General features: G+C 61.5%; 94 protein-coding genes and 1 riboswitch (2 of these 95 cut by a window edge). Of the genes, 76 read left to right on the top strand and 18 right to left on the bottom strand.

From position 1 onward, the window contains the following. Positions 1-21: the start of a S8 family serine peptidase gene (locus tag ACSEXS_RS19345; RefSeq protein WP_438434890.1), read on the bottom strand. The gene continues 4,119 nt to the left of window position 1, outside the view; the window shows 21 of its 4,140 coding nt (coding positions 1-21); the start codon lies at positions 19-21; its stop codon lies beyond the left edge, outside the window. Between the two features lie 491 nt (positions 22-512). Here ACSEXS_RS19345 and ACSEXS_RS19340 point away from each other — a divergent pair, with 491 nt between their 5' ends. The 4 genes from ACSEXS_RS19340 (at position 513) to ACSEXS_RS19325 (ending at position 3,702) form a co-directional block, all read left to right on the top strand. Further along, complete coding sequence (locus ACSEXS_RS19340; protein WP_438434889.1) at positions 513-1,211, top strand: YjgB family protein; 699 nt, start codon at positions 513-515, stop codon at positions 1,209-1,211. A 204-nt stretch (positions 1,212-1,415) separates the two neighbouring features. After that, positions 1,416-1,868 carry an Rrf2 family transcriptional regulator gene (locus ACSEXS_RS19335; protein ID WP_438434888.1) on the top strand — a complete coding sequence of 151 codons (453 nt, stop codon included), beginning with the start codon at positions 1,416-1,418 and terminating at the stop codon, positions 1,866-1,868. Position 1,869: 1 nt separating this feature from the next. Continuing rightward, entirely contained in the window at positions 1,870-2,745 is an 876-nt protein-coding gene (locus ACSEXS_RS19330; protein WP_438434887.1) for an SDR family oxidoreductase, read from the top strand. A gap of 207 nt (positions 2,746-2,952) precedes the next feature. After that, positions 2,953-3,702 (top strand): HAD family hydrolase, encoded by a 750-nt coding sequence (locus tag ACSEXS_RS19325; RefSeq protein ID WP_438434886.1) that lies wholly within the window; start codon positions 2,953-2,955, stop codon positions 3,700-3,702. Here ACSEXS_RS19325 and ACSEXS_RS19320 read toward each other — a convergent pair. Beyond that, positions 3,693-4,667 (bottom strand): SDR family oxidoreductase, encoded by a 975-nt coding sequence (locus ACSEXS_RS19320; RefSeq protein ID WP_438434885.1) that lies wholly within the window; start codon positions 4,665-4,667, stop codon positions 3,693-3,695. The genes ACSEXS_RS19325 and ACSEXS_RS19320 overlap by 10 nt on opposite strands. 149 nt (positions 4,668-4,816) lie before the next feature. On the opposite strand from ACSEXS_RS19320, the gene ACSEXS_RS19315 reads away from it, so the two are divergent. Continuing rightward, on the top strand, positions 4,817-4,987 hold the full coding sequence (locus ACSEXS_RS19315) for a hypothetical protein (protein ID WP_438434884.1): 171 nt from the start codon (positions 4,817-4,819) through the stop codon (positions 4,985-4,987). Between the two features lie 149 nt (positions 4,988-5,136). Here ACSEXS_RS19315 and ACSEXS_RS19310 read toward each other — a convergent pair whose 3' ends face one another. Continuing rightward, positions 5,137-6,375 (bottom strand): FprA family A-type flavoprotein, encoded by a 1,239-nt coding sequence (locus ACSEXS_RS19310; protein ID WP_438434883.1) that lies wholly within the window; start codon positions 6,373-6,375, stop codon positions 5,137-5,139. Between the two features lie 124 nt (positions 6,376-6,499). Then, a complete protein-coding gene (locus tag ACSEXS_RS19305) occupies positions 6,500-7,141 on the bottom strand; it encodes an MBL fold metallo-hydrolase (protein WP_438434882.1) in 642 nt (213 codons plus the stop codon). Between the two features lie 162 nt (positions 7,142-7,303). On the opposite strand from ACSEXS_RS19305, the gene ACSEXS_RS19300 reads away from it, so the two are divergent. Further along, entirely contained in the window at positions 7,304-7,564 is a 261-nt protein-coding gene (locus ACSEXS_RS19300) for a ClbS/DfsB family four-helix bundle protein (RefSeq protein WP_438434881.1), read from the top strand. A gap of 120 nt (positions 7,565-7,684) precedes the next feature. Here ACSEXS_RS19300 and ACSEXS_RS19295 read toward each other — a convergent pair whose 3' ends face one another. After that, positions 7,685-11,800, bottom strand: coding sequence for a bifunctional 2',3'-cyclic-nucleotide 2'-phosphodiesterase/3'-nucleotidase (locus tag ACSEXS_RS19295; RefSeq protein WP_438434880.1), 4,116 nt, complete (start codon positions 11,798-11,800; stop codon positions 7,685-7,687). Positions 11,801-12,058: 258 nt separating this feature from the next. Here ACSEXS_RS19295 and ACSEXS_RS19290 point away from each other — a divergent pair, with 258 nt between their 5' ends. The 34 genes from ACSEXS_RS19290 to ACSEXS_RS19125 all read left to right on the top strand — a co-directional run bounded on the left by ACSEXS_RS19290 (position 12,059) and on the right by ACSEXS_RS19125 (position 47,925). Continuing rightward, positions 12,059-12,649, top strand: coding sequence for a hypothetical protein (locus ACSEXS_RS19290; RefSeq protein ID WP_438434879.1), 591 nt, complete (start codon positions 12,059-12,061; stop codon positions 12,647-12,649). A gap of 14 nt (positions 12,650-12,663) precedes the next feature. Beyond that, positions 12,664-13,446, top strand: a complete 783-nt coding sequence (locus ACSEXS_RS19285; RefSeq protein ID WP_438434878.1) for an MBL fold metallo-hydrolase — start codon at positions 12,664-12,666, stop codon at positions 13,444-13,446. 297 nt (positions 13,447-13,743) lie between these two features. Continuing rightward, a complete protein-coding gene (locus tag ACSEXS_RS19280; protein ID WP_438434877.1) occupies positions 13,744-15,876 on the top strand; it encodes a right-handed parallel beta-helix repeat-containing protein in 2,133 nt (710 codons plus the stop codon). A gap of 205 nt (positions 15,877-16,081) precedes the next feature. Next, on the top strand, positions 16,082-18,028 hold the full coding sequence (locus tag ACSEXS_RS19275) for an asparagine synthase-related protein (protein ID WP_438434876.1): 1,947 nt from the start codon (positions 16,082-16,084) through the stop codon (positions 18,026-18,028). A gap of 15 nt (positions 18,029-18,043) precedes the next feature. Continuing rightward, the gene (locus tag ACSEXS_RS19270; protein WP_438434875.1) at positions 18,044-18,169 is read left to right on the top strand and encodes a paeninodin family lasso peptide; all 126 of its coding nucleotides are present in this window, start codon (positions 18,044-18,046) and stop codon (positions 18,167-18,169) included. Positions 18,170-18,281: 112 nt separating this feature from the next. Continuing rightward, complete coding sequence (locus ACSEXS_RS19265; RefSeq protein ID WP_438434874.1) at positions 18,282-19,214, top strand: phosphoenolpyruvate carboxykinase (ATP); 933 nt, start codon at positions 18,282-18,284, stop codon at positions 19,212-19,214. Further along, a complete protein-coding gene (locus tag ACSEXS_RS19260; protein ID WP_438434873.1) occupies positions 19,211-19,501 on the top strand; it encodes a lasso peptide biosynthesis PqqD family chaperone in 291 nt (96 codons plus the stop codon). The genes ACSEXS_RS19265 and ACSEXS_RS19260 overlap by 4 nt, the downstream gene beginning before the upstream one ends. Further along, the gene (locus ACSEXS_RS19255; protein ID WP_438434872.1) at positions 19,498-20,034 is read left to right on the top strand and encodes a lasso peptide biosynthesis B2 protein; all 537 of its coding nucleotides are present in this window, start codon (positions 19,498-19,500) and stop codon (positions 20,032-20,034) included. The genes ACSEXS_RS19260 and ACSEXS_RS19255 overlap by 4 nt, the downstream gene beginning before the upstream one ends. Further along, positions 20,031-21,863: an ABC transporter ATP-binding protein gene (locus ACSEXS_RS19250; RefSeq protein ID WP_438434871.1), complete on the top strand. Its 1,833-nt coding sequence runs from the start codon at positions 20,031-20,033 to the stop codon at positions 21,861-21,863. Before ACSEXS_RS19255 ends, ACSEXS_RS19250 begins: the two co-directional genes overlap by 4 nt. Beyond that, positions 21,844-22,182, top strand: a complete 339-nt coding sequence (locus ACSEXS_RS19245; RefSeq protein ID WP_438434870.1) for a helix-turn-helix domain-containing protein — start codon at positions 21,844-21,846, stop codon at positions 22,180-22,182. Before ACSEXS_RS19250 ends, ACSEXS_RS19245 begins: the two co-directional genes overlap by 20 nt. Before the next feature lie 99 nt (positions 22,183-22,281). After that, positions 22,282-22,995, top strand: coding sequence for a YveK family protein (locus tag ACSEXS_RS19240; RefSeq protein WP_438434869.1), 714 nt, complete (start codon positions 22,282-22,284; stop codon positions 22,993-22,995). Then, complete coding sequence (locus ACSEXS_RS19235; protein ID WP_438434868.1) at positions 22,985-23,644, top strand: CpsD/CapB family tyrosine-protein kinase; 660 nt, start codon at positions 22,985-22,987, stop codon at positions 23,642-23,644. Before ACSEXS_RS19240 ends, ACSEXS_RS19235 begins: the two co-directional genes overlap by 11 nt. 587 nt (positions 23,645-24,231) lie before the next feature. Continuing rightward, the gene (locus ACSEXS_RS19230; protein ID WP_438434867.1) at positions 24,232-26,067 is read left to right on the top strand and encodes a polysaccharide biosynthesis protein; all 1,836 of its coding nucleotides are present in this window, start codon (positions 24,232-24,234) and stop codon (positions 26,065-26,067) included. 21 nt (positions 26,068-26,088) lie between these two features. Continuing rightward, a complete protein-coding gene (locus ACSEXS_RS19225; protein ID WP_438434866.1) occupies positions 26,089-27,216 on the top strand; it encodes a glycosyltransferase family 4 protein in 1,128 nt (375 codons plus the stop codon). A gap of 1 nt (position 27,217) precedes the next feature. Beyond that, positions 27,218-28,276, top strand: a complete 1,059-nt coding sequence (locus ACSEXS_RS19220; RefSeq protein WP_438434865.1) for a glycosyltransferase family 2 protein — start codon at positions 27,218-27,220, stop codon at positions 28,274-28,276. Positions 28,277-28,304: 28 nt separating this feature from the next. Next, a complete protein-coding gene (locus tag ACSEXS_RS19215; RefSeq protein WP_438434864.1) occupies positions 28,305-29,408 on the top strand; it encodes a glycosyltransferase family 1 protein in 1,104 nt (367 codons plus the stop codon). 58 nt (positions 29,409-29,466) lie between these two features. Next, positions 29,467-30,387, top strand: coding sequence for a glycosyltransferase family 2 protein (locus ACSEXS_RS19210; RefSeq protein ID WP_438434863.1), 921 nt, complete (start codon positions 29,467-29,469; stop codon positions 30,385-30,387). Positions 30,388-30,392: 5 nt separating this feature from the next. Continuing rightward, entirely contained in the window at positions 30,393-31,469 is a 1,077-nt protein-coding gene (locus ACSEXS_RS19205; protein WP_438434862.1) for an EpsG family protein, read from the top strand. An 18-nt stretch (positions 31,470-31,487) separates the two neighbouring features. Then, positions 31,488-32,231: a glycosyltransferase family 32 protein gene (locus ACSEXS_RS19200; RefSeq protein WP_438434861.1), complete on the top strand. Its 744-nt coding sequence runs from the start codon at positions 31,488-31,490 to the stop codon at positions 32,229-32,231. 29 nt (positions 32,232-32,260) lie between these two features. Further along, positions 32,261-33,487 carry a glycosyltransferase gene (locus ACSEXS_RS19195; RefSeq protein WP_438434860.1) on the top strand — a complete coding sequence of 409 codons (1,227 nt, stop codon included), beginning with the start codon at positions 32,261-32,263 and terminating at the stop codon, positions 33,485-33,487. Continuing rightward, on the top strand, positions 33,471-34,076 hold the full coding sequence (locus ACSEXS_RS19190) for a sugar transferase (RefSeq protein WP_438434859.1): 606 nt from the start codon (positions 33,471-33,473) through the stop codon (positions 34,074-34,076). The genes ACSEXS_RS19195 and ACSEXS_RS19190 overlap by 17 nt, the downstream gene beginning before the upstream one ends. Positions 34,077-34,140: 64 nt before the next feature. Further along, entirely contained in the window at positions 34,141-35,343 is a 1,203-nt protein-coding gene (locus ACSEXS_RS19185; protein ID WP_438434858.1) for a nucleotidyltransferase domain-containing protein, read from the top strand. A 1-nt stretch (position 35,344) separates the two neighbouring features. Next, positions 35,345-36,403: a glycosyltransferase family 2 protein gene (locus ACSEXS_RS19180; protein WP_438434857.1), complete on the top strand. Its 1,059-nt coding sequence runs from the start codon at positions 35,345-35,347 to the stop codon at positions 36,401-36,403. After that, on the top strand, positions 36,400-37,560 hold the full coding sequence (locus tag ACSEXS_RS19175; RefSeq protein WP_438434856.1) for a polysaccharide pyruvyl transferase family protein: 1,161 nt from the start codon (positions 36,400-36,402) through the stop codon (positions 37,558-37,560). Before ACSEXS_RS19180 ends, ACSEXS_RS19175 begins: the two co-directional genes overlap by 4 nt. 27 nt (positions 37,561-37,587) lie before the next feature. Next, a complete protein-coding gene (locus tag ACSEXS_RS19170) occupies positions 37,588-38,778 on the top strand; it encodes a glycosyltransferase (protein WP_438434855.1) in 1,191 nt (396 codons plus the stop codon). 59 nt (positions 38,779-38,837) lie between these two features. Then, positions 38,838-40,010 carry a glycosyltransferase gene (locus ACSEXS_RS19165; RefSeq protein ID WP_438435052.1) on the top strand — a complete coding sequence of 391 codons (1,173 nt, stop codon included), beginning with the start codon at positions 38,838-38,840 and terminating at the stop codon, positions 40,008-40,010. Continuing rightward, complete coding sequence (locus ACSEXS_RS19160) at positions 40,007-41,287, top strand: glycoside hydrolase family 88 protein (RefSeq protein ID WP_438434854.1); 1,281 nt, start codon at positions 40,007-40,009, stop codon at positions 41,285-41,287. The genes ACSEXS_RS19165 and ACSEXS_RS19160 overlap by 4 nt, the downstream gene beginning before the upstream one ends. Continuing rightward, positions 41,226-42,221 (top strand): glucosamine inositolphosphorylceramide transferase family protein, encoded by a 996-nt coding sequence (locus ACSEXS_RS19155; protein ID WP_438434853.1) that lies wholly within the window; start codon positions 41,226-41,228, stop codon positions 42,219-42,221. Before ACSEXS_RS19160 ends, ACSEXS_RS19155 begins: the two co-directional genes overlap by 62 nt. Positions 42,222-42,233: 12 nt before the next feature. Beyond that, positions 42,234-43,796, top strand: a complete 1,563-nt coding sequence (locus ACSEXS_RS19150) for a lipopolysaccharide biosynthesis protein (protein WP_438434852.1) — start codon at positions 42,234-42,236, stop codon at positions 43,794-43,796. Further along, complete coding sequence (galE, locus tag ACSEXS_RS19145; RefSeq protein WP_438434851.1) at positions 43,796-44,845, top strand: UDP-glucose 4-epimerase GalE; 1,050 nt, start codon at positions 43,796-43,798, stop codon at positions 44,843-44,845. Before ACSEXS_RS19150 ends, galE begins: the two co-directional genes overlap by 1 nt. A 36-nt stretch (positions 44,846-44,881) precedes the next feature. Further along, the gene (locus ACSEXS_RS19140; protein ID WP_438434850.1) at positions 44,882-45,034 is read left to right on the top strand and encodes a hypothetical protein; all 153 of its coding nucleotides are present in this window, start codon (positions 44,882-44,884) and stop codon (positions 45,032-45,034) included. A 48-nt stretch (positions 45,035-45,082) separates the two neighbouring features. Continuing rightward, a complete protein-coding gene (locus ACSEXS_RS19135; RefSeq protein WP_438435051.1) occupies positions 45,083-46,039 on the top strand; it encodes an ATP-grasp domain-containing protein in 957 nt (318 codons plus the stop codon). Positions 46,040-46,043: 4 nt separating this feature from the next. Then, positions 46,044-46,757 (top strand): HAD family hydrolase, encoded by a 714-nt coding sequence (locus ACSEXS_RS19130; protein WP_438434849.1) that lies wholly within the window; start codon positions 46,044-46,046, stop codon positions 46,755-46,757. Continuing rightward, a complete protein-coding gene (locus ACSEXS_RS19125; protein ID WP_438434848.1) occupies positions 46,750-47,925 on the top strand; it encodes a DegT/DnrJ/EryC1/StrS family aminotransferase in 1,176 nt (391 codons plus the stop codon). Before ACSEXS_RS19130 ends, ACSEXS_RS19125 begins: the two co-directional genes overlap by 8 nt. 90 nt (positions 47,926-48,015) lie before the next feature. On the opposite strand, the gene ACSEXS_RS19120 is transcribed toward ACSEXS_RS19125, so the two are convergent. After that, entirely contained in the window at positions 48,016-49,041 is a 1,026-nt protein-coding gene (locus ACSEXS_RS19120; RefSeq protein WP_438434847.1) for a stalk domain-containing protein, read from the bottom strand. Between the two features lie 520 nt (positions 49,042-49,561). Here ACSEXS_RS19120 and ACSEXS_RS19115 point away from each other — a divergent pair. The 5 genes from ACSEXS_RS19115 to ACSEXS_RS19095 all read left to right on the top strand — a co-directional run bounded on the left by ACSEXS_RS19115 (position 49,562) and on the right by ACSEXS_RS19095 (position 55,390). Beyond that, positions 49,562-50,815 carry an SPFH domain-containing protein gene (locus ACSEXS_RS19115; RefSeq protein ID WP_438434846.1) on the top strand — a complete coding sequence of 418 codons (1,254 nt, stop codon included), beginning with the start codon at positions 49,562-49,564 and terminating at the stop codon, positions 50,813-50,815. A gap of 11 nt (positions 50,816-50,826) precedes the next feature. Continuing rightward, on the top strand, positions 50,827-51,558 hold the full coding sequence (locus ACSEXS_RS19110) for a hypothetical protein (protein ID WP_438434845.1): 732 nt from the start codon (positions 50,827-50,829) through the stop codon (positions 51,556-51,558). A gap of 44 nt (positions 51,559-51,602) precedes the next feature. After that, entirely contained in the window at positions 51,603-52,385 is a 783-nt protein-coding gene (locus tag ACSEXS_RS19105) for a hypothetical protein (protein WP_438434844.1), read from the top strand. 146 nt (positions 52,386-52,531) lie between these two features. Then, positions 52,532-54,811, top strand: coding sequence for an ATP-binding protein (locus ACSEXS_RS19100; RefSeq protein ID WP_438434843.1), 2,280 nt, complete (start codon positions 52,532-52,534; stop codon positions 54,809-54,811). 60 nt (positions 54,812-54,871) lie between these two features. Then, a complete protein-coding gene (locus ACSEXS_RS19095) occupies positions 54,872-55,390 on the top strand; it encodes an ADP-heptose synthase (RefSeq protein WP_438434842.1) in 519 nt (172 codons plus the stop codon). A gap of 40 nt (positions 55,391-55,430) precedes the next feature. On the opposite strand, the gene ACSEXS_RS19090 is transcribed toward ACSEXS_RS19095, so the two are convergent. Continuing rightward, positions 55,431-55,889, bottom strand: a complete 459-nt coding sequence (locus ACSEXS_RS19090; RefSeq protein WP_438434841.1) for a cupin domain-containing protein — start codon at positions 55,887-55,889, stop codon at positions 55,431-55,433. Between the two features lie 229 nt (positions 55,890-56,118). Between ACSEXS_RS19090 and ACSEXS_RS19085 the strand changes: the two genes are divergently transcribed. From ACSEXS_RS19085 to ACSEXS_RS19070, 4 genes are all read left to right on the top strand, one after another. Then, entirely contained in the window at positions 56,119-56,886 is a 768-nt protein-coding gene (locus ACSEXS_RS19085) for a sugar phosphate isomerase/epimerase family protein (protein WP_438434840.1), read from the top strand. A gap of 199 nt (positions 56,887-57,085) precedes the next feature. Beyond that, entirely contained in the window at positions 57,086-58,297 is a 1,212-nt protein-coding gene (locus tag ACSEXS_RS19080; protein ID WP_438434839.1) for a S8 family peptidase, read from the top strand. Positions 58,298-58,571: 274 nt separating this feature from the next. Next, positions 58,572-59,594: an HD-GYP domain-containing protein gene (locus ACSEXS_RS19075; RefSeq protein WP_438434838.1), complete on the top strand. Its 1,023-nt coding sequence runs from the start codon at positions 58,572-58,574 to the stop codon at positions 59,592-59,594. Positions 59,595-59,870: 276 nt separating this feature from the next. Then, a complete protein-coding gene (locus tag ACSEXS_RS19070; RefSeq protein ID WP_438434837.1) occupies positions 59,871-62,174 on the top strand; it encodes a PAS domain S-box protein in 2,304 nt (767 codons plus the stop codon). A 61-nt stretch (positions 62,175-62,235) separates the two neighbouring features. On the opposite strand, the gene ACSEXS_RS19065 is transcribed toward ACSEXS_RS19070, so the two are convergent. Beyond that, entirely contained in the window at positions 62,236-63,048 is an 813-nt protein-coding gene (locus ACSEXS_RS19065) for a hypothetical protein (protein WP_438434836.1), read from the bottom strand. 385 nt (positions 63,049-63,433) lie between these two features. Here ACSEXS_RS19065 and yfcE point away from each other — a divergent pair, with 385 nt between their 5' ends. Then, positions 63,434-63,976, top strand: a complete 543-nt coding sequence (gene yfcE, locus ACSEXS_RS19060; protein ID WP_438434835.1) for a phosphodiesterase — start codon at positions 63,434-63,436, stop codon at positions 63,974-63,976. A gap of 65 nt (positions 63,977-64,041) precedes the next feature. Here the strand turns inward: yfcE and ACSEXS_RS19055 are convergent, their stop codons facing one another. Continuing rightward, on the bottom strand, positions 64,042-64,539 hold the full coding sequence (locus tag ACSEXS_RS19055; RefSeq protein WP_438434834.1) for a hypothetical protein: 498 nt from the start codon (positions 64,537-64,539) through the stop codon (positions 64,042-64,044). Between the two features lie 127 nt (positions 64,540-64,666). Between ACSEXS_RS19055 and ACSEXS_RS19050 the strand changes: the two genes are divergently transcribed. The 10 genes from ACSEXS_RS19050 (at position 64,667) to ACSEXS_RS19005 (ending at position 80,713) form a co-directional block, all read left to right on the top strand. Beyond that, positions 64,667-65,197 (top strand): GNAT family N-acetyltransferase, encoded by a 531-nt coding sequence (locus ACSEXS_RS19050; protein ID WP_438434833.1) that lies wholly within the window; start codon positions 64,667-64,669, stop codon positions 65,195-65,197. A gap of 153 nt (positions 65,198-65,350) precedes the next feature. Then, complete coding sequence (locus ACSEXS_RS19045) at positions 65,351-67,672, top strand: glycoside hydrolase family 65 protein (protein ID WP_438434832.1); 2,322 nt, start codon at positions 65,351-65,353, stop codon at positions 67,670-67,672. A 1-nt stretch (position 67,673) separates the two neighbouring features. Then, on the top strand, positions 67,674-70,019 hold the full coding sequence (locus ACSEXS_RS19040; RefSeq protein ID WP_438434831.1) for a glycoside hydrolase family 65 protein: 2,346 nt from the start codon (positions 67,674-67,676) through the stop codon (positions 70,017-70,019). A gap of 81 nt (positions 70,020-70,100) precedes the next feature. Further along, positions 70,101-70,724 carry a beta-phosphoglucomutase gene (gene pgmB, locus ACSEXS_RS19035; protein WP_438435050.1) on the top strand — a complete coding sequence of 208 codons (624 nt, stop codon included), beginning with the start codon at positions 70,101-70,103 and terminating at the stop codon, positions 70,722-70,724. Between the two features lie 491 nt (positions 70,725-71,215). Beyond that, entirely contained in the window at positions 71,216-73,054 is a 1,839-nt protein-coding gene (locus tag ACSEXS_RS19030) for a cache domain-containing sensor histidine kinase (RefSeq protein ID WP_438434830.1), read from the top strand. Then, positions 73,032-74,363, top strand: a complete 1,332-nt coding sequence (locus ACSEXS_RS19025) for a response regulator (protein ID WP_438434829.1) — start codon at positions 73,032-73,034, stop codon at positions 74,361-74,363. The genes ACSEXS_RS19030 and ACSEXS_RS19025 overlap by 23 nt, the downstream gene beginning before the upstream one ends. A gap of 93 nt (positions 74,364-74,456) precedes the next feature. Next, positions 74,457-75,386: a carbohydrate ABC transporter permease gene (locus tag ACSEXS_RS19020; RefSeq protein WP_438434828.1), complete on the top strand. Its 930-nt coding sequence runs from the start codon at positions 74,457-74,459 to the stop codon at positions 75,384-75,386. Beyond that, positions 75,383-76,255 (top strand): carbohydrate ABC transporter permease, encoded by an 873-nt coding sequence (locus ACSEXS_RS19015; RefSeq protein WP_438434827.1) that lies wholly within the window; start codon positions 75,383-75,385, stop codon positions 76,253-76,255. The genes ACSEXS_RS19020 and ACSEXS_RS19015 overlap by 4 nt, the downstream gene beginning before the upstream one ends. Positions 76,256-76,433: 178 nt before the next feature. Beyond that, complete coding sequence (locus tag ACSEXS_RS19010; protein ID WP_438434826.1) at positions 76,434-77,876, top strand: ABC transporter substrate-binding protein; 1,443 nt, start codon at positions 76,434-76,436, stop codon at positions 77,874-77,876. A gap of 98 nt (positions 77,877-77,974) precedes the next feature. Beyond that, positions 77,975-80,713, top strand: coding sequence for a discoidin domain-containing protein (locus ACSEXS_RS19005; protein ID WP_438434825.1), 2,739 nt, complete (start codon positions 77,975-77,977; stop codon positions 80,711-80,713). A gap of 158 nt (positions 80,714-80,871) precedes the next feature. Here ACSEXS_RS19005 and ACSEXS_RS19000 read toward each other — a convergent pair whose 3' ends face one another. Then, positions 80,872-83,859 (bottom strand): cellulose binding domain-containing protein, encoded by a 2,988-nt coding sequence (locus ACSEXS_RS19000; protein ID WP_438434824.1) that lies wholly within the window; start codon positions 83,857-83,859, stop codon positions 80,872-80,874. Between the two features lie 533 nt (positions 83,860-84,392). After that, positions 84,393-84,486: riboswitch (cyclic di-GMP riboswitch) on the top strand. Between the two features lie 27 nt (positions 84,487-84,513). Here ACSEXS_RS19000 and ACSEXS_RS18995 point away from each other — a divergent pair. The 3 genes from ACSEXS_RS18995 (at position 84,514) to ACSEXS_RS18985 (ending at position 86,256) form a co-directional block, all read left to right on the top strand. Continuing rightward, positions 84,514-84,657 carry an anti-repressor SinI family protein gene (locus ACSEXS_RS18995; RefSeq protein WP_438434823.1) on the top strand — a complete coding sequence of 48 codons (144 nt, stop codon included), beginning with the start codon at positions 84,514-84,516 and terminating at the stop codon, positions 84,655-84,657. A 175-nt stretch (positions 84,658-84,832) separates the two neighbouring features. After that, positions 84,833-85,948 (top strand): alanine dehydrogenase, encoded by a 1,116-nt coding sequence (gene ald, locus ACSEXS_RS18990; protein WP_438434822.1) that lies wholly within the window; start codon positions 84,833-84,835, stop codon positions 85,946-85,948. 155 nt (positions 85,949-86,103) lie between these two features. Beyond that, positions 86,104-86,256, top strand: a complete 153-nt coding sequence (locus ACSEXS_RS18985; protein WP_438434821.1) for a hypothetical protein — start codon at positions 86,104-86,106, stop codon at positions 86,254-86,256. A gap of 4 nt (positions 86,257-86,260) precedes the next feature. Here ACSEXS_RS18985 and ACSEXS_RS18980 read toward each other — a convergent pair whose 3' ends face one another. Both ACSEXS_RS18980 and ACSEXS_RS18975 read right to left on the bottom strand, forming a co-directional pair. Next, positions 86,261-86,740 carry an Lrp/AsnC family transcriptional regulator gene (locus tag ACSEXS_RS18980; protein WP_438434820.1) on the bottom strand — a complete coding sequence of 160 codons (480 nt, stop codon included), beginning with the start codon at positions 86,738-86,740 and terminating at the stop codon, positions 86,261-86,263. Positions 86,741-87,047: 307 nt separating this feature from the next. Further along, on the bottom strand, positions 87,048-87,311 hold the full coding sequence (locus ACSEXS_RS18975) for a hypothetical protein (protein WP_438434819.1): 264 nt from the start codon (positions 87,309-87,311) through the stop codon (positions 87,048-87,050). 212 nt (positions 87,312-87,523) lie between these two features. Between ACSEXS_RS18975 and ACSEXS_RS18970 the strand changes: the two genes are divergently transcribed. The 3 genes from ACSEXS_RS18970 to ACSEXS_RS18960 all read left to right on the top strand — a co-directional run bounded on the left by ACSEXS_RS18970 (position 87,524) and on the right by ACSEXS_RS18960 (position 88,928). Beyond that, positions 87,524-87,679 (top strand): Spo0E family sporulation regulatory protein-aspartic acid phosphatase, encoded by a 156-nt coding sequence (locus ACSEXS_RS18970; protein ID WP_438434818.1) that lies wholly within the window; start codon positions 87,524-87,526, stop codon positions 87,677-87,679. A gap of 80 nt (positions 87,680-87,759) precedes the next feature. After that, positions 87,760-88,521 carry an SDR family NAD(P)-dependent oxidoreductase gene (locus ACSEXS_RS18965; RefSeq protein WP_438434817.1) on the top strand — a complete coding sequence of 254 codons (762 nt, stop codon included), beginning with the start codon at positions 87,760-87,762 and terminating at the stop codon, positions 88,519-88,521. 35 nt (positions 88,522-88,556) lie between these two features. Next, positions 88,557-88,928 (top strand): globin domain-containing protein, encoded by a 372-nt coding sequence (locus ACSEXS_RS18960; RefSeq protein ID WP_438434816.1) that lies wholly within the window; start codon positions 88,557-88,559, stop codon positions 88,926-88,928. Between the two features lie 141 nt (positions 88,929-89,069). Here ACSEXS_RS18960 and ACSEXS_RS18955 read toward each other — a convergent pair whose 3' ends face one another. After that, entirely contained in the window at positions 89,070-90,344 is a 1,275-nt protein-coding gene (locus ACSEXS_RS18955; RefSeq protein WP_438434815.1) for a serpin family protein, read from the bottom strand. Between the two features lie 134 nt (positions 90,345-90,478). Here ACSEXS_RS18955 and ACSEXS_RS18950 point away from each other — a divergent pair, with 134 nt between their 5' ends. After that, complete coding sequence (locus ACSEXS_RS18950; RefSeq protein WP_438434814.1) at positions 90,479-91,906, top strand: aspartate ammonia-lyase; 1,428 nt, start codon at positions 90,479-90,481, stop codon at positions 91,904-91,906. A 540-nt stretch (positions 91,907-92,446) separates the two neighbouring features. Here the strand turns inward: ACSEXS_RS18950 and ACSEXS_RS18945 are convergent. The 5 genes from ACSEXS_RS18945 to ACSEXS_RS18925 all read right to left on the bottom strand — a co-directional run bounded on the left by ACSEXS_RS18945 (position 92,447) and on the right by ACSEXS_RS18925 (position 97,652). After that, positions 92,447-92,725, bottom strand: a complete 279-nt coding sequence (locus ACSEXS_RS18945) for a hypothetical protein (RefSeq protein ID WP_438434813.1) — start codon at positions 92,723-92,725, stop codon at positions 92,447-92,449. Between the two features lie 33 nt (positions 92,726-92,758). Beyond that, positions 92,759-93,316: a hypothetical protein gene (locus tag ACSEXS_RS18940; RefSeq protein WP_438434812.1), complete on the bottom strand. Its 558-nt coding sequence runs from the start codon at positions 93,314-93,316 to the stop codon at positions 92,759-92,761. 254 nt (positions 93,317-93,570) lie between these two features. Next, complete coding sequence (locus ACSEXS_RS18935) at positions 93,571-95,883, bottom strand: glycoside hydrolase family 65 protein (RefSeq protein ID WP_438434811.1); 2,313 nt, start codon at positions 95,881-95,883, stop codon at positions 93,571-93,573. 35 nt (positions 95,884-95,918) lie between these two features. Continuing rightward, on the bottom strand, positions 95,919-96,575 hold the full coding sequence (gene pgmB, locus ACSEXS_RS18930) for a beta-phosphoglucomutase (RefSeq protein ID WP_438434810.1): 657 nt from the start codon (positions 96,573-96,575) through the stop codon (positions 95,919-95,921). Positions 96,576-96,605: 30 nt separating this feature from the next. After that, the gene (locus ACSEXS_RS18925; RefSeq protein ID WP_438434809.1) at positions 96,606-97,652 is read right to left on the bottom strand and encodes a LacI family DNA-binding transcriptional regulator; all 1,047 of its coding nucleotides are present in this window, start codon (positions 97,650-97,652) and stop codon (positions 96,606-96,608) included. Positions 97,653-98,282: 630 nt separating this feature from the next. On the opposite strand from ACSEXS_RS18925, the gene ACSEXS_RS18920 reads away from it, so the two are divergent. The 9 genes from ACSEXS_RS18920 to ACSEXS_RS18880 form a co-directional block, all read left to right on the top strand. Further along, positions 98,283-100,127 (top strand): family 43 glycosylhydrolase, encoded by a 1,845-nt coding sequence (locus ACSEXS_RS18920; protein WP_438434808.1) that lies wholly within the window; start codon positions 98,283-98,285, stop codon positions 100,125-100,127. Then, a complete protein-coding gene (locus ACSEXS_RS18915) occupies positions 100,124-103,366 on the top strand; it encodes a CBM35 domain-containing protein (RefSeq protein ID WP_438434807.1) in 3,243 nt (1,080 codons plus the stop codon). Before ACSEXS_RS18920 ends, ACSEXS_RS18915 begins: the two co-directional genes overlap by 4 nt. Before the next feature lie 27 nt (positions 103,367-103,393). Further along, entirely contained in the window at positions 103,394-105,208 is a 1,815-nt protein-coding gene (locus tag ACSEXS_RS18910; RefSeq protein ID WP_438434806.1) for a family 43 glycosylhydrolase, read from the top strand. A 287-nt stretch (positions 105,209-105,495) separates the two neighbouring features. Next, complete coding sequence (locus ACSEXS_RS18905; RefSeq protein ID WP_438434805.1) at positions 105,496-106,236, top strand: ABC transporter ATP-binding protein; 741 nt, start codon at positions 105,496-105,498, stop codon at positions 106,234-106,236. After that, the gene (locus ACSEXS_RS18900; protein WP_438434804.1) at positions 106,199-107,254 is read left to right on the top strand and encodes an efflux RND transporter periplasmic adaptor subunit; all 1,056 of its coding nucleotides are present in this window, start codon (positions 106,199-106,201) and stop codon (positions 107,252-107,254) included. Before ACSEXS_RS18905 ends, ACSEXS_RS18900 begins: the two co-directional genes overlap by 38 nt. 46 nt (positions 107,255-107,300) lie before the next feature. Then, a complete protein-coding gene (locus ACSEXS_RS18895; RefSeq protein ID WP_438434803.1) occupies positions 107,301-110,177 on the top strand; it encodes an ABC transporter permease in 2,877 nt (958 codons plus the stop codon). Positions 110,178-110,179: 2 nt separating this feature from the next. After that, on the top strand, positions 110,180-111,076 hold the full coding sequence (locus ACSEXS_RS18890; RefSeq protein WP_438434802.1) for an ATP-binding cassette domain-containing protein: 897 nt from the start codon (positions 110,180-110,182) through the stop codon (positions 111,074-111,076). A 135-nt stretch (positions 111,077-111,211) separates the two neighbouring features. Next, on the top strand, positions 111,212-113,893 hold the full coding sequence (locus tag ACSEXS_RS18885; RefSeq protein WP_438434801.1) for an endo-1,4-beta-xylanase: 2,682 nt from the start codon (positions 111,212-111,214) through the stop codon (positions 113,891-113,893). Positions 113,894-114,005: 112 nt separating this feature from the next. Further along, a protein-coding gene (locus ACSEXS_RS18880; protein ID WP_438434800.1) for an extracellular solute-binding protein crosses the window boundary here: on the top strand, positions 114,006-115,343 show its 5' portion. It continues 366 nt past the right edge of the window; 1,338 of the gene's 1,704 nt are visible here — the first part of the coding sequence; its start codon is at positions 114,006-114,008; its stop codon lies beyond the right edge, outside the window.

The following is a 115,343-nucleotide window of genomic DNA, read 5'->3' as shown; positions in this document are numbered from 1 at the left end:
TTTCGTTAAACCCTTCTCCAAAAAGAATCCCCTCCATCATCCTGTATGTACCTCTCATCCCTCCGCTGGATGCTCTGAATCTCCTTCTGCCTTCAGAGGACGGACTTCCAGTAGAGCGGCAAGAATAGTAAGAAGATTCTACCATCCCTTTTCATGAAAATCCATATGAAATGTTAATAAATTTAACATTTGGTTAGATAAAAAAGGATTATATTTCATCTAGAAAAGGGTATATATCACTACAAGAGGAATAATAAGATAAAATGTTCTAATAGAGATGAGTGATAATAGTTATCATGTTATCAAAAATGACAAAATATCGTTTCAAATAGGCGGATGATGTCAAAAAAAGAAGAGTCGGTTTTTACGAGAGTTTTGCATAACCGACTTAGGGCAGAGGCCAAGCCGGTTGGAGCAAAAGCCAAACCGGCGCCGTAGCGGATTGAAACCTTTTGCTTCCGGCGTCCGTCCAATAGAGGTATTTACAATTTCCCATCAAGGAGACGATTGTGATGACACGCGTATATAAAACCCTGACCGCTTCGCTTGCTCTCGCCGGCGCGCTGACGCTGACGGCCTGCAGCTCGAACGGCGACGGCGGCACGGCGAGCCCGTCCGCTTCCATCCCGCCGTCTTCGGCTTCTCCGGCAACCGCCGCGCCAACGGCCTCCGCCGCGCTTCCGAGCGCATCGGCTCCGTCCGCTTCGGCTTCTCCGGCCCCGGCGGATACCGCCAGCCCCGCCGCAGGAGGAACCGCCGCACCTGCCGCTTCCGACGTATCCAAGCAGATTCAGGAGATGATGAAGCTGGCCAAGGAGGGCAAGGCACCGGGATTTTCCTATGTCGTCCACAAGAGCCTGATCGACGATGTCTATAAGGATTGGGGCAAGGCCGACAAGGAAGACCCGTTCGGCAGCGCAGGCATTTATTCCACCTATGACAAAAAGAATGCGGTGATCGGCTGGAACAAGGGCAGCCAGATCTTCGATATCCGGTCGAGCGCCCCCGAGCTGCAGAAGCTCACCTTGAAGAACATCGAAGGCGAGCTGGGCAAGCCCGACGACATCAAGGAGAACGGGAACGATAAGATTTACATTTATCATGCGGGCGACGAGTACCAGCTTAAGTTCATCATTCCGGCCGCTACCGGGAAGGTCGACCATATCTCCGTCTTTTCTCCCCGCGGTGCGACCAATAACATGGCCAACTAAATAGGAAGCGTAAAGGAACGCGGGAAGCCTGAGGGCTTTCCGCGTTTTTTGGGTTGCGTTCAAGGGAAACGAGGGGAGGAAGACCCGGCAGGCTATGGGAAACGATGCTAACGACTAACGATGCTAACGATCGAAGAGAGGGGGCTTCATTTGACAGATTCAATCGATAGAACTAAAATGGTTACAACAAAAGGAGGAGGCACCATGAAGCAAATCAGCAGCCGGTTCTCGGTTGCCGTTCACATCCTATCGCTCATCGCCGTCACCCCCGAGCCCTGTACGGGCGATTATCTGGCGGGCAGCGTCAATACCAATCCGGTCATTATCCGCCGGATCTCGGGCATGCTGAAGAAGGCCGGCCTCATCGACATCCGGCCCGGCGTAGGCGGGGCGACGCTTTGCAAGCCGCCCGGGGAGATTACGCTGCTTATGGTGTATCGAGCGGTTCAGGCGGCGACCGAGGGAGAATTGTTTCATTTTCATGAGCATCCGAACCCGGCCTGTCCGGTCGGTCGGAACATCGAGTCCCTGCTTCGCGCCGAGATGCGCGCCGCCCAAGAGGCCTTCGAGGCGAGACTCGGGGCGACGACCCTGCAGCAGCTGGCGGACGGGTTCAAGCCTTATCTGGAAAAACCAACTTTTACGGAGGTGCAATAACATGGCCAAGTATTTGGTTACGGGAGCAAACGGGTTGTTGGGAAGCAAGGTGGTACGCGCACTCATCCGGCTCGTGCCGCCGGAGCAGGTGGCGGTCAGCGTTCGCGATCCGCGCAAGGCGGAGGAACTCGCCAAGCTGGGCGTAGAAGTTCGGAAGGGGGATTATGACGATCCGGCCTCCCTCGACCGGGTGTTCGCCGGGATCCGGCGGCTGCTGCTGATCTCGTCGCAAGGCGACAATGAAACCCGCATCCGTCAGCACCGGAATGCGGTAGAGGCAGCAAAACGCGCCGGCGTGAGCTTCCTCGTCTACACCAGCGCTCCGAACGCCGAACACAGCAAGCTGTTCCTGGCCGAGGTCCACAAGGCGACGGAGGAGGCGATCCGCCAGTCGGGGATTCCGTATTCGTTCCTGCGCAACAATTGGTACGTCGAGAACGAGACCGATACGGTGAAGGCGGTGCTGGCCGGAGCGCCGCTCGTGACATCGGCGGGCGACGGCTTGACGGGCTGGGCTCCCCGCGAGGAGTACGCCCAGGCGGCGGCCTCCGTTCTCGCCGGAGAAGGCCACTCGAACACGGTGTATGAGCTGGGCGGCGAGCTGGCTACGTACCGCGACTATGCGGCCGCTCTCTCCAAGGCGACGGGAAGGGAGGTTGCCGTGCAGCAAGTGAGCGACGAGGATTACGAAGCGGGTCTCGCCTCCGCCGGGCTGCCTGCTCCGGTGGTACAGATCCTGTCGCTGATTCAGCAGGCGATCCGCGGCGGCGAGCTGGCCGTCGAAGGCGGAGACTTGGCGAAGCTGCTCGGCCGTCCCGTCGTCTCGCTGGAGGAGGCGGTGGCGGAGCTGGTGCGGGAGCTTCAATCCGCATCCTGAGTGCGGCCAAGGCGGCCGTTCTTGCCGCCCACTCGGCCCTCCTAACGGCGCTTCCCGTCCGATGATCCGGAGGGAAGCGCCGTTTTCTATTGCCGAATGTCCCGAAAACCCGGACAATGAAAAGGGAACAGCCGATAGTCCCTACCCGCAGGAGGGGCTATCGGCACACGAACATAACGGGAAACCCGCAAACGAGGAGACTGTAAAATGGATAACCGGACGGACGACCGGAAGCTCCGCCCCATTCGGGCGGTCTTCCTGGACGTAGACGATACGCTGTACGACCACCTGCTGCCTTTTCGGCAGGCGGTAGAGGAGATTCTGGGACGCGACGACCGTTTTCCCTACGAGGAAGCCTACCACCGCATGCGGTATTACAGCGACACGCTGTCGGCCGTCCACGGCGGCGCCGGCGCGATGGAGGGGACCCCGGCCATGGAAGAGATGCGCCGGGAGCGATTCCGGCTGGCGTTCCGAGAATACGGCATCGACCTGGGGCGGGATCGGGCAGAAGCGATGCAGGCGGCGTATCTCGGCTGCCAATACCGGCTCTCGCCTTATCCCGGCGTGCGGGAGCTGATCGGAGAGCTGACGGGCCGGGGCGTGACGGTCGGCCTGATTACGAACGGGCCGGACCGGCATCAGCAGAACAAGATCCGGGCGCTCGGCCTGGAAAAGCTGATTCCGCCGGAGCGCTGGTTCATCTCCGCCGCCGTGGGCTGGGACAAGCCCGATGCCCGCCTCTTCGCCCTCGCCAACGAGCGGACGGGCACCTCGGCGGACGAGAGCGTGTACATCGGCGATTCCTGGCGCAACGACGTGGCGGGGGCGCTGGCCGCCGGCTGGCGGGTGATCTGGTTCAATCACCGCCGCGTCGAGCCCGAGTCGGCTGCCGTTCCCACCTATACGGCAGCCGACTACCTGGAGATTGCGGAGTGGCTCGCTGCTCAGGAATGAGTCGACTGTCCTCCGTCGACATGCAGGACCTGCGCGGTGACATAACGGGAATCGTCGGAGGCGAGGTATACGTAGGTCGGCGCCAGCTCGAACGGCTGGCCGGAACGGCCCAGCGGCGTTTCGGTGCCGAAAACGGCGACCTGGTCGGCCGAAAAGCTGGCGGGAATGAGCGGCGTCCAGATCGGGCCGGGCGCGACGGCGTTGACGCGGATGCCCTTCTGGGCGACATTCTTGGCCAGCGCCCGGGTAAAGCCGACGATGGCGCCCTTGGTCGACGTATAATCGATCAGCTGTGGGTTGCCGACATAGGTCACCACCGAGGCGGTGGCGATAATCGAGCTTCCGGCCTTCAGGTGCGGCAGCGCGGCCCGGGTTACGTAGAAGTGCGAGTAGATGTTGACCTTGAACGTGTCGTCGAACTGCTCGTCGGTGATGTCGGTCAGCTCGTTCTGCTGAAACTGGATGCCGACGTTGTTCACGAGGATGTCGAGGCGGCCGAAGGTCGCGACGGTGTGCTCGACAAGCGCCTCGCACAACCGCTTGTCGCGGACGTCGCCGGGCATGAGCAGGCAGCTTCGACCGAGCTCCTCGACCCGGCGCTTGATGAAGAGCGCGTCCTCGTGCTCATCCAGGTACGAGATGGCCACGTCGGCCCCTTCCTTGGCGAAGGCGATCGCCGTCGCGCCGCCGATTCCCGAGTCGCCGCCGGTAATTAAGGCGGTCTTGCCGGTCAGCTTGCCGCTGCCGCGGTACCCGGGATTCTCCAGGATCGGCCTCGGCACCATGACCGAGCTGAGGCCCGGCTGATGAAGCTGCCGCTGCTCCGGATAGCTGATGGGAACTTCTTTGTATTGGGTCACCTTTCCGTAGAACGGGTAGAGGGGGTAAGGAGCCTCGACCTTCCGCTCCTCGAATTGCCTTTGCAGGTCGGCGATCTCGGCCGGATGCTGCGTTTCGGGTTTCATGGGAACCCTCCTTCATGAATTCGCTCCTATAGCTGTATGTCGCCCGGGATGGGGTGGTGCCTAGAGAAAGGGACGGCGAGCCCGCCGCTCCAGGCGCACTCCGCCGGGACCTGCATAGGCTGTGGAGAAGCCCGAAAAGGAGGATGGTCATGAAAATCATGTTCAGCCCGCAGGTCAAGCTGCTGCTCGTGCCGCAGTCATCCCAGACGGTGGATATGCAGTACGCAGATAATCCGTTTACCTGGACGATGCCGCTCATCGGTCGTCGCCCGCCCTATTACGCCTCGCCCCGCTATGAATGGAGCTATCCCGTCATCTAGCGGACAGCGGGATAGGGGTCAGCGTGGATCAGTGCGAATCGGCATGGACCGGCATGGACCGGCGCAGACGAAAAAAAGGATTCTCCCTCCCGGCAGACGGTGCGCTGCCATGACGGGGAGAATCCTTTTTTGCTGTGGCGAAGACAGGGTCAAACGGCGGCCTCGGCCGCGGGGAAGCCAGTTCCCGGATTCACAAGCTCCTGCGCAAAACGCCGGCCGTAGTCGTAAGCCTCGGCCAGCTCGTCCGAGCTTGGCTTGAACAGCGTCTTCAAGCTCGGAACGGTCCGGAAGCGGAGCTGGCCGAGCCGGGCTTCGATGTTCCGGATCGCCTCGCCGCTCCAGCCGTAGGAGCCGAACACGCCGGCCAGCTTCTTGCCGTGGACGATCGGGTTAAGCTGCGTCAGCAGGTTCCAGACGGGCGGCAATGTGTCGGCGTTGATCGTCGGCGAGCCGAAGAGCAGCCCGTCCGCCCAGTAAATCTTCTCCAGAACGTCGCTTAGGTCGCCTGCGGTCAGGTCGCAGAGCAGGGCCTCCGTCTCGCCGTCTCCGCTTGCCTCGATGCCTCGCTTGATCTCCTGGGCCATCAATTCCGTATAGCCGTAGACGGATACATAGGGAATGACCACGCTGCGGCCGCGGTTCGGGTTGGTCTCGACGGACCATTCCTTGCAGAGCTGGACGATCTCGCGCGGATTCCGGTCGAGCACCGGACCGTGTCCGTTGCAGATGACGTCGAAGGCGAGCGGCTCGATTTTGTCGATGGCGGCGGCCATGCTGGCCTTGAACGGCCCCATGATGCAGTCGTAGTAATATTTCAGGGCGGCGTAATAGTCGGTGCGGTCGGCAATCTTCGAGAGCAGGACGCCGTCGAAGGCGTAATGGGCTCCGAAGGAGTCGCAGGTGAAGAGGATTTTGTCCTCTTGCAGGTAGGTGTACATCGAATCGGGCCAATGCAGGAGCGGAGCCGGGATGAAGGACAGCGTCTTGCCGCCGAGCTCCAGGGTGCTTTTGGCGTTGACCGCCAGGGACTTAAACTCGCGGTTGGTGATCGCTTTCAGATATTTCAGCGCCACCGGGCTGCCGACGATGGTTACGTCGGGTATGTAGTCGAGCAGCTTTTCCATCGAACCGGCATGGTCGGGCTCGGTATGGTCGACGATGACGTAATCGATCTTGGCGAGGTCGACCGTTTCCTGCAGCTTGGCCAGGTATTCGTCCCAGAATTTCACCTTGACGGTCTCGATCAGCGCCGTCTTGTCGCGGCCTTCCACCAGGTAGGAATTGTAGGAGGTGCCGAATTCGGTCACCATGATGATGTCGAAGACGCGGATGTCGTGATCCTGCACACCGAGCCACTTTACGCCCGGTTTGATGTCCAGTACGTTCATACTCCATTCTCCCTTTCGTTTTGCCTATGGGCAAATTATACCACGCGCGGCGGCCCCGGCATGTCCGGTTTGCGGCGATTTGTTGAAGGGGAGCGGAGGACCCGCGGCTTGGCAGGTCTTGCCTCTAGAGCAGGCTGCGGACGCGGGACAGCACCGAACGGTCGAAAATCCGGTTATGGCCCGACAGCAGGAGATCGAATGGGAGCCGTTCGTAAAGCGACAGCGTATCCAAGTAGGTTTCCTTGGGGGCAGCGAGGCTGGGCAGAAGCTCTTCGGGGGTGTCCCCCAGGTTGTCTCCTGCGAACAGAACCCGATCCTGTTCATCCAGCACGCTGATCGAATCCTCCGTATGACCCGGCGTGTGAAGCAGGCGGATACCGTCCTCGGCAAAATACAGCTCGCGGTCGAACACGAGATCCGGCAGCCGAAGCGCCGTCTCCCCTTGCCGATACCCGGACTTGGCTTCCAGCATCGCGCTCCAATTCCGTTCGATCAGCCCGGGGCACAGCTTATGGCTGACGATTAGGCCGCCCGGCGCAGAAGCGTTTCCCCAGATGTGGTCCCAGTGGTAATGGGTATTGATGACGATGACGGGTGTATCGTCTCCCCGCAGCTCCCGGTGAATCACCTCCATCGAGCCGGAACCGAGCCCGGTGTCGATCAGGTAGTGAAACCGGCGACCGCGAATCAGATACAGGTTCAGGTCCCACCCTTCCTGGGGACTGGTGAACAGCGTGCCGCGCCGCATGACGGGCGTTTTGAACATGGTTATTCCTCCTATTCGCCGCAGCTTCAGTCGTATGAAGTCCATTCTATAGAAGCAGGCCCCGGCCCGGTAGGGAAAGCTTGGTTCCATTAAAAGTTTACGAGGTTAACCGGGCGGCAAAGGGGGAGGTCGGCGGAACGGTTTGCCGCCGAATTTGAAGCGGTGGAGGAAGCGGATATCGATCTCCGGTTCCCGGACGCCGGATATGCCCGCATCGGGTACAAGTGGAATCAGCTCGGGGAGCTGTACCGGAGCTTCTACGAAGCTTATGGGGAGCGGTCCCTTGCCGAATTGAAGGAGGAATTCCAAGTCACGGTGGCCGCGGTCCTGGTATGGCTTGGCGAGTTTGCGGAGGAAGACCTGTTCCGTCCGGGCGGCAGGATAAAGGCAGGGATCCGAATGTCCCTCGGCGAATGGAAATAAAAAATATCCCTTCTGAGTCTGCCGCAAGGACTTGATCCTTACGGCTGCTCAAAAGGGATATTTGCTTTCCCGTCAGGGAGGGACGGAGGCTTCCCCGTCCCAAACGGCGGAGGAAGCCGATTAGTTCACTTTCTTGAAGCGGTCTTCGATCTTGGCGGTGATGCTGCCGTTCGCAAACTTGGCTTTGACGTAATCGATGGTGGCGTCCAGATCGACGGGACCGGCGATCCGGTTCGTTCCCTTGGTCAGCGTGGTATAGCCGTCGCCGCCGCTCGCCATGAAGTCATTGACGACGATGGTGTAAGAGGCGTTGTCGTCGATGGCCGTTCCGTCGGCCTTCTTGATCTCCAGCACCTTCTGCCCGTACGGCTTGCTGTCGTCATAGGTGTAGGTGAAGCCGGAAATCTGCCCGATCTTGGCCGAGGTGCCGGACCATTGTTCGTTCAGGACAGCCTTCAGCTGAGCTCCGGTCAGGGTCATCTTGATCAGCACGTTGCCGAACGGCTGGATGGCGAACATGGCACCGTAGGTCACGCTGCCCTGCGGCAGATCGTTGCGGATGCCGCCCGAGTTCATGAAGGCGAAATCGGCCTTCATCGTCTCGCGCATGCCGTCGGCGATCAGGTTGCCGAGCGCGTTCTCGCCGCTCTTGCTGACTTCGCGGGTGATGGCGGCGTCGGCTTTGCCGACGGGGGCGTTCATCACCGGCGCATTCTTGTCGGCATAGTCCTTCACCATCTTGGTGATGGCGGAATCCGGGGTCATGCCTTCCTGCTTCACGTCGACGACATTCCCCTTGACGGAAGAGATGTCCTGCGTGGCCCGATTAACCACCAGATCGACGTCGGAGAAGGCGATGCCGTAGGAATTGGCTTCGATCACCAGCTTGCCGTTAATCGTCGTGTTGATCTTGCCGTGGTTGTGGCCGGCGAAGATCACGTCGACATCGGGATCGACTGCCTTGGCCAGATCGACGACTTCGCCGGTCGGAGCGGTGGCGCTGCCTTCGAACGGATCGTGGGCCAGGATGACGATGGCGTGGATGCCTTGAGCCTGAAGCTCCTTAACGGCTTTGTTGATGGCGGGAGCCTGCTCCGTGAAGGTGACGCCCTTCAGACCGGCCGGGCTGACGATCGTCGGCGTGATGTTGGTAACGACGCCGATGAAGCCGATCTTCACGCCGCCGACTTCCTTCACCACATACGGATCGAGCATCGGCTTGCCGTCGAGCAGGACGTTCGCGGCGACATACGGGAAGTTGGCGCCGGCAAAGCTGGCTCCGGTCTTCGGATTCTTGCCTCCGTTAATCAGGCGCAACGCTTCCTGAGCGCCCTTGTCGAACTCGTGGTTGCCGAGCGTGCCGACATCGAAGCCGAGGCGGTTCAGGAAGTCGATGGTCGGCTCGTCCTGCAGGAGTGCGGACACCGGAGCGCTCGCTCCGACCGCGTCGCCGGCGTGAACCAGCAGCGTGTTCGGGTTCTGGGCTTCATACTGCTTCAGGTAGGCGGCCAGGTAATCGGCTCCGCCCAGCGTCGAGGTGACTTTACCCGTTGCGTCCTTCACGACCTTCTTGTAATCCAGCTGGCCGTGGAAATCGTTGATGCCGAGCAGCTGCACGTCGATATCAGTGATCAGGTTATAGATGACGATAGCGGCTTCGGCGCGATTGGCGTTGTTCTTCGGGTACAGCAGATTGATGTTGCCGTCGCCGTTCATCACCTTACGGTCCAGGACCAGCTTGAACGAATCCTTGGCCCAGCCGCTGATCTTGGCGGCGTCGTGGAAGTTGTTCAGGTTGTAGGCCGGAATCGCCAGCTCTGCGGCGGCCCGGATGTTGAGGGCGTTCTTGGCCATAACGGCCATTTCCTCGCGGGTGATCGGCAGGTTCGGCGCGAACTTGCCGTTGCCGACCCCCTGGATCAGATGATTCTCGTAAGCGGCGGCGATGGCGCCGGCATACCAAGCGTTTGCGGCCACGTCCTTGAACGGAACGGCGGCCGTTGCCTTCAGGTCGAGCGCACGAACCAGCAGGCTGGCGAATTCGGCCCGGGTTACATTGGCTTTCGGCTGGTAGGTTCCGGCCGGGGTGCCGTTGACGATCGCCTTCTCGACCAGGCTCTGGATCGCATCGTGCGCCCAGTGGGTCTTGGCGACATCGGGGAACTCGACGGCCGGCGTCGGCGTGGTCGCCGGGCTCTTGGACAGGTCGATGGTGAAGATGCCGAAGCCCTTGTCGTCGGTCTTGCCGGTGTACTTAATGTTGGCGGAAGCCTGGGCGTACTTCTCGGCGGCCGTAGCCGAGGTGAAGGTCACGTTCAGGTTGGCTCCCGGAATCGGAGCGATCGACCAGTTGTTGTCGGCGGTCGGGTTGATTTCCTTCTTCGACGTGATGTAATCCATCAGGATCTGGCGGTTCTCGTCCGGAGAGTCGAGGATGATCTTGCTCGCCTTGACGCCCGGGAAGTTGCCGCCGCCGCTCGCGCGGTAGTTGTTCGTGGCGACGACGAAATCCTGGTTCGGATCAACCGGCTTGCCGTTGTAGAGCAGGTTGACGATCCGGCTCGAGGAAGCGTCGTTCACCGTGCCGTCCGGCTTGTACTTGGCCGGCTTGGTCACGTCGATCTGGTAGGTGACGCCGTCGATGACGTCAAAGTTGTACACGGCGAAGGACGGGTTCAAGAGCGGTTGCTCGCCCGTCTTGGCCGGGTCGATCTGGTTGAACTTGCCGGCGGACATCTCCAGCCATTCCTTGATGACGGAGCCCTTGACCAGCATGGCCTTCAGGGTATTGTCATAGAGGTACAGGTCGCCGGCGCTCTTAATGGCGAGCGGGCCCTTGGCGATGTCGGTGTACTCCTCGGGGCCGTTGCGTCCCGCCTTGAAGGGGGCTCCGACGGAGAGGATCGGCAGATTCGCATACTGCGGCAGGTTCTTGCCGACGTAAGCTTTGACGTACTCCTTCTGGGCGGCGGTGACGATCTGCACGGAGGGATCGTCCTGCACCAGCGCGAAGTAGCTGTGGATCGGAGCGGTGGTCGTTCCGATCGGGCTGTTCACATAGGAGAGCGTGCCTTCATGCTCGGCCTTGACCAAGGCTTCCATCGACGGATCGGCGTCGACCAAGGATTTCTTGGCCGCCGTGTCGTAGATGGCCTTCGTCGAGGACTGCGTCTGCGTGACGGTCCACTTGCCGTTCGTCTTCGACAGCGTCAGGTCGATCTGGCCGAGGTTGGCTCCGCCGTAGCCGGCCTGCACCGCAGCGACGCCGTTGATCGTTCCCTTGGCGTTGTCCACGCCGGGATAAGGCTTGCCGGTCGAATCCTTGAAGAGCGCGTCCAGTGCGCTTTCGGAGGCGGCGGGGAAAATCTTGTGCGTATGGGAGAAGGTGATGGCGTCGATGCCGGGCACCTTGCTCAGCGGATAGATGGCATCCTCGGCCAGGACGTTCGCCTGGGCGCTGCCGTTAAAGCCGCTGTGCGCCATGACGACGACCAGGTCGGCCCCGTCCTTCTTCATCTGCGGCACGTATTTCTCGGCCGTGGCGACGAGGTCCTTGGTGATGACCTTGCCTTCCAGGTTGTTCTTGTCCCACTCCGTAATCTGCGGGGCGACCAGGCCGAGCACGCCGATCTTGACCGTCTGCGCCGCGCCGCTTTCGTCGGTATAGGTTTTGTTCAGGATTTTGTAAGGCGTGAAGGCATTGACGTCGTTGTCGGGGTTGCTGTCTTTGTCGTCGACGTAGACGTTGGCGTTCACATAGGGAAAGTTCGCTTTTTGGATGATCTGCTTGAGGTAGGGAAGACCATAATTGAATTCATGATTGCCGAAAGTGGCGATGTCGTAGCCGAGGGCGTTCATAATCTTGTAAACCGGGTGAATCTCGTCCGCCTTGACCGGGTTGATCAAAGCCTTGTAGGTTCCGAGCGGGGTGCCTTGGATCAGGTCGCCGTTGTCGACGAGCAGCGTGTTCGGATTCTCCTTGCGGGCTTGCTCGATCAGGGTGGCCGTGCGCACGAGGCCTACGGTGGGAGCGGCGGAGCTCTTGTAATAATCGTAGGACATCAGGTTGGTGTGCACGTCGGTCGTTTCCAGGATTCTCATTTTCAGCGTGGAAGTTCCGTCCGCGGCGAAGGCATACAGGCTGCCGAACGGCATGGCCAGCAGGCTCGCGACGAGCGTGGAAGCTCCGATCTTGCCGATTCTCTCTTTGAACCCAGTTTTCACGTTACGTTTCATCCCTCTCTGCGTGATGGTTTCTACCTCTATAAAACGATTCTATTATATTGATATTTTATCGTAATTTCAATTCGAAAGGGAGGGCATTTACGAAAGATTAATAGAGACCGGAAACGAAACGTTCGTGGTAAGCGCTGTCATTAGAAAAAGCGGGAGGGTGCGCGTTTCGGGGCTTATAGGGTATACTCAGGGAAAGTGCGGAAAGTGGGCAAACGCGGCCGTTTCAAGAGCCGCAGCGCTCCCGCCGAGGAGGAAACCATGTTAACCTTTGCAGAAAAAGAGGCCGTGATCGGTTCGTTCGCGGAGCTCACACGGCGGGAAGTATCGATGGGCCGGGTCAATTACCATTACGAGGGAAGCGTCCACGAGAAGAAAATCGTGGTCTATCACCTTCATCCGAACGGCAACGGCTTCGTCTACGCGGGCTTGCTGGAGGATGTGGAGCAGGACGCCAAGGGCTTCGTCAATATCCGGGAATACGGACCGGAGGAGCTGCGCGCGTTGATCCGCAGGGTCATCCGCTCGCTCGGGCCCGAATCGCCGAATGAGCCGGACGAGCCGGGAGACTTGGAGGCGGACGGGATGGATCGGAGCCTCCGTCCGGAAGCGGCTGCGCAGACTTTGGATGCGCATAACGGGCCGGCCGAAAGCGAAGAAGAGGACCGGGAAGAGGGCTTCACGGAGCTGCGGGAAGTTTGGCGCGACGCGGCAGGGCACACGCTGGAGCTGCACATCGACCCCGAGGACGGAAGCTGGTACGTCTTCGCCGGCGACCAGGTGGATTCCGCCTTCGAGACAGAGGAGGAAGCGCTTCTGTATCTCCAAGAGGAGGGATTCGCCCGAAGCTGAAGGGAGGCGGCGGAGTGAAAAGGCAGGATTGGTTCACCGTCGAGTCAATCGACCCGACTACCTACGCCATCAGCGAGTACGGGCACTGGGAGCGGGTGCATTCCTTCCTGCTCCTGGGCAGCAGGAAGGCGGCGCTGATCGATACCGGGCTCGGGATCGACGACCTCAAGCGAATCACGGACGGCCTGACCGGTCTTCCGATCGATGTTCTGACCACCCATGTGCACACCGACCACATCGGCAGCCATGGCAGCTATGAGCGAATCTACGTGCACGAGGCGGATCGGGACTGGCTGGTCAACGGGATTCAAGGCCTGCCGCTCGAACGCATCCGCGCGGATCTGGTTCGCGACCTCGCGCAGCCCTTGCCGGATGCGTTCCGGCTGGAGGAATTCGTCCCGTACTGCGGCGAGCCGGCGGGACTTCTGGCCGACGGAGAGGCGCTCGATCTGGGCGGAAGGAGCCTCAGGGTGATTCATACGCCGGGGCATTCTCCGGGCCATCTGTGCTTCTTCGATGAAACGCACGGCTATCTCTTCACCGGCGACCTGCTGTACGATCAGGCTCCGGTCTATGCCTTCTATCCTTCGACCTGTCCGGCGGATCTCGTCGATTCTCTGGCCCGGATCTCGCGGATACCCGGGGTGACCCGGGTATTCGGCTCGCATCACACCCTCGGCCTGCCGCCCGGCCTGCTTCGCGAAGCGGGGGAGGCCGCCGCCTTCCTGCGCCGGAGTGGGCTGGACCGTTTCGGGACGGGCCTGCACCGGTTCCCCGGCTTCAGCGTCCAGTTTTGACCGTCCGTATCGTCAGCTTCTCATTAAACCGCCGAGGCCGAGCTTGGCGGTTTTTTGGTGTGTCTCCCGCCGGGGATCTGGACGTCCTCCCCCGAAAAAATAGGAAGCGGATGGCGTGAAAATAGCCGGGTCTTCTCATTGTTCCTACAGGAAGGGAATGGTAACCTAGGATTCGACAGAGAGAACTTATCCGCGCGCAAGCGCCGTTTCCCTGAGCCATCGCCGGGAGCAATCGGCCCCGAGTCGGATATACTGGAAGCAAAACAACGAGATTGGGACTCAAGGAGGAAACGAGCCATGAGAAAAAGGCGAAAGGGACTGATCGCGCTGGCCATGCTGGCGGCGGCCGTCCTCCTCGCTCCCTCCGCGGCGAGCATTGCCGACGGAAATGAAGGGACGGTGCTGGGAACGCCCATCGGCTTCCCGCATTACGAGACGGAATTGTCCCGGTTCGGGATTTACAAGGATGGCACGCACCCCGTCGAGACGACCAAGGGGATCAACGACGCACTCCTGTGGGCCCAGTCTCAGGGGATCAAATCCGTGAGCCTGCCGCGCGGCACTTATCTGATATCGAAGGACAGCCAGATCAACATGGTCGCCAACATGACCTTTACCCTGGATTCCAATACGGTCATTCAGAAGGAAACGAACGGCAAGGAAGCCTACCGGACGCTCTTCATCGGCTATGGAGTCGACAACGTGGTGATCCAGGGCGGCACCTACCGGGGCGACAAGGATACGCACGATTACAGCAAGAAGGACAGCCCGTATACCTCGGGCACGCACGAAAGCGGATACGGAATCGTCGTCGAGGGCGCGCGCAATGTCACGATCAACAGCGTCAAAGCGATCAACTTTACCGGCGACGGATTGTCGATCGGCGGGAAGGGGACGCTTGCCATGGACTTCTACGCGGCGCATTTCTCGTCCGGCGCGTATAACGACAAAGGCCAGCCGGTCGCAAGCGCCACCCAAATCCGCACGAACACGCCGCTCCCGCTGACCAATGAAATCATTCAGAAGGAAAAGGAATTCGAGCTGTCCAACCTGACCAATCTGCCGGGAACCTTCGATTTGTACTTTTTTAAGGCGGATAACACGCTCCTCTCTGTGCTGAAGGGGGCGAAGGCGCGGACGATCCTTTCCCTCCCGGATGGGGCGGCTTATGCGCACGCCGTCTTCGCCAAGTCTTCCACGACGGGGGTTTACATGGAGCTGTGGAACAAGGCTGTCTCCAAGAACGCCTTGGTCAAAAACTCCGAGTTCGCCTTTAACCGCCGCCAGGGCATCACGGTCGGCGGAGCGGACCGCATCGTCATCGAGAATAACTACCTCCACGATATGAAGGGCACAGCGCCTCAGTCCGGGATCGACGTCGAAGGCGGCTTTGGGGAAAACGGGCAGCGCAACACCAACCTGACGATCCGCAACAACGAATTCTGGAACAACGCGGCCTACGACCTCATCCTCTACGATGGGCAGAACGCCGTGGTGGACGGCAATCATTTTGCCTCGAAAGGGATCATCGGGCTGGCCGTCTCCGATCCGTTCACGGGCGTGGCGGCGAAGAACAACCACTTCGACGGAACGCGGATCGCGGCTACGCACGACGTGACCTTCACCGATAACCGGATGAACGATTCCTATACGACGCTCGACGGGCCGAACATCGTCATTGACCGGATGACCTTCACCGACTCCATGCTCAGCATCAGCAGCAAGGTGCCGTTCGGGGTGACCGCGTCCAACATCGTCATGTACAACAACAAAAAGCAGCAGAATGCGCTGGTGCTCTGGGGCAAGCCGATCAACCTGACGGACGTGACGATCTACGGGGAGACGCTGCTCGGTACGATCGCGGGCGGCATTGAAGACGGCAGCACGTATACGCGGCTCAAGCTGATCGGGCACAGCGGCGGCACGCTGCCGCGCGGAACCTACCTCGATCCCGTTTTCGAAGCGGCGTCCGGCAGCATGAAGGAGCTGAACAGCCGCAACTCGGGAACGACCGTGATCGACGGCGGGCTGTTCAAGTCGAACACCATGGGACTGTACTATGAGAGCAAGGACGGCAGCCTGACCGTTCGCAACTCGACCTTCGAGGTCGGCAGCAACAACCCGGCGATCACCATCCAGGCGGCGAAGGAAGCGATCATCGAGGACAACGTGATCCGCGCGAATCGGCTCACCAGCCAATCGATGGCCGTACTCAAGCTGAACGACGCGTCCAAGAGCGCCAGCCCCTACACGGTGAGCAAGGCGAGCTTCACCGGCAACACCATCGCCACGAACATCGCCGCCAAGGGAATCTCGACGCTGTACGCGGGCGCCGGTGCACCGGGCTACACGGTGAGCGACAACGTCCTGATCCGTGCGGTGTTGGAGACGAAGGCGAACGATATACTCAGCAACAACCTCCTGAGATAAGTCGACCGGACGAGGAGCCGGGCGGTCCTGACGGGCCGTCCGGCTCTTTGCTATGGGGAAAAGGAAGGATGGAAAATTCTTTATAGTGAACAATTGACAATCTTTATAGTGCGTGCTAAACTAAGCGCAAGTTCTTAATAACGAACATCGGTTGCGTTTTATTGTACATATAACGAACAAAGCGCCGGTTACACGCGGAGGTCCTATGAGCGCGATCGCAGGCATCTTAACTTATTCCGGGGAACCGGTAACCGAAGAAGAATCCCGCCCGCTGCTGGAGCAAATGGAACGGCTTCGAGCAGACCGGACGGGGATTTGGAAAGACGGCGGCACCTTCTTCCTCTGCCGGATTCGGGAGCTGACGCCCGAGGCTCGCTTCGAAGAATTGCCCCGTCGCTCGGAAGCGGGCGATCTGGCCATCACGGCGGACGCCATTCTCGACAACCGCGAGAGGCTATTCGAGGAACTCATGATCGAACCCTCCCGCCGCAAATCCATTCCCGACAGCGAGCTGATTCTCCTGGCTTACCGAAAATGGGGAGATGACGCGCCTTCTCGGCTGAACGGCGATTTTGCTTTCGTTCTCTGGGATAAGCCGCGCCATCGACTGTTCGGGGCCCGCGACCACTCCGGCAAGCGCACGCTCTACTTCCATCAGACGGACCGTCGGTTCGCGTTCAGCACACTGCTGCGTCCGCTGCTCGCTCTTCCCGGAGCGGATAAGCGGCTGAACGAGGAGTGGCTGGCGGAGTATCTGGCCGTCACGGGAATGGTGGATTCGGCGGATGCTTCCACCACCGTTTATCGCGATATCCGCCAGCTTCCTCCCGCCAGCCGGTTCGTTCTGGAGGAGGGAAGGCTCGCGATCAGCGCCTATGATTCCTTCCTGCCCCAGGAACCGTTGCGGCTGAAGAGCGACGAAGAATACGAGGAAGCGTTCCGCGCTGTGCTTGACACGGCCGTCCGCTCCCGGCTGCGCAGCCATCTGCCCGTCGGCGCTCAGCTTAGCGGCGGACTCGATTCCGGATCGGTCGCCAGCTTTGCGGCCCGCTCGCTCGGAGCGGAGAACCGGACGCTGCATACGTTCAGCTTTGTACCGGCACCGGACTTCGAGGATTGGACGGCGCGCCACTTGATGCCGAATGAATCGGAATATATGAAGGCAACCGCAAGCAAGTATCCCAACATCGAACCCTCGTTCCATGATTTTGCCGGAAAGAACCCGCTGACCGAGGTAGACGACTGGCTGGAACTAATGGAGATGCCGTACAAATTTTTTGAAAACTCCTATTGGATGAAGGGGATTCACGAGAAGGCGGCCGAGCGGGGGATCGGCGTTCTGTTCAACGGGGGAAGAGGGAACTTCACCGTCTCCTGGGGCCCGGCGATCGATTATTATTCCCTGCTGTTGCGCAGATTTCAGCTCGTTCGCCTGGCCAGGGAGGCGAGCGCCTACAGCCGGATTAAGGGAGTTCACCGCTCCCGGGTGTGGGCGGCCGTCCGGCAGAAGGCGTTTCCCGCGCTGGCACGGAACGCTGCGGCTGCGGCAGGTTCGGAGGATCCGCAATGGATTCATCCCGATTTCGCGGCCCGTACCGGCGTGTTCGAGCGGATCGCGGCCCAGGGCTACAACGTCAACGGAAGTTCGACGCTGAGGGCCGATAACGCCATTGAGGCGAGAACCCGCCATTTCGAGCACGCCAATATCTGGCACACCAACGGCACCACGTTCTGCAAATTGTCGCAGCGCTTCGGGGTACAGGGGTATGACCCGACGAGCGATGCCCGGGTTATCCGCTTCTGTCTGTCGCTGCCGCTCGACCAGTTCGTGCGGGATGGCTCGGGCCGAGCACTGATCCGCCGGGCGACCCGCGGCATCCTGGCCGACGAGGTCCGGCTCAATCAGCGGGTTCGGGGCATCCAGTCGGCGGATTGGCTGCACCGGATGCTTCCGGCCTGGAAGGAGACAGCTGCGGAATTCGGCCGGATGGCGCAGGATCCGGTCATGCAAGCCATCGTCCGGCCCTCGCTGCTCAAGCGGGCTCTCGCCTACGGCGAAGAAACCCCGCAGGCAGCCTCCGCATTCGATCTGGAGCTGCGGCTTCTCATGCGCAGCCTGATCTTATACCGATTTCTCCATAAAACCGCTTGAGAGGAGGTGAGCTCGATGAAGAAGGAATGGAAGGCTCCTGAACTGGAGATCCTCAACGTTCGCCAGACCATGGCCGGCCCCGGAAAGGCAATTCCGGACGAAGTCCAGGACGATGAGGACGAACCGGTACACTACAGCTGATATGATAGCCTTATCCGCACCATTTCGGCTGGCAGCCCTTATCCTTCGAAATGAAGCATAAGGGCTTTTCCTTATCATTGATCCGTATTCTTGTCCGATTGAGGTGAAGGCGTTGCAACTGACGAAGAACGAATGGAGGGCGGAGGCCTTCGGCTTTCGGCTCGTAAGCGATCTGCCGTTTCCGGAGCTCTCCGTCATCCCGGGGGCCGGCGAAGGAGGGGACATTGAGATCCGGCTGGAGCCGCTTGCGGAGGAGTGGGAGCGCATGAAGCGCTCGGACCGCAAGATCCAGGCGGAAGGGGACACCCTCCTCGTCCACATTCCGGATACCGCCTTGTTCGAGGTGCGGGAGGGCCGGACCATCCGGGTCTCCCCGGTACCCGCAGCCGATATGGACAAGGTTCGCTTATATATCCTCGGCACCTGCATGGGCGCCATCTTGTTGCAGCGGAGCATCCTGCCGCTACACGGAAGCGCCGTCGCCATCGGCGGTAAGGCTTACGCCGTCGTGGGCGAATCGGGCATGGGCAAGTCGACGCTCGCCCGGGCGCTGATGGACCGCGGCCTGCCGTTGGTGAGCGACGACGTGATCCCGGTGCACACCGATGGCGCGGACCCGCCGCGGGTGACGCCGTCCTACCCGCAGCAGAAGCTGTGGCAGGAGAGCCTCGAGGCCCTCGGGCGCGGGAATGCCGGGCTGAAGCCCCTGTTCGAGCGGGAGACGAAATACGCCGTGCCGGTCGGGTGCGAGTTCGCGGCCCACGAGCTGCCGCTCGGCGGAATCTTCGAGCTGACGAAGGGCCCCGTTGCGGCCCCGAGGCTGGAGCCGGTGCGCGGCCTCGCCCGCATGCGCCTGCTGTACGACCATACCTACCGCAACCTGTTCCTGCGCCGGATGAACCGGCTGGACTGGCATTTTCAAGTCACCGCAAGGCTGGCCGAGACGGTCCCTCTCTACCGGCTGATTCGGCCGGAAGAAGGCTTCACCGCGCACGAGCTGGCCGACCGCATCGTGGCGGAAACCCGAAAGGAGGAGAAGGGATGACGAACCGAACGGAGGACCTGTCCCGCGTCCTGCTGCGGCAGGCCCCGGGCAATATTGTGAGCGACATGGACGGCGAGACGGTCATGCTGAGCGTGCAGAACGGCAACTACTACAACCTCGGCGAGATCGGCGGCGAAATCTGGCGCAGCTTCGCCGAGCCCGCCCGCACCGAGGATGTGATTGAGCGCCTCACCGAGGAGTACGAGGTGGAGCCGGAGGAATGCTCGCGCCAGGTCGGCGGCTTCATCGAGCTGCTCCTGCGCGAAGGCCTGATCGAAGCCGTATGAGCGGGGCGCCGCGGACACGGCTCGTCGGCAGGCTGAAAGGCCGGCTGCGTCCGGCGCGGGTGCTCCTCGCGCTGCCCGCCGGAAACCGGCGGCTCCTCGCCGAGGCGTTCTTCGAGCTCGGCCGGGCCCGGCTGGCGCTGCTCCGGCCGTTCGCGCGCCTCGCTCCGTCGCTCGGCGAGCGGGAGCGCGAGACGCCCTCGGAGCGGGCGCCGGAGGCGGAGCGGGCCATCGTCGGCCGGGTCGCCGACGCGATTGCGGCCGCCAGCCGGCATACGCCCTGGAGCAGCATGTGCCTCACCCGCGCCGTGGCCGGCCTGAGGATGCTGGAGCGGCGGGGCATCGGCTGCACGCTGTACCTGGGAACCGGGCGGGACGAAACGGGCGGCCTGGCGGCGCATGCCTGGCTGCGCAGCGGCGACCGGTACGTCACCGGCGCGGAGGAAATGAGAAGGTTTACCACGGTCGGCAAATTCGCCAAGCCGTCCCGACTGGACCCGGCGGTTCGCGGCAGGCTTCGGGAGGAAGCACGATGAAGGAAATTCGGCATTATGTCAAACAACTGGCGGCTTATTCCGGTTCGGTCCTGTACGCCAACATGGCCGGCATGCTCGCGATCAGCTTGCTGGACGGCATCGGTCTGATCCTATTAATTCCCATGCTGGGCATCAGCGGAATCATCAGCTATTCGGCTTCGAGCCATCCCCTGTTCCAGGCGTTCTCGTTTCTTCAGGGCCTGTCCGGGATGGCCGGCCTGCTGACGGTGTTGGGAATTTTTGTGATGCTGGCCTTGGTCCAGAACCTGCTTCAGCGAAGGTTCACGATTCAGAACGCGCGCATCCATCAGGGGTTCGTGCATCACCTGCGCTTCACCGTCTACCGCGATCTCTTGATGGCCGACTGGGCTTTCTTCCTGAAGCGGCGGCGCTCCGATCTGGTCAACACGATGACCGCCGAGCTGGCACGGGTCGGAGCGGGCATCAACCTGTTCCTCTCGCTTGTAACCAACGTGCTGTTCACGGCGCTTCAGGTGGCGATTGCGCTCTGGCTGTCCTGGCAGGTCACGGCCTTCGTCGTGGTCTGCGGGCTCGCGCTCGCGTTCCTCTCCAAGCGCTCGCTCGGCAAGGCGCTCGCGCTCGGCAAGCAGACGACGGAGATGTCGCAGGGCTACCTCGCCGGCATCACCGAGCAGATCAACGGCATTAAGGACATTAAGAGCAACCGGCTGGAAGGCTCGCGCCTCGAGTGGATGCGGCAGGAGTCCGGCAAGCTGCAGAAGGAGCAGGACGGCTACGTTAAGCTGCGCTCCAACTCTCAGATGGTCTATAAGCTCGCTTCCACCGGGCTTATCGCGTTCTTCCTCTTCGCTTCCGTGGCGTGGCTGAAGACGCCGGCAGGGCAGCTGATCATCGTCGTGGCGATCTTCTCCCGGCTGTGGCCGCGGTTCATGAACATCCAGATGAACCTGGAGCAGCTGTCGGCAAGCCTACCGGCGTTCCGCAGCCTGCGCGGGCTGCAGGAGGAATGCCGGCTGTCGGCGGAACGGATCGGAGCCTTGGAAGGCGAACCGCTGCGGCTTACCGAGGCGATCGAACTCGAGGACGTGAATTACCGCTACGAGCGGGGCGAAGGCCCCTATGCCCTCGCGGGGATCACCCTGACGATTCCGGCCAACCGGATGACGGCGGTCGTCGGACGCTCGGGCGCCGGCAAGAGCACGCTGGCCGACCTCATCATGGGCCTCATCGTGCCCGAGGACGGGCGGATTCTGGTGGACGGGACGCCGCTGGAGGGCGCTGCGATCCGCCGCTTCCGGCAGACGGTCAGCTACGTGTCGCAGGACCCGTTCCTGTTCAACGCCAGCATCCGCGACAACCTGCTCCTCGTTCAGCCGGAGGCAAGCGACGAGCGGATCTGGGAGGTTCTGGAGCTGGCCGCCGCCTCCGACTTTGTCGCCAGGCTGCCGATGGGGCTCGACACCGTGCTGGGCGACCGCGGGGTGCGGCTGTCCGGCGGCGAGCGCCAGCGGCTGGTGCTCGCGAGAGCCCTCCTCCGGGACCCTGCGGTTCTCGTGCTCGACGAGGCGACGAGCGCCCTCGACGGCGAGAACGAAGCCAAGATTCAGGATGCGCTGTTCCGGCTGAGAGGCCGAATCACGCTGATCGTCATCGCCCACCGGCTGACCACGATCCGCGACGCGGATCAAGTGGTGGTCCTCGATCAGGGCCGGGTCGTGCAGTGCGGCGAGTATTCCAGCTTGGCCCGGGAGAGGCGGGGCATGTTCCGCCGGCTGCTCGGGATGCAAAGAGGGAACGATTTTATCCAATCCGACGAAGGAGAAAGCTATGATCGGAGATCGAATTAAATACCTGCGGGAGCAGAAGGGGCTGACCATCACCGAGCTCGCCGAGATGGCCGATATCTCCAAGTCCTACCTCAGCCATATCGAGCGCAAGCTGCAAAACAACCCGTCCCTGCTCATGCTCTCCAAGCTGGCCGAATCGCTGGATACCCATTTGGAATTTTTGCTCGGGGAAGAGTACCTGGGCGCCGATCCGCTGGATGAGGAATGGAAAACGCTGATTTACACCGCCATTCAGGATGGAATGCGCAAGGAGGATTTCGTCCGGTTGTACCAGATGCAGCGGCAGGAAAAAGAGGACGAGGACGAAATCGGCGGCTGACGCCGGTGATTTTGAAAATGGAGTTTTCATGGTTTGACATGTTCGCTATTAAGAACTATAATGAGTAACGAGTTCATTATAAAGATCAGGAGAATCCCCATGGACAATATGCGTATCCCCCGAGAGATCAACATCCGTGACCTTCTGCTCGCCCTGCGCAGGCGCTGGCTGATCCTGTCGCTCGTTACTCTGTTGGGCACCGGGCTTGGCGCCTACTATGCCAACAGGCCGCATGCACCGCTGTATCAGGCGACGGCCCGCATCATCATCCATTCGAATACCGATTTCATCAATACGCTCAAGGTGGTTCTCAAGGAGCCCGTCGTCCTGCAAAAGGTAGCGGATGAACTCTCGCTCGACCGCTCCGTCTCCGCTCTGCGGAGCCAGATTTCGGTCTCCAGCGTCGACAACACCCAGGTGGTGCTGGTCACCGTTACCGACCGCAGCCAGCCGCTCGCCGCGGCTATCGCCAACTCCACCGTGAAGCAATACAAGGCGACCATCGGCACGCTCCTGAACTTCAGCGACGTGACCATTTTATCCGAAGCCAAGAAGGACGGTTCGCCACAGCCGATCAATCCGCCGGAGCAAAACCGGATGATCCTCATCGGCCTCATCGCCGGCTTGGTGCTGGGCATCGGAGCCGCCTTCCTCCGCGATACCCTCGACGAAGCGATCCGCTCGGAGAAGCGGGCGAAGGAAGTGCTTGGCCTGCCGGTGCTCGGGCAAGTGTCCCGCATTCGAAAGGTGAAGTTCCGCGCCAAGACCCATCAGCGAATTCAACTCACGAGGAGGGAGAGCGTTGAATCTTAACGAAGCGGTCGCATCCAGTCTCCCCGCCCGGCGGAGTCTGATCAGCTACCTGCAGCCCGCCGCGCGCGCTTCCGAGCAATTCCGCAGCATCCGCGCCAATATTCGCCTGCTGTTTGAAAGCCAGAAGAAGAAGTCGCTTCTTGTCACTTCGCCCGAGGGCGGGGAAGGGAAGACCACGCTGGTCATGAACCTGGCTTCCTCGATGGCGGTGAAGGGCAGCAAGGTGCTGGTGGTGGACGCGAATGTCCGCCGTCCGGGAATCACCAAGCTGCTCGGCATGGAGAGACAGCCCGGATTGTCCGATGTCCTGTCCGGCCGCAAGGAGCTGAAGGATACGGTTCATCCGACCGAGATCGGCGAGCTGGACGTCATGCCGGCCGGTACCTACGGCTTCGGAGCCAACGATCTCCTGGACGATGGAGTCCTGACCGGCATCATGGACACGCTGGGCAGCCACTACGATATGGTCCTCATCGATGCTCCCTCGGTGCTGGAAGCCTTCGAGGTCAAGTCTTTGGCGCATTGCAGCGACGCCGTGTTGTTGGTCCTGGAACAGGGCCGGACCAAGGAAGATGCGGCGCTGAACGCCAAGATGACCCTGGAGTTCGCCGGGGCCACGCTGCTCGGTACGGTGCTCAACGAGAAGTAGCCTCGCCCGGCTCTCCCGCCGACGATACGGAGGGCTTTCCTTTTGCCTCGCTGTTCTATATTAAGAACGATAATGATTTACATAGCGAACAACAGTGGACGGATTTCCGGTCATTAGCCGGATGAACCCAAGCTGCGGCGATGTCTCCTGGCCGATATCAATGGAGGCACTCGGTCATGCTGTGGGTCGCAGGACCTTAGACGCGGGTCGTCGAGGGTGTGGCGTGAGGCGGGGTTGGATGCCCCGGATTACGATTGAAACCGAATGTTCGCCGCCCATCGCTTAAGGCGACTGCCGCGATTGCCGGCTCCGCGCGCCTTGCGCGCGGCCCGCCCGCGCGGCCTGCTCCTCAAGCGGCGGCGAAGCCTGCGGTTTCGTTTCTTTACTTGTGCGGATTCCTCCCTGGAAACCGCACAGGTAAGCAAGCGAACCGCAAGTGCGTCCGATCTTCGTCATTTCGGGCGCACTCTGCGTTTACGCGAGCCTGATGTCTTTCGCCGGGCGCCGCCTGGGATCGGCTTCGAAGGGGTTTAAGCCGCAGCGGAACGCTTGCGGCTACATTGACATGAGCACGGGAGGATGAGAACGTGACCTATCGACAACGGCTGTCTTTTTTGTTTTTTACGGATTCCTTTGTGGTCCTTACGGCAATCTTCTTCAGCCGGTACCTGACGCACGCCGGCATGGCCGTCAATGAGACGCCGCTCATTCTGACCTCGCTGACGCTTCTCGTCAGCCACCACTTCTTCGCCTTCCGCTATAAGCTGTACAAAAAAGCCTGGGAATACGCCAGCGTGAGCGAGCTCGCCGCCATCCTGAAGGCGGTCAGCCTCTCGATCGCCGCCACCGTCGTCGTCCAGGCGGCGATGATGGGCACCGTTTACTTCCGAATGCTCGCCATCACCTGGATGCTGCATGTGCTGCTCATCGGCGGTACGCGGCTTTCCTGGCGGCTGCTCCATACGGCGGGCCGCAAGGCGAATACGAAGAAGCGCACGCTGATCGTCGGCGCCGGATCGGGCGGCACGATGATCGTCCGCCAGCTCCTGAACAGCGGGGAGACGGACCTGATGCCGGTGGCCTTCGTCGACGACAATCCGAACAAGCGGAACCTCGACATCCTCGGCGTTCCGGTCGTCGGCGGTCTCGGCGACATCGAGCGGATCACCCGGGAGATGCGCATCCATACGATCCTCATCGCCATTCCCTCGCTGAGGCGTCGGGAAATTCAGCGCATCTACGAGGAATGCGCCAAGACGGCGGCCAAGACGCAGATTCTGCCGATGATCGAGGACATTGTCTCCGGCAAGGTTTCGGTGAACCAGGTCCGCGACGTGCAGGTGGAGGACCTGCTCGGTCGCGAGCCAGTGGAGATGGACATGGATAAGATCTCCGAGTCCGTCACCGGCAAAATCGTCCTGGTCACCGGTGCGGGCGGCTCCATCGGTTCGGAGATCTGCCGCCAGGTGTCCCGGTTCAAGCCCCAGCTGCTGGTGCTGCTCGGGCATGGAGAGAACAGCATCTATTCCATCGAGATGGAGCTGAGGGAGCAGTTCAAGGATTCCGGCATCAAATTCGTGCCGGAAATCGCCGATCTTCAGGACGCCGCCAAGATGATGGCGGTGATGAAGACCTACCGCCCCGACGTCGTTTACCATGCGGCGGCGCACAAGCACGTTCCCTTGATGGAACGCAACCCGGAGGAAGCGGTCAAGAACAACGTCCTCGGCACCCTGAACGCGGCGAACGCCGCCAGCGCTTCCGGGGTCCGGACGTTCGTGATGATCTCCACGGACAAAGCGGTCAACCCGACGAGCGTCATGGGCGCGGCCAAGCGGCTCGCCGAGATGATCATCCAGGACCTCGACCAGCGCAGCTTCACCAAATTCGTCGCGGTCCGCTTCGGCAATGTCTTGGGCAGCCGGGGCAGCGTCATCCCGCTGTTCAAGAAGCAGATCGAGAAGGGCGGCCCGGTGACGGTCACCCATCCGGAGATGATCCGCTATTTCATGACGATTCCCGAAGCCTCGCGGCTCGTCATTCAAGCGGGCGCGCTCGCCCGCGGCGGCGAAATCTTCGTGCTCGACATGGGCGATCCCGTGAAGATCACCGATCTCGCCGTCAACCTGATCCGCCTCTCCGGCAATTCCGTCGAGGACATCGGGATCGAATACTCGGGCATCCGGCCCGGGGAGAAGCTGTTCGAGGAGCTGCTCGGCAAGGACGAGGTCCACGAGGAGCAGGTCTATCCGAAGATCTACATCGGCAAGACGGCGGAGCTGCGCATGAAGGAAATTCAGGAGCTGCTGAAGGGCTATGCGGGCATGGAAAAGACGGAGCTGCGCGAAGCCCTGCTGCGGATCGCCAGCCGCCGCGCGCCGGATACCGGCGAAGCGGAGCTTGCCGTCGTGTCGTCCCGCTGATTCGAAGAGGAGGTGAAGGCGGTGCCGGCCATATTGTTTGTGGCAACGGTCGATACGCATGTAGAGAAGTTTCATCTTCCCTACCTGGAATGGTTCAAGGAGCAGGGCTGGGAGGTTCACGTTGCGGCCAAGGGAGGGCGTTCGTTGCCCCACGTCGACCAGAAATTCGACATTCCCTTCGAGCGCTCGCCGCTTAAGGCGGGGAACGTGAAGGCGTACCGCGAGCTGTCGGCGGTGATGGAACGGGGCGCTTACGATGTCATTCACTGCCATACGCCGATGGGCGGCATGCTCGCCCGGCTGGCCGGCTGGAAGGCCCGCAAGCGGGGAACGAAAGTCCTCTACACGGCCCACGGCTTTCACTTCTGCAAGGGTGCCCCGCTGGTCAACTGGCTGCTCTATTATCCGGTGGAGAAAATGCTCGCACGGGTGACCGACTGCCTGATCACGATCAATTCGGAGGATTACCGGCTGGCTCTCCGGCGGCACTTCCAGGCGGCGGAGATCGCCCATGTGCCGGGCGTCGGCGTTCAGCTCGACCGCTTCCGGCCGCTCGGTTCGGATGAGAAGGCGGGGCGGCGGCGGGCGCTCGGCCTCGCGGAAGAAGGGCTGCTGTTCTTCTATGCCGCCGAATTCAACCGCAACAAGAACCAGCAGCTGCTGCTGCACGCGCTCTCCAAGGTCCGGCAGGAGCCCGGAGCTCCTACGGTCCGGCTCGCGCTGGCCGGCTCGGGGCCGCTGCTGCCCGCCTGCCGGGAGCTGGCCGAGCGGCTTGGCATCGCGGACCGCGTGGACTTCCTCGGCTACCGCGACGATGTCGCCGAGCTGCTGCCGGCCTGCGATATCGCGGTGGCCTCGAGCTTCCGCGAGGGTCTGCCGGTCAACATCATGGAGGCGATGGCGAGCGGCCTGCCGGTGATCGCGGCGGAGAACCGCGGCCACCACGAGCTGGTAGCGGACGGCGTGAACGGCTACCTCGTCGACGCGAACGATGCGGACGGCTTCGCCCGCCGCATGGAGGATTTGGCGGCGGACGAAGCGCTGCGCCGCCGGATGGGCGAGGAGAGCCTGGCCCGGGTAGCGGCGTATTCGGTGCAGGAAGTCAAGGAGCGGCTGGGCCAAATCTACGCCCGGTACGCCTGGGTGTAGCATGGGTCCGCTGGTGAGCGTCATCGTTCCGGTGTACAACATGGAGCGCTACCTCGGCCGCTGCCTGGATAGCCTGCTTGGCCAAACCCTGAAGGACATCGAGATCATCGCCGTCAACGACGGCTCCCGGGACGGCAGCCTGGCCCTCCTCCGCGAGGCGGCTTCCCGCGACGGCCGGCTCAAGGTGCTCGATCAGCCGAACGCCGGCGTCTCCGCCGCCCGCAATGCGGGCCTGGCGGAAGCGGGCGGCGCCTTCATCGGCTTCGTCGATCCCGACGATTGGGCCGATCCCGGCATGTTCGAAGCCCTGTACCGAACGGCGGTCGCCGACCGCGCCGACATCGTCATGTGCTCGTACGTCCGCGAATTCGGCGACCATGCGAAGGAGAAGGACTTCGGGCTGGCCGACCGTACCGTCTACCGGGACGAAGCGGTGGCCGAGCGGATCCTGCGCCGGCTGGTCGGCCCGGTGGGCGACGAGAAGGGCAGTCCGGAGCTGCTCGACGCATGGGGAACCGTCTGGAACAAGCTGTACCGGGCGGAGCTGATCCGCGAGACCGAAGCGGAATTTACCGATCTCAAGCGGATCGGCAGCAACGAGGATACGTTGTTCAACCTGCAGGTTGTGCAGGCGGCCCGCAGCTTCGTCTTCTTACATACGCCATACTACCATTACTGGCGAGTGAACGCGGAATCCCTGACCTCGGGGTTCAATCCGCGGCTTACCCGGCAGTTTTTGCAGCTTTTCGGACTCATGGAGCAGTTTCTGGCCGAGCATCGGCTGGACGGCATTTACCGCGAAGCGCTGGAGAACCGCATCGCGCTGAGCGTTCTGGGACTCGGGCTCAACATCCTGTCGGCGGGGGAGAGCCTCTCCTTGGCGGAGAAGCGGAGCCGGCTCCAGGAGCTGCTGCGGGAGGAGCGGTTCCGCTCGGCGCTGGCGCGCTTCCAACCGGAGGGCTCGCCCGTCTGGCGGGTCTTCTACTGGTGCGCCAAGCTCCGGTTCACGGCGGGCCTCTACGCGCTGCTCGCCGCGGCAAACCGGATGAGGCGGAGATAAACGTCATGAAGGAAAAGAGGCGTTAGGCATGGCAGAACCGATGCGCGTGCTCCAGGTGGCGACGATCATGAACCGCGGCGGCCTGGAGACGATGCTGATGAACTACTACCGGCAGCTCGACCGGTCCCGGCTGCAGTTCGACTTCCTCGTTCACCGCGAGGAGCGCGGCCACTACGACGGCGAGATCGAGTCGCTCGGCGGCCGGATCTACCGGATGCCGATGCTGCGGCCCGGCAAGTACCGCGAGTATTTTCGCCGGCTGGAACGCTTCTTCGCGGAGCAGCCCGACTACCGGATCGTGCATGCGCACAACAACGAGAACAGCAGCTTCGTGCTGCGCGCGGCGAAACGCGCGGGCGTGCCCTGCCGGATCGCGCACAGCCATTTGAGCGATCTGGCGCTCGACTACAAGCTGCCCTTCCGGCTCTATGCCCGGTCGGTGATGCGCGACCAGCCGACGCATTACTTCGCCTGCTCCGAGAACGCCGGGCGCTGGCTCTTCGGCCGCAAGCGGCCGGTGACGGTGTTGAACAACGCCGTCAACGCCGAGGATTTCCGGTTCGATCCCATCCGGCGGGAACGCATCCGCGCGGAGCTCGGGATTGGCGACCGGCTCGTGATCGGCCACATCGGCCGGTTCACCAAGCAGAAGAACCACCGGTTCCTGCTCGACATTTTCCGGGCGGTGCTCGACCGACGGCCCGACGCCCTGCTTGTGCTGGCGGGGGAAGGGGAGCTTCTCGCGGAGGCGAAGGAGAAGGCGAACCGCCTGGGCCTCGCCGACTCGGTCCGGTTCCTCGGTGTTCGCGGCGATATTCCCGATCTGCTGCAGGGCTTCGACCTGTTCCTGTTTCCGTCGCTCTTCGAGGGGCTGCCGGTCGTGCTGGTGGAAGCGCAGGCCGCCGGCCTCGCCTGCCTGGTGGCCGATACGATCACCCGCGAGGTCGATAAGACCGGCCTCGTCGGCTTCGAGTCGCTGAAGGCCCCGCCCGAGGCTTGGGCCGAGCGGATTCTCGGCTTGTCGCTGGCGCATGCCGACACGCAGGAAGCCATCGCCGCGAGCGGCTATGACGCGCGGAGGATGGCCGAGTGGCTGAGCGACTACTACCGGAATCAGCTCCGCGAGGCGTGAACGAAGAGCGAGAGTTTCGGCCGGAAGCCCGGCCTTGCGAAGAAAAGGAGGAAGATCTGTGCGGCCCACGCTGACCGTGTTCACCCCGACTTACAACCGCGGCTACATCCTGCCGGCCTGCTACGAGAGCCTAAAGCGGCAGACGTCGAAGGACTTCCTCTGGCTGATCGTCGACGACGGTTCGACGGACGGCACGGAGGAGCTGGTCCGCGGCTGGATCGCCGAAGGCGCCGTGCCGATCCGCTACCATTACCAGGCGAACCAAGGCATGCACGGCGCGCACAACACCGCTTACGAGCTGGTGGACACCGAGCTCAACGTCTGCATCGACTCCGACGATTACCTGCCGGAGAAGGCCGTGGAGACGATCGTCTCCTTCTGGCGCGAGCACGGCAGCGACCGGGCGGCGGGCATCGCGGGCCTGGACATCGCGCCGGACGGCTCGGTCATCGGCACGCCGCTGCCGGAGGGCGTCGCCGCTTCCACCCTGACCGACCTGTACGGGGTCCACAAGGTGCGCGGCGACAAGAAGCTCGTCTACCGCTCGGAGCTGACCCGCCGGACGCCTCCTTACCCGCTGTTCGAGGGAGAGAAATACTGCCCGCTCAGCTACAAATACGTGCTGATCGATCAGCTGCACCCGCTCCTCCTCCTGAACGAGCCGCTGTGCGTCGTCGAATACCTGGAGGACGGGTCGAGCCTTAACATCATTAAGCAATACCGGCGCAACCCGCGCGGCTTCGCCTTCTTCCGCAAGACGGCGATGACCTACGCACCGACCTGGAAGGAGCGGATGCGGGAGACGGTCCATTACGTCTCCAGCAGCCTGATGAGCGGCAACCGCCGCTTCCTGCGGGAATCGCCTTGTCCCGGTTATACCGTGCTGGCGCTGCCCGCCGGGCTCCTCCTGTATCTCTATCTGAACGCGACGAACCGCTCCACCACGCTGAGAACCGGGAAAAGCGCCGCAAAGGGGTAACCGCCATGACGATCATGCTGTTCAACCTCGCCCTGGTCTATGCCGCTTCCCTGTACGCCCGCCTGCTGTCCCATCCGGTGGCCCTCACCGATGCGGGAGTCCGGTATCGGCCGAGCGCGCTGCCCGCGCTGATCGCGGCGGTCTCGCTCGCGCTGGTCGCCGGCTTGCGCAACAACATCGGCGACACCTCGACGTACATGTACTCGTACAAGACCGGCTTCTTTTCCTGGGCGACCATCGACTACAGCAAGGACTTCGGCTTTAACATTTTACAGCTTTTGCTCAAGCAGCTGAGCTCCGATCCCCAGCTGCTCATCCTGGTGACCGGCGTCGCCACCAGCGGGCTGATCGCCTGGATTCTCTTCCGCTACTCGACGATGTATGAGCTGAGCCTCTACGTCTTTATCACCTCCGGGGCGTTCACCACCTCGATGAACGGCATTCGGCAGTATCTGGCGGCCGCGATCATTTTTGCCGGAACCAAATACATGTTGAACGGCGATTGGAAACGGTTCTTCCTCGTGGTGCTGGTCGCCTCGACCTTTCACCGCAGCGCGCTCCTGCTGCTGCCGGTCTACTTCCTGGTGCGGGGACCGGCCTGGACCAAGAAGACGCTGCTCATGGCATGCGGAGCCGTGCTCATCGTCCTGGGCTTCAACCAGTTCATGGGCGCGCTGTTTACGGTGATCGCCGATACCCCGTACGGCCATTATTCAACCTTTTCCGAAGGCGGAGCGAGTGCCATCCGCGTGGTCGTGGCGGCGGCGCCGGTCCTCATCGCCTTCTTTGGCAGGCAGCGGCTGAAGAGCTTGGCGCCGGAGCTTGATCCGATCGTCAATCTGTCTCTCCTCAATGCCCTGGTCATGCTGATCGCCACGCAGAACTGGATCATCGCCCGCTTTTCCATTTATTTCGGCCTGTATCCGCTGCTTCTGATTCCCTGGGTGGTCAAGCTGTTCCGCGAAAAAGACCGGAAGCTGGTCTATTACCTGATCTTGATGTTCTATCTGCTGTTTTTCCTGTACGAAAACCTGATCTCGTTCGGCGGCTTCGAATACAACAGCCGCTATCTCGTGTTCTGATACGGAAAGGAGCATCCCGTGAAAAAAGCCGACGCCATCCCCAAAATCGTCCATTCCTGCTGGTTCGGGCGGGGGGAAAAGCCTGCGAAAATCCGCATGTGCCAGGAAAGCTGGCCCAAGCGGCTCGCCGGATACCGGTTCGTGGAGTGGAACGAGGATACCTTCGATCTCTCGGTCAACCGGTATGTACGGGAGGCTTACGAGCAGGGCAAGTACGCATTCGTGAGCGACTACGTTCGGTTGTATGCCCTGTATACCCAAGGCGGCATCTACATGGATACCGACGTCGAGGTGCTGAAGCCGCTCGACCGGTTCCTCGTTCACGAAGCCTTCTCCGGATTCGAGGACGAGCAGCATGTCCCCACCGGCCTGATGGCAGCCCGCGCCGGCCATCCGTGGATCAAGGAGCTGCTGGACGAGTACGAGGACCGGTCGTTCGTGCTGGCGGACGGAACGCTCGATCTGACCACCAACACGAAGCGGATTACGGAAAATGCCCGGACCCACGGCTTCGTGCCGAACGGCCGGTACCAGGAGCTGGACAACGGCACGGTGTTCTATCCGCGCACGTATTTCTGTCCCTACGATTATATCAACGGGGCCGATTACCTCTCGGAGAACAGCTACGCCATCCATCACTTCGCCAAGTCGTGGCTGCCCGCCGGCGTCCGGCGGCGCAGCGAGCTCAAGCGGCAGATCGCCCGGCTTCTCGGGCCGGCGGCAGTGGCCCGCATGCGCCGGCTGCTGAAGGCGCGGGCGTGAACAACGGAAGGAAAGGAAGACGCGAACCCATGAAAAAGCGGCTGCTCTTTGTCACCCAATACCTGCATACTGGCGGCGCCGAGAAGAGCCTGCTCACGCTCCTGTCGGAGCTGGACTACGACCGCTATGAGGTGGACCTGCTCCTCTTCGACCACAGCGGCAAGCTGTTTCCGATGGTTCCGCCGGAGGTGAACGTGCTGCCGCCGCTGTTTCCTTCCTTCTCGATGCCGGTCGGGCAGGCGGTGCCGTTCCTCCTCAAGGAGCGCCGCTTCCGGCTGCTGTACGGCAAGCTCGCCGCCGCCCTCGTCGGGAAGACCGGCAAGGGCAAGAACGTGGGCAAGCGCTGGGCGGTCTACCGCCGGGCGCTTCCCCGGCAGAAGACCTATTACGATGCGGCGATCAGCTACCTCGACTTCTTCTGCAATTATTACGTGGCCGAGAAGGTGAAGGCGGGCCGCAAGATTCTCTACAACCACATGGACTACGGCTACAGCGAGCGCCAAGGCTGGCCGTGCCCGAAGATGGAGCGCAAGAGCTTCGGCAAGTGCGATTACATCGTCACGGTGGCCGAATCGGCGCGGGATTCGCTGACCTCGTATTTCCCCGAGTTCTCCCGGCAGATTCGGGTCATCCACAACCGCGTCTCGGAGACGGCCGTCCGCGAGCTGGCCCAGGAGCCGCTGCCGCCGGAAGCGGCGGCGGACGACGTCTCGTTCGCCGGGATCACCGTCGCCACCGTCGCCCGGCTCGGAGACGAGAAGGGTGTCCGGCTCGCACTGGATGCCTGCCGGATTCTCCGGGACGAGGGCTATCCGGTCCGCTGGAACCTGGTCGGAGCCGGTCCCTTGGCCGACGAGCTCCGCCAGCGCGCCGAGGAGCTGGAGCTGACCGGGCGTTTCCGGCTGCTCGGCGAGCAGGCCAATCCCTATCCGTTCATGAGCCGCTGCGACATCTACGTGCAGCCCTCCAAGACGGAGGCCCACTGCATCGCGGTGGAGGAAGCGCTGGCCCTGTTCCGTCCGGTTGTCGTGACGGACATTCCGTCCTTCCGCAAGCAGATCGAAGACGAGGCGACCGGGCTCGTCGTGCCGGTGACGGCGGAGGGAATCGCCGCCGGCATCCGCCGCCTGATCGACCGCCCGGAGCTGCGCGCCGAGCTGGAGGAGAACCTGCGGAGCGGCGGTGACCGCCACGCGGGCGAGCTCGCCAAGTTCTGCCTGCTGCTGGAGGGGGAAGCCTATGAAGCGGTCGTTTGATCTCCTCGTGGCGGTGCCGCTGTTTGTCGCAGCGCTGCCTTTGCTGATCGTGCTGGCGGTGCTTGCACGGATCAAGCTCGGCTCGCCGATCCTGTTCCGCCAGGTGCGGCCGGGACTCGGCGGCAAGCCGTTCACGCTGTATAAGTTGCGGACGATGACCGACGCCCGGGACGAGTTCGGCGAGCTTCTGCCGGACCATCTCCGCTTGACCCGCTTCGGCCAATTCCTGCGCAAGTACAGCCTGGATGAACTGCTGCAGCTCTGGAACGTCGTCAAGGGAGAGCTCAGCCTGGTCGGGCCGCGGCCGCTGCTGCCCGAGTACCTCGAGCTGTACACCCCGGAGCAGGCGAAGCGGCACGACGTCCGGCCGGGGATCACCGGCTGGGCGCAGGTGAACGGCCGCAACGCCATCACCTGGGAAGAGCGGTTCCGCCTCGACGTCTGGTACGTCGAGAACCGGAGCTTCCGGCTCGACCTGAAGATCCTCGGAATGACCGTCCGCAAGGTGCTGCGGCACGAGGGCATTCAGAACCCCCAGCACGCCACCATGCCGGTGTTCCGGGGCAGCGTCCGCGAGCCGGAGCTGTGAAGCACGGGCACGGGAAGAAGAACGCTTTGGAATCAAATGGACCAAGGAGAAGAAGGGGAACGCCATGAGGAATGTCGAGCCGATGGTAGCGGCGCCGCTTGCAGAGGAGCTGGAGCTTCTCCTCCTGCTGCTGCGCTCGGGACCGGATAAGGTCTGGACGGAGGAAGAGAGAGAGCGGCTTGCCGGCGCAGATGCGGGGAAGCTCGTAGAGCTGGCCCGGCATCACCGGGTGTATCCGTACCTGCACGGGCTGCTCCAGCAGCCGGGAGCTCCGGCCCTGCCCGCGGAAGCGACGGATCGCCTGCGCCGGGATTACCGCACGAACGCCTTCAAGATGCTTCAGCTTGCGGCGGAGATGGAGGCGGTGAGCCGCGAGTTCGACCGGGCGGGCATCGATTCGCTGATGCTGAAGGGACCGGTGCTCGCCCGCGACCTGTACGGAGAGCTGTCGCTGCGCACCTCCTGCGACCTGGATATGATCGTCGGGATCGGCTGCCTGGAGCGGGTGGAGGAGCTGCTTCCCCGCCTCGGCTACGTCAAGGACGACTACATCGAGACGGTGCTCGGCGACTGGAAATGGCGCCATCACCATATCGCCTTTTATCACCAAGAGAAGGGGATCAAGCTGGAGGTCCACTGGCGGCTGAATCCCGGCCCGTCGAGCGAGCCGGCCTTCGCCGAGCTGTGGCGCCGCAAGCGCCGGACGCCGCTCGCCACCGGACACCCGGTCTATTACCTGGGACGGGAGGACCTGTTCCTCTTCCTCGCGTCCCACGGAGCCCGGCACGGATGGTCGCGGCTGAGGTGGCTGCTCGACATCGACCGCCTCGTCCGCCAGGGGCTCGACGAGAGCCGGCTGATTCCGCTCCTGCGCCGGCACTTCCTGCTGCCGATCGGCGGCCAGGCGCTGGCGCTTGCCCGGACGCTGTTCGGCACCCCGCTGTCTCCGGCCCTGGACCGCCTGTCGCGGACGCGCCGGGCCGGGCAATTGGCCGACGAAGCCATGTTCTACGTCCGGCGGATGCTGAACCTGCACGATTATCCGCTGCCGGAGGACGTGAACCGCTATCACCGCCGCCATCTGTACGCGCAGATGGCTCCGCCCTTCAAGCTGCTGTTCCGGCTCAGCCTGCTCTATCCCTTCTACGAGGACGCCCGGACGCTGCCGCTGCCCGAACGGGCGCATTTTCTCTACTTCCCGCTGCGGCCGTTCCTCTGCGTCTACCGCATGGCCCGGCGCATCCGCTACCAGGAAGGGGGGACGTGACATGGGGATTCTCGTCAGCATCGTCGTGCCGGTCTACAACGCCGAGCGGTACCTGGCCGAATGCCTGGATTCGCTTCTTAATCAGACGCTTGCGGCCTGCGAATTCATCTGCGTCGACGACGGCTCGCAGGATGCGAGCCCGGCCATCCTCGACGCCTACCGGCAGCGCGACGGCCGCATCCGGGTGATCCGCCAGGACAACGCCGGGGTCAGTGCCGCCCGCAACCGCGGGCTTGCGGAGGTCCGGGGCGCGTTCATCGGCTTTGCCGACGCGGACGATACGGTACGGCCGGATTACTTCGAACGGCTGTACCGGACGGCTGCGGCCGACGGCTGCGACATCGTCGTCTCGACATTCGCGAGCGAGCAGGAGGGGCGGATCGTCCAGGCCCGCTATCCCTTCCCGGCGGACGCGCCGATGGACCGGGAAGCGGTCCACCGCGACGTCCTGCCGTATTTCCTGCGCGAGGATAACCTCAACGCCGTCTGGACGAAGCTCTACCGCACCGAGCTGATTCACCGGCACCGGGTGCGGTTCCCCGTCGGGGTGGCGCTCGGCGAGGACGCCCGCTTCAACCTCGAGGCCTTCGCCCATGCCGCCTCCGTCCGGTTCCTGGATTACCTCGGCTACCGGTACCGGGACGTGCCGGGCAGCGCCACCCGCAACATTCTGGCCAAGGACTACTTCGCCCGGGCGCTCGACGTGTACGAGACGCGGCTTCCGGCCTTCGAGGCGGCCACCGGGCTGCCGGAGGACAGCCTGCGGCGGCAGAAGGCGGTGAAGCTGATCCACAGCGTCCAGTCCTACATCTACCTGTACTTTACGCCGACGCCGGGGGTGCCCTTCCGCCGGCGCTTTGCGTATGTCCGCCGGATGGTCGGGCACGCGAAGGTGAAGGAGGCGCTGGCCCTGTACTGGGCGGAGAAGTACCCGGCGGCGGGCCGCTACGAGCGGTGCGTGCTGTGGCTGATGAAACGGCGGCTGACCGCGGGGCTGTATGCGGCCTCGGCTTATAGCCGAATGCGAAATAACGGAAACCGGAGGCAGGAAGCCATATGAAAATCATGATGTTCGCCCATGCGGGAAGCTTGAACCGGGGATGCGAGGCCATCGTCCGCTCCTCCACGCAGCTGATCAAGAGCAAGATCGCAGACGCCCGCGTCGTGCTGGCGTCGGAGCGTCCGGAGACGGACCGGATTCTCGACAAGGTCGACGAAATCCACGACGCGAAGGCCCGGCCGGTGGAGAAATACAGCGTCGATTATTTCCTCTCGGCGCTCTCGTACAAACTGAAGGGCGACGAGTCCTACGCCCTCGGCCGGATGCACCAGAACGTCATCCGCCAGATTCCGCAGGTGGACGTCTGCCTGTCCATCGGCGGCGACAATTACTGCTACGGCGAACAGCCCGGCTGGTACGAGATCGACCGCAGGGTGAAGGAGCGGGGCAAGAAGCTGGTGCTGTGGGGCTGCTCGATCGGCGAGGAGGACATGTCCGAGCGCAAGCTGGCCGACCTGAAGCTGTTCGACCTGATTCTGGCCCGCGAGACCTTGACCTACGAGATGCTGAAAAGCAAGGGGCTCACCAACGTCCGGCTGTGCGCCGACGCCGCCTTCACCATGGAGAAGGAGGAACTGCCGCTTCCGGCGGGCTGGCAGCCGGGGAACACCTTGGGGTTCAACTTCAGCCCGCTCGTCTGGAAGCGCAATGAAGCGTCGCGGGAGGCCGCGCGGGCGCTCATTCGCCACATCCTGGAGACGACCGACATGACCATCGCCCTGACGCCGCACGTGGTGGAGGAAGGGAACAACGACTACGAGCTGCTGCAGGAATTCGAGCGCGAATTCGCCTCCACGGGACGGGTGCTGCTGCTGCCCGACCACCTGAACGCGACGCAGTACAAGGGCTACATCGCCCGCATGCGCTTCTTCATCGGAGCGCGGACGCACGCTACTATCGCCGCTTACTCCAGCCTGGTACCGACGCTGGTGCTCGGCTACAGCGTGAAATCGAAGGGCATTGCCCGCGACCTGTTCGGCCGGGAGAAGCTGGTGCTCGGCCTCGACCAGATCTCCGACCGCGACCGGCTGATCGCGGCCTTCGAGGAGATGAAGACCGAGGAGGCGGAGCTGAGGCGGCAGCTGGCCGAAGCGATTCCCCGCATCCGGCAGATGTCGCAGAAAGCCGTCGACTACCTGTGCGAGGTAGCGGGGTAACGGGATGCAACCGGGAAGGAGGAACCCATGAAGAAGAAGCTGCTGTTCATCATCCCCAGCCTGACGGCGGGCGGCGGGGAGAAAAGCTTGGTCACGCTGCTGTCGCAATTGGACTATTCGCGGTATGAGGCGGATTTGTTTCTCCTCCAGCACGAGGGGTTGTTCATGGATTTTCTCCCCCCCGAGGTGAGGGTGCTGCCGCTGCCCGATGAGTACCGCCACTTCGCGAAGCCGCTCGTGCCCTCGATTCGGCATTTCGCGTCGCAGGGGCGCTTGTCGCTCGCGGCAAGCCGCCTGCTGTTCGCTCTGGTCAGCCGGACGGCCGGGATCAGCCGCAGCGAGCAGCGCAATTGGAAGCGGCTGGCGCGGTTCTTGCCGACACTGCCCGCTTCGTATGACGTGGCGATCGGCTTTCTGGAGAAGACCTCCAATTACTTCTGCGTCGATAAGGTGCAGGCCCGCAAGCGGATCGGCTGGGTGCATATCGACTACGACCAGCACGGAATGGATGCGGCGTTCGACCTGCCGTACTTCCGCAAGCTGGACCATATCGTCACCGTCTCCGAGGAGTGCGCGGGCATTCTCCGCCGCAATTTCCCGGAGCTTGCGGCCAAGATCGACGTCGTCTACAACATCGTCTCCCCGGCGATGATCGCCCGCATGGCCGAGGAACCGCCGGAGGATCTCTATGGACGCGAAGAGGGCGAGACGGTGATCCTGTCCATCGGCCGGCTGCATGCGCAGAAGGCGTTCGAGACGGCGATTGCCGCCTGCCGCCGCCTGATCGACCGCGGCCACCGCGTCCGCTGGTTCGTGATCGGCGAGGGCGAGGAGCGGGGGAAGCTGGAGGAGCTGATCGCGAAGAACGGCCTCGCCGGGCGGTTCGTCCTGCTCGGCCTGAAGGCGAATCCTTACCCTTATCTGAAGCAGGCCGACCTGTACGTGCAGACCTCGCGCTACGAGGGAAAGTCGATCGCCATCGACGAGGCGAAGATTCTCGGCAAGCCGATCGTCGTCACCAATTTCAGCACGGCGCGCGATCAGATCGCGCATGGAGTGGACGGACTGATCGTCGGCATGGAGCCGGAGGCGGTGGCGGACGGCATCGAACGGCTGATCGGCAGCCCGGGGCTGCGCCGCCGGTTTGCGGAGCAGCTGTCCGCGAGTTTGTTGGGCACCGAATCGGAGATGGAGAAGCTGGAGCGGCTGTTCGCGTAGGAGACAGCCGCAAGAGGAGGCACGGAGAGCGCGTGGGGAAGAAAAAACTGCTGTTTATCATGAACAATCTGGGCTGCGGCGGGGCGGAGAAATCGCTCGTCTCCCTGCTGAACACGATCGATTACGGCGAGTATGACGTGGACCTCCTGCTGTTTCGCCAGGAGGGGCTGTTCCTGAACAAGATTCCCGAGCGGGTGCGGGTGCTGCCCGAACCGGCGGGCTACCGGTATTACGACATGCCGCTCGCGCAAGCGGTGGCGGCCAACCTGAAGCGCGGCCGCTTCCGCGCCGCTCTGAGCCGGCTGCAGGCCGGATGGCTGTTCCGCCGGGAGAAGAACCCCGCGCGCTGCGAGCAGAAGGTGTGGAAGCACCTCTCCCGCTCGCTTCCGCCGCTTGCCGGCGAATACGACGCCGCGATCGGCTTTCTGGAGAAGAACCCGATCTACTACTGCATTGAGAAGGTCAAGGCCAAGAAGAAGCTCGGCTTCATTCACATCGACTACACCCGCCTCGGCATGGACGCGAGGCTCGATCTGCCGTACTTCCACCGGCTGGACCATCTGGTGACCGTCTCGGAGGAATGCGCCGAGACGCTGAAGCGGCAGTTTCCGGCGCTTGCGGCCAAGATTGGCGTGATCTATAACATCGTATCTCCCCGCTCGATCCGGTCGCTGGCGGAGGAACCTGTGTCGCTTCCTCCGGCGGCGGTGAGACTGTTGTCCATCGGCCGCTTGAACGTGCAGAAGGGGTTCGACCTCGCGGTGGAAGCCTGCCGCCTGCTGGTCGACAGCGGCCGGGACATCACCTGGACCGTCATCGGCGAAGGGGAAGAGCGGCCGCAGCTGGAGCGGCTCATCCGCCGGCACGGCCTGGAGCGGCGCTTCTTCCTGATGGGGATGAGCGACAATCCGTACCCCTACCTGCGGGAAGCCGATATCTACGTGCAGCCCTCGCGCTTCGAGGGCAAATCGATCGCCATCGACGAGGCGATGATCCTCGGCAAGCCGATCGTCGTCACGAACTTCTCCACCGCCCGCGACCAGATTGCGAGCGGCGAGACCGGCCTGATCGTCGAGATGAACGCGGAGGCGATCGCTTCCGGCATCGGCCGGCTGATCGACGATGCGGAATTGGCTTCGTCGTTCGTCAGCCGGTTGTCCGGCCTGGAGCTCGGGACCGAAGGCGAGATCGGTAAGCTGTACCAGTATCTCACGGAGGAGGCAACCGCATGATGGCGATAGGACTTCTTGCGGGCCTTCCGGTTGTCTTGGTCGCCGTCGTTCTGGCCGCCGATCTGCTGCCGGCCTTCCGGACGTGGCTGGGCCGCATTCACATTGGCCGGTACCGCGACATCGGCGTCTGGGAGGAGAAAGCCGCCCGGACGGCCGCCCGCTGGCTGAACCGAACACCGACGGTGCAGCTGACCGACCAGACCCGGCTCATCCTGCTGGATAAGCTGCGCGGCCAGTATGCGCGCCGCTCGATTCAGCAGTGGCAGGAGGGAGCGCTCCTCCTCGGGCTCGGCGACCGGCTGCGGGAGCGGACGGACGAAGCCGCCCTCCGCGAGGCGAAGCGCTACCTGGAGAGCCGGTTCCGCCCCGACGGCAGCTGGCGGCAGCCGCCCGAGCAGGTGGACGCGGCCATTCTCGCCTATGCGGTGATGAAGCTGCCCGGCATCGACCCCGACCGCTTCCGGCCGGCCTATGACGCCGTGTGGGCGATGATCCGGGAGCACCTGGGCGAAGACGGAACGGCCGGGTACCGCAAGGCGATGATGAAATACCGCTACGTCGACACCGTCGGCTTCATCTGCCCGTTCCTGACCGCCTACGGCGTCCGGTACGGGAAGCGGGAATGCGTCGAGCTGGCCCTCCGCCAGCTGAAGGAATTCCAACAGCGCGGCCTGCATCCCGAGCTGTACCTCCCCTGCCACGCATACCGGACGGACGATTCCGCGCCGCTCGGCCTCTACGGCTGGGGCCGGGGAGCCGCCTGGTTCGCCCTGGGGCTGGCCGACACGCTCGGCGAGCTGCCCGCCGGGCATCCGGCCCGGCCGGAGCTTACGCGGACGGCCGAGGCCTATGCCCGGGCGATCCTGCGGGTGCAGCAGCCGTCCGGCGCCTGGAACTGGACGCTCACCCGCCGCGAGGCGGCTGCGGACGCGTCGGCCACCGCCGCGCTCGGCTGGTTCCTCGCCCGGATGGCGGCCGACACCGCCTCCGAGCCGGCCCGCGAGGGAGCGGAGAAAGCCCGGAATTACCTGATGAAGGTGACCCGCCGAACCGGCGAGATCGATTTTTCCCAAGGCGATACGAAGGACATCGGCGTGTATTCCTCGCGCTTCGACCTGCTGCCGTTCACGCAAGGCTTCGGCCTCCGGCTGAGCCGCACGCTGGCCCGAGCCCCGTTCGCAGACCAGCCGAACCAAAGAAAGAGGGTGCAGGACCATGTACATACTGCCGACCGCCGGTGGAACGATGATGACCGCCGCTCTGGGCTTGCTAATTAAGAGACGGTACAGCTTCGAGATCCGCACCCCGGTCTATTCCATCAAAGTATTTGCTTCCGATAAAGCTCTGGACGACCGCCCGCAACGGGCAAGCCTGGATGGCCCGTCGCTGCGCGCGGAGGATGTCACGGATGTGCTGGCCGAATTTGTGGCCGATCCGTTCCTGCTCGTCGAGGGTTCTCGCTATTATCTGTTCTTCGAGGTCTACAACGTCCTCTCCGAGAAGGGGGAAATCGGCGTCGCCGTCAGCGAGGACGGAGTGCGCTGGACCTACGACCGGATCGTGTTGAGGGAGCCGTTCCACCTGTCGTACCCGCAAGTCTTTCGCGAAGGCTCCAATTATTACATGATTCCCGAGATGCTCGCGGCCGGCAAGGTGCGCCTGTACAAGGCCCGGAACTTCCCCTATGACTGGGAGCCCGCCGGCGAACTGCTGGACGGGCGGTATGTGGACAGCTCGACATTCTTCTACCGCGGCAAGTGGTGGATGTTCAGCGGTTCCGACGACGGGCTGCATCTATTTTACTCCGCTGCCCTGAACGGCGGTTGGCGGGAGCATCCGGCCAGTCCGGTCGTTCGGGATTCGATGAACAACAGCCGTCCGGCCGGCCGCGTGGTCGTGCTGGAGGATGCGATCTACCGCTTCGCGCAGGAAGGCGAGGAGTATTATGGCCGCTCCGTCTTCCGCTTCCGGATCACCGAGCTGTCGGAGACGGAATACCGCGAGGAAGCCGGCGAGCGCATTCTCGGCGGCGGCCGCGAAGGCTCTTGCTGGTACGAGGACGGGATGCATCACCTGGAGCAGCAGCCGCTGCCCTCCGGCGGATGGCTGGTGGCGGTGGACGGGCACGTGTTTCGGAATACGTCCTACATCCCCTGGCGGATTCGGCGGACCTTTCATCGAATGACTTTCAAACGCAAACTGCGGGAATAGGCGGCGATTGTTATGCGAGTTCGCAGCACATTCATCAATATCCTGGCGGGCATCGGCAACCAGCTGATCATCACGCTGCTGAGCTTTATCTCGAGGAGTGTGTTCATCTCCACCCTCGGCGTGGAGTACCTGGGCGTAAACGGCCTGTTCACGAGCATCCTGGCCATGCTGTCGCTGGCCGAGGCGGGCATCGGAGCGAGCATTGTCTACAACCTGTACAAACCCGTGGCGGAGAACGACGTGGAGCGCATCAAGGTGCTGATGAAGCTTTACCGCAAGGCTTACCTGGTCATCGCGCTCGCCGTCGGACTTCTGGGGCTTTCGCTCATGCCCTTCCTCGGCTTCTTCGTCAAGGACGCCAGCGTGGCTCACGTGCACCTGATTTTCCTGATTTTCCTGGTGAATACGGTGATGCCTTACCTGTTCCAGAGCCGGCTGTCTTTTCTCAACGTCAATCAAAAAACCTACGTCGTCACCGTGGCCTATTCGCTCTCCGCGATTCTCTCGGCCGTGCTGAAAATCGCCATTCTGTATTACACCAAAAACTACATCCTGTTCCTCGTCATCGACTGTCTGCTCACCGTCACGACCTCGCTCGTGCTGAACCGCATCGTCAGCCGGCGCTATCCGTTCCTGAAGGAGCCGGCGGCGGGCAAGCTCGACCCGGAGACGAGGCACTCGATCGTCCGCAACGTGAAGGCGATTGTGCTGCAGAACATCGGCAGCTACTTCGTATTCGGAGCCGACAGCCTGATCATCTCCTCCTTCGTCAGCCTAGCGGCGGTGGGACTGTATTCCAACTACAAGATGCTGATCGACATCAGCCGGACCTTCGTGGGCCAGATCTTCAACAACATGTACCACAGCATCGGCAACCTGGTGGCAAAGGAATCGACCGAGAAGGTGTACTCCGTCTATAACGTCGCCATGCTGGTCAACTTCTGGCTGTACTCGATGTTCGCCATTCTGCTCTACATCCTGATGGGGCCGTTCATCGTCGTCTGGATCGGCTCGAAGTTCCTGATGGGGCACGTCGCCGTCGTCCTGATGCTGCTGGTCTTCTACGAGCGGGGCATGCGCAGCACCATCTCGACGGTCAAGACCACCGCCGGCATCTTCCACGAGGACCGGTTCGCCCCGCTCGTGCAGGCGGCCGTCAATCTGGGAGCGGCGGTCGTGCTCGTCCGGTGGATGGGCATCTCCGGCGTGTTCCTCGGCAGCCTGATCGGAGCCGTCGCCGTTCCGTTCTGGTACACCCCTTATCTCGTCTACAAAAAGGTCTTCCAGCGGCCCCTGCGCGAGTATTATGTGCGCTACCTGGTCTATACGGCCATCGGCCTCGGCGCCTTCGCGGCCGTCGACTTCCTGGCGGACCTGCTTCCCGCGGGAGGCTGGCTGTCCTTCCTCGTCAAGGCGGCCGTCAGCTTCGCGGCGCTCAACGTCCTTTATGCCGCCGTGTTCTTCCGCACGGAAGAATTTAAATACCTGCTCGGCGTCGCCCGCGGCTTCCTGGCGAGGCTGCCGCTCGGCGCCAAACGCATCAAACCAATCGAACCTATGGAGGGGATCCGCTGATGGCGATTCTTGTAACCGGCGGCGCCGGCTATATCGGCAGCCATACCTGCGTGGAGCTCTTGGAGGCCGGCTTCGACGTCGTGGTCGTAGACAACTTTTCCAACAGCCATCCGGAAGCCCTGGTGCGGGTGGAGGAGCTCGCGGGCAAATCCCTCGCGGTTCACGAGGTGGACCTGCTCGACAAGGAAGGACTCAGCCGCGTGTTCGACCTGCATTCCATCGAAGCGGTGCTGCACTTCGCCGGGCTGAAGGCGGTCGGCGAATCGGTCGGCATGCCGCTGCGCTATTACCACAACAACATCACCGGCACCCTGAACCTGTGCGAGGCGATGAAGGAGCACGGTGTCTTCCGGCTCGTCTTCAGCTCCTCGGCCACGGTCTACGGCCTGCCCGAGACGGTGCCGATTCCGGAGAGCGCTCCGCTTGGGGCGACCAACCCCTACGGGCGCACGAAGCAGATGATCGAGGAGATGCTTCGCGACCTCAGCCTTACCGATCCGCGCTGGAGCATCATGCTGCTGCGCTATTTCAACCCGGTGGGCGCGCACAAGAGCGGCCGCATCGGCGAGAACCCGAACGGCATTCCCAATAACCTGATGCCCTTCGTCACTCAGGTGGCCGTCGGCAAGCTGCCGCTCCTGAAGGTGTTCGGCGGCGACTACCCGACGGCGGACGGAACGGGAGTCCGCGATTACATTCACGTGACCGACCTCGCCATCGGTCACCTGCGGGCGCTGGAACGGACGGCGGAAGCCACCGGCGCGGACGCCGTCAACCTCGGCACCGGCCAAGGCTTCAGCGTCCTGGAGCTGATCGAAGCGTTCCAGCGGGCCTCGGGCCAGAGCGTCCCTTACACGCTGGCGGAGCGGCGTCCGGGAGACGTGGCGATCTGCTTCGCCGACACCGCCAAGGCCGAAGCCCTGCTCGGCTGGAGAGCGGAACGGGGCCTCGCCGAAATGTGCGAGGACGCCTGGCGCTGGCAGTCGCAGAATCCTTACGGCTACGGAGTTTCGCCGGCTGCGTTAGCGGCGGGCTTGGGACGGGTATAGAGATAGCAATACGACAGATACAGGGGGTTCACGGCTATGTACGATCTGGGCAAGCTTTCGCAGGACGACCTGCTCGCGATTATGCTCGACGTTTCCCGCAAGGGAGAGGAGTCCCAGGACTGGGGCGTCCGCGAGGCCATTGAAGAGCTGAAGCGGCAAATCATTCATTCGACGCGGCTGGACGGGTAGCCGCAGCCAGGAGCGATGGGGAAGAAGGGGGCATATCCATTGGAACCGATTAACTTGCTCTTCACGAGCTCGGGGCGGCGGGTCTCGCTGATCCGCGAGTTCAAAGAAACGTACCGCCGGCACGGGCTCGAGGGCCGGGTCGTCACCGCCGATCTGAAGGCGACGGCGCCTACGGCCTTCTACAGCGACCGGCATTACCTGGTCCCGCGGGTGACGGACCCCGCCTACCTCGACCGGCTGCTGGAGATCTGCCGGGAGGAGCAGATCGCGGCGGTCATTCCGCTGATCGACACCGAGCTGACGCTCCTCGCCGAGAACCGCAGCCGCTTCGAGGAGGCGGGCATTCGGCTTCTGCTTTCCAGCCCGCTGCTGAACGAGATCGCCTTCGACAAGGCGAACACGTACCAGTTTTTCTGCGCGCATGACATTCCCACGCCCCGCGTGTACACAGACGGGGAGCTGGCACGGGGAGAGCACCGCTTTCCGTTGATCGTCAAGCCCCGCACCGGCAGCTCGGGTCAGGGCGTGACGCTGGTGAAGAACGGACGCGAGCTGGACTTTTTCAAGGAATACATACCGGGCGCGATGGTCCAGGAGCTGGCGCTGGGCGAGGAATACACCCTCGACGCCTTCGTGGACTGGAACGGCCGGATCAAGACCATCGTTCCCCGGCTCCGGGTGGAGACGCGGGCGGGCGAGGTCAGCAAAGGCATCACCCGCAAGGACCCGGCGCTCCTCGAAGCGGCGGCGGCCGTCGTGGAATGCCTGCCCGGCGCGGTCGGCTGCATCACCCTGCAATGCTTCAAAGCGGAGGACGGCCGCATCGCCTTTATCGAGATCAATCCCCGCTTCGGCGGCGGCGCTCCGCTGTCCATCGCCGCCGGGGCGGATTTTCCGCTGTGGACGATCCAAATGTGTCAGGGAATCGACCTCGGCGAGCCCGATTACGGCTGGAAAGACAACTTGGGCATGTACCGCTACGACGACGCGGTCTTCTGCGGGTGAGCCTATGGACATTCAAGCCGTGGTCTTCGACTTGGACGACACGCTAATTTCCGAGAAGCAGTACGCGCTGAGCGGCTTCCGCGCGGTCGGCGAGTACCTGCGCGGACTCTGCGGAGAGGAGCGGTTCTTCGAGACCGCCGCTCTCCTCTACCAGGGGCAGGACAAGAGCCGGCTGTTCAACCGGACCCTCGAGCGGCTCGGCCTCCCCTACGACGACCGGCTGATCGCCGACTGCGTCGCCTGCTACCGGGAGCATCGCCCCATCCTCACCCTGCTGCCGGACGCCGAATGGGTGCTCGAGCGGCTGGAGGGCCGGGTCAAGCTCGGCCTGATTACCGACGGTTACGTGGAAACCCAGGAGCGCAAGGTTCAGGCGCTCCGGCTCCGCGAACGGATGCAGGCGGTGATTCTTACGGACCTGTTCGGCCGCAGCCATTGGAAGCCCAGCCCGGTTCCGTACGAGGCGGCGAGCGACCTGCTGCAGGTGCCCCACCGCCGCTGCCTGTATATCGGGGATAACCCGGCCAAAGACTTCGTGACCGCCAACCGGCTCGGCTGGACCACCGTGCACATCGACCGGGGCGACGGCCTTTACAGCGCGGCGGGAGCCGTTTTGGCTCCCGGCCATCAAGCGCATTACCGCATCGCCCGCTTGCAGGAGCTGCGGGACATTCCGGTCGTGAGGCCGCTATTTCGAATGGAGGGATTGTATGCCTAGCATCGCCACCGGCAGCCGTATTTTCCTGTCGCCGCCGCATATGAGCGGCAATGAACTGACCTATATCCACGAAGCCTTCGATACCAACTGGATCGCGCCGCTCGGCCCGAATGTCGACGCTTTCGAGCGGGAGCTGGCGGAGAAGGTGGGGACCCGCGGCGCCGCCGCCGTCTCCTCCGGCACGGCTGCCATCCATCTGGCCCTCCGCCTCATCGGAGCCGGACCGGGGGACAAGGTGTTCTGCTCCAGCTTCACCTTTATCGCCAGCGCCAATCCGATCCGGTACCAGGGGGCCGAGCCGGTGTTCATCGACTCCGAGCCGGATACCTGGAACATGTCGCCGCAGGCGCTGGAGCGGGCGTTCGCCGACGCGGAGCGCGAGGGAGCGCTGCCGAAGGCGGTCATCGTGGTCAACCTGTACGGGCAGAGCGCGAAGATGGAGGAGATCGCGGCGCTGTGCGAGCGCTACGGAGTGCCGATCATCGAGGACGCCGCCGAGTCCCTGGGCTCGACCTACCAGGGACGGGCGAGCGGCACGTTCGGCCGATTCGGCGTCTACTCCTTCAACGGCAACAAGATCATCACCACCTCGGGCGGAGGCATGCTCGTCTCCGACGATACCGGCGCTCTGGAGAAGGCCCGGTTTCTGGCGACCCAGGCGCGCGACCCCGCTCCCCATTACCAGCACAGCGAGATGGGCTTCAATTACCGCATGAGCAACGTGCTCGCGGGCATCGGCCGGGCGCAGCTCGAGGTGCTGGAGGACCGCGTTCGGGCGAGAAGGCTGATTTTCTCCGCCTACGAGAGCGAGCTTGGCGATCTGCCCGGCGTTTCCTTCATGCCGGAGCCGGCGGGCAGCCGGTCCAACCGCTGGCTCACGGTCATGACCGTGAACCCGGCGGAGGCTGGGGTGAACCCGGCGGAGCTGCTCGCCGCCTTCGCCGAGCAGAACATCGAGGCGCGCCCGGTCTGGAAGCCGCTGCACCTGCAGCCGCTCTTTGCCGGGGCCGCCTATTACCCGCACCTGCCCGGCGCGAGCTTCTGCGAGACCCTGTTCGGCCAGGGCATCTGCCTGCCCTCCGGCTCCTCGCTCACGGAAGAGGAGCAGGCGCGGGTCATCTCCTGCGTCCGGCGGGAATGGAAGCAAGGGATCGCCGTCTCGGCATAAGGAATGCCTGTCCTGCGCCGACCGCGCAAAAAAGCGGCTTGCGAGCCAAGTTACAAGCTCGCAAGCCGCCTTTTGTCAGCGGAGTCCGGTTTAGTTGCTGCCGATGCCGATCGTGTTGGTCTTGGCATCGAAGGTGACGGCCATGTCGAGCGCCTTGGCGAGGTCGCGCAGCTTGAAGTAGTTGTTGCCGCCGATGGTATAGGCGGTAAGCTGGATCTCCTCATCGTCCAGGTAAACCTTGGCGGATGACAGGGTCGCTTTCTTGGTTTTCAGATTCGCCGATACGGCCAGCTCTCCTCCAACCGCGGTATAGGCTTCGCCCGAGGTCAGGCTGATGGCGTTATGCTCCCCGTCCCAACCCACTTCGAATCCCTTCTCGGTTCCGTTCACGGCCTTCGCCAGATCCCGAAGCTTGAAGTAGGTGCTGTTGTTGATGCTGTAAGCTTCAAAGGAAACCGACTTCCCGTTCACCAGAACCTTCGATACCGAAGGAACGGCATTCGCGGTTTGCACCGATTTGGCCGTAGGCGTAGTGGTCGGAGTCGGCGTCGGCTGGGCCGGCGTCGGCGTCGATTCGGCCGGAGCGGGCGTCGGCGTGGCAGAGGGTTTAGGCGTCGATTCGGCGGCTTTGCCGGAGGCTATGTAGATGATCTTGGTGCTTTCGTCGCCTTTGCCGAAGCTAAATACATAATAGAGATCGCACGTATAGCCGCCATAGCGGCTGTTCAGCTGGACGGTGGCCGTTTTGTTGGCCGGAACCTCGCTGACCATCTCTTCCTTTCCGTTGATCGTCCAGGTCAGCGCGCCGCCGTAGCTGCCGTCGACCGTATAATAGCTGACGACGGCCTTCATGGTTTCCTTCGGAGTAAACTTGATCTCGGCGCCGTCCTTCACCAGCACGATCTTGTAGTTCTGCTCCGCCAGAATGTCGCGGAACGTCTGGTTGTCGTCATATTCCTCCAGTTCAATCTTGTTCGATTGGGTTCCCGTCTCGCCGGATACGAAATACGTGTACTTACCGGCAGGCACCTCCGCAGCAAACGCCGGGAGCGCGGTCGCCGCCAACATGAGGATGGTAAGCGTTAGTGCCAAGGAACCCGCAATCTTTCTTCGCATAAAACAACCTCCATTCAGATAGTGTTTTATTTCACAATCCCCTTCATCATAGAGTTGTCTCTCTTCTCTCGTCTATGACATAGTTCATCAAGATTCTCGCGAGATTGTTGAACGATGTCGGAACTTTTGAAGGGGGTTTCCTGGCGGCACCGTCAAGACTGCCTGCGCGTTGCAGGCTGGCGGTTTGCGCTGCTGGACTCCTGCCAAAACTCCTGCGCTTTTATCATGTACTCGACGCATTCACCGCTCCCGAGCCAGGCGCATCTCCCTTGGGGATGCCTCTCGCTCGGGAGCGCTGTTTGCGTTTCATTTTTCTCGAATAGGCCGGTCTCTTCCAAACGAAGGTCCGCGTTTGTGCCCATTTATTGAAATAAGCCTTCCGCCTGTCGAAAATTTCCGAAAATCGGAAGGAATCTCCTTTCCTGACGGGGAATAGAGATTCGTGAAGAGACGGAAGCCGGAGGGCCGCATGGGACTTGGCCGGTTCGGACGTTGCTTCCGGAAGAAGGAGTGAACGCTTTTGGCACTGATTCGCGTGGTGAAATATGACGGAGCGCCCGATGTGCTGGTATGGAAGTACCCGAACTCGGAGCTGGGCCGCTGGACTCAATTGATCGTCAACCAATCGCAGGAAGCTCTCCTGTTTAAGGGGGGAGAGGCGCTTGACCTGTTCGGGCCGGGACGCCACACCTTGAAGACGGAGAACATTCCGATTCTGTCCTCGTTGATCAACCTTCCCTTCGGCGGGGATTCCCCGTTTACGGCGGAGATCTGGTACGTGAACAAGCTGAACAAGCTGGATGTCAAATGGGGAACGCCTACGCCCATCCAGGTGCAGGAGCCCAAATACCAGACGTTTATTTCCGTCCGCGCCTTCGGCCAGTTCGGGATTCAGATCGAAGATACGCGCAAATTCCTGCAAAAGCTGGTGGGCACGCTGCCGCGGCTGACCCAGGATGAGCTGGTGAACTACTTCCGCGGCATCCTGCTGATGAACATTAAGGAGATTCTGGCCGGCTATCTGGTGCTGAAGAAAGTCAGCCTCTTCGAGCTCCATGCGTACGCTTCGGAAATCGCCGCGGCTCTGGAGGAGAAGATCCGTCCGACCTTCCGGGAGCATGGCCTGCAACTGTTCAATTTCACCATCGATTCGATCAACATTCCGGATGACGATGCCACCACGGCGCGCTTGAAGCAGGCGCTTGCGCAAAAGGCGGAGATGGACATCATCGGCTACACCTACCAGCAGGGCAAGAGCTTCGAGGTCCTTGAGGCGGGGGCGCAGGCTCCGCGCATGGGCGGAGGGGTGATGGATACGATGATCGGCGTCGGCGTCGGCCAGCAGCTCGCGGGCCAGGTCGCCCAAGCCGTGGGAGCGATCGGCGGCGAGCTTCGCCCCGCTGCGGGGCCGCTAACCTGCCCGTCCTGCCGCACGGCGAATGAAACGGATTCTTCCTTCTGCCGCAAATGCGGGACGGCGCTGCACCCGCCGGCAGCGGCCGCCGCTCCGGCCGGAAACGGGACCGCTGCGGGCAAAGTCCAGCCGGTTTGCGACGACTGCGGCAAGCCGATTCCCGCCGGTTCGAAGTTCTGTCCGGAATGCGGCGACGAATACCGGCCTTGCCCGCAGTGCGGAACGGACGTCGGCGATTCGTACTCCGTCTATTGTCCCCATTGCCGCCATCAACTGCTGGAGACCTGCCCCTGGTGCGAGCAGGAGAAGGTCTATCCGGGCGATAAATTTTGCCGCAAGTGCGGCTCGGAATTCGACTGAGGAGGCGCAGTATGACGGTTAAACGATGGCCGGTCCTCCTCTCGGCGCTCTTCACCCTGGCGGTGTTCGGCATCTTCTCTTGGATCGATCGGCAAGGATACGCTTCGGCTCGCTGGTGGTTGACGACCGTCGTGATCGCGGCGGCGGGGATCGCGCTGATCCGGCAGACCGCCGGCCTGTTCGGCCGGGAGCGGGAACGGGATTTCTCCGTTCCGGCTTACCTGCCTCGCCTTGTGCTGACGGCTTTCTACGGCCTTGCCGCGGTCGCCGTAACGATTGTCGGCTGGGGCTTCCTGCAGCTGGCGTTTAAGCGTTACCTGATCCTGCACCTCCTCGTACTCGCCTTGTTCCTCGGCGCCCTCGCGGTCGCGGAAGGCTACCGGCGGCACCATGCTGCGGAGCGGGACGAGGAGCGCGTCCGGACCGACCCGCTTCGCCGCATCCGGCACAGCGTCGAGTCGGCGGCCGTCTGTCTGGAGAGCCGGGCGCTGCCGGAAGAAGCCGAACTGCTCCGCGACATCCGGGCGCTATGCGAGCAGCTCCGCTACAGCGACCCGGTGTCGCACCCGTCTCTGGTCAGCCGGGAGAGCGATCTGCTCTGGCAGGCCGAGCAGCTGGAGGCGTGCGTCTGCGGGCGGGACGCCGCGAATCCGCAAGGCAACCGGGAGCTGGCGGCCCGGTTCATCCAAGACATCGCCGCCGAATTGAGCAAGCGCAACCGTGAGCTGCTCGCCGTTAAATAGAGAGGCCAACCGGCCCTGAAAGCCATTCAGAGGAGGAACACCGCTTGTACAAAGGCGACAAAATGCGCATCAACGGCGTATTGTTGTTTATTATGACAATTTTTTACATGAGCTCAATTCCGTTCCTGCTGCTTCGCTACTACCTGCATCGGAATTTAAGCTATCACAATGTGAAGGACTGGCGTCTGACCGGAACGCTGCTGTTTCTCATGTCGCTCCTCTTCCTCAGCTACGGGGGACGCTACTTGGACACCCCCTTGGGGAATGGGTTCACGGCGATGTTCTTCGTATGCCTCGTCGGCGGCATCTACTGCAAGGTCCGCGGCCGCCGCGCCACGCGCCGGCTGGGCGATCGCTACGACCGCTATGGCGTGCTGCTCATGCAGGAGAAGGTCACTTCCATCTCGGACCTTGCGGCGGAAGTGGGCGGATTGAACAAACAGAGGGTCGAGAACGACCTGCTCCGCATGAGGGAGCATGGCCTCTTGCCCAACTTCTCCATCTTCGGCGGACGCGTTCAATTCCACTACCCGCCGGCGAACGAGCCGGTTTATTCCCAGCCGGTCCATACCGGATACTCGCAGCCGGACGATCAACCGTGGAACGAGGATGAACCGGAGCCGGGGGCGGTCTCTATGCTTCTGGCGGCGGCTTTGCAAGGGGTGGAGAACGGCATCAAGCAGATGAAGGAGCAGAAGCAGCGCCCTCTCCCGCAGCCGATGGTCGTGCAATGCCCCGGCTGCGGCTCCGGGACGCTGCTTCAGCCGGGCGAATCCCGGGCCTGTCCTTATTGCGGTTCGCCGCTTACGTACGCGCAGGGCAAATAGACCCGTTGATCAGACTCGGCCGAAGGTCGGTGCTCAGCCGGTTTCATCCCACAGGAGGCGGTTTCCGACCTCCTGTTTTTTTGTTTCGTGAAGCTGAAGAACGGGTAAAAATAAGGTGATTTGTTTAACAGTAGGGGGTGGGAGGTATGTCGTCGCTTTCGATGGATCATGCCTTATGGGTAGAGCCGGCCTTCGCGGCGCTTTCCTGCGGGATCGCAGCGGTGGATGCTCAGGGGGTCGTGCTGCGGGCCAATCCGGCGTTTTGGCGGATGGCGGGCCGGGAGCCGAACGGGAAGCCGGTCGATTGGGCTCATTCGAGTGAACAGCCAACGAACGTTTGGGAACTGAAGCCGGCCGAGCTGCCCCCGGGCGGCGAACCGGTTATCCGCCTCCTTCACAAGCCGGACGGAACGCCGGCTACGCTGTCGATACGCGTGATCGGCGGGGGAGAACCGTCCGAAGGCGGAGAGTCCGAACCGGTCTGGCTGCTGGAAGCGGAGGACCGAACGGAAGAGGCGGCGCTGAAGACGCGGCTTGCCCGAACCGAGGAGAGCTGCCGGATGCTGGCGGACGCTGAACGGGTGGCCCATCTGGAAACCTGGCGATGGGACGTGGATCGGGATAAAGTCACGTGGGTGCATCTGCACCAGGATGGAGTCAAATGGGAATTCGAGCGCGACGGAAAGCCGCTCGCCATGGACGACCTGGTACCGGCAGAAGAGCGGGATTCGTTTCGCATCCTTTGGCAGAAGGCGAAAACCGGCCAGCCGCTTCACTTCGAGTACCGGACCCGCGGCTTGGACGGGTCGGAAGCCCACTGGAGCATTCGGGGGGTACCCCATATCGACCGATTCGGCCGAACCACCGCCCTGAGCGGCATCATTCAGGATGTAACCGACATCAAGCAGGTGCTGGGCAAGCTCGAGGAATCCGTCGAGCGCTATACCTCGCTCAAAAAATACAATCACGACGCGGTCATTTCCATAGACCTGCAGGGCAATGTGATCAACACGAACCGGGTGGCGGAGATCCTGACCGGCTATACGGCCGCCGAGATGCGGGGGACGAGCTTTTCCCGCTATTGCGGAAAAGAGAACATCCGGGAGCTGCTGTACGAGCAGGAAAACGAGGTTCGCTCGGGTAAGCTGATCGAGCGGATTTACCACCGGGACGGCCATTCGGCCGAGGTGCTGGCGACGATCGCCCCCATCATTATCCGCGGCCAAAGCGTCGGGTGCTACGTGATTGCCAAGGACATGACCGAGGAGAAAAAACTGCTCATCGCCAAAGAAGCGGCCGAATCGACCAACCGCGCCAAGAATGAATTCCTCGCCATGATGAGCCACGAAATCCGCACGCCGATGAACGGGGTGATCGGAATGACTGATCTGCTGCTGGAAACGACCGAGGTGGACGAAGAGCAGCGGGAATACCTCGGCATCATCCGCAAGAGCGGGGAAACGCTGTTGTCCATCATCAACGACATCCTGGATTTCTCCAAGATCGATTCCGGCAAAACCGAGCTGGCGACGGAGCTGTTCGAGCCGAGAAGCTGCCTTCTGGAGGCGGTGGATCTCCTGTCCCCTTCCGCCCATGAGAAAAGGCTGGAGGTCTCACTGAACTTAAGCCCGGACCTGCCGCAGCAGGCCATCGGCGATCCGGTTCGCCTCAAGCAGGTGCTGATCAACCTGATCGGCAATGCGGTCAAGTTTACCAAGCAAGGAGGCATTGCCATCTTCGCGAAGAAGCTGGAGGCCGAGGGGGACCGAACCGTGCTGCAATTTGCCGTCAAGGATACGGGAATCGGCATACCGGCGGAGAAACGCGGGCAGCTCTTCGAGCCGTTCTATCAGGTCGACCCGAACGGCCCCCTGGGCACCGGCCTGGGACTGGCGATCAGCCGCAAGCTGGTTCGGCTGATGGGCGGCGAGATTTGGTTGGACGAAACCTATACGGAAGGAGCGGCTTTCGTGTTCACGGTAAACCTGGGCCTCCCTGCGGTTCCCGAGCCGGAGGCGGCTCTCGACAGCAAGTCGGACCGCGCTGCCTTGACCCGCCCGCTGAGAATTCTGATTGCCGAGGACAACCGGATCAACCAGATCGTGCTGAAGAAGATTCTCCAGAATCAGCTCTGCGAAACCGAGCTGGCGGAGAACGGGGAGGAGGCGGTCGCCAAGGCGATGCGCCAGCCCTACGACATGATCTTCATGGACGTTATGATGCCGGGGCTGAACGGGCTGGAGGCCACCCGGGTCCTCCGCGAGCGACTGCCTAGGGAGAAGCAGCCGGTGATCGTGGCCGTGACGGCCAACGCCCTGAAGGGCGACCGGGAAAAATGCCTCGAGGCCGGAATGGACGATTACATCAGCAAGCCCGTCCATGCCAAGGCCGTCCGGGACGTCATGCGGCAGTATTTCGGAGAGTGAAGTTTGCGCTCTTTCCGTCCGAAGTGTTAGGATGAAAGCAAAAAAAGGAATCGATTCGTTATGCCAATCCGTTTTGTTACCGAAGCCGTCATGCTGGCCGTCTATGGAAATCTGCTGGTTCCCGAGGAGCCGGTCGAGTTCCTCGTTCCGTCCTCGACGATCGCCGACTTGTATGAATACCTGGAGGACCCGGAGCCGATCGTCGCCGACCTCGATCCCGAGGAGCTGCGCAACACGATCAAGCGGCTGATCGAATTCTTCGAGCTTCCGTTCTTCGCTAAGCAGATTCAAAACGCCCTGCTCGTCCCGTGGCGGAAAACGGCCGCGCTGCCGCTCGCAGAAAAGGTGACCGTCTCCGTCATCAACACAGTCGAGGATGCCGAATACGGCGAAGAATTCAATGAGATCGACACCGAGCTGATGCTGGCCGCCGCACGGGAAAAAGCCCTGCTCCTGACCGACCAGTTCGAGCTGGTCGACCGCATTCTGGAGCAGGGCATCCCGGTAGTCGTCGTTGACATCGAGGACTTCGAATATGCCGTGGAAAGCAAGCTGCACAGCCACCTCGACTCGGAATAACCGGAAGGCGGACGGCGCTTGGATTGAACGTGCGTTTCGGTCAGTCCTCCGTCGGCTCCAGCTTGAAATCGGCGAAGTCGAAGCCCGGAGAGACGATGCAGGTGGCGAAGGCGGGCTCTTCCCCGACGGGTCCGGCCATCTGCCAGACGCCGCCGGGAACAAGTGCGGCGGGCTGCTGTCCGCCGGCCACGTCCATCCCGAGCAGCATCGTCTCGCCCGCAACGGGACGTTCGCCGGTTCCGCCCAGCGTGACGGCGATGGGGCTGCCCGACTGCCAGATCCACAGCTCGTCCGACAGCACCAGGTGCCAGTCGGACCTCTCGCCGGGATGAAGCAGGAAATGGACGCCCGTGGCGGCGGATCGCGGGCCGGTATAAGGGCGGCCGAGCGCCCCGTGCGGAATTTCCTGCCGGGTGCGCCAGCACTCCCGATACCAGCCTCCTTCCGGATGGGGCTTCAGTTTAAGCAGATCGACAAGCGGAGACAACGTCGGATTCATGGGGCGATTCTCCTTTGCCGCCGAGGCGCGAGCCGTCGGCGGTTTTTCTTTTTATCATAGCCGGTTTGGCGGCCAAAGCAAAATCGTCCCTCCGCGTTCCGACATCGCAGGCGCGAATGCCAAAATCACAAAAGAAAGTCCCAAAAGCCGAAATAGTATTTCTCCCTCCTCCGGGTATAATCAGAAGAGAAGAGACCAAAAAGCAATAATCCGAAGGATGGTGGAAGCGATGACGAAGCCGATCGTGGGCTTGCAGATGTATTCGCTGCGCGATATGACCGAGAACGACTTTCCCGGGACGCTGCGCAAGGTGGCGGAGCTGGGTTATCAAGCGGTGGAATTTGCCGGGTATTTCGGAATGGCGGCGGGGGAGCTGAAGGCGCTGCTGGATGAGCTTAATTTGAAAGCGCCTTCTGCCCATATCGGGCTGACCTTCGACGACCCCGACAACCTTTCGGCCAATCTGGCCAAGGAAATCGAATACGCGAAGGAGCTTGGGCTGGAATACATCATTACCCCTTGGGCTCCGCTGCCGGAAGAACCGACCCTCGCCGACATTCGCGAGCTGGCGGCGATCCTGGAAGCGGCCGGCCGGCAGGTGACGGCGGCGGGATTGAAATACGGCTACCACAACCATGCCTTCGAATTTAAGTTGGTGGAGGGCAAGACGGTCATGGACCATCTGCTGGAGCTGGTTCCCGCCGAATACCTCGCGGCCGAATTCGACCTCGGCTGGGTTCACGTCGGCGGGCAGGTGCCGGCCGATTACGTGAAGCGCTACGCCGGCCGGATTCCGCTCGCGCACTTCAAGGATTTTGGCCCGAATGCGAGCGACGCCGAGGTGGGCAAGGGAGAAGTCGACCTGAAGAGCGCGCTGGACGCAGCGCAAGAAGCGGGCGTTCGGTATTACATCGTCGAGCAGGAGGGCTTTGCCGACAGCTCGATCAAGAGCGTCGAACGCTGCCTCGACTTCTTCCGCAACAACGACGTGCTGTAAGTCCCGGTTCGTCGGTACAGCCTCCAAGCCGAATCCCGCGCGAAGCGGACGGTTTGGAGGCTGTTTGCCTTTGTGCGGAAATCCGCGAAATCAGGCGTTGCACAGTTCAGCCGCCCTCGCCCTCGGTGCGGCTTCCTCATAGGATGCAGGGAACGCTTAATCGTCTGTCCGCAGAGGACGAGGAGGAGAGTCCCCAGCCATGAAGGAAAAGCCGATGGGCCAAGCCCCGAATCACCTCATCGTGAAATACCAGCGCGGCTTCTCGCGTACGTCGGTCGCGTCCGCCTGCCACAAGCACGGCGACCGGCTCGTCTCGTGCAACAACAAGTTGGGCTATGATGTCATCGAAGTTAAGGGCAGTTTGAAGCAGGCGATGAGCCGGTACAAGAAGCAGGCCGGCGTCGAATACGTCGAACCGAACTACGCCAGGCGAGCCGCAGCCTATCCGAACGATCCGCTCTACAGCCAGCAATACGGCCTGCGGGACATCCAGGCGCCGGGGGCCTGGAAACGGTCAACCGGAAAAAAAAAGATCATCATCGCCGTCGTGGATACCGGCGTTCAGGCGAGCCACCCGGATTTGAAATCCAAGCTCATCGCGGGCTATAACTTCGTCGGCAATAATACGAATACGAACGATGACAACGGGCACGGCACCCATGTGGCAGGAATTGCGGCGGCGGCGACCAACAATGGCATCGGCATTGCCGGGACGGCTCCGAATTGCCGCATCCTGCCGGTCAAGGTGCTGGACGCGGCGGGCGGCGGCACCATCCATCAGGTGGTCCGGGGCATCCAATACGCCGCCGATCGGGGCGCGCACGTCATCAACATGAGCTTTACCGGCTCCGAGCGCTCGAAGCTGGAGGCGGACGCCGTCGCTTATGCCCGCCGCAAAGGGGCGGTGCTGATCGGCGCGGCGGGCAACGACGGCAACAAAACCCGCTGCTACCCCGCCGCCTTTTCCCAGGTCATCGCCGTGGCCGCCTTGGACCAAGGAGGGAAGAAGGCAAGCTATTCCAATTACGGCTCTTGGGTCAGCGTTGCGGCGCCCGGCTCGAACATTCTGTCGACGTACACGCCAAGCACCTACCAGACGCTCAGCGGTACGTCCATGGCCGCCCCGTTTGCGAGCGGGGTAGCGGGGCTGCTCGCTTCCCGGGGGCTGTCGGGGACGGCGATCCGCGCGCGGCTGCAGAACACGGCCGACCGGATTTCCGGGACCGGCACGTACTGGAAATACGGGCGGATCAATGCGGCCGAAGCGCTCAAGGCGACAAAGGCCGCCGGGGCAAGCCGAACCGCTTTCGGGGCAAGCCGAGCCGCTGCCGCCAAACGCGGCGTCCGCAAGGCTTCGCCGCCGCGGCGGACCGGCAGCCGGCCTTGGCTGGCCGTTGACCGGCGGCCCTGACGGCACGCTTCATTTTCGCTGCCAAACGACCGATAGGGAGAATAGGCCCGTAAAACCGCCGGGCCTGTTTCCCGTTTCATGAAAGCGCAATGATTATTGGCCTCATTTCGACATTAACATACAATTATTGACGAATAATGGCATTTCTTTTATGCTCTTAGGTACAGCAGTACAAATTCCAATTCAAAGACCGTACGGGTTTACAACATCGAATACGCGGGTTTCCGCGTATCAGGCGGATCGGCATGCGTGGACGGGACGCAAAGGTGATGAAATGAAAGGAAGAAAAGTAGCAGTAAATGAATGCCGGGAAGAAGATATCCTGGCTCAGGATGTTTTTTTGCCGAACGGTGTTCTCCTCATTACCCGCAACAGCTCGATGAACGATTATATCAAGCGGAGGCTCGCGGAGCACGGCATCGAAGAGGTTCCGGTTCTCCGGCAGGCCAATACCCGGGCTTCCCTGATGCAGGATTATGTGAAGGGGATCGGCAGGATCAACGAAATCTCCAAGCGGCTGATCGCAGGAGAGCGAATGAATGCCGGGGAGGTCGAACAGATCGCCGACCGCTTGGTGCCGTATCTCGATCAGCCTTCGCGGATCGCAGAATGCCTCTCCGAGGTTCGGTCGAAGGACGAATACACGTACTCGCACAGCGTGAATGTCGCGTTCTACAGCCTGATTATCGCCAACTGGCTGGGCCTGGCGCGGGAGGATATCCGCAAGGCGGTTCAGGCGGGGCTCCTGCACGATGTCGGCAAGCTGCTGATCCCCGATTCGATTCTCAACAAGCCGGGACGGCTGACCGACCGGGAATTCGCCATGATGAAGCAGCATCCCCTGCTCGGCTACAACCTGCTGGCCCAGATCCCCGATCTGTCTCCGGAGGTCCGGGCCGCGGCCCTGCTCCACCACGAACGGCTGGACGGCAAGGGGTACCCGACGCAGACCCCCCTGAACGAAGTCGGCATTCTGGCCCGGATCGTTGCGGTTGCCGATGTGTTCGATTCCATGACGACCGATCGGATTTACAAAAAAGGCGTGAATCCCTTCGAGGCCTTTGAAATGTTCTCTTCCAGCGGGATGACCCAATTCGATCCGTATGTGCTCAGCACCTTCCTCGTCCGCATGCCCCCCTGCTATACCGGCAGCAAGGTCCACTTGAACACCGGGGAGGAAGGCCGGATCGTCTATGTACCGCCTTACCGGATTCTCTCTCCCGTGGTCAAGGTGGAGGACCAGTACCGGGAACTCGGTCCCTATCACCAGACCAAGATCGTCAAGATGGCCATCTGATGAGGAGTCGCCTTCCAACGGGCAACTGCCGCACGCGTTCGCCGGGACCCGCCGGCGGATGCGTTTTTTTAGGTTCGCAGAGGGGGAGGGACCGCACTCCACCGGTTTTTCTCCGGAGTGAATCTCTTCATCGCCGATGGCACTGAAGAATCTGACAAATTTTCCGATAGACTGAAAAAATCGTACGAATCGCGCCGAGAAATATCGTATACTAGTGATAAATCGCATAGCGGAGGGGAGCATCAGGTGCCAAATCGGCAACAGGCGGATACTTGGATGATAGACCAACTTTTTCAGCACGGGCTGCTCGCCATGGCGGTCCTGTCGGTAAAGAGCGGTGGCTGGAGCCGCCTGAGCCCCGCCTTTTGCCGGCTTTTGGATTATACGGAGGGCGACCTGCTGAGCCGTCGCTGGAATGACCTGCTCGCGGAAGAGGATCGCGGCCGGGGAGAGCTGGAGACTCTCGTCCGGGAGCTCCGTTCGCAGGAGCAGCCTTCCCGGCGGCTGGAATTGAAACTGCTCCGGGCGGGCGGCGAGCCGGTCCGCTTGTCGCTCGTTCTCACGCTTCACCGCGCCCCGGAGCCGGAGGAAGAGGAGCTGCTCGTGCAAGCCCAGGAGGTGCCCGCCGAGAGACGGCTCCTGCGGGAGCGCCGCCGCCGCGAAGCGTTCCTCGGTCTGTTTATGGACAGCGGCAGCTCGCCCTACCTGATCTCCGTGAGCTCGGTGGACGGGGTACTCGAATTCGTCTCGCCCTCGGTCAAGAAAATGCTCGGCCACGCGCCGGACGAGATGATCGGCCGCAACCGGGAAGACTTCTATCATCCCGACGACCGGCTGCCGGGCGGCAAGCCGCCCGGGGAAGAGAGCGGGATCACCATGCTGCGCCGCGTCCGGCACAAGGACGGCCGGTACAGCTGGTTGGAAACGACCACGCACCTCCTGAGGGACAAGTCGGGGAAAATCGAGCGGGTGCTGGCCATCGGCCGCGACATCTCCGACCGCATCGCCATGGAGGAGCAGCTGCGCGAGAGCGAGCGGAATTACCGGCTTCTCTCGGAGCAAGCCCAGGATCTCATCTCCCGGCACAGCCTGGAGCCCGGGGCGGCCTTCCTCTACGCCTCTCCCGCCAGCCTGCCGCTGCTCGGCTACCGACCGGAAGAGCTGATCGGGGTTTCTTCGCTGTCGCTGGTCCATCCCGACGACCTTCCCCGGGTTCAGGGCAGCCTCAAGGACCAACTGATCGGCCATAAGGGCTCCGCCTCGATCATGTACCGCTACCGCCGCAAGGACGGCGAATACCTATGGCTGGAAACCTCCAGCCGGGTGGTGTACGGAGAGGACGGCAAGCCGCTGGAGATCAACGCCATCGCCCGGGATGTGTCCGCCACCAAGCGGTACATGGAGGAGATCGAGCAGTTGAGCTACGATTATACGCTGATTCTGAATACCGTGTCGGAGGGAATCTTCGGCGTCGATTTGGAAGGCAAAATCACCTTCCTCAACCCGGCGGGGGCGGCTATGCTCGGCATCCGGGCGGACGGCGTCATCTCGCAGCCGGACCTGTCGTTCATACACCAGGGCGGAGGCACTCCGTACGGGGAGCCGAATTCCCCGCTGTACCGGGCGATCGTCGGCGGCGAGTACCCGAAGCGCCAGGAGGTCATCCTCTGGAAGCGGGACGGGTCCAGCTTCATCGCCGAGTACCAGGCGACGCCGATTATCGACAACGGCAAGCGCAAGGGCGCCGTCGTCGTGTTCCGCGACATAACCGGCGAGCTGGAGATTTACCGGGCGATGGAATCGGCCGAGCGGGCGGGCCGGGCGAAGTCCGAGTTCATCGCCATCATGAGCCATGAGATCCGGACGCCGATGAACGGCATCATCGGCATGAACAGCCTGCTGCTGGAGACCGAGCTGACGGAGGAGCAGCGCTCCTACGCGCAGATTATCGAGCAGAGCGCCGATGCGCTCCTGCGCATCCTGAACGACATTCTCGATTTCAGCAAGATGGAAGCCGGAAAAATGACGCTCGGCTGCGAGCTGTTCGATCCGCGCGAGCTGATCGAAAACGTGATGGAGCTGTTTCGCGGCCGCGCCGTGGAGAAGCGGCTGGAGCTCGGGCTCGAGCTGGACGAGGTTCTGCCCCAGGCGCTGTACGGGGATGAGAGCAAGCTGCGGCAGGTCCTCGTCAACCTCGTCAGCAACGCGGTCAAGTTCACCGAACGGGGGGGCGTTCGGGTCGGGGTCTGCCTCAAGGACTGCCCGAACGGGCTCGATTATCTGTTGGAATTCTACGTGCGCGATACGGGCATCGGCATCCCCGAGGGCAAGAAGGGGCTGTTGTTTCAATCCTTCTCCCAGCTCCACCCGGCCATCAATCGCAAGTACGGCGGCACGGGGCTGGGCCTCGCCATCTGCCGGCAATTGGTGCAGCTCATGGGAGGCGACATCGATGCCTCCAGCCCGGAGGGCGGAGGCACCGAATTCCGCTTCCGGCTTCCTTACCGCCTGATCGAGGGCGAATTGATGCCCTACCGGGACGACGAATGGGCGAGCCGGCGGCTTATCGCCGGAGAATGACCGGTAACGGCAAGAGGCAGGAACGTCCTCCGCGTTCCTGCCTCTTTGGTATGGGCTGCGGCTACTGGGCCGGAAGCAGAGCGGCGGCCCGCTCCACCACGGCGAGCGATTTCCGCTCCAGCTCCAGGACGCGGAGCTTGGCCGCGGCGGCATCGCGCTCGCCGGACGCGAGCCGGGTCAGGGAGGCCAAAGCGCCGGCCGCATCGGCTTTGCGCACCGCGGCGGAAAACACCTTGTTCTCGGCGGTGACGATCTTCCCCGCCGCCGTTGCCGCGCTGCGCTCCGCCTTCAGCTTAAGCGCAAGCGAATCGTTCTCCGCGAGGACGGCGCGCACCTTCTTCAGGTGAGCCGTCCGCTCGTCCTTCGCCTTCTTGACCTCCGCCTCCTTACGGCGGATTTCCTCCCGGGCGAGCTGAGCCGGAATCTTCAGCGCATCCGCCTGGGCCTTCGCCACGGCAATGGCGGGCTTGCTCTTCAGCGAGCGGGCGAGGGAAAGCTGCTGATTCAGGCGCGTATAGGCGTCGAACAGCGGCTGGCGCTTCGTCTTCAGCTCCGCGAGCTGCTTGTCCAGGGCGGCCAGCTTGGCCGCGTCGCGCTCCTTCATCCGCTTGTTCACGGCGATTCGGAGCTCGTCGGCGCGGTAACGGACCGCCTTGATATCGGCATCGGCCGATTTCTCCCGGTCCCGTTCCCGGACGAATTCCTGATAGCGCGTCTTCAGGCGGCCGGCGGCAAGGGAGTCGCTCCCGGCCGTGAGCTTGTCGAATGCCGTCTGGACCGTGGGCGTCCAATCGGCATCGGCCGACGCGGACAGGGGATAGCCGACCGCCAGCAGCAGGATGAGAAGCGGGGTGATCCATAAGGAACGTTTCATGCGAATTCTCCTTTCCGGATGAGAGCGGGATCAACGAAGCGGGCCGTCCGGAGGAGGCGCGCCAAGCGAAAAAGCACCCGTCGGAAAGGGCGGAATTTCGCCTTTTCTTACGGGTGCTTCCGGTAAGAGTCGCTCGTTTGATGCGACTATACCCGATTTGGCCGAAGGCTGTCAAGCCGACCGGGCCCACTCGGCTTCCGCGGGCGGTCCGGCGAATCCGCGGATCGACGAACTTGCGGGTCTGACGCTTTGGCCTGCCGCGGTCCGATGAACCTTAGGACTGCCGGCTTGGGTCCCCTTTTCACGGTTTCTGGAGGATCGGCAGAGGACGGCCCCGGCCGTTCTTGCTATACTGGAGAGAAGACAAGAAGGGGAGGAAGAGATCATGAAGCTGTTCTTTCTATCGGATGTACACGGCTCGCTCGCCGGACTGAACCGGGCGCTCGAGGCCTTCGAGCGGGAAGGGGCGGACACCCTGGTAAGCCTCGGCGATCTGCTCTATCACGGCCCGCGCAACCCGCTGCCCGAGGACTACCGGCCGAAGGAAGTCGCGGAGCGGCTGAACGGCTACAAAGAGCGGTTTGTCGCCGTGCGCGGCAACTGCGATTCCGAGGTCGATCAGATGCTGATCGGGTTCCCGATGCTGGCCGAATACGCGATGTTGTTCCACGAGAAACGTCGAATTTACGCGACGCATGGCCATCACCACCATATCGACGACCTGCCGCCGCTTGCGGCCGGGGATATTTTCATCCAGGGCCATACCCACGTGCCGGTGGCGGAGAAGCGGGGGGAGATCATCGTGCTGAATCCCGGCTCGGTGTCGCTGCCGAAGGAAAATTATCCGGCCTCCTACGGCGTCATGACGGGCGGCCGGTTCGAGATCAAGGATTTCGCCGGAGCGGTCATCAAGGAGATTGCCTGGTAGGCTGTGCCATTCTCTCTTGCAACGAAAAATGACTCCTGTGCCATACGACGGCGAGGGGTCATTATTTATTGGTTCCGTTGCCTGCCTTGCAGTTTCTGCAATCCGTTTTTAACGGTCGAGTAATCGTAGTTGCCCGGGAGTTTCGTGAGGACATCCTTTATCTCATTTTGAACATTCGCAATCCTGTCAAGTTGCCCTTCAACCGTTCTCTCTATTAAAACATGGTTCATCGCAATGGCAAGCTCGTATTGGAGCTCCTCCAGAACAAGCTGGAGGTTGCCTGTGGGAAGGCCGTTGTTGCTAAATGACGGGTTGTATTGATGAAAGAAAATGAGCGACGTGTCCACCATGCGAAAGGATTGAAATAGGGCTTGAGAGTTCTTATCTAGCTTTTCCCCTTTTGAAAGACTTGCCAAGTACCGATCGGCTTGCGTCAGGGCTTGAACGGAGGCCTCATAATCGACGCGATGGTTGCGATCATGGGATGGCTTTGAGAACACCATTCCCAATAAAACGGCGTTGGCCAAGAGGGATAAGCCAAGGAGCACGACGGTTCTGTTCATATTCATTCACCCTTTGCAGGATAGTGTCTTCCAAATATATAAGCTGCTAAAAAATAGATGAACCCTTAATTAATGGTTTAAATAGTTAAATCCATTAATGGATAAAACGATAAATGGAGCGATGGAAATGGAAAATCAACCGCCTCTTCCGATACGTATGGAGTCTTGGGCAGATGAAGCTGCCAACCTGGAATTGCTCCGTCTTCTTAATGCTCCGGAAATGACAAAGCACTTAGGCGGGCCAGAAACCGAGGAGCAGCTCCTTGCACGCCATAAGCGATACCTGAGGGTCAACCAAGCGGGGGCTGGCCGTATGTGCAGCATGGTGTGGCTCCCGAGTCTTGAGTTGGTTGGCAGCATCGGCTATTGGGAAACCCTCCACCACGGAGAGACCGTGTATGAGATGGGCTGGAGCGTCATATCCCCGTTTCAAGGAAAAGGCGTAGCTCTCGCAGCGACCGCGGCAGCTATATCGAGCGCTAAGTCGGAGCAGAAGCACAGGTTTATCTACGCATTCCCATCCGTCGACAACCTGGCTTCAAATGCAATCTGCAGGAAGAGTCGCTTCTCGTTCATCGGCGAGTGTGAATTCGAGTACCCGAAAGGGAGTTTTATGCGGTGCAACGAATGGCAACTGGACTTAGACACGATTATGTGAGGTCGAGCAGCATCATCGGCTATGTCTCATGGAATGAATGGTTACTTTTGTTCAATTCGTAAGATCGCACATGAAGTCCTTAACGGCTGACCTTCAAACCGGACCTCCTTGCCTATACCCTAAGAGGGAAGAAAAAGAGGAGGAGCGGTCAACATGGCAAAACAAGCGGACCCATATCTGCTCATCGATCCCTGGGCAGTGGCAGAGGAAGGCTTTGATCCGGCAAGGAACCGGGTATCGGAATCGATTTTCTCGCTCGGCAACGAATATATGGGGGTCCGCGGTTATGCGGACGAAGGCTATACCGGCGATTCGCTGGTGGGCAGCTATTTCAACGGCTTGTTCGAGGAATTCAAGATCGGCCCCCATTACAAAGGCATCACCCGCCAAGTCCGCTTCATGGTGAACGCCGTGAACTGGCTGGATACGGAAATCCGCGCCGAGGGCGAAAAGCTGGACCTCGCGGCAAGCCGCATCTCCGGCTTTCGGCGCAAGCTGGATCTCAGGCGGGGGACCTATGCCCGCGAGTTCGTCTGGCATCTGCCGAGCGGGGCGGCGCTGAAGCTGACCTTTCTGCGCTTCGTCAGCATGACGAACACGCATGTCGGCTGCCAGCGCGTGCGCATCGAATCCGTCGGCTTCGAGGGAGCGGTCTCCATCCGCTCGGGCCTCGACCTGTCCGTCATTCACGAGGACCAGGGCAAGAACCTGTGGGTCTGCGAGCGCAAGAGCGCGACCGACCGGGGGGCGGCGCTGCTCGGCCGAACCGTCACCACCGGCAACCGGCTGTTCAGCGGCTTCCGGCTCGCGGCGGACGGCGATCCCGAGCTCGCCTACTTGGAAGGCGAGAAGACCGCCGCCGTCGAATTCGCGCTGACACTCGCCGCCGGACAGGAAACCGGCTTCTCCAAGGTGGTCACCAACCTGGCGGTGAAAGACGCGGCCGTTCGGGAGGAGCAGGCCTGGGCGGACGGCGCCGCGCTCCTGGAGCGTCATGCCGGCTTGACGCTGGACGGGCTGCTGGCCGAGCATGAAGCGGCCTGGGAGCGCATCTGGACGGCTTCGGACATCGTCATCGAAGGCGATCCGGAGAACCAGCAGGGCATTCGCTTCTGCGTGTTCCAGATGCATCAGACCTACCACGGCGACAACCCCGGCCTCAACATCGGGGCGAAGGGACTGACCGGCGAAGCGTACCGCGGCCTCGCCTTCTGGGATACGGAGTCGTACTGCCTGCCCTTCTACCTGTTCAACAACCCCAAGGCGGCGAGGAGCCTGCTCGATTTCCGTTACAACACCCTGCCCGAAGCCCGGGAGCGCGCCCGCGACGTCGACTGCAAGGGAGCCTGCTACCCGATCGCCACCATCGACGGGACGGAGAGCTGCGACCTGTGGCAGCATTCCAACACGCAGCTGCATGTCGGGACGGCCGTGGCGTACGGGCTGTGGCATTACGTCAAAATCACCGGCGACCGCGGCTACCTCTACGAGAAGGGCGTCGAAATGCTGATCGAGATCAGCCGCTTCTACGCCACGCGCGGCCAATGGAGTCAACGGACCGGGCGCTTCGGCTACTTCGGCGTGATGGGGCCGGACGAGTTCCAACTCATGGTCAATCACAACGGCTACATCAATTACATGGCCAAGGAGCTGTTCGATTACGCGCGGACCGCCGTCGCCGAGATGCGCCGCGACGCACCGGACGGCTTCGCGGCCCTGGCGGCCCGCATCGGCTTCGACCCGGAGGAAGCGGAAGAGTGGGGCCGGCTCGCCGAAGCGATGTATATCCCGCAGGAGGAAGCGACGGGGATTTTCGAAGAGCACGAGGGCTTCTTCGACATGCCGCACCTCGACATCCATTCCATTCCGGTGACCGATTTCCCGCTCTACGCCCACTGGTCCTACGACCGGATTTACCGGTACGACATGATCAAGCAGCCGGACGTGCTGATGTTCCTGTTCCTGTACAACAGCCGGTTCGACGAGCGGACGAAGCGGGCCAATTACGAGTATTACGAACCGCGCTGCATCCATGAATCGTCGCTGTCGCCGTCGATCCATTCGATCCTCGCCTCCGAGCTCGGCAAGCACGACGAGGCCTACCGCTTCTTCGAGTTCGCGAGCCGTCTCGATCTCGACAACTATAACCGCAACACCCGCGAGGGGCTGCATACGACCTCCATCGCTGCCGCCTGGATGAACATCGTGTACGGCTTTGGCGGCATGCGCTCGGACGGCGACGGCCTGTCCTTCGCTCCGTCCATTCCAGCGGCCTGGACCGCGTACCGGTTCAAGCTGACGTACGGCGGCGCCCTGCTGGCAGTCGACGTTACCCCGAAGGAAGTCGGCATCGTCTCCGAGAACGGAGCAGAGGTGGCCATCCGCCTGTACGGGCGGGAATGCCTCGTGGACGGCTCCGGCGTGCGGGCGCCGCTCGAGCAGCGAATGGCGCTCCCGCAGCAGGAGGTGCGCTGAGATGGCGACGGAGTGGTTGGTCCGGGAGGAAGGCTGGGACCCGGGGCGGATCGTCGCCCTCGGCAATAAGTTCATGACCGGCAACGGCTACCTGGGCTACCGGGGGACGCTGGAGGAGTACACCAAGGAGCAGCTCGTTGCCGTCAACCTGGCCGGTCTCTACGACCGGGTCGGCGCCAAGTGGCGCGAACCGGTCAACGCCCCGAACGGCCTGTGGACCCGTCTCGCCCTGGCGGACGGGAGGCCGCTCACGCCGGAGTCGGCGCCGCCCCTGGCCCATGCCCAGCAGCTTGAGCTGCGAACCGGCGTCCATCGCCGGGAGACGGTCTACCCGCTGCCGGGTGAAGACGGAGCCTGCGTCCGCCTGACGACGGAGCGGTTCGTCAGCATGGACCGCCGGCACGTGCTGGCGCTGGCCGGCTCGATCCGGACGACGGCGGACTGCCGCCTGCTGCTTGCGACCGGAATCGACGGCGACGTGTGGGACATCAACGGCCCGCATCTGCAGGCGTATACCCTGGGCGAGACGGACGGCCTTCTCGGCATCCGCGCCGTCTCCCAGGAGCAGCAGGTTCCCGTTGCCGTGGCCGAAGGCTTCGTCTGGCTGGCGGGCGATCCGGCGGCGGATGAACCGCAGGAGGGGCATCCCGCCATCGACGCGAATGGCCTCTGCATCCGGCGGACGTTCACCCTCGATTGCCGGGCGGGCGTGGAGTACCGATTCTTCAAGGTCGCCGCCGTCTATACCGGACTCGACGGGGAAGGCGAACCGGAGGAAGCGGCCCGGCGGGACTGCCGCGAAGCGCTCGCCGAGGGCTGGGACGCCCTCCGCGACGCCACCGCGAAGGTGTGGTCCGACTTGTGGGACATCTCTGATGTGCAGATCGGCGGCGATCCGGAGGCGCAGCTCGCCCTCCGATATAGTATGTATCAACTCCTGATCGCCGCTCCCGCCGGGGAACGGCCCGGCTCTATCCCCGCCCGGGGCTTGTCCGGTCAGGTCTACAAGGGAGCGATCTTCTGGGATACGGAGCTGTTCATGCTGCCGTTCTTCCTGCATACGCAGCCGGAGCTCGCCCGGAATCTGCTCCTGTACCGCTGCCGGACGCTGGACGGCGCTCGCCGCAAGGCGGCGGAATACGGCTTCGAGGGAGCCTTCTTCGCCTGGGAGAGCCAGGACACCGGCGACGACGCCTGCACGCTGTTCAACGTAACGGACGTCTTCACCGGCCGGCCGATGCGCACGTATTTCCGCGACAAGCAGATTCACATCAGCGCCGACGTGGCGCACGGCATCTGGAGCTACGTTCAGCTCACCGGCGACGACAGCCTCTTGCTCGACGGCGGCGCGGAGACGGTGCTGGAGTGCGCCCGGTTCTTCCTCTCCTACGGCTACTATCAGCCGGTCCGGGACCGCTACGAGCTGCTCGACGTCACGGGGCCGGACGAATACCACGAGCGGGTGAACAACAACGCCTTCACCAACTACATGGCGGCGAGGACGCTCGACATCGCCCTGGAGACCGTGGACTATCTCCGGAACCGTCATCCGGACCGGCTGGACGAGCTGTTCTCCGAGCTCGCCTATGCCCCCGCGCTGGACCAGATCCGCCGGATGCGGGAGAAGCTGTACCTGCCTGCGCCCGACCCCCGTACCGGTCTGATCGAGCAGTTCGACCGCTACTTGACGCTGGAGGACGTGCCGCTTCGCGACCTGCGGAGCCGGCAGCTGCATCCGAGCGAATACTGGGGCGGCGGCAGCGGACTCGCGACGACCACTCAGATTCTGAAGCAGGCCGACACCGTGCTGCTCCTGCACCTGTTCCGGGACCGGTTCCCCCGAGAAGTCATCCGGGCCAATTGGGAGTACTATGAGCCGCGCACCGAGCACGGCTCCAGCCTGAGCGCTTGCATCTACGCGATGGTGGCGGCGGACATCGGGCTTCCCGACTGGGGCTACCCCTATTTCATGAAAACCGCGACGATCGACCTGACCGGCGAGTCGAAAACCTACGTGGGCGACCTGTACATCGGCGGGGTCCACTCGGCCGCGAACGGCGGAGCCTGGATGGCGGCGATCTTCGGTTTTGCCGGCCTGTCGGTGGAAGCCGGACGCATCCGCCTGAAGCCGGCGCTGCCCTCCGTCTGGACGTCGGTGCGCTTTGCCTTCCGTTTCCGCGGGCAGGCGTTCGCCTTGACCGTCGGCCGGGAGAGCGTGACCGTGGAGCCGCTCATTCTGGCGGAGGAGCAGGTCTTCGCGGTGGCGGGCAGGGAGTACCGCTGCCGTCCGGGCGAAACGCTGGCGATCCGGATTAGCCCGACCGATGCGCCGAACGGCAGCCAATGAGAGGAGAGAGGGATAGCGATGCCATATCTTGACGATAGAGAGCCGACGGCCCGTCCCGGGTTTCGGGAGGCGGTCGCCGGAATGAAGGGAGCGATCTTCGACCTTGACGGAGTCATCGTCGATACCGCCAAGTACCATTACCTCGCTTGGCGCGGGCTGGCGGAGAAGCTCGGCTTCGCCTTCACCGAAGCCGACAACGAACGGCTGAAGGGCGTGAGCCGCATGAGGTCGCTCGACATTCTGCTCACGGTCGGCGGCGTCACGCTGCCGGAAGCGGAGAAGGAGCGCGCCGCCGCTTGGAAGAACGCCAAGTATGTGGAGTATATCTCCCGGCTCGACGCGGGCGAGCTTCTGCCGGGCGCGCGGGACTATTTGACCGCTCTGAGGGAGCGGGGCGTCAAGACGGCGCTCGGCTCGGCAAGCAAGAACGCCGGGCTGATCCTGGCCCGGCTCGACATCGCAGGCCTGTTCGACGCCGTCGTCGACGGGACGCGGGTCGAGAAAGCCAAGCCCGACCCCGAGGTGTTTCGGCTCGGCGCCCGCGAGCTCGGTCTCGCCCCCGCCGACTGCGTGGTCTTCGAGGATGCGGCCGCCGGCATCGAAGCGGCCAAGGCCGCCGGCATGCGGGCCGTGGCCATCGGCCGTCCCGAGCTGCTTCCCGGAGCCGACGCCTGGATCGCCGGCCTGCACGAAGCACTGGGCTGACGGGGAGGGGGGCAGCTCTTTGCCGAGAGCGACGCCTGAATGGCCGGCCTGCACGAAGCGCTGGGCTGACGGGGAGGGGGCAGCTCTCTGCCGAGAGCGACGCCTGAATGGCCGGCCTGTACAAAGTTTCGGTTCGCCGGGCCGAAGCGTTCCCGCCTTCCGGCCGCGCACTTTCTGCGCCTCCTCTGCGCCGGGTCCTCCGGGAAACGCCGCGTTCCGCGCAGACCGGGAGGGCGAAGCGGCTCCGGCTTGCGTCTCGCCTTCCCGGCCCACGCCCCGCCGGCCCTTTCGCTTGTTCCTGCGCCGTCGCGCGCCAACCGGCCCTATTCCCGGATGGCGCGCACGGCGCTTCTCTGTTCCGGCAGGGCTTGGGGACTGGTCCGATTTGGAAGCGGGTAATCCCGTAGAGGAACCGGAACGGACGTTGTAGAATGAAAGGATACAGAAGAGGAAAACGGTTTCGAATGCGATGAGGGGAGTCCGATTCCACCATGAAGAAGCGATTCACCAACCCGATCACCCGGCTTCGCGTCCGCCAGCAGTTCATGCTGCTCGTCATCGTCATGCTGTGCCCGATGATCTTCCTGAACGGCTTCGGCAATTCCAAGGCGGAGAAGCTGCTCAAGCAGCAGGTGACCGACGCGTACCTGGAGCTGAATAAGCAGAACCATTATGTCATCGACCGGGATGTCGATACGATCAACCGGGTCATGACCACGATCATTCAGCATCCCCTCATCCAGCAGATGATTCCGTCCGCCGCGGACAGCGTGGTCGACCGCCTCGACAAATACCAGGACCTCGACAAGCTCCTGCTCAGCTACTCGCTCGGCGTCAACGGCGGGGATGCCGTGTCCTACTCGTTCTTCGTCTACGATCCGGACGACCTCTATTCGTTCGTGCCCAAGGTGCCGCTGAGCGGCTCGAAGAAATCGGGAATCTACTACTTCTCCGACCAGGATAAGCCCGCCTGGTTCGACGAAGCCGTGCAGAAGCGGGGCAAGGGAACCCTGCGGGTCATTCCCCAGTTCAACAACACCTTTTCCAAAACCAATACGCTTGTCTACATCCGGGCGGTGAACAATATTTCCCGGGGAAACAACGTGATCGGGGTGCTGGTCGCCACGAATCTCGACAAGAAGATCGCAGCCTCGTTCGGCACTGTCTCCATCCCGGACGGCGAGATGTACCTGACCGATCCGAACGGCCGGATTCTTGCCGCCTCCAATGCTCCGCTCGGAGGCAAGCTCGACGTGCCCGACGCGTTCCGCGGAGAGCTGCCGGTGGATCAGGCGGAGATCACGAGCGACCATATCTTCGTCAAGAGCCGCAGCCCGGTGGAGGAAGAGAACCTCGTCTATAAGATTCCGCTGAAGTCCATGCTCCGCCAGCAGACCGAGCTGAAATCGGTCATCTGGTTCATCTCGGTCGCGTACATCATCTTCGGCATCGTCCTGATGATGTACTTCTGGCGCTCCTTGATGACGCCCATGCAGAAGCTGGCCTTCTTCGTCCGCTCCTACGAGCCGGGCAATGCCGTGCCGAAGGCGCCCGAGGAGCAGCGGGCGGACGAGGTCGGCGTGCTGATTCACTCCGTCTACGACATGGCCGAGCGCCTGAACGTGCTGATCCACGACAAGTACCAGCTCGACATCAAGCAGAAGGAAGCCCAGCTGCAGATTCTCTACGAGCAGATCAATCCCCATCTGCTCTATAACACGCTGGAAAGCATCTATTGGAAAAGCTCGCTCGAAGGCAATTTCGAATCGGCCGAGATGATCAAGGACCTGTCCAAGCTCATGCGCATCAGCCTCAGCAAGGGGCGCGAATTAATCACGCTGGAGCAGGAGATCGAGCACGCGACCGCCTACATCAACCTGCAGCAAAAGCGTTACGATTACAGCTTCCGGGTGACGTGGGACATCGACCGGGAGCTGCTCGCCGCAAGCGTCCCCAAGATCATCCTCCAGCCGCTGATCGAGAATGCGATCATCCACGGGGTGCGGAACATGGGCGAGGACGGCGAGATCGCCGTCTCTGTGCAGTTCGCGGGCGGCTGCGTTCAGGTTCGGGTGCGGGACAACGGCTACAAGGAGGTCGACTTCGCTGCGCTGGAGCGCCTGCTGAACGGGGAGAAGGGCGATCCCTCGCTCGGCTACGGCATCCGCAACATTCATCAGCGCATTCGGCTGCATTTTGGAAAAGACTATGGGTTGCACTACGAGCGCGGCGATGAGCGCGGAATCACAGCGGTCGTGCTTCTGCCGCTGCCGCCGCAACAACAGGAAGAGAAAGGGGACGATTCGCATGTTCAGCATTTTGCTGGTTGACGACGAACCGTATATTTGCAAAGGGCTCAGCAATCTGCTGGCTTCCGCCGGCCTGCCCATCCGCCAGATTCTGACCGCCCAGAACGGCTACGAGGCGCTGGATTATCTGCGGATGGAAGAGATCGACCTGCTCGTGACGGACATCCAGATGGGCTCGATGAGCGGCATTGACCTCATGCATCAGGCGAAGATGATCAAGCCCTGGGTGCAGACCATCGTCATCTCCGCCCACGAGACGTTTCAATACGCCCAGATGGCCATCCGCCTGGGCGCCCGCGATTACCTGATCAAGCCGATCAACAGCGAGCAGTTCCTCGATTCCGTCCGCAGCGTGCTCTTGCGGCTTGAGCGGCCGATGGCCTCCGGCGAAGAGGTCCTCTCGGGCATGCGCGAGAACTTCCGGATGGCCGAGCCCGTTCCCGAGCGGAGCCGGCTGTTGTCTGCCCTCCTGGAGGGCGAGGTGAAGCCCGATCAGGCGGTAGCCCGGCTGGAGGAGAGCCACGGCGTCCGGCTGGCCGGACCGTATTACTCCGTGCTGCGCATTCGGCTCGATCTGGATACCCCCGGCCGGGAAAAGCATTGGACGGACCGGGACAAAACCCTCATGACCTACGCTGCGCTGAACATCGCGAGCGAGCTCCTGGAAGCGGACTGGCATCCGTACCTGTTCTCGCTCACGGCCGGAGAGATCGTCATCCTGCTGCAATGGAGCGAGGAAGGCTACGCCCTCATGGGCAACGACAAGATCAACCACCTCGACATGATCGGCCGCAGCCTGCACTTTAACATCGACAAGTACCTGGGGGTGCCCGCGGTGATCGGCGTGAGCCAATTGCTCAAGGGCCTCGGCTTCCTCTCCGAGCTGAACGAGCAGGCGAAGAAGGCGATCCGCTGGAACGGGCGCAACGAGGAGCACGCCGTCTTTTACTATGGGGATTTTCATTGGACGACCTACGGTCAGGAGGAGCCGTCCGAGGAAGAGATGAGCGCCCAGAACAATCTGATCGTCGAGCAGGCGCTCGCCTACATGAGCGAGCATTATTCCGACAAAGGTCTCACCCTTCATCAGGTGGCGCAGAAATGCCACGTCAGTCCCAATTACCTGAGCTACCTGTTCAAGAAGAACACCGGCTTTAACCTCTGGGAATACGTCATCAAGCTGCGCATGGAGGAGAGCCGCCGCCTGCTGCTCGCCAGCGACATGCGCCGCTATGAGATCGCCGAGAAGGTCGGCTACGAATCGCCGGAGCATTTCAGCAAGATTTTCAAGAAGTATTTCGGCTACAGCCCGAGCGAATGCAAGAAGTAATAATGCCTACCATCTCCATAGAAGCAGACATGTTCAGGCTTCCCTCCCTTTCTTACAATAAAGACACAACAGACAAGAAGAGAGGGGAACCGGATGAATCAACCAGCTGTGTCGGCAGAGACGGGCCTGGCGGCAATCCGAAGGGGCGCCTTTGCCCGAAAGATCCGCAAGCATTTCTGGGCCTATATGTTCCTTGTGCCCGCACTCGCGATTTTCATCGTTTTTTTGTGGACGCCCATCGTCAAGGGCTTCGTCTACAGCTTCTATCACATCGATTTCGTCAAAGGCAACACCTACCTGGGATTAGACAACTACAAGCGAATCTTCCACGACAGCGACGTGGGGATTTCCGTGAAGAATACCTTGTATTACATGGGGCTATGTCTCCTCATCGGCTTCTGGGTGCCGATCTTCTTCTCCATTGCCATCTCCGAGCTGCGCCGGCTGCAGGGCTTCGTCCGGGTATCCGCCTATCTGCCGAACGTCGTTCCGGTCGTCGTGCTGTACGGCCTCTGGCGCTGGCTGTACGATCCCGTAGGTCCGTTCAACTGGGCGCTCGGCAAGCTTGGCATCGATCAGATCGCCTTCATGACCGACAAACGCTGGTCGATGATTTCGCTGGTTATCATGGAGACCTGGCAGCAGTTCGGCTCAGCCATGCTGATTTATCTGGCGGCTGTGCTGAGCGTGCCGAGAGACTGGTATGAAGCCGCCGAGATCGACGGCGCCGGGATCTGGGCGCGCATCCGTTACATCACGTTGCCTTCGATCAAGAACCTGGTCATCTTGATGCTGCTGCTGCAGCTGATCGGCACCTCCCAGGGCTTCCAATCGCAGATGGCAATGCTCGATGGCGGTCCGAACAACGCAACGCTGACCTACGCCCTGCTCATCAACCGGTATGCCTTTACCCGTCTGGATTACGGAACCGCTTCTGCCATGGGCGTGCTCATGTTCCTCGTCCTGGGCGCACTCGCCGTCGTCCGGGCCCGAATCGAAAACAAGGGGGCGAACAACGGATGAAGCCGCTGGAAAGAGGAATCGTCTCCGATTACGACTTGAAACGGGGGAGCGTGAAGCTCGGGTACGGGGTCATGATCCTGTTCATCTGTATCATGGTTTTCTCCATGCTCTATCCGTTCCTGACCACTTTGTTCAACGGGGTGAAGGGCAACGCCGAAGTCAACAGCTTCCCGCCGCATTTTTTCCCGAAGGAATGGCATTTCGAGAACTTTCATAAAGCGTGGGTCTATATCGCCCTGCCGAAGTTCTTGAGAAATACGCTGTATATCTTCTTCGGCAACATGATCGTCACGACGATCGTGCTGGGCCTCGCCGCCTTCAGCCTTTCCCGGCTCAATGTGCCCGGTCAGAAGTACATCTATCTGTTCTTCATGATCGCCCTGTTCATTCCGCCGACGACGTATATCATCCCGAACTTCATCAACCTGAAGGACCTGCACCTGCTCAATACCTTCTGGGCCTTCTGGCTGCCGGCGGGAGCGAGCGCGTTCAATCTGCTGATCCTGAAGGAATTCTTCGACGGCATCCACATGGATCTGATCGAATCGGGCCGGATCGACGGCGCATCCGAGTTCCGGCTGTTCGTGCAGATTGCCGTGCCGCTGTCCATTCCGATCTTCTCGACCATCGCCATTTTCGTCTTCGCCGGCGCGTGGAACGATTGGTACTGGCCGTCGCTCGTGCTGCACAACGACTCGCATTATCCGCTGTCGACCGCCATTTACAAATATGTCTTGAATGCCCGCAGGCTCGACACGAACATCAAGTTTGCGCTGTTGTCGATGGTCATGCTGCCTCCGGTCCTGTTCTTCCTGTTCTTCCAAAAATACATCATGCGCGGGCTGCATGTCGGGGGGGTCAAGGGCTGAAGGCAGAAGAAGCTTGTCCTAGTTATTAACTCAAATGTCAATGCAAGCGTAACCAAACACACAAACCGCTTAAGATCACACCTCGTTCTTTCGCAGACGGTCGATTATCATGAGCGTATCACCACGGTCGGGAGCCGCGCCTTACCCAACCAACACTTACAGGAAAAGGGGAGTATTCATGCGTAAACTTTCCATCTCGCTTCTGTGCCTGATGACGGCGGCCACCGCCCTCACGGCCTGCGGGGGCAAAGACAAGGAATCCGCTTCGCCCAGCTCGAGCGCCGCTCCGAGCGCTTCAAGCGAAGCCTCGGCAACGGCCAGCACCGCACCCGCCGCCTCCGACAAGCCGGTCACGATCAGCATCTACTATCCGACGCCGGACAAGGTCGACGAGCGGAAGCTGGAGGACGACAAGATCGCCCGCTTCAACGAGAAATACCCGAACGTCACGATCGTCAAGAGCGACTGGCAGTATAATCCGGCGGAAATCGGCATCAAGATGGGCGCGAACGAAGCCCCGACGCTGTTCAACACTTACGCCACCGAAGGCAAGTTCCTCGCCGAACGCGGCTGGGCGGCCGACATCACCGATCTGTTCAACAGCTACGAGCACAAGGATGAGATGAACCCGATCCTCCAGGATCAATTCAAGATCGACGGAAAAATCTATGGAATCGCTCAACGTGGTTACGTAACCGGCACGGTCGTCAACAAGAAGATGCTCGACGCAAAGAGCGTTGCCGCGCCTGACGCCGACTGGACCTGGGACGATCTGCTGAACACGGCCAAGGCCGTCGCCGATCCGGGGAAGGGCATTTCCGGGATCGCCCCGATGGGCAAGGGCAATGAAGCCGGCTGGAACTGGACCAACTTCCTGTTCGAAGCGGGCGGCGACATCCAGAGCATAGCGGACGGCAAGGTCACCGCCACCTTCAACTCCGAAGCCGGCCAGAAGGCGCTGGAATTCTACCACAAGCTGCGCTGGGAAGCGAACGCCATTCCGAAGGATTGGGCGCTCGGCTGGGGCGATGCGGTCGGTTCCTTCGCTCAGGGCCGGACGGCGATGGTCATCGCCGGCGCATCCGATCCGGTCGACCAGGCGCTGAACCAAGGCGGCATGAAGCCGGAGGACGTGCTCGTGTACCCGATGCCCGCAGCGGAAAAGGGCGGCAAGCACACCGGTGTGCTCGGCGGCGACTTCCTCGTCATCAACCCGAACGCGTCCAAGGAAGAGCAGCAGGCGGCCTTCAACTACGCCACCTTCGACTACTTCTCCGACAAGGGCCTGGCTTCGCTGGAAGCCAACATCCAATCCCGGCAAAAGGACAACAAATACTACATCCCGCCCGTTATCGAGTACTTCAACATGGACTCCGCTTACGGCGCGAAAGTGAAGGACGTCTACGGCAAATACACCAACGTGTATCAGTACGACCAGAAGGTGCTGGGCCTGCTCGACGGCAAGCCGGAAGCCCAGTACAACACCCAGGACTACTACGGCGCAATGACCAATGTCATTCAGGAGATCTTCTCCAAAGAGAAGGTTGACGTGAAGGCCCAGCTGGACTCCGCCGCCAAGACGGTCCAAGAAAAATTCTTTGACACGATCAAGGTCAACTAAGCGGCTCACGCACCGACGGGACCGGCCCACACAGGGCCGGTCTTTTTCAAAGAAACCGGCAGTTGAATCGGGGGTTCACAAGGGAGGCAGCATCGGTCATGAAGATAGGAAAACGAAATGGGATCATCGCCGGGTCGGCGCTTGTGCTGATTCTTGCGGCTGGCCTTATCGTCTGGATGGCGTTCCGGCACGATACGGGTGTCGCCTACAAGGCGGTCGGGGATACGCTCACCGTCGGCAACGAACATTATGAAATCGGTTTCCAGAAGGAGAAGGGCGCGATCTCTTATGTGCTGAACAAGGAGACCGGCAAGAAAACCGAGCTCGCCAACCGGAGCGGGGCGCTCTGGTGGGGCATACTCGACGACGACACCTCCGTCGGCGGCAACAAGGCCGACTCCTTCGCGTATCGCTGGAACCGGTCGAAGAACGAGCTGACCTTCGAATACGGAGGCAAGCTGCAGGTGGAGGTGGTCGTCGGCTTTGGCCAAGACAACCGCATCCGCATGAGCGCCAAGGTGACGAACCATACGGGCGGAACGCTGGAATCCTTCCGCTTCCCGTACGAGCTGAAGCTGCCGTCGGCTTCCATTCAGGACGGCCTCCTGCCGCTCCTGCCCGGGGCCAAGCTGAAGACGGCCTTCTTCCGGGAAAACAATTCGTACGAAGCGCAGTATCCCGGCACCTTCTTCGCCTCCTACCTGGCCTTGAACACCGAGAGCGGTCCGCTCGCCCTGTATGACCTCGTAGCGAGCCCGATGTCCTCGGTCGATCTCGGCTTCAAGACCATGGTGGACGATCCGGGCAAGACGGGCCTCGTCCACAATTACAAGCTGGCGACGGCGGCGGGAGGCGTCTGGAACAGCCCGACGCTCGTGCTGGAGGTAGGCGGCGACTACGCCGATTCGATCGCGTCTTACCGCGAGCTGAACGGCATAGACCGGTTCCGCTCGCTCGCCGACAAGCTGGGCAAGGACAAAGACCGCTATCTGGCGATGCCCTTCCTGAAAATGGACGTCTCGGCTATCCCCGGCGCGGGCTGGACGGCGCTCAAGTCCGGCTTCGTCGACAAGCTGACATTCCCGAGCGTCCTGCACCTGGTCGGCTTCCAGACGGGCGGACACGACGAGAACTATCCGGATTTTCTGCCGGCCGATGCCAAATGGGGAACGGACGCCGAGTTCCAGGCGTTCGTCCGGGCGGCCAAGACCAAGGGCGACGCGCTGGTGCCTTACACCAATTTCTCCTGGTGGGGCATCCACTCGCCGACCTTAACGAGGCTCCCCGCGGGAACGGCGATCGAGGATATCGCGGTGAACAAGGTTCCCGGCGTCCCGGTCAAGGAGGATTACGGCGTCCACAGCGGGTACGTGATGAACATGGCCGACCCCTATGTGACGGGCCGCATCGCCGAGGAACACAAGAAGCTGCTCGATGCGGGAATGGACGGAATCTTCGAGGACCAATGGGGCATCCGCGACGTGCCGTATACCCTCAACAGGACCTTGGCTCCGGGAACCGACGCTTCCTCGTCCTATTACGCCGCCGTGAGAAGCTATTTCGCATCGCTGAAGCATCCGATGTATACGGAGGACGGCTTCGATATGCTGGTCGGCGACTCCGTCGGCTTCATGGGCTCGAACTACCTGTGGGACCTGCTCGGCTACCGGGCGAAGACCGCAACGTATTCCGAGTATTACCCGATGATCGGCATGCTCGCCCGCGACAAGGTGATGCTGTTCCAGCACAATCTGGCGGCCGAGACGATGACCGATAAGAAGGAAATGCTCCGCTGGAATGCGGCCATGGGCTATCACCTGAGCGCCGACCTGTTCAACGGCATCGACAATCCTTGGGTAGACCTGGTCGGCCTTGTTCAAAAGGAAGTGCTGGCGAAATACGGCGACGCCCGGGTGAAGAGCTTCGAGCCCGTAGCCGCCGATATCACCCGAACGGATTTCGGCAGCTACACGGTGCTGGCCGACTGGAACGCCGATAAGCCCTTTGAGGCGGGCAGCGGGTTTACGCTCGCTCCAAGCGGGTTTGAGATCTTAGGGGAAGACGGAGGCGTTCGCGCCGGCGCCTACAGCGTCTACAACGGGGTGGAGCTCGGCAAAGGCGATCATATCGTGGTCGAGCTCCGCTCGACCGGCCGCATCCGCCTGTATCAGCCGGTTGGTTCCGACACCACCCTTGCCGTGAAGAAGCCGAAGGACTGGAAGCATGCAGCGGCGGCGGCTTATACGATGGCGGGCGAGAAGCTTGCGGATATTCCGGCAACGGAGCAAGGCGATTCCGTCCGGTTTGATTTCATCCGAACGCTGGGAGACAAGAAGGCGGCGTATGTGGAGCTGACCGCTTCGGACAATGCCGTATCCGTCGCCGACTTCCCCTACAAGAAGGTGAAGGAGCTGCCGAACCTGGCATTCGGCAAGAAGGTGCAGGTCTCCAGCATGGCTTCGGCCGATTTCCCCGGCGAGAAGGTGCTGGACGGCGATCCTTATACCTATTGGGAAAGCACGGCGAAGAATTTCCCGCAAACTCTCACGCTGGACCTGGGCGGGGTGACGGATATCGGCAAGCTCGTGTTGAAGCTGCCGCCTCAGGATGCGTGGGCCACGCGCAATCAGACAATCGAGGTGCAGGTAAGCCAGGACGGGCAGACGTTCACCACGGCCAAGACGGAAGCGCCATATTCCTTCGATCCGAAGCGGGAAAACCGGGTGGACATTCCGCTCGACGCCGCGAAGGCGCAAGCGGTGCGCCTGGTGGTGAGCGCGAACACCGGCTGGCCGGCGGCGCAGCTGGCGGAGGTTGAAGTCTACGCTCCGGAATAAGGAGCCGAAGAACAGCGAAAACGGAAGGCCCGAAAGCTCGGGACCTTCCGTTTTTCTTTTGAATAGCCGCTGGCTTCAGGCAACAAGCCTTAGCCTTTACGGTCGGGCGAACCCGGATGCGTCGCGGGTTCCGAAGGCAGTACCGTGCTCAACCGTTCTTACGGCTCGGCGCCCCAGGACAGGGTGCCCGATACGTAAGCCGGAAGCAGCAGGCTGTCGACATACGAGCTGGCCGTCGCATTGAAGGAATAATCGTCGGTCTGGGTATAGTTGCTCCAATCGGTCTTGGAGATGCGGACCTGGATTTCGATGCTTTGCCCGGCAGCCAGCGATCCGGCCGCGCTGGTGAAGCCGATCTCCGCATAGGTATCGGCATTGGCCTTGGCGGAGCTCATCTTGGCGAAGGCTCCGGTGACATTGGCCGCGCCGACGGTCGACCAGTCGACGAACAGGTTCTGGGCCTTGTCGCCGTTGATCGTGTAATAATACCGGAGCTTCACGTTGGAGAGGGGGAGGGCACTCGTTCCGGTATTGGTCAGCTTGATGCGGGGATTCAGCGTGTTGGTTGTAGCATCCTTGCCGCCGTTATACATTTGCACCTTGATCGCTCCGGTCGTCGGCGTGGCTGTCGGTGTGGCCGTTGGCGTAGCTGTCGGCGTAGCCGTCGGTGTCGCGGTTGGCGTGGCTGTCGGCGTAGCCGTTGATGTGGTTGTCGGCGTCGCGGTCGGTGTGGCCGTCGGTGTAGCCGTTGGCGTGGCGGTTGGCGTGGCTGTCGGTGTGGCTGTCGGCGTAGCCGTCGGTGTCGCGGTTGGCGTAGCGGTCGGTGTCGCCGTCGGCGTAGGCGTCGGGTTACCGTTTACCGCATCGCCATAGACGATGCCGTGGCCGTTGGTACCGACATAGACGCGGCCGAATACCTTGGGGTCGCCGGTGATGGCCGAGTTGGTGATTCCGTATTGATGCTGGTCATCATTGATGCGCACCCAGCTCGCTCCGGCGTCGATGGAGCGGAAGATGCCGCGGACGCCGTCGATCTTGGCGCTGGTATAGAGGGCCTTGTAGGTCTGACCCGGAGCCGGCTTGCCGAAGCCGATGACATCGGCTTGCTGCACGTTGGCCAGACGGGTGAAGCTGGCCCCCGAATTGACCGAATGCCAGAGGCCGTAGACGGTATCCTTGTCGCCGCCGGCGAGCCAGATATCGCCCTCCGTGCCCGGTATGGCTTTCAGATCGCCCGTGTTGGGAAGCCCGGAGGCCGCCGTTGCCGTGAAGGTGGCTCCGCCGTCCGTGCTGACGTAGAATTTCCCGGCAGCGATGGCGTAGAACTTGTTCTTGTTGACCCGGTCCGACGCGACCTTGGCCCCGACGGGGAGTCCGGCGCTGGCCGTCCAGGAGTTGCCGCTCGACTTCGTGTAAAAGACGCCCGCGTCGTTGATCGACCAGACGACGGAGCTGCCGTCGGCCGCCATGGCGACGGTGCCGCCGCCGGTCTTCGTCGTCGGCTGGGAGGTCGGCTGGTACCAGTTGCCGCCGCTGTCCCGCGACAGCCCGAACAGAATCTGCGTCGGGTAGTTATTGTCGTAGCTGCCGACGCGGACGATGAAGGCTGGATCCAGTTCGGCGTAATCCAGGCTCGCGGTGCTCTTGGGGTTAACCAGCATCTTGGCGGGGACCTTCGTCACGTCGTCATGCTTGAAGCCGCTGACGTCGAATACGCCACTGATGACCTCCGGTCCGATCGGCGTGCTGATGAGCGAGCTGACGGCCTCCTCCTCGATGCCCTTGGCCATCACGGACAGATTGATCTTGCCGCCGCTGTCCCAAGCCGTGAGGTTGTTGGTTCCATAGAGCGTCGCTCCCGTTCCGTACATCATTCGGTCGGAATTGAACGGGTCGATCTCCAGATCGCCGATCATCCAGCCGAGCTTCGGAGTGACTTCGGGAGGGGAAGGGTTGTTCGCAAAGTCGAGCCAGGGAGCGGCCGAGATATCCTGCGTATAGCGGAACGACCGGGACGGATAGCCGTTCCAATCCCATATGGCCGTCCACGTCGCCCCGCCGTCGGTGCTGCGGAAGATCTTCTCATCCGGCCACCAGGCGTTCATCGAGGCAACCATGAGGGTGTTGGGGTGCTGCTTGTCCACGGTGAGGCCGCCGTAGCCGAACCAGTCGTCGGAGCTCTCCGAATCGACCGGGCTGATGTTGGTCCAGGCGCCTGTGGCGGTATTGAGCTTCCAGACCTGTCCCTTGCTGCCCGTGTAAGGACCGACCTCATTGCTGTAGTCCACGTACAGCATTCCATTCGAGGCCAACACGCCGTGCTGCGGCAGAAAACCGGTCGGCTGTCCCGGAACGGCTTCCCAGGTGGCACCGCCGTCCTTGCTGCGGAAGATGTTGTTGGTCATATCGCCGACGCCCACATAGATCACTTGGCTGGCGCTGCCGGCGGTGCCGCTCGCCTTGTCGAAGGCGATCCAGGAGATGCCCATGATATCGCCCTGGTAAGAATCGCCGGGCACGGGAATGTAGGTGCCCGGATTGGGGAAGCTCGTCACCTTGCTCCAGGTCTGCCCGTAGTTGGTGCTCTTCCACAGGCCGTTGCCGCTGCGGGCGCCCAGGTACAGGATGCTGTTCTTGTTCGGGTCAATCACCAGCCGTTCGCCCATCGAGCGGCCGGGCATATTGCCGCCTACCTTGAACGGCAGGGGAGACGAAGTAAACGTATTCCCCCGGTCGGTCGAGATGAGCACCGACCCGTTGTTCGGGTCCCAGGCGTTCGTGTACATCCCGGCCAGCAGGTACAGGCGGTTGGGGTCGACGGGATCGGTCGCCAGCGCGTCGATGCCGTTCTTGTTCCAATCGTCCCAGCCCACCCAGTTCGTCAGCTGAATCCAGCTGTTGTCGGCTTTATTCCAGCGGTAGGCCCCGCCTATGTCGGTGCGGGCATAGATCAGATCCTTTTCCGATTCGTTGAAGATGATGCCCGGAATGAAGCCGCCACCGGCTCCGGTATTGACGTTCTTCCAGGTATAAGCTTCGCTTGGCGCCGCCTGGACCGAAGGGGCGGTTACGGCAAACGAGCCGCCGATCAGCGCGGCCGCAAGCAGCAGCAAGCCTCCGGATTTGCGAATCTTCTTGCGGTTCATGATTTCTCCTCCTTGGGATATAATCGGTGCGGTTCCCATCTGAGCTGACCTCGACAGCCGGACTTGCGTTTAACGAGCGGACATCCCTCCTTAGTCGGAGTTGGGAACGAAGCGTTGCCGGGATCGAGGCAGGAGAAAGGAATCGCCGAGCCGTAAGCGCATTCATGAATGTTCACTGGACAAAGGTCGGATTCCTTTTCGCAAACAGGTTACCGATAACGCTTTCATTCCTCATATTAGCAACACTTCCCTATTTTGTAAACCATAGATTTCCATAGAATCGGCAAAGTCTTCAAAAATAATTTCCAATTCCCGTTTAGAGGCGAAATGCCTGGGGTAAGTAAGGATTAATCTACCATTAGTCGGAGGGGCTTAACGAAAAAAGACCCAGAAAGGGGATGAGGCATGGAGAATGAAAGCAAAAAGCAATACCTCCATAAAAAAAGATTTATAGAATTTGTTGTTTTTACCGCCATTTTGTGACAAACATCCTTGCAAAAAAATGATATGATGTATTTGAAAATCAACCGAGGGTCAGCAAAAGGCAAACCTGACTGAAAAGCAGGGACGCAAAGTCACAGGTCTACGGTCTCGATCCTAAGCGACTAAGACGGCTGGACTGCCTGGAGATCGGAACTCGCGGAGGGATGTACAATGAACCAGCCCATCCAAGCTAACGCCGATGATTTTGACCAGGAATGGATCGAACTGATTCATGAGGCATACAAAATGGGGATTCCCTACGAAGAAGTCAGAGAATTCCTGCGCCGTGCCAACCGGATGCCCATAGCCCTGTAACCTTGCCGCCGCTTCGTTCCGAATTTTCCATACATAATCCGTACCGTATTCGTCCTTAGGACTGTTTCTCCTTGCAATAGGCAGAGGAGGGGCGGTCTCTTTTTATGGGAGGGAAAGGTATATAGTATAGATATAGGATATAATTGGATTATGAATTCGGTGGAGGAGGAAGTCTATGCAAATCGGAGTTCCCAAGGAAATCAAGAACAATGAGAACCGGGTCGGGCTGACTCCCGCCGCAGCCGCAGCTTACCGCGAAGCGGGCCATGAAGTGCTTGTGGAACGCGGTGCCGGCACCGGCGCCGGTTTTGCCGACGAAGAGTATGCGCGGGCGGGAGCGAGCATTGTCGCCACGGCGGAAGAAGCGTGGGAGGCGGAGATGGTCGTCAAGGTGAAGGAGCCGCTTCCCGAGGAATTCGGCCGCTTTCGGTCGGGGCAGATTCTGTATACCTATCTGCACCTCGCTCCGGAGAAGCAGTTGACCGAGGCTCTCGTCCAATCGGGCGTCACCGCGATCGCCTACGAGACGATTCAACGGGAAGACGGCAGCTTGCCGCTCTTGATACCCATGAGCGAAGTGGCCGGGCGGATGGCGGTGCAGATCGGCGCGCATTTCCTGGAAAAAGCCCACGGCGGCAAAGGCGTCCTCCTCGGCGGTATTCCCGGGGTGGCTCCGGGCCGGGTCGTCATCGTCGGCGGCGGAGTCGTCGGAACGCAGGCGGCGGCCATGGCGGTCGGCCTGGGAGCGGAGGTGACCGTGCTCGACAAAAGCCTGGATCGGCTCCGTCAGCTCGACGATCTGTTCCGGGGTCGGATCCGGACGATCGCCTCGGGACGGACCGTTCTGGAGGAGGCGGTCAGAACCGCCGATTTGCTGATCGGCGCGGTGCTTGTGCCGGGGGCGAGGGCGCCCCGGATCGTCCGCAAGGATGCGGTGGCGGCGATGGAGCCCGGCTCGGTCATCGTCGACGTGGCGATCGATCAGGGAGGCTCGATCGAGACCGTCGACCGGATTACGACCCACGATCAGCCGACCTATGTCAAGCACGGCGTACTGCATTACTCGGTAGCCAACATGCCCGGGGCGGTGCCGCGGACGTCGACCATCGCTCTTACCAATGCGACGCTGGAATACGGCCTGCAGATCGCCGGGAAGGGGTTCAAACAGGCGGCCCGGGAGAATGCGGCCATCGCCCGGGGCATCAATGTGGCGGCCGGGCAGGTGGCTCACCCGGCGGTTGCGGCGGCGCACGGCTATTCGCATACGGAGGTAGCGGGATTGCTGCAGTAGCGGCAGTCCCTTTTTTTGATTTGCATTTTATGTAAGAGGGAGGCATAATAAAGATGAAGACTTCATGATAATGATAATCATTATCATGAATCGAAGGGCTTCTTGCCGAACCTGGCACCGAATACGACTACCTGCAAGAAGGAGCATGATAACCGATGAGAGCCAAACGGCTGCGCACCCGTCTGTCGCTGGATGACTATTTGGATCTGCTGAACTTGGCGATCCGCCTCGGGGATAAAGGCTGGCAAAAGGAAATAACCGCCAAGCTGGAGAAGCTGGCGGAACTTCAGGCTGAGGCGAAGCATTAAGGATCTACAGACGAATGCCGGTCGGAGTTTTGTAGCTTTTCAGCATAACCTGGCAGTCCACGTGGGTGACTCCGGGAAGGGTATAGAGCTTTTCGTTGAGAAACTCCTCCATCTCCCGTCCGTCGCGGAAAAGCCCCTGCACATGCAGTTTGCTCGGGCCTGTCATATGATACAGGCTGGTCACGAACGGGTCGTCCTTCAACCGGTCGGCGACCTCCAGCAGAAGATGGGGCTCCGTCTCCACATAGAAGAACGCGGAGACGCCGATGCCGATTTTCTCCGGATTGATCACGGCGGTAAAGCGCTCGATGACCCCCTCCTCCATCAGCAGATTGATGCGGGATTGGACGGAGACGCGGGACAAGCCAATCTCCCTTGCCAAATCGGTGTAAGATATTCTTCCATTTCTATAGAGGGAGACGATGATTTTTCGGTCAATTTCATCGATCGCGAACACATCAGAGTCATGTTGGGATTTGTTCATTCTCCTGTCTCCTTCTCTTCATCTCTTACAAATCGACGTCCGTTTTGGTGAAAATCCTACTTTATGAACTAATATACCCTGCTCCACCAGCGATCGCAATGGTTATTTTGGACGATGATGGTATTTTTGATGAGTTTGGGGCAAACGATTCATATTTCTTTTCAATGTTATGATTCCTATCATATGGGGTTGCCGAAGGAAAAGCAAACGGCCTTCAACGTCAAAAAAGGACAGCTTCCGGTTTTGTGCCGGTCGCAGTCCTTTTGGGGATTGGGGTGGGACGAGCAAGAGGAAAGGCAGGAGAAGACTAGTCGGCCTGGACGGCTTCCGCTTCGGCTTCCGCCGCGGCTGCTTCCCGTTCACCGGGTTCTTCTTCCGCAACCGCTTCCAATTCTTCCACTGCCTCTTCCGTTTCCTCTGCGCTCTCGCAGACTTCTTCTTCGGCCTCTACCGCTTCGAGCTCGGCTTCCGCTTCCGGAAGGAGGTCTTCCTCCGATTCTTCCTCCACAAGCCGATCCTCCACCTCTTCCAACACGTCTTCCGCCGCCAGCACTTCTTCTTCCTGACTCATTGCCTCTCACTCCTTTCGATGAATGACTTCCTTTTAAGTGTATGCCCGTCCTGATAGGCCTACAAGAGGTGCAAAATGTCGAGTCCGACTTTATTTTCCCCCTTCGTTCGAGCGGTCCCGGGAGGAATGGCAGGGAACGGAGATCTTGTCTGGATTTGTTGGGGAAACTCCGGTAAAATGGAGACTACTACCGATTATAGGAGATACCTGGATTGGATACTCTTCTGCTTCAAATCGAGAATGCGCGACAGGAATTGATCGAGCTGGCCTGCTGCCTTGGTTTCACGGACAACCGCGTACTGGACAAGTCCTGCGAGCTGGATCAACTGCTTAACCGGTATGAGCAGGACAAGGGGATTCAGGAGTAAAGACGAATGAAGCCGGCGACGGCTTTTTTTGTTGGATGCTTGAGGCGTGATACAATGAGAGGAAAGGAGAGGATGGTTACGTGGAAATCAATTTGAACGGCAAGCTGGCTCTGGTTACCGGAGCCACCGGGCAGCTCGGCAGAGTCATGGCGAGGACGCTGGCCTCCTGCGGAGCCGATGTGGCGCTCCATTACCGGGGGAACGAGGCCAAGGCCCTGGAGCTCGCAGAGGAAATCGCCGGCCTCGGCAGACGGGCGATGACGGTTCAGGCGGATATCACCGACCGGGAATCGGTGTTCGCCATGAAGGAGCGGATTGCCGGAGAGCTAGGCGAAGCCGATATTGTCGTGGCGAACGCGGTAATCCAATACGAATGGAAGCCGATCCTGGAACAGCCCGAGGAGGATTATGACAGCCAGTTCCGCTCCTGCGTCATGCAGAGCGTCTACCTGGCCAAAGCCTTCCTGCCCGGCATGATCGCCAAGAGGAGCGGCCGAATGATCGGCATCAACACGGAATGCTCGATGCAGAATTTCCCGGGCCAGTCGGCCTATGTCGCCGGAAAGCGGGGAATGGACGGCGTCTATCGGGTTCTGGCGAAGGAAGTCGGAGAAGCCCAGGTAACGGTCAATCAAGTCGCCCCGGGCTGGACGATCAGCGAGCGGGACCGGCTGGAGCATACGGAGCGCAGCGAAGCGTACGAGAGTACCGTGCCCTTGAAGCGCCGCGGCACCGACCAGGAGGTCGCGAACGTGGTCGCCTTCCTCGCCTCCGATCTCGCCAGCTTCATCACCGGCGCTTACGTGCCGGTCAGCGGCGGCAACGTCATGCCGAGCATTTGATTCGGAACACCTTGAACATAAAGGAAGGACTGCGAATGGAGCTGTATGAACATATGGGCGGAGCGCCCGCTGTACGCAAGCTGGTGGAAGCTTTCTACCCGAAGGTGCAGGCGCATCCGCTGCTGGCCCCGCTGTTTCCCGAGGACATCTATCCGGTGATGGAGAAGCAGGAGCTGTTCTTGACTCAATTCTTCGGAGGCCCGCCCCGGTATACGATGCAACATGGGCATCCGATGATGCGGGCGAGGCATCTGGCGTTTCCGATTACACCGGAGCGGGCGGACGCCTGGCTGGCCTGTATGGGAGCAGCCCTGGAGGAGACGATCGCCGATGCCGAGCTGCGGCAGGTCCTCTGGGAGCGGCTGAAGAACACCGCGTATTTCTTCATCAACCGGGAGTCGGACTGAGGCCGAAGGCGTCGGCCCGAGCGGGGGACAGCCCAGGGGATGGCCGAGAGCAACGGATATACCGGATACGATCCTAACGAAGAAAACCGCCCAATCGGGCGGTTTTCTGGTTCGGGAAGTCCCTTACGAACAGGAAACGGCCTAGGTACCAGGATCGTAGACCACGCCCGCGAACAGCACGGCATGGGTTGCCGAATCCTGGATGGCATAGAAGAAGGGGCGGTTTACGATAAACCGGACGGGTTCCTCAGGCTTACCGGCCGAACCGGCCTCCCCCATAACGGCGGTTGCCGCAGCAGCCTCGGTACCCGCTTCATCGACGCGGATGAAGCTACGCTGGAGGATACCGGAAATCGACAGTGGCTCCCCCTCCTTGCCGGTGATCGGCGAGAAATCAGCTTGAGTGGGGTCGAACGCCCGCTTCATGCCCAGCTTCATCAGCGGCTGGACGAGCTTTGCCTCATCGGAGTAGCTGAATTTGGGGAGCTCGAGAACAATCTTTTGCTTCGGGAAGCCGCTCTGCCAATCCATTGGATGCTCCGTCAGTTCCGCCATCAGCTCGTCGGGTCGGATTCCGGCGGCCGGAAGGACGATTGCCATGGAACAGGAGGAATCGGCATAGGGCAGGAGGGCCACCTCATAGCGGGCGGTTTTTTTGTAGGCGAAGTATTTGTACTGACGCATAAAGGAGGCTGGGACTTCCGTTCCGTCGGCGCGGTGAAAAATGTCTTGACTCGTCATTTCCGGATCAAAGGGAAGGGACCATTTGGCATCGAAGGATATGGCATTCAGAAGGACCATCCGATCCTGTTTCGGCAAGGGCTGGTCGATCAAGCTGGGGATTCGCCCATCCGTTTGTTGATTCACCCAATCATTGATTGTCTTCGGGGTTTGCGGAGAGGCGAAATCGAGCTCCGATACCTTCGCGCGATAGGTATAGCGAAGGCTGGCAAGGAAGTCTTCGGAGAAGGAGGCTCCTTGATGGAGCCACAGCGAATTGGCCAGCTTGACTTGAAAGCCGCCTTTCTTGCTGCTTGCCAGCACATCAAGCAGGGCTGCATTGCCTGTAGCGATTGCTTCATCCTCCAGGCCTTTGTAGTGCAGAGCATCGGCCATCTCCTCTTGGGTCACGCCGGCCGCTCCGCTGTACACCATACCGAGCGCTTGGGAGAAGCTGAGCGGCGAGAAGAAATGATTCTTCGTCTGATGCTCCCAAAGCTGCTGGACCAGGGTGAATCCGGTTTGGTTATTCGCCTCGGTCACGCGGGAATTGAGCTTATCGGAGGAATAGACCGGACGCTCGTCTGGCTCCTTGGATGAGGAGGTCGTCGCTTTCTCCTGACCGCCGCATGCCGCCAGGCTGAGGAGCAGAAGCACGACAGCGGTGATCCACGCATAGGGTTTATAACGAAACATGAAGAGGAACTCCTTCCAACTTATGTATTACCCTATTAACGCATCTATCTCCGGTTTGGTTGCACCCGATTCGAGCGGAGGATTACAATGGGGACGGGTCACAGACAGCCACGAGAGAGGGGACGCGCTTCGACATGGAGAGCAAGGGGACAGTTCGGGTTGAGAAGGATTTTCTGGGGGAAAAAGAAGTGCCTTCCGGCGCTTATTATGGCATACAGACGCTACGGGCGGTGGAGAACTTCCCGATCACCGGCGTTCCGGTGCATCCGGAGCTGATCCGGGCACTGGCCGAGGTGAAGAAGGCCGCCGCCCGGGCCAACATGGAGACGCATCTGCTGACCGAGCGAATCGGACAGGCGATCGTTCAGGCGGCGGAGGAAGTAGCGGCAGGCGGGCTGGCGGACCAGTTCCTGGTCGATTCCATCCAGGGGGGCGCGGGCACGTCGATCAACATGAACATGAACGAGGTGCTGGCGAACCGGGCGTTGGAGCTGCTCGGGGAAGAGAAAGGCACCTATTTCGCCTGTAATCCGAACAACCACGTCAACATGTCGCAATCGACCAACGACACGATTCCGACCGCGTTGCGGCTCGCCGCCTACGGGCTGGCCGCGGAATTGACGGCGGCGCTGGATGAGCTGGTAGAAGCCTTCCACGCCAAGGGGCGGGAGTTCGCCGATGTCCTGAAGATGGGCCGGACGCATCTCCAGGATGCCGTCCCGATCCGCATGGGCCAGGAATTCGAGGCCTACGCGCGCGTTCTGGCCCGCGACGGCATGCGGATTCGCACCGCGGCGGCCGGACTGCTCGACGTGAACATGGGAGCCACCGCCGTCGGAACGGGACTGAACGCCAAGCCGGAATACATCTCACGGGTAGCGCGGCATCTGGCCGAGCAGACCGGCTGGGCGGTGGCCTCGGCGGATCACCTGGTCGATGCGACGCAGAACACGGATGCCTATACTGCGCTTTCGGCCGCACTCAAGGTGTGCTCGATTAACCTGTCGAAGCTGGCGAACGACATCCGGCTGATGGCCTCCGGCCCGACGGCCGGCTTTCAGGAACTGCTGCTGCCGGCGCGGCAACCGGGCTCGTCGATCATGCCGGGCAAGGTCAACCCGGTCATGGCCGAGACGATCAACCAGATCGCCTTCCAGGTGATGGGCAACGACACGACCATCGCCGAGGCCTGCCAGGCCGGGCAGCTGGAGCTGAACGTCATGGGCCCGGTGATTGCCTTCAATCTGCTGCAGTCGCTGAAGATCATGAAGAACGGCCTGGTCGTGTTCCGTAAGTTCGCGATCGAGGGGCTGGCCGCCAATCGCGAGCGCTGCAAACGGTACGTGGACCAGAGCTACGGCATCTGCACGGCGCTGAATCCGCATCTCGGCTACGAGCGGGCGGCGCTGCTCGTCAAGGAAGCGATGAAGTCGGGCCTGACGATCCGCGAGCTGATCCTCGAGCGGCATCTGCTGACCGAGGAGGAGATCGACCTCATCCTCGATCCCTACCAGATGACCTCGCCCGGCATCTCGGGCGAGAAGCTGCTGATGGAACAGTAAGGAGCTAAGGAAGCCCTACTTCAAGCGAACGCTGTAGGTGTGGGCTAATCATGAGGGACTGAGGCTATCCCTAGGGGGCGTCAGTCCCTTTTTAGGAATAATTCATCGATTAGTTTAAACAGGGCATCATTTCGGGAACTTAGCATCTTATATTTTCTTATACGGTTCCTACTGTCTACGACTACATAACCACTGTCATTTATGACAACGGAGTAATTATCCGAATTATGAACAAAGACAAGATCATACGCGTTTGCTTGATTTTGAATGTTTGGGTTGCCAAGTGCTTTTCGGTATTTGGTTATTTCCAAGAGGGTTGTAAAACGTTTCATTTGTTCTCCTTTGAGCTCGGTCGAGAGGATTGCGGGGTCTTTCTTTTTATCAAATCTAACGGTAAGATCTATTTTTTCTACTTGATCAAACTCTAAAAAAACGTTGTCTGCCGCTACAGGACGGAAATAGTAAATTGAAATAACAGTGAAAAACACTAGAATAAAATCTGCACAGGCGTAATGAATAAGTTCAATCTATATAGTTGGATTATTCTCTGGATCTGCCCGACAAGTACATATACGTCATAACGAAAAAGATCACGAAAACGATCAGCTCGCTCAGCAGCTTCTGAAACTGAAGAACGTATAGGGGATGGAAGCCATTCACCTCGACGTGACGATGGATCGTCATCCAAATTGGGGCATAGGTCGCGCTGTAAATATTCTTTTCGGGTCCCCATTCCAGTTGATAGGGAACGAAGAAAACGCCAATGAGCAATAAGATCGCTCCGAAAAACAGGTAAAACCACGGACTCCTTTTTTTCATTCGCTTACCCCTCCAAAAAAAGTTGTAAATGCGTCACCAGCCCATCAAGTTGATCCGTCGAATCGGCTGGTGCTCCGCGTCCGCTAAGAATGTCAGCTGCCGGTAATCGGAAACTTGGTACACCTGCTTCCAGAAGGGGCCGTAGGCTTCGTCCACGAATGCTTGCTGGGGATACCCCCATTGCTGCTCGACATCGGACGTGGTGCCGTCGAACGGAATGACGGAAGCGGCGCTGGTGATGCCTTCCACAACTGCATCCTCGGGAAGCTGGTCGAGGGAAGGAATAACCTTCTGAACGTCTACATCAAAATCCAGCCAAGTCTGCCCATACTCGAGCCGATAGCTGGTCCCCGCGTAACCGGATCGGTCCGGCTGCCCGAGGGCCTCGATGGTCTCCCGCTTGGTCGCGCCGATCCCAACGGACACCCCCGGCAGGCGGCCGGACTGGGCGGCGGTCCAGAGATCGGTTGCCGGTGCGGCTTCGGGCTTGCCTCTGTTCTCATTGGATTCACATCCGGCTGCTCCGGTCGCCAGGACCAGAAGCAGGAACAGACCATAGAATAGGGATAAGGGTTTTCGTTCACTTCGCATGAGACGGATCAGCTCTCCATTCTGAGGAACCCGCTGCCTCTGCATTCCCTGGCGGCGGGTGGTTTACTACTATAACTCTTTTCCCCGCCTGTTGGTTGCAGGAAGTTCCGCCTTTTATTGGATCGGGTGAAGGGCCTATCCACCCTCCATGACAAAAAGCCCGCCACCGTCCGCTCTCCCCAGTGGGAAACAGCGAAACGATGGCGGGCTTTTCAATTGAGAATCGAAGCGGCTTCCGGCAACCGTGCGACGCCTTACGCCTTCACGCGCTCCTGGCGCCAGGTGCCGTGGGGCTCGAGCGTACCGACATTGCCGCTGACCGACAGATCGGCAGGGACATCCGTCTCGTTGACGATCTCGATCGCGTCGGCCGTGGCGGTTACCTTCAGGCGTGAGCCGCGGAAGACGACCTTGAACGAGAAGGCGGTCCAGTGGCCCGGTACGAACGGGTTCAGCAGGAGCCGGTCGTTCTGCACGCGCAGGCCGCCGAAGCCGTGCACGACGGCCATCCAGGTGCCGGCCATGCTGGTGATGTGGCAGCCGTCCTCGGTATCGTTGTTGTAGTTGTCGAGGTCGAGGCGGGCGGTGCGCAGATACATCTCGTACGCCTTCTCCTGATAGCCGAGCTCGCAGGCGAGGATCGCGTGCACGCAGGGCGACAGGGAGGATTCATGCACCGTCAGCGGCTCGTAGAAATCGAAGTTGCGCTTCTTCGTCTCCAGGTCGTAGCGGTCGCCAAGGAAGTACAGCCCCTGGAGCACGTCGGCCTGCTTGATGTAGCAGGAGCGGAGGATGCGGTCCCAGGACCAGTTCTGGTTGATCGGCAGGTTCTCCGCCGGCAGCTCCTTCACGGGGATCAGCGCCTTGTCGAGGAAGCCGTCCTGCTGCAGGAAGACGCCGCGCTCTTCGTCCGCCGGGTAGTACATCCGGTCGATGATGTCCTGCCACTTGGCCGTCTCTTCCTCCGTCAGCCCAAGGCGCTCGACGAGCTCCGCGTAGCGGCCCGGTTCGGCCTCCTTCAGGTAAGCCAGGGATTCCAGCGTGTATTCGAGCGTCCATACGGCGATCCGGTTCGTGTACCAGTTGTTGTTGACGTTGTTCTCGTATTCGTTCGGTCCGGTGACGCCGAGCATCACGTACTGGCCCTTGTTCGGGGCAAACTGCACGCGCTCTTCCCAGAACCGCGAGATTTCCGCCAGCACCTCGAGGCCGTACTGGCCGAGATACGCCTTGTCGCCGGTATAGTTGACATAGTTAAAGATCGCGTGGGCGATGGCGCCGTTGCGGTGAATTTCCTCGAAGGTGATCTCCCATTCGTTGTGGCATTCCTCGCCGTTCATGGTCACCATCGGGTAGAGCGCGCCCTTCTTGAAGCCGAGCTTACGGGCGTTTTCCTTGGCCTTCTCCAGGTGCTTGTAGCGGTAGATCAGCAGGTTGCGGGAAATGGCCGGGTCATGGGTGCTCAGGTAAAAGGGAACGCAGTACGCCTCCGTATCCCAGTACGTGCTGCCGCCGTATTTTTCGCCGGTGAAGCCCTTCGGTCCGATGTTCAACCGGTCGTCCTCGCCGGAGTAGGTCTGGTTGAGCTGGAAGATGTTGAAGCGGATCGCCTGCTGCGCGGACGGGTCGCCTTCGATGATGATGTCGCTCTCTTCCCAGGTATGGGCCCAAGCATCCATCTGCTCCTGCAAAAGAGCGGCGAAGCCTGCCGTCTTGGCGTCTTCGGCGAGCTTCTCGGCGGTGGGGAGCAGTTGACCGAGCCCGTAATTGCGGGACGTGACGTTGGCTACATACTTGAACAGCACGACTTCCTCGCCTTGGGCCGCATCGATCGTAAAGCTGTGGGAGACGAATTTCTCCCGCTCGGCTTGTTCGGGGGTGACGGATACCGGCTGGCCGGCCTTGGTGACGGCGTAGGTCATGACCGAGGTGACGTGGAAGTCGAGCTTCTTCGTCTTGACGGTCAGGTGAGCCTTCGCTTCGTCCGAGCCCTTGTTGACCTCCAACCAGAACTTCTCGTCGTAGTTGGAGTCCTTGTTGACGACGTCGCCATCGAGGTAGGGCGTAAAGCGGATCTGGCCGCTGAAGTTCAGCGGTGTGACGGAGTAGCGGATCGCTCCGATCTCCTGGCGCTTCAGGCTGACGAAGCGGATGGCGTCGATCTGCACTTCCTTGCCGCCTTCGAGCGTGGCGGTGAAGCGGCGGGACAGATAGCCTTCCTTCATATGAAGCGTCCGGACGAAGTCGTGGACCTTGACCTTGATCAGGTCGAGCGGTTCGCCGTCAACCTCGATGCCGATGCCGATCCAATTGGTGGAGTTCAGCACCTTGGCGAAATACTCGGGATAGCCGTTCTTCCACCAGCCGACGCGGGTCTTGTCGGGGTAATACACGCCTGCCATATAGCTGCCCTGGAGCGTATGTCCGCTGTAAGCCTCTTCGAAATTGGCCCGCTGGCCCATATACCCGTTGCCGATGCTGAATATGCTCTCGGACAGCTCATGCGTGTGGGCGTCGAAGCCTTCCTCGATAATGCACCATTCGTCGATGTGCAAATATTGTTTCATTCCTCCAGCAGCTCCTTTGTTGAATGAGGTGAGAATCAGGCCAGTTCGTTCAGCCGTTCCACGGTCATGGCGGCAAGCGTCGGCACCACGAGGTCGGCCTCCTGCAGAATCTGCGGCGAACCGATGCCGACGCTCTTCATGCCGCCGCGGCGGGCAGCCTCGATGCCGGCTTCCGCGTCCTCGAAGACGACGCATTCCGACGTGGCGGCGCCGAGCGCCTCGGCGCCCAGCAGGAACACTTCGGGATCGGGCTTGGCCGCCTGGGTCTTGGTGCCGTCGATGATGGCGTCGAAATAGGGGGTGAGTCCGGTATTGGCAAGAATGATGCCGGAGTTCTTGCTGGCCGAACCGAGGGCGACCTTCAGGCCGGCTGCGCGGCAAGCCTTCAGGAAGTCCAGGGCTCCGGGCAGAATCTCGGATTCGTCCATCTTCGATATCATTTCCACGTACCAGCCGTTCTTCTTGGCGGCGAGTTGGTCTTTCTCTTCGGATGAAAACGAGAGGCCGCCGATGGACAGGAGAATGTCCAGCGAGGCCATGCGGCTGACGCCCTTCAGGCGTTCGTTGTCCGCCTCGGTGAAGGTAAAGCCGAGCTCGTCGGCGAGCCGCCTCCAGGCGAGGAAGTGATATTTGGCGGTGTCGACGAGAACGCCGTCCAGGTCGAACAAACAGGCTTTAACGGGCAGGTTCATGAGAAGCCTCTCCTTTGCGGATGAATAAGGTCATAGGGGCGCCGGCGGCTGGCGCAGCGATGACTCCCGCACCATCAGTTGGTGGGGAATGATCTGCCGGACCGGCATGGGGAGAACCGGCTCGCCGTTATCTTGGCGTATCCGATGAACAAGCGTTTGCGCGGCGACATAGCCGAGCTGGTAAATGCCGATGTCCATGCTGGTCAAGGGAGGATGGGACAGAGCGGCGAGCGGGATGTTGTTGAAGCTGACCAGGCAGAGCTCCTGCGGAATGGCGACGCCGCTTTCCTTCAGGCCGCGCATGATGCCGAGCGCCATAAGATCGTCCGAGACGACGAGGGCGGTCGGCCGATCGGCGAGGCCCATGAAGAAGGACAGGGCCCGGTAGCCGCTCTCCTGGAGAAAATCCCCTTCCACTATCCATTCTGGCCTCATCGCCAGCCCCATATTCTCAAGCGCCGCCAGATAGCCGCGCAGGCGGTCCTGGGATACGACGAGCTGAGGCGGGCCGCTGACGAAGCCGATTCGCGTATGCCCCATGGCGTAGAGATGCGCAACGGCGTCCTGCGCAGCCTTCTCGTTGTCGTTGTCGACGGTGAGAATCTCGGGGTGGCTCTCGCTTTTGCCGATCAGCACGAACGGATGGCGGTTGGCGCTCAGGTAATCGATCACCTGATCGTCCTTGCGGGAGTACAGCAGGATGGCCCCGTCGGCGCGCTTGCCCTCGAGGAGGCGGGACAGGGTGGCGATCTCCTGGCGCTCCGTCGCTTCCGCCGTGAGCAGCACGTCGTAGCCGGACCGGCTGGCCTGCGTGACGATGCCGCGGATCAGCTCGGGGAAGAACATGTTGGTGAACAGCTCCTCCGCCGGCTTGGGCAGGACGACGCAGATCGTGTTGGTTTCCTTGGAGACCAGGCTCTTGGCGAGCGAGTTGGGGGTATAGCCCAATTCTTCCATAATGGTTCTTACCCGTTTTGAGGTATCCACGCTGATCCGTTGTGAATTCGAGAGAACCCGGGACACGGTGGAGGGGGAGACGCCGGCAAGCCGGGCGACATCCTTGATGGTAGCGGACATGAGAACCTCCTAGTGAAACCGTTTGCGCTTCAAAGTCATCTTAATGCAAATTGATGCCATTGTAAATAGAGAGAAATCCGAAAATAACGGGCGAAAATTAGGAGAGATTACGAAAATGTCCGGATTATCCGGCGAGAGCAGGCGCATTGCGGCAAAAATGCCAGAGAAAAAGGCAGAAAAAGGGACGGGTAAGCGAAAGAAATGAGATGAATAGCGCAAACGATTTTCTAACAATTTCGTAAAAAGAAGCCATAATTTGAGGAGGCAGCGCTTTCTTTTGGCCGATTGAAGGCTAAAACAGGAAGTTTGGAAAACCGTTTGCGCAAAGTTAAGGGCTTTCATGGCGGGAAACACGGATTAACTTGGAAGTTAAGCCCGCTTATCCGATTTCTAGTGAAGGGTTCAGTAAGCGGCCCGGCTGTCGGGTGGGGAATAGGAGCAGAGCCGAGCTTAACGGCTCCTCAAGGGCGTTAGCGGACCTGTTCAGGAGGATCGATCAAGTTTATGCCCATAAACATCATGGTATTGGACCGGCATCGGTAATAAAATGGCCCATGAAAGAGCCCATGGATAGCGTTCGGAGAAATACGGGTGGCAATTTGGAAAACGATCCGAAGGAGGAAAAGGCAAATGTCTCAAGCAAGCGGGACGAAGCCGGGAAGCGTTCTCATCTATACCCGGCTTCCGGAACCGGATCGATATTCTTCCCACTTGGCGCACAGTGCGCACCTGGCCTACAGCCGAGACGGCAGCTCCTATGAAGCCTTGAACCGGAACTATGGAATTCTATTCGCGACTTCGACGGTCTCGCCCCGGAATACCATCCGCGAGAAAGGTTTGAAGAATCCCTTCCTGTTTCGTCGGGCCGAGGGAGGGTTCGGCATTGTGGCGGTCCGGGTGCAGGCGGACGGCAGCGAGGACGAGGAGAGCAAGGGACGGATTCTGCTTTGGGTTTCCGATGATCTGGTGCATTTCCGGGAAGTGGGACTGGTGGACTTGCATTCCGAGGCTCACGTTCGGGAAGCGGCCTGCGCCTATGATGCGGAGCAAGGAAACTATGTGGTTCGCTGGCGGGAGGACGACGGCGCCTGCTACCAAACGACTCTATCGGATCTGTTGCACCCTGAATCGACAACGGCCGCGGAACCGGCCGAGGCCTTCGCCGCCAGCGCTTCCGTCCAGGGTTTGCAGGGGGCGGTGCCGGGCAATGCGCTAGCGGTCGACCCGGACTTCGGCGAAGACCTGCTGCTTCGCTGGTCTCCTCTGTGCAACACGGCGATCTCCATTCCCGACGTCATCCCGGCCGCCTCGGCGGAGGAGCTGGCTTCGGTCCGGGCAACCGCCCATTACTCGGACGGTTCGACAGCCGTCAAGCGAGTGGAATGGAACGTGGAGGCGGTCGACTTCTCCGTGCCGGGGAGGTATGAAGCCGCCGGAACGGTCACGCAGGAGGCATACCCCTTCCCGCTGGCAGCGGGCTATGCCGACCCGATCATTCTGCCCTGGTACGGCAAGTACTATTTCCTTGCGACCAACGACAATACGAACGATGTCGGCTTGTTTGTCCGGGAAGCGGACACGATCGCCGGGCTGTTTGCGGCGGGGTACCGGGAAAACGAGATACTGCCCTACAACGAGGAGAAGGGCTGGATCCAGACCTTCTGGGCTCCGGAATTTCATGTGATCGGCGGCGAGCTGTACCTGCTGTTCGCGCTCGGAGGAAAGAGCTGGGGGCCGCAATCCCACATGATGAAGCTGAAGCCGGGCGGCCGCCTCATTGATCCGGCCGGTTGGGAGGAGCCGATCCGCGTGGTCAGGCAGGACGGCAGCCCCCTGACCACGGACGGCATCACGCTGGATATGACTTATTTTCAAGCCGGGGCGGCCTCCTATCTGGTTTGGTCTTACCGGTATGGCATCATGGGACCCGACGACACCGGGTCCATGCTCTACCTGGCGACGACCGACCCGCAGCGGCCGTGGCAGCTGACCAGCGAGCCCGTCCTGCTGTCGAGGCCGCTGTTTGGTTGGGAGAACAACGAGCATACGATCAACAACGAAGGCCCTTACCCGCTGGTGACCGGGGACACCGTATATCTCACCTATTCGGGAGGGAGTGCCAGCGGGCAAACCTATGCGGTCGGGATGCTGGAGGCCCGAATCGGAGACGATCTGCTCGATCCCGGCCATTGGCGAAAGGCCTCTACGCCGGTCCTGTCCACGTACTCGGCCCCAGGGGAATACGGCCCCGGCCATAACGGTTTCTTCACCGACCGGGACGGAACGGTCATGATCACGTACCATGCGGAAACGCAGGCGACGGGCGGGCCGCGCTCCACGGCCATGCGGCGGGTACACTTCAACCGGCGGGGAGAGCCGGTCTTCGATCTCACTCCCGACCGGGATCTGAATCCGGAGCTGGTTCGGGTGCGGACTACGGTCCTCGTACCGGAGAAGAAGGAGGCACTTGAATGAACAGAGCGGATAACCAGGCAGCGATGCCGACGAAGCCCCATCCCGGCGCTGCGATCTACGCTGCGGAGGAAGCGGAGCTGTCCGGAGGAGCGAAGGTCGAGAAGCACCACCAAGGGTATACGGGCAGCGGCTATGTCACCGGCTACTACGACAGCGGTACCGCATGCACGACTTTCTCCGTGGACGTTCCCGCCTCGGGCAGCTACTACTTGTCTCTTCGCTACGCGGCGGGTGCCGCGGGCAACTGGAACGCCGACCGGACGGTCGGCTTGGCAATCAACGGAGCCCCGGTCCTTCCGGTCCCGTTCAAGAGCACGGACGCGCACTGGGACACGTGGTCCGAGAACGTCCAGCGGGCGGAGCTGAACGCAGGAATAAACACCGTATCCTACCGCTGCCTCACCGAGCACGACAATTCCGACTGCATCCACCTCGACCGGCTGTCCGTCTGGGCGCATATTGCGAATCCGACAATCGATGGGCTCGCTTTTGAGTCCGAAGCCTATCGGGTCAGCGAGCAGCACACGGTGGGGGTGGAAGTCGTCGAGGTGGATTCGAACGGGGCTTCCCGATCGGCCTCCTCCTCGGCGGTCTATCGCTCCTCCGATGAGCGCATAGCGCAAGTGGACGAACGCACCGGCGCCATTACGGGAAGAGCGGCCGGCACGGCGGTCATCACGGCGGAATGCAACGGGCGCCGGGCCAGCGCAGCGGTCACGGTGCTGGCCAATCCGGTGCTGACCGTCGAGTGCGCCTCCCGAATGCGTCCGGTCGACCCGAGTATGTTCGGGTACATCCTGACGCCGAATTACGACGTTCCCGACAGCCGGCTGACGCTGCTCGGACCGCTGCTCAACCGGGAGACGATTCCCGCGCAGAATTTCCAGGCGATCAGCGATCTGGACGGCTCCTATTATGCCGTGGAGCACAGCGTGCTTCCGCGCCATCTGGAGGCGTACCGTCGGGTGACCTCCCTCGGCTATCGCTGGTACATGATGCTGGGGATGAATCCGTCCTGGGCGACGGCCAGCGGAGGGCCGATGGACACCATGAAGCCGATCTCCATGAAGACGCCGGAGCAGCGGGCTCGCTTCAAGCAGTACATGAAGGATGCGCTGCAATACTTGAAGGACAACGGTGCCCGGCCGGATTTCGTCAACCTGACCAATGAGTACTGGACAGGGCTGGAAGAGGTGTTCAAAGGCAATTGGGAAGCCGTTCGCGAGGTGTACCCGGACTTCATTCCCGTTACCGGACCAAGCGGCGTGGGATTTGGCGGCATTCCCGACTTTTACCTCCCGTATGCCAGCGCCGAGCACATCACGATTGAGGGGCCGGCCTGGCATGAATTCTGGGTCAATGACCGTTATGCAGGGCTTGCCCAACTGCAAAATTGGACGGGGAAAATCGCCGAGCTCCAAGCGAGCTACCCCGAGGCGAACGGCAAAGGGATCATCTGGGAGGAGAACAACGCCGGGTCCAAGGATGCGGCGGACTGGACCCGCAGCATGGCGAATGCGATTCGAACGGGCGTTACGCAGAACATCAAGGGCTGCCTGGAGGCCCACAATGCCAATGGCATGAGCGACCTGCTCACGACGAATTCCCCCGGGCCGAATCCGGCGGCCCGCCGGCCGATCTGGTGGGTCTACTTCCTGTTCGGCCAGATGTCCGGCCATTATGCCGAGGTCTGCACGCAGGGAACGGAGGAGTTCACCGCTGCGGCTTGCGTGGACGAGGCCGAATCGAAGATCGTCTTCGTCAAGGACGATTGCGACGGCGAGGTTCGGCTCCGGCTTCTCCGGCATCCTTATCCCGGAGAGGCCGTCAAGATCGACTTGTACAAGCTGGCCGCTTCGGAGAACCAAGGGGTCGCCTATCAATACAGCCTCACGCCGTCTCCGTCGCTTGATCTGGACATTACCGTAGCCGATGTTCGGGCCAACGAGACCTGGCTGCTGGTCGTCAAACGCGAACCTTCGGCCCCCGGCTTCTTCTATCCGATCCTGCCCGACGACGGCGAGGCGGTCACGCTGCCGGTGACCTTGACCTGGTCTCCGTCTCAAGGAGCCGACGGCTATTCGGTCACGTTGTCCGCCCAACCGGACCTGAGCGCTCCGATCGTGCAGGCGGGAGGGATCGCCGACACCCGCTATACCGTGGGGGAAGGACTGCTTCCGGGCAAGACCTATTATTGGTCGGTTTCCGCGGAGAATGAGCACGGCTGTGTACCGGCAGCTTACCGGACGATCTATTCCTTCCTCGCGGCGAGCGACTCTCGCATCCCCGGATCATTTGGCCCTTATCTGCCGACGATCGGCGCTTGGAACGAGCCCGTGCAGCCGGAATTCAAGTGGTCGACGGCGTATGAGGCCGATTCGTATCGAATCGTCATCTCCAAGCATCCGGACTTGTCCGAGCCGGTCATCGAGCAGGCGGACATCCGGACATGGAGGGATACCGGCATGTACGGCTTGGAGTCCCAAGGCTATTACCGGCCGGATACTCCGCTCGAGTTCGATACCGTCTACTATTGGAAGGTGTATGCGGCAAACTCGCACGGCGAACGGCCGATGAACGGACCGCTGCGGTTCTTTACGACCCGGGCGGAGGGGGAGGAGCCGAAAGCGTTCGGCTTGGTGGCTCCCGCCGCCGGGGAAACCGGGGTGTCGGCCAGGACCGTGCTGGCCTGGGAGCGGTCGAAGAACGCATTCTTTTATTGCCTGGAAATCGCGGACAACGAGGAGATGGCCAACCCGCTCCTTGTCCGGGATCGGATGATTCACCACCGGTATACCGTCGAGCCGAACCGGCTCCTGCCCGCAACTACCTACTATTGGAGGGTGACGGCGTATTCCAGGGATCTAACGTTCGCCACGGCTGCCGCCGGCGGAATCCGTTCGATTACGACCGAGCCTGTGCCCTGTCCGCCGCTGCTTTATGCAGAAAGGGAAGAGAACGGCACGGCGGTGCTCTATTTTCACCCGTCCGTCGGGGCGACGGCTTACAAGGTCCTTTACGGTACGCAGTCCGGCCGCTATACCGGAACGGTCGAAGGGGTAACCGAAAGCCCCTGCACGGTTGCCGGGCTGTCTCCGGGACGCTATTGCTTCGCCATCGCGGCGGTGAATGAGGCCGGAGACAGCTCGATCTGGAACGAGCGTTGGGTCACCATCGGGCAGGCGGCGGCTTCGACCGGCAGCAAGCGGTCCAGCCTCACCCGGGAAATAAGTTTATAACTGCATTTAAAGGGAGCTGATGGAGAAATGAACGACACCATGATCAAGGATTCGCTAGTCGTCCTCTGCTACACGAGAGAGCCGATGGAAGACATTCTATATGCGCCCAAGCTGGCCTACAGCATGCACCTCGCCTACAGCGAAGACGGTGCGGGCTTCCAAGCGCTGAACCACAACAGCGGTGTGCTGTTCGCCCGCGCCACCGACAACGAAGACGGGACGCTGAATGCGAAGAGTCTGAAGGAGCCGTATCTGTTCCGGCTCGCAGACGGAACCTTCGGGGTCGTCGCGGTGCGCACGGAAGCGGACGGGCAACGGGACGCACAGAGCCAAGGCGCGGTGCTGTTCTTCGCTTCGAAGGATTTACTGCACTACGAAGAAGTCGGGCTCATCGCCTTGAAGGCGGATGCCTATGCCGTTAAGGTAGTCTGCGACTACGACGAAGCGGAGAAGATGTATGTCCTGCGTTGGTGCGACGAGGATGGAGCTTGGTACCGGAGCAAGACGGCCGATCCGTTCCAGCTGGACGGTGCGCTGCCGCCGGAGCCGGGGGACGCTGTGCCGCTGCCGCTTGTACCATCGGACATCGAGGGCATCGTCCCGGGCAATGTCCTCGAAGTTCCCGGCGGGATAGGGCGGCGGCTCGTCCGCAAGCTCACCGTTCCGGTACATGTCGCCAATGAGCTGCCGGAGCGAATCGTTGCGGGCCATCCGGACGAGGTCGCGGCCGTCCGGGTGGAAGCCCTGTACAGCGACGGAACGACGCATACCAAGAAGGTGAATTGGGACCTGTCCGGCATCGACTGGAACCGCCCGGGAACGTACCGAACCGCCGGAACGATCCACCAGGACTCGTATCCCTTCCCGGTTGCCCTGAATCGGGCCGATCCCTGCATCGCCAAATGGAACGGCAAGTATTATTTCATCGCCACCAACGATGCCGATTCCAATCACACGCTCTATATCCGGGAAGCGGACACGATCCCCGGCCTGGTTCACGCGGAGGAAACCCTGCTCCTGGACACGAAGACGTATGAGCACATTAAGGGTCTGCTGTGGGCGCCCGAATTTCATGTAATCGAAGGGGATTTGTACATTTTCCATGCGGCGACGACAGGCGAATTCTTCTTCGAGGAATCGCATGTGATGAAGCTGTGCGCGGGAGGGAATCCCGTCTGCGCGGCGGATTGGTCCGAACCGCGGCGCGTCGTCAGGAAGGACGGCTCCGATCTGTGCGAAGCCGGGAAGGTCATCTCCCTCGACATGACCGTCATCCTCTGGAACGGCGAATACTACGCCGCCTGGTCGGAGCGGCAGTTCCTGCCGGTCGATCTCGGCGCGTGGATCTACATGGCCCGGCTCAACCCCGGTGAGCCGTGGCGGCTCGCGAGCGATCCGGTGCTGCTGACCAAGCCCGATTACGGCTGGGCCAACAACCATACGTTCGTCGACGAAGGGCCGTTCGCCCTCATCCGCAACGGGCGGCTGTTCCTGACCTTTGCCAGCGCCGCCGTCGACGCCACCTACGTGGTCGGCTGTCTGACCGCCGAGGCAGGGGCCGATCTGCTGGACCCCGCCAGCTGGACCAAGGGCAATTATCCGCTGCTGACCTCGCGGAGCGTGCCGGGCGAATTCGGCCCCGGCCACAACTCCTACGTCATCGACGACGACGGAGACGTATGGAACGCCTATCATGCCCGGCCGGGCGTAAACGGGCCGCGGTCCTCGGGCATCCGCCGCGTGCATTTCGATATCGACGGCTGCCCGGTGCTGGATTTGACCGAGGACCGCGATGTGAACCCCGATCTGGCCCGCGTGGCGATGGAAGTGACGGTCCCCTAACCTCCGAAGGGGGAGGGGCACCAAAGATTCGTGGTAGACATTCAGCGGAATGAATCGCTCTATCCCAGAGACGAGCCGCTTTATCCCAGTGGGCTGAGCCGCTTAAACCGCTTAAACCCATCTGTACCGCCCGTGTTCTATGCATGCAAGGAAGCAAGGCTGCCTGGTATCGGCAGCCTTTTTGCAATTTCTATACGTCCGCAGGTGATTAGGAAGCGATCGGCAGGTTGTGGCATCCGGGCTCAGCGCGGTAAAGTTTGGTTGGAACAGACAGGGAGGCGGAGACCGTGGAAGTAGCCGGGCAGCAGTGCGATCAAGCAGCAAGCGAGTCGCCCATTCTGGCCGCATCCGGCGTAAAGCGGGTGTTCGGCAGGGGCGATGCCCGCATCACCGCGCTGGCCGATATTCAGTTGTCCGTTGCGGCCGGATCGATGGTGGCGCTTAAAGGGAGGTCCGGCTCGGGCAAGACGACTCTGCTCAATATTCTGAGCGCGCTAGACGAGCCGACGGAGGGAGAGGTCACCTTTCGCGGTCGGCGGATCAGGGAGATGTCCGAGAAGGAGCGGCACGAACTTCGGCGCCGCGAGATGGGCTTGGTGTTTCAGTCGTTTGGGCTGATTCCGCTCATGTCCGCCTATGAGAATGTCGAGTTCGGCCTACGCATCGCAGGCATTGCCGCCGAATCCCGCCGGGGAGCGGCGGAGGAGGCGCTCGACCGCGTCGGCATGCGGGATCGGATGAAGCACCGGCCGCCGGAGCTGTCCGGAGGCGAGCAGCAGCGCGTCGCGATCGCCCGCGCGATCGTGCATGAACCGAAGCTGCTGGTGGCGGACGAACCGACCGCCGAACTGGACAGCCGGATGGGCCTGCAGGTGATCGGCGTCTTTCGGGAGCTGGTGGACCGGTTGGGCATGACGGTTCTCCTGACGACCCACGACCCGGGAATCATGGAGTTGGTCGATCATGTTATCGCATTGGAGGATGGGAAAATTGTATCGCAAACGACCCGTACCGGTTCCTTTACCTAGAGGGAGGCGCTCCATCTGGTGCGCCATCCTTCTGGCTGCAGTCCTACCCGGGCTTACCGGTTGTACGCTTCTTCCGGCGGAGAAGGAGCTGCAGCCGCCGCTTGTGCAGCCCGCCGAGGAAAAATACGATGTCGTCCAAGCGGCGAAAGGCGACATCCAGACGGCTCTGACCGGAACGGCGACGTTCGTCTCGGCCAAGGTCGAGGCACTTTCGTTCAAGGAGTCCGGCGGCCGACTGAAGGCGATGACCGTCAAGCTCGGCGATTCCGTAAAGGCCGGTGATCTATTGGCCGAGCTGGAGACGGGCGACCTGGACGTCCAGCTTCGGCTGGAGCGGCTCAACGTCGAGCGAGCGGAGCTGCTGTACCGGCAGGCGCAGGCATCCGGCGCGAACGAGACCGACTTGCGCCTGCGCCAGATCGACCTGGAGCGGGAACAGATTCAGCTGCGCTCGATGGAGGGGAGGTTGGCCGGGGCTCGGCTTTATTCGCCGATCAGCGGAACGGTGATTTTTGTTCAGACGCTGAATGAGGGCGACGGCGTCGCCGCTTATCAGCCGATCGTCACGGTTGCCGATCCGTCCAGCCTGCAGCTCACGTATACCGTGTCCGACGCCAAGGAGCTGCTGCCGGTAGAGGCGGGCATGCCCGTCGGCCTGAAGTACAAGGGCAAGGCGTATAAAGGCAAGGTGCTGCAGGCGCCGGCCAATGCGCCCCTCACCACGGACAAGGCCAAATCCGACCGCAATGCCACCACCCTGTACGTGAGCATGGAGAATAAACCGGCGGATGTTCACGTCGGCGATGTCGCGGACATCAGCATCCCGCTGCAAACGCGGAGCGGCGTCATCGTGCTGCCCCGGGGAGCGATCCGCTCCTATATGGACCGCTACTACGTGCAGACCCTGGAAGGGGATCGCCGCAAGGAGACCGATATCGAGGTCGGGCTGATCACGCCTACGCAGGTGGAGGTTGTACGCGGGGTAGAGGAAGGCCAACAGGTCATTCTGAACCAATGACCGGATTATTAAGGCCCGGATTCCGGGCGCGGGATGAGGTGTGCGTATGGCCTTGTGGACGATGATTCTCCGCAAGATGGCCAACAACAAGTGGCTGCAACTCAATTTATGGGCCGGACTGGCTGTATGCGTGGCGTTGTTCAGCTCCATGCCGCTCTATTCCCAGGCCATTCTGCAGCGGACGCTGATTCGCGAAGTTCAGCAGACGCAGCTTCAGAACGGGATATACCCCGGCTTCGTGCGAGTCAGCACGACCAATGCTTCGGAGGTCATGGACAAGAAGACGGCGGAGGCGATCGCCAAGGCCGACCGGTATGTCGAAGCGCTTCCGGTCCGCACGGGGCTCGACAAGCTTTCCTTTTACCGGCAGAGGACCACTCAGCGGATGAAGGTCTACGGTGCCGACGCTTCCGAGCGGGAGCGGCTGACGCAGAAGACCGTCGGTACGCTTCAGGCGTTGTCGGACATGGAAAAGCGGGTGAAGCTCCTCGAGGGACGAATGCCCGTCGATCGGACCGACGATGTCCTTGAGGCGTTGGTTACCCAGGATTTTTTATTTAAGGTCAAGCGTCAGCTGGGAGCCGAGCTGACCGTGGAGGTGCCCGATCAGGGCAGCCTGCGCGTGATGCCGGTCGGCGTCATGGCGACCGATCCGGACGCCGATCCCTATCTGTCTTATCGGACCGAAGACAACAGCGATGGGCTCCTCATTCCGTTCGGGCAATTCGAACGTGAGTTTACCCAGGGAGGCAAGGCGCGGGTAGCCAGCTTGGAGTGGCGGCTTGCGCTCGATTATCGGCAGCTGAAGGTTGGAAGCATCGACTCGTTCATTCAGGCCGACCGGGGGCTGCGCAGCTATTTCCTCGGGAAGATCGGCTCCTCCGAGGTGAACATCCCTGCCATCAAGACCATCCAGTCCTTCCAGGGCAAGGCGGCGAAGCTAGACCTGCTGCTGCTGTCGCTCTATTCCCCCGTCATGCTGCTGCTGGGCTTTTACCTCTACATGGCCGCGAACCTCATCGTCCAGCGGCAGAAGACGGATATCTCCGTTCTGCGCAGTCGCGGAGCGAGCCGCCTGCAGATCATGAGCATGTACGTATTGGAAAATCTACTGCTCGGCCTGGCCGCTCTGGGGGTCGGTCCGTTTCTCGGCATCGGGTTTACCAAGGTGCTTGGCGCGGCCAACGGCTTCCTGGAATTTGTCGACCGTTCGGCTCTCGAGGTCAGCCTGACGAGCGGGGCCTACCGCATCGCCGCCCTGGCCGTAGGCGGAGCGATCCTGCTGACCTTGATTCCGGCGCTGGCGGCCACGCGAGCCAGCATCGTGGATCAGAAGCGGCAGACGGCACGGCTGACCAAGCGGTCGTTCTGGCACAAGACCGGTCTGGATATCCTCCTCGTCGGTTTGTCGCTCTATCTGTTGTCCAATTTCCACCAGCGTCAGGAGGACCTGAAGCGGCTGGCGCTGGATTCCGACGCCCTGCGCATCGACCCGCTGCTGTTCCTGATGCCGGCGCTGTTCGCGCTGGGCGGCGGTCTCCTCGTGCTGCGGCTCTACCCGTGGCTGGTCCGGTTGCTGTTCTGGCTCGGCCGCAGGATTTGGCCGCCTTCGCTCTACCATACGCTGATTACGGTCAGCCGCTCGTCCGGGCAATATCTGACCCTGCAGGTGTTCTTGATCATGACGGTGGCCACCGGTCTGTTCAGCGCCAATGCCGCCCGGACGATCAACGACAACCTGGACAGCCAAATCCGCTATTCCGCCGGGGCCGACATCGTCTTGAAGACGAGATGGGAAAGCGACGCCAAGCCGTCGTGGTCCTCGGGCTCCGGGCAGCCGCCGCAATCGGATGCCGGGGGAGGAACGGCGTCAGCGGCCCAGCGGGTCCAGTACAAGGAGCCGCCGTTCCAGCCGTTTCAGAACCTCGAGGGCGTGGAGGCGGTCGCCCAGGTGTTCAAGAAGGAGAGTGCCCGGTTCAGCAACGTGAGCGGCAACAAGTCCGGAAAAACGACGCTGATGGGGATCGACACGCAGGCGTTCGGCAACACGGCGTGGATGAAGAACGAGCTGCTGAACTACCCGATCAACGCCTATCTGAACCTGATCGCTACGAACCCAAGGGCGGTGCTGATCTCCCGCTCGCTGGCCGATTCGGCCGAACTGAAGCCGGGAGATCCGATCCGGGTCAGCTGGGACGGTCTGGACGAGACGACCTTCACGGTCTACGGTGTCATCGACTACTGGCCGAGCTGGAATTCCCGTTCCTCAGGCGGCGGGGGAGGAGGCGAGGGCGACCCGTCCCGTCTGATCGTCGGCCATCTGTCCGCCATTCAGAACCGGCTGGCGGTTGAGCCTTACGAAGTCTGGCTCAAGCTGAAGGACGGCGCGGCGGAGCAAACCGTCTATGATCAGCTTCAGAAACGGCAGGTCAAGATCGCCGCCTTCCGGGACGCGAGGCAGGAACTGCTGCAATCCCGGAGCGATCCGTTCCGCTTGGCGGTCAACGGCATCCTCACGCTGGGCTTTGTCATCTCGCTGTCGATCAGCTTCTTTGGATTTCTGGTTTTCTGGATTCTGACGCTGTCCGGGCGGACGCTGTCGTATGGGGTGCTTCGGGCGATGGGCATGCCGTTTCGCCAGATCATCGGCATGATGGTAGGCGAGCAGCTGCTCACCTCCGTCGCTGCGGTCTTCATGGGAGCGGGTATCGGCCGCCTGGTCAGCCGCCTGTTTGTTCCTTTGTTTGAACTGTCGTTCGCCACCCGGGAGCAGGTGCTGCCGTTTTCCATTGTCCGGCGGCTGAGCGATTCCCTGCAGCTCTTTGGCAGTGTCGGCTGTATGCTGATCGCAGGTTTGCTGATTCTGGGCTATCGGCTGTCGCGCGTTCGGATCGCCCAGGCGCTGAAGCTCGGGGAGGAGTAGCCATGATTCATTGCGAAGGGCTCGTCAAAATTTACAAGTCGGCGGACTTGGAGGTCGTCGCCCTGCAAGGGCTCGATTTGCAGGTCGAAGAGGGGGAGCTGATGGCGATCATCGGCAACTCCGGAAGCGGCAAGTCGACCCTGCTCAATATGCTCGGCGGCCTCGACAAGCCGTCCGCCGGCAAGCTGCTGGTGGACGGCAAGGATTTGCTCGCGTTCCGGGAACGCGAGCTGGTCGTCTACAAACGGGAGACGGTCGGCTTCGTCTGGCAGAACAATGCCCGCAATCTGCTGCCGTATCTGACCGCCGTCGAGAACGTGGAGCTGCCCATTCTGCTGCGCGGCAAGCGGCGGCGGGAGCGGGCGCTCGAGCTGTTGGAGGCGGTCGGCCTCTCCAGCCGGGCCGGCAGGCGGCTGAGCGAGCTGTCCGGCGGCGAGCAGCAGCGGGTGGCGATCGCCATCGCCTTGGCCAACCGGCCGCGGCTGTTGCTGGCCGACGAACCGACCGGTTCCCTCGACACGGCGACGACGCATCAGGTGCTCGACCTGTTCCGGTCGCTCAATCGAACGCTCGGGATCACCATCGTCATCGTCACCCATGATCCGCTGCTGGCCCGACAGGTGGACCGCGTGGTCGGCATTCGCGACGGCAAGACGTCGACAGAGCTGATCCGCCGCACGTCCTCGACGGAGGAACCGGACGGCCGCAATCAGCCGGACGCCCAGCCGGACTCGGAGACCCATACGGAGTATACGGTCCTGGACCGGGCGGGACGGCTGCAAATTCCCGCCGGCTATCTCGAGGCGCCCGGCTTCAAGGGCGGCAGCCGCGTGCGGGTGGAGCTCGTGAATGGCCAGATCGTACTGTCCCCGCCGGATACGGAATCCCCCGACGGTTGAGCTATCGTTCCGGAGGCGGTCGAGGGACCCCTCCGATCGTTGCCCCCGCCCGAGAGAAAGCTGCAAAAATCGATAAGGACACAGGTGGTTGGATGCTGCAAACCCAATTCGATTCGAGGGAGACGAGGTGGCCGAATGGGAAAAAACCGATTCAAGCTTGCAATCCGAATGGGGCTGATCGCCCTATTCGCGGCGATGACCCTGTCGCTGGGAGCACAGCCGAAGCAGACGAAGGCGGAGACGGCCGATCCACCGGAACGGATCGTCGCGGATTTTGAGGATGGGGCGGTGCAGGGCTGGGTTGGACGCGGCGGCGTCGAGACCCTGCAGGCATCGGCAGAGGCCGCCCATAGCGGTGCCTATGGCCTCGAGGTCACGGGGAGAACGCAGGGCTGGCACGGTCCTCAGCTCGATGTGACCCGGATCGCCGTAACCGGCAAAACCTATACCCTCTCGGCCTGGCTGCGGCTGCCGGCGAATGCGCCGGACGCCTCGATATCGATGACCGTCCAGCGGACGACGGACGGTGCCGACTCTTATGAAGGGATCGCATCGGCCACGGTGACGGCAGGAGCCTGGGTCAAGGTGACGGGGCAGTACCCGCTCGTTCATCCGGCCGAGAAGCTGGCCGTGTATTTCGAGTCGTCGGAGCATCCCGCTCTGGACTTTTATCTCGACGACGTGCAGATCGAACGCCAGGCGGACCCGGTTCCCCTTGAAATTCAACCGGACATTCCTTCGCTGAAGGATGTCTTCGCCGGCAGCTTCAAGCTGGGGGCCGCCGTGCTTGTGAATGAAATTGCCGACCCGGATGGGCCGGACGCACAGCTGCTGGAGAAACACTTCAACAGCCTAACGGCCGGCAATGAACTGAAATGGGATGCGACCGAGCCGCGCGAGGGGCAGTTTGACTTTACCCGAGCCGATCGGATCGTCGATTTTGCCGTGAATCATGGAATCGCTTTCCGCGGCCACACGCTCGTTTGGCATTCCCAAACGCCCAGTTGGGTCTTTCGCGATGACAACGGCAACCTGGTCGGCAAGGAGGTGCTGTTTCAGCGGATGAAGCAGCACATCGATACGGTGGTCGGGCGGTATAAGGGCAAGGTTTATGCGTGGGACGTCGTCAATGAAGTCCTCGAGCCGGGGGACCGCAACCCCGGCGGGCTGCGCAACAGCCTCTGGTACCAGATTGCCGGGGAGGAATACATCGAGAAGGCGTTTGAATACGCGCACGAAGCCGATCCCGATGCCAAGCTGTTCATCAACGATTACAATACCAACATGCCCGATAAGCGGCAATTCCTGCATGATCTGATCCAGCGGCTCCGGGCCAAGGGGATTCCGGTCGACGGAGTCGGCCATCAGACGCACATCGGCATCGAATACCCGTCGATGCCGGAGCTGGATGAGATGATCGAGGCCTTTCGCGATCTGAACATCGAACAGCAGATCACCGAATTGGACATGAGTGTGTACACGAGCGATACCGATGCGTACGATACATTTCCGCTCGAGCTTCAGTTGAAGCAGGCCAACCGGTACAAGGAGCTCTTCGAGGTGTTTAAGAAGCACCGGGATCAGATCACCTCGGTTACCTTTTGGGGCAAGGACGATCTGAACACCTGGCTTCGTACCTTCCCCGTCCATCGGAACAATTGGCCGCTGTTGTTCGACGAACGGCTGCAGGCGAAGTACGCCTATTGGGCGCTCGTCGATCCGAGCCGGGTGCCCGTGGAAACCAAGCAGGCGTCGGCTCCGGCCGGCCGTCCGAAGATCGACGGCGAGGCGGAGGTCGACTGGAAGTGGGCGCCGTCGTATCCGGTTCTTCAGTCGGGCAGGACCATCGGCCAGTTCAAGGCCTTGTGGAAATCCGGTACGCTGTATGTGAATGTCGAGGTGTCCGATTCGTCCGTGAACGCTGAAGACCGGGTTGAAGTTTTTGTCGACCGCGATCCGGGCCGCACGTCCGCATCCTCGTCCGATATGGTAAAATACACTTTCCTTCGCAGCGGCGGGAAACCGCCTAAGCCAGAGAAATCGGCCAAATACGACACAGCGGAGCTAACCGGCGGAGCCTACCGCATCGAGGCGGCCATCCCGTATGAGGAAGCGGCCACCGGCCGGACGGTCGGCTTCGATGTTCGGCTCACGGATCGGGACGGCGGGGGAACCGCCTCGTGGAACGATCCCTCGGGAGCCCAGGATGCCGATCCTTCCCGGCTCGGCGTCCTTACCCTGACCGATGGACCGCAGACCGCTACGGCGAAGAAGGGGACACCGCTCATTGACGGAACCGTCGATACCGTCTGGAAGAAAGCCCGCGGGCTTTCGACCGGCCGCTGGGTCGCCGGAACGGGCGGCGCGACGGCTCAGGTCCGGGTGCTATGGGATGCCGGGCACCTGTATGTGCTGGCGGAAGTATCCGATGCCGGGCTTTCGAAGCGCAGCGCCAACCCGTGGGAGCAGGATTCCGTGGAGGTATTCCTGGACCCGAACAACGGCAAGACCGACGTGTTCGAGGCCGACGATGGGCAATATCGGATCAATTTTGCCAACGAGGTCTCGGTCAACCCCGAGAAGCTGGCGGATCATCTCGTTTCCGCCGTGAAGCGGACGGCGACCGGTTATCTCGTGGAGGCGGCCATCGCTTGGCCGGGTGAGCCGCCGAAGGCAGGGGCCGAGATCGGATTCGACGTGCAGGTGAACGACGATGCGAACGACGACGGTGTTCGGGACAGCATCGCCATCTGGAATGACCGATCGGGGCTCTCGTATCAGAATACCTCGCAATACGGCTTGCTCCAGTTGAAATGACCGCTTTAACCGGGTTCCTTATCGCACAGCAGGGAAGAGGATGTCATCTTCCCTGCTGCTTTCCGTTTTCTTCCCGCTTCTCCCAACCCTACGCCGAAACAGGAGGCACCCCATGAATTCTTTCATTCCTGCCCGACTGCGTCCGATTGCGGCGGTCTTGCCCGCGATTGTCCTCCTGACGTCCTGCTTTCACGACGGAGCGGCCCGTACCCCGCCCGATCCGGTTCCATCGGAGGCCGTTAATGCCTCCTCGGCTTCCCCGCTCGGCCGGTATGATCCGCCCATTGTGCTCAGCTTCGTGCGGGAACGCAGCTCGAGCCTGCAGAGTCTGATCGACCAGCTCTCCTACGAGACCTTGGAGGACAACCGCTGGAGCCGGCTTTACGAGCAGATGCTGGGCATTCGGATTCAATACGATTGGACGGCCGAGAGCGATACCTTCTATCAGAAATTGGGCTTTTCGCTCGCGACCGGCCGCATCCCCGATGTCGTTCGGGTGAATGGTCAACAATTGAGGCAGCTCAGCAATGAGGGAGTTCTTCAGGACCTGACCGACGCCTACGACCGCTTTGCCACTCCGCTGACCAAGCGGATTCTCAGCCAGGAAGGAACGGGGCCGTTCGACGCGGCAACGATCGACGGTAAGCTGATGGGCATCCCCCAGACGGGCTCTTCCATCGAAGGCGCCAAGTTTTTGTGGATTCGGACGGATTGGCTGGATACGCTGGGGCTTCGGCCTCCAAGCACGATGGAGGAGCTGCTCGCGGTTTCCCGCGCGTTTGCTGAACAGGACCCGGACCGCAACGGACAGGCGGACACGTACGGACTTGCGCTCACCCAATACTTGTGGGACCCGGTTGCGGGCATCGCCGGCTTCATGGCCGGTTACGGCGCTTATCCCAACCTTTGGCTGACGGATGCCTCCGGCAAATTAAAGTTCGGCGGGATTCAACCGGAAGTGAAGGCGGGATTGGAAGCGCTCCAACGCCTGTACCGGGCCGGCCAAATCGACAGCGAGTTCAGCCTGAAGGATGGCGCCAAGGTCCAGGCGGATGCGGCAGCGGGGAAAATCGGCATGCTGTACGGCGAGCAGTGGAGCTCGTTCTGGGTCCAGCCGAGCCGGGAGAAGAACCCGCGGGCCCAGTGGCAAGCGTTTCCTCTCGTTGCCGAGAAAGGGGTGCCGGTTCGGGTTCCGCTGCCGTTTGCCACAAACACCTTTTTTGCCGTCCGGAAGGATTATGCGCATCCCGAGGCGATCGTGAAGCTGTTCAACCTCCATTTGGAAAAGAATTGGGGGAAGACCGCCAACTACCGGGCCTACTACAGCACGCCGCTGCCGGTCTGGAGCTTGTCGCCGGTGACCCCCGCCCCCGTCGAGAAAAATCTGGAGGCCTACCGGCAGTTGGCGGAGGCCCGCCGCACGGACAATTTCTCGGGACTCAACGACGAG

It is taken from the genome of Gorillibacterium terrae (genome assembly GCF_051594785.1).
In the GTDB taxonomy this organism is placed as follows: domain Bacteria; phylum Bacillota; class Bacilli; order Paenibacillales; family NBRC-103111; genus Gorillibacterium.
The sequence above is the reverse complement of the archived record's forward strand: the minus strand, read 5'-3'. Positions and strand labels throughout refer to the sequence as shown.

Excerpts from the sequence above, each read along its gene's own strand:
- ACSEXS_RS18915 (WP_438434807.1), top strand. The coding sequence starts at position 100,124 with ATGAACAGAGCGGATAACCAGGCAGCGATGCCGACGAAGCCCCATCCC.
- ACSEXS_RS19185 (WP_438434858.1), top strand. The coding sequence starts at position 34,141 with ATGAGGAATGTCGAGCCGATGGTAGCGGCGCCGCTTGCAGAGGAGCTG.
- ACSEXS_RS19245 (WP_438434870.1), top strand. The coding sequence starts at position 21,844 with ATGATCGGAGATCGAATTAAATACCTGCGGGAGCAGAAGGGGCTGACC.
- ACSEXS_RS19095 (WP_438434842.1), top strand. The coding sequence starts at position 54,872 with ATGCCAATCCGTTTTGTTACCGAAGCCGTCATGCTGGCCGTCTATGGA.
- ACSEXS_RS19155 (WP_438434853.1), top strand. The coding sequence starts at position 41,226 with ATGTACATACTGCCGACCGCCGGTGGAACGATGATGACCGCCGCTCTG.
- ACSEXS_RS18935 (WP_438434811.1), bottom strand. The coding sequence starts at position 95,883 with ATGAAACAATATTTGCACATCGACGAATGGTGCATTATCGAGGAAGGC.
- ACSEXS_RS18945 (WP_438434813.1), bottom strand. The coding sequence starts at position 92,725 with ATGAAAAAAAGGAGTCCGTGGTTTTACCTGTTTTTCGGAGCGATCTTA.
- ACSEXS_RS19090 (WP_438434841.1), bottom strand. The coding sequence starts at position 55,889 with ATGAATCCGACGTTGTCTCCGCTTGTCGATCTGCTTAAACTGAAGCCC.
- ACSEXS_RS19100 (WP_438434843.1), top strand. The coding sequence starts at position 52,532 with ATGTCGTCGCTTTCGATGGATCATGCCTTATGGGTAGAGCCGGCCTTC.
- ACSEXS_RS19130 (WP_438434849.1), top strand. The coding sequence starts at position 46,044 with ATGGACATTCAAGCCGTGGTCTTCGACTTGGACGACACGCTAATTTCC.
- ACSEXS_RS19195 (WP_438434860.1), top strand. The coding sequence starts at position 32,261 with ATGAAAAAGCGGCTGCTCTTTGTCACCCAATACCTGCATACTGGCGGC.
- ACSEXS_RS19310 (WP_438434883.1), bottom strand. The coding sequence starts at position 6,375 with ATGAACGTACTGGACATCAAACCGGGCGTAAAGTGGCTCGGTGTGCAG.
- ACSEXS_RS19340 (WP_438434889.1), top strand. The coding sequence starts at position 513 with ATGACACGCGTATATAAAACCCTGACCGCTTCGCTTGCTCTCGCCGGC.
- ACSEXS_RS19320 (WP_438434885.1), bottom strand. The coding sequence starts at position 4,667 with ATGAAACCCGAAACGCAGCATCCGGCCGAGATCGCCGACCTGCAAAGG.
- ACSEXS_RS18895 (WP_438434803.1), top strand. The coding sequence starts at position 107,301 with ATGGCCTTGTGGACGATGATTCTCCGCAAGATGGCCAACAACAAGTGG.
- ACSEXS_RS19330 (WP_438434887.1), top strand. The coding sequence starts at position 1,870 with ATGGCCAAGTATTTGGTTACGGGAGCAAACGGGTTGTTGGGAAGCAAG.
- ACSEXS_RS18920 (WP_438434808.1), top strand. The coding sequence starts at position 98,283 with ATGTCTCAAGCAAGCGGGACGAAGCCGGGAAGCGTTCTCATCTATACC.
- ACSEXS_RS19010 (WP_438434826.1), top strand. The coding sequence starts at position 76,434 with ATGCGTAAACTTTCCATCTCGCTTCTGTGCCTGATGACGGCGGCCACC.
- ACSEXS_RS19080 (WP_438434839.1), top strand. The coding sequence starts at position 57,086 with ATGAAGGAAAAGCCGATGGGCCAAGCCCCGAATCACCTCATCGTGAAA.
- ACSEXS_RS19205 (WP_438434862.1), top strand. The coding sequence starts at position 30,393 with ATGACGATCATGCTGTTCAACCTCGCCCTGGTCTATGCCGCTTCCCTG.
- ACSEXS_RS19220 (WP_438434865.1), top strand. The coding sequence starts at position 27,218 with ATGGGTCCGCTGGTGAGCGTCATCGTTCCGGTGTACAACATGGAGCGC.
- ACSEXS_RS19305 (WP_438434882.1), bottom strand. The coding sequence starts at position 7,141 with ATGTTCAAAACGCCCGTCATGCGGCGCGGCACGCTGTTCACCAGTCCC.
- ACSEXS_RS18940 (WP_438434812.1), bottom strand. The coding sequence starts at position 93,316 with ATGCGAAGTGAACGAAAACCCTTATCCCTATTCTATGGTCTGTTCCTG.
- ACSEXS_RS18910 (WP_438434806.1), top strand. The coding sequence starts at position 103,394 with ATGAACGACACCATGATCAAGGATTCGCTAGTCGTCCTCTGCTACACG.
- ACSEXS_RS19315 (WP_438434884.1), top strand. The coding sequence starts at position 4,817 with ATGAAAATCATGTTCAGCCCGCAGGTCAAGCTGCTGCTCGTGCCGCAG.
- ACSEXS_RS18950 (WP_438434814.1), top strand. The coding sequence starts at position 90,479 with ATGGAGAGCAAGGGGACAGTTCGGGTTGAGAAGGATTTTCTGGGGGAA.
- ACSEXS_RS19260 (WP_438434873.1), top strand. The coding sequence starts at position 19,211 with ATGACGAACCGAACGGAGGACCTGTCCCGCGTCCTGCTGCGGCAGGCC.
- ACSEXS_RS19025 (WP_438434829.1), top strand. The coding sequence starts at position 73,032 with ATGTTCAGCATTTTGCTGGTTGACGACGAACCGTATATTTGCAAAGGG.
- ACSEXS_RS19240 (WP_438434869.1), top strand. The coding sequence starts at position 22,282 with ATGGACAATATGCGTATCCCCCGAGAGATCAACATCCGTGACCTTCTG.
- ACSEXS_RS19055 (WP_438434834.1), bottom strand. The coding sequence starts at position 64,539 with ATGAACAGAACCGTCGTGCTCCTTGGCTTATCCCTCTTGGCCAACGCC.
- galE (WP_438434851.1), top strand. The coding sequence starts at position 43,796 with ATGGCGATTCTTGTAACCGGCGGCGCCGGCTATATCGGCAGCCATACC.
- ACSEXS_RS19140 (WP_438434850.1), top strand. The coding sequence starts at position 44,882 with ATGTACGATCTGGGCAAGCTTTCGCAGGACGACCTGCTCGCGATTATG.
- ACSEXS_RS18975 (WP_438434819.1), bottom strand. The coding sequence starts at position 87,311 with ATGAGTCAGGAAGAAGAAGTGCTGGCGGCGGAAGACGTGTTGGAAGAG.
- ACSEXS_RS19070 (WP_438434837.1), top strand. The coding sequence starts at position 59,871 with ATGATAGACCAACTTTTTCAGCACGGGCTGCTCGCCATGGCGGTCCTG.
- ACSEXS_RS19075 (WP_438434838.1), top strand. The coding sequence starts at position 58,572 with ATGAAAGGAAGAAAAGTAGCAGTAAATGAATGCCGGGAAGAAGATATC.
- ACSEXS_RS19030 (WP_438434830.1), top strand. The coding sequence starts at position 71,216 with ATGAAGAAGCGATTCACCAACCCGATCACCCGGCTTCGCGTCCGCCAG.
- ACSEXS_RS19295 (WP_438434880.1), bottom strand. The coding sequence starts at position 11,800 with ATGAAACGTAACGTGAAAACTGGGTTCAAAGAGAGAATCGGCAAGATC.
- ACSEXS_RS19150 (WP_438434852.1), top strand. The coding sequence starts at position 42,234 with ATGCGAGTTCGCAGCACATTCATCAATATCCTGGCGGGCATCGGCAAC.
- ACSEXS_RS18980 (WP_438434820.1), bottom strand. The coding sequence starts at position 86,740 with ATGAACAAATCCCAACATGACTCTGATGTGTTCGCGATCGATGAAATT.
- ACSEXS_RS18955 (WP_438434815.1), bottom strand. The coding sequence starts at position 90,344 with ATGTTTCGTTATAAACCCTATGCGTGGATCACCGCTGTCGTGCTTCTG.
- ACSEXS_RS19325 (WP_438434886.1), top strand. The coding sequence starts at position 2,953 with ATGGATAACCGGACGGACGACCGGAAGCTCCGCCCCATTCGGGCGGTC.
- ACSEXS_RS18960 (WP_438434816.1), top strand. The coding sequence starts at position 88,557 with ATGGAGCTGTATGAACATATGGGCGGAGCGCCCGCTGTACGCAAGCTG.
- ACSEXS_RS18995 (WP_438434823.1), top strand. The coding sequence starts at position 84,514 with ATGAACCAGCCCATCCAAGCTAACGCCGATGATTTTGACCAGGAATGG.
- ACSEXS_RS19085 (WP_438434840.1), top strand. The coding sequence starts at position 56,119 with ATGACGAAGCCGATCGTGGGCTTGCAGATGTATTCGCTGCGCGATATG.
- ACSEXS_RS19050 (WP_438434833.1), top strand. The coding sequence starts at position 64,667 with ATGGAAAATCAACCGCCTCTTCCGATACGTATGGAGTCTTGGGCAGAT.
- yfcE (WP_438434835.1), top strand. The coding sequence starts at position 63,434 with ATGAAGCTGTTCTTTCTATCGGATGTACACGGCTCGCTCGCCGGACTG.
- ACSEXS_RS19040 (WP_438434831.1), top strand. The coding sequence starts at position 67,674 with ATGGCGACGGAGTGGTTGGTCCGGGAGGAAGGCTGGGACCCGGGGCGG.
- ACSEXS_RS19250 (WP_438434871.1), top strand. The coding sequence starts at position 20,031 with ATGAAGGAAATTCGGCATTATGTCAAACAACTGGCGGCTTATTCCGGT.
- ACSEXS_RS18885 (WP_438434801.1), top strand. The coding sequence starts at position 111,212 with ATGGGAAAAAACCGATTCAAGCTTGCAATCCGAATGGGGCTGATCGCC.
- ACSEXS_RS19045 (WP_438434832.1), top strand. The coding sequence starts at position 65,351 with ATGGCAAAACAAGCGGACCCATATCTGCTCATCGATCCCTGGGCAGTG.
- pgmB (WP_438435050.1), top strand. The coding sequence starts at position 70,101 with ATGAAGGGAGCGATCTTCGACCTTGACGGAGTCATCGTCGATACCGCC.
- ald (WP_438434822.1), top strand. The coding sequence starts at position 84,833 with ATGCAAATCGGAGTTCCCAAGGAAATCAAGAACAATGAGAACCGGGTC.
- ACSEXS_RS19065 (WP_438434836.1), bottom strand. The coding sequence starts at position 63,048 with ATGAAACGTTCCTTATGGATCACCCCGCTTCTCATCCTGCTGCTGGCG.
- ACSEXS_RS19270 (WP_438434875.1), top strand. The coding sequence starts at position 18,044 with ATGAAGAAGGAATGGAAGGCTCCTGAACTGGAGATCCTCAACGTTCGC.
- ACSEXS_RS19005 (WP_438434825.1), top strand. The coding sequence starts at position 77,975 with ATGAAGATAGGAAAACGAAATGGGATCATCGCCGGGTCGGCGCTTGTG.
- ACSEXS_RS18890 (WP_438434802.1), top strand. The coding sequence starts at position 110,180 with ATGATTCATTGCGAAGGGCTCGTCAAAATTTACAAGTCGGCGGACTTG.
- ACSEXS_RS18925 (WP_438434809.1), bottom strand. The coding sequence starts at position 97,652 with ATGTCCGCTACCATCAAGGATGTCGCCCGGCTTGCCGGCGTCTCCCCC.
- pgmB (WP_438434810.1), bottom strand. The coding sequence starts at position 96,575 with ATGAACCTGCCCGTTAAAGCCTGTTTGTTCGACCTGGACGGCGTTCTC.
- ACSEXS_RS19290 (WP_438434879.1), top strand. The coding sequence starts at position 12,059 with ATGTTAACCTTTGCAGAAAAAGAGGCCGTGATCGGTTCGTTCGCGGAG.
- ACSEXS_RS19125 (WP_438434848.1), top strand. The coding sequence starts at position 46,750 with ATGCCTAGCATCGCCACCGGCAGCCGTATTTTCCTGTCGCCGCCGCAT.
- ACSEXS_RS19000 (WP_438434824.1), bottom strand. The coding sequence starts at position 83,859 with ATGAACCGCAAGAAGATTCGCAAATCCGGAGGCTTGCTGCTGCTTGCG.
- ACSEXS_RS19120 (WP_438434847.1), bottom strand. The coding sequence starts at position 49,041 with ATGCGAAGAAAGATTGCGGGTTCCTTGGCACTAACGCTTACCATCCTC.
- ACSEXS_RS18985 (WP_438434821.1), top strand. The coding sequence starts at position 86,104 with ATGAGAGCCAAACGGCTGCGCACCCGTCTGTCGCTGGATGACTATTTG.
- ACSEXS_RS19190 (WP_438434859.1), top strand. The coding sequence starts at position 33,471 with ATGAAGCGGTCGTTTGATCTCCTCGTGGCGGTGCCGCTGTTTGTCGCA.
- ACSEXS_RS19160 (WP_438434854.1), top strand. The coding sequence starts at position 40,007 with ATGATGGCGATAGGACTTCTTGCGGGCCTTCCGGTTGTCTTGGTCGCC.
- ACSEXS_RS19280 (WP_438434877.1), top strand. The coding sequence starts at position 13,744 with ATGAGAAAAAGGCGAAAGGGACTGATCGCGCTGGCCATGCTGGCGGCG.
- ACSEXS_RS19165 (WP_438435052.1), top strand. The coding sequence starts at position 38,838 with ATGAACAATCTGGGCTGCGGCGGGGCGGAGAAATCGCTCGTCTCCCTG.
- ACSEXS_RS19170 (WP_438434855.1), top strand. The coding sequence starts at position 37,588 with ATGAAGAAGAAGCTGCTGTTCATCATCCCCAGCCTGACGGCGGGCGGC.
- ACSEXS_RS19275 (WP_438434876.1), top strand. The coding sequence starts at position 16,082 with ATGAGCGCGATCGCAGGCATCTTAACTTATTCCGGGGAACCGGTAACC.
- ACSEXS_RS19175 (WP_438434856.1), top strand. The coding sequence starts at position 36,400 with ATGAAAATCATGATGTTCGCCCATGCGGGAAGCTTGAACCGGGGATGC.
- ACSEXS_RS19020 (WP_438434828.1), top strand. The coding sequence starts at position 74,457 with ATGAATCAACCAGCTGTGTCGGCAGAGACGGGCCTGGCGGCAATCCGA.
- ACSEXS_RS19015 (WP_438434827.1), top strand. The coding sequence starts at position 75,383 with ATGAAGCCGCTGGAAAGAGGAATCGTCTCCGATTACGACTTGAAACGG.
- ACSEXS_RS19180 (WP_438434857.1), top strand. The coding sequence starts at position 35,345 with ATGGGGATTCTCGTCAGCATCGTCGTGCCGGTCTACAACGCCGAGCGG.
- ACSEXS_RS19110 (WP_438434845.1), top strand. The coding sequence starts at position 50,827 with ATGACGGTTAAACGATGGCCGGTCCTCCTCTCGGCGCTCTTCACCCTG.
- ACSEXS_RS19255 (WP_438434872.1), top strand. The coding sequence starts at position 19,498 with ATGAGCGGGGCGCCGCGGACACGGCTCGTCGGCAGGCTGAAAGGCCGG.
- ACSEXS_RS19215 (WP_438434864.1), top strand. The coding sequence starts at position 28,305 with ATGGCAGAACCGATGCGCGTGCTCCAGGTGGCGACGATCATGAACCGC.
- ACSEXS_RS19335 (WP_438434888.1), top strand. The coding sequence starts at position 1,416 with ATGAAGCAAATCAGCAGCCGGTTCTCGGTTGCCGTTCACATCCTATCG.